General features: G+C 62.5%; 69 protein-coding genes and 1 riboswitch (2 of these 70 only partly in view). Of the genes, 27 read left to right on the top strand and 42 right to left on the bottom strand.

The window, feature by feature from the left end; translation table 11 throughout:
• From recG to mutY, 4 genes are all read right to left on the bottom strand, one after another.
• Positions 1-455: the beginning of an ATP-dependent DNA helicase RecG gene (gene recG / locus O9Z63_RS19670; protein WP_270127120.1), read on the bottom strand. 1,645 nt of this gene lie to the left of the window's left edge; the window shows 455 of its 2,100 coding nt (coding positions 1-455); its start codon is at positions 453-455; the stop codon falls past the left edge of the window.
• A gap of 101 nt (positions 456-556) precedes the next feature.
• A complete protein-coding gene (gene gldD / locus O9Z63_RS19675; RefSeq protein ID WP_270127122.1) occupies positions 557-1,153 on the bottom strand; it encodes a gliding motility lipoprotein GldD in 597 nt (198 codons plus the stop codon).
• Between the two features lie 184 nt (positions 1,154-1,337).
• Positions 1,338-1,763, bottom strand: a complete 426-nt coding sequence (locus O9Z63_RS19680) for a single-stranded DNA-binding protein (RefSeq protein ID WP_044014463.1) — start codon at positions 1,761-1,763, stop codon at positions 1,338-1,340.
• An 89-nt stretch (positions 1,764-1,852) separates the two neighbouring features.
• Entirely contained in the window at positions 1,853-2,944 is a 1,092-nt protein-coding gene (gene mutY / locus O9Z63_RS19685) for an A/G-specific adenine glycosylase (RefSeq protein ID WP_270127123.1), read from the bottom strand.
• Positions 2,945-3,137: 193 nt separating this feature from the next.
• Here mutY and O9Z63_RS19690 point away from each other — a divergent pair, with 193 nt between their 5' ends.
• The 3 genes from O9Z63_RS19690 to O9Z63_RS19700 all read left to right on the top strand — a co-directional run bounded on the left by O9Z63_RS19690 (position 3,138) and on the right by O9Z63_RS19700 (position 6,467).
• Positions 3,138-3,443, top strand: coding sequence for an HU family DNA-binding protein (locus O9Z63_RS19690; protein ID WP_044014459.1), 306 nt, complete (start codon positions 3,138-3,140; stop codon positions 3,441-3,443).
• An 83-nt stretch (positions 3,444-3,526) separates the two neighbouring features.
• A complete protein-coding gene (locus O9Z63_RS19695) occupies positions 3,527-4,444 on the top strand; it encodes a tetratricopeptide repeat protein (protein ID WP_052381249.1) in 918 nt (305 codons plus the stop codon).
• Between the two features lie 415 nt (positions 4,445-4,859).
• Positions 4,860-6,467, top strand: a complete 1,608-nt coding sequence (locus O9Z63_RS19700; protein ID WP_044014457.1) for an Rne/Rng family ribonuclease — start codon at positions 4,860-4,862, stop codon at positions 6,465-6,467.
• Between the two features lie 206 nt (positions 6,468-6,673).
• Here the strand turns inward: O9Z63_RS19700 and O9Z63_RS19705 are convergent, their stop codons facing one another.
• A complete protein-coding gene (locus tag O9Z63_RS19705; protein WP_270127125.1) occupies positions 6,674-7,348 on the bottom strand; it encodes a porin family protein in 675 nt (224 codons plus the stop codon).
• Positions 7,349-7,455: 107 nt separating this feature from the next.
• On the opposite strand from O9Z63_RS19705, the gene gldB reads away from it, so the two are divergent.
• Both gldB and O9Z63_RS19715 read left to right on the top strand, forming a co-directional pair.
• Positions 7,456-8,475, top strand: coding sequence for a gliding motility lipoprotein GldB (gldB, locus tag O9Z63_RS19710; protein ID WP_270127126.1), 1,020 nt, complete (start codon positions 7,456-7,458; stop codon positions 8,473-8,475).
• 114 nt (positions 8,476-8,589) lie between these two features.
• Entirely contained in the window at positions 8,590-9,801 is a 1,212-nt protein-coding gene (locus O9Z63_RS19715) for a glycosyltransferase family 4 protein (protein ID WP_270127127.1), read from the top strand.
• Positions 9,802-9,859: 58 nt separating this feature from the next.
• On the opposite strand, the gene nth is transcribed toward O9Z63_RS19715, so the two are convergent.
• From nth to O9Z63_RS19735, 4 genes are all read right to left on the bottom strand, one after another.
• Positions 9,860-10,558: an endonuclease III gene (gene nth / locus O9Z63_RS19720; protein WP_270127128.1), complete on the bottom strand. Its 699-nt coding sequence runs from the start codon at positions 10,556-10,558 to the stop codon at positions 9,860-9,862.
• Between the two features lie 153 nt (positions 10,559-10,711).
• The gene (locus O9Z63_RS19725) at positions 10,712-10,903 is read right to left on the bottom strand and encodes a hypothetical protein (RefSeq protein WP_052381248.1); all 192 of its coding nucleotides are present in this window, start codon (positions 10,901-10,903) and stop codon (positions 10,712-10,714) included.
• Positions 10,881-11,516 carry an RNA polymerase sigma factor gene (locus tag O9Z63_RS19730; protein ID WP_044014450.1) on the bottom strand — a complete coding sequence of 212 codons (636 nt, stop codon included), beginning with the start codon at positions 11,514-11,516 and terminating at the stop codon, positions 10,881-10,883. The genes O9Z63_RS19725 and O9Z63_RS19730 overlap by 23 nt, the downstream gene beginning before the upstream one ends.
• A 305-nt stretch (positions 11,517-11,821) precedes the next feature.
• Complete coding sequence (locus tag O9Z63_RS19735) at positions 11,822-12,244, bottom strand: hypothetical protein (RefSeq protein ID WP_270127129.1); 423 nt, start codon at positions 12,242-12,244, stop codon at positions 11,822-11,824.
• Between the two features lie 147 nt (positions 12,245-12,391).
• On the opposite strand from O9Z63_RS19735, the gene O9Z63_RS19740 reads away from it, so the two are divergent.
• Positions 12,392-13,699 carry an MFS transporter gene (locus O9Z63_RS19740; RefSeq protein ID WP_270127130.1) on the top strand — a complete coding sequence of 436 codons (1,308 nt, stop codon included), beginning with the start codon at positions 12,392-12,394 and terminating at the stop codon, positions 13,697-13,699.
• A gap of 144 nt (positions 13,700-13,843) precedes the next feature.
• On the opposite strand, the gene O9Z63_RS19745 is transcribed toward O9Z63_RS19740, so the two are convergent.
• The 7 genes from O9Z63_RS19745 to O9Z63_RS19775 all read right to left on the bottom strand — a co-directional run bounded on the left by O9Z63_RS19745 (position 13,844) and on the right by O9Z63_RS19775 (position 22,302).
• Positions 13,844-15,208, bottom strand: coding sequence for an alpha/beta hydrolase family protein (locus O9Z63_RS19745; protein WP_270127131.1), 1,365 nt, complete (start codon positions 15,206-15,208; stop codon positions 13,844-13,846).
• A 227-nt stretch (positions 15,209-15,435) separates the two neighbouring features.
• Complete coding sequence (locus O9Z63_RS19750) at positions 15,436-16,917, bottom strand: alpha/beta hydrolase family protein (RefSeq protein WP_270127132.1); 1,482 nt, start codon at positions 16,915-16,917, stop codon at positions 15,436-15,438.
• Positions 16,918-17,161: 244 nt separating this feature from the next.
• Entirely contained in the window at positions 17,162-17,872 is a 711-nt protein-coding gene (locus tag O9Z63_RS19755) for a DsbA family oxidoreductase (RefSeq protein ID WP_270127133.1), read from the bottom strand.
• Positions 17,873-18,007: 135 nt separating this feature from the next.
• Complete coding sequence (locus O9Z63_RS19760; protein WP_270127134.1) at positions 18,008-19,900, bottom strand: LysM peptidoglycan-binding domain-containing protein; 1,893 nt, start codon at positions 19,898-19,900, stop codon at positions 18,008-18,010.
• Positions 19,901-20,146: 246 nt separating this feature from the next.
• Positions 20,147-21,583 (bottom strand): Asp-tRNA(Asn)/Glu-tRNA(Gln) amidotransferase subunit GatA, encoded by a 1,437-nt coding sequence (gene gatA / locus O9Z63_RS19765; protein WP_270127135.1) that lies wholly within the window; start codon positions 21,581-21,583, stop codon positions 20,147-20,149.
• Positions 21,584-21,597: 14 nt separating this feature from the next.
• Positions 21,598-22,035, bottom strand: a complete 438-nt coding sequence (locus O9Z63_RS21130) for a Sec-independent protein translocase subunit TatA/TatB (protein WP_333490327.1) — start codon at positions 22,033-22,035, stop codon at positions 21,598-21,600.
• 12 nt (positions 22,036-22,047) lie between these two features.
• A complete protein-coding gene (locus tag O9Z63_RS19775) occupies positions 22,048-22,302 on the bottom strand; it encodes a Sec-independent protein translocase subunit TatA/TatB (RefSeq protein ID WP_270127138.1) in 255 nt (84 codons plus the stop codon).
• 321 nt (positions 22,303-22,623) lie between these two features.
• On the opposite strand from O9Z63_RS19775, the gene O9Z63_RS19780 reads away from it, so the two are divergent.
• Positions 22,624-23,598, top strand: a complete 975-nt coding sequence (locus O9Z63_RS19780; protein ID WP_270127139.1) for a GAF domain-containing DNA-binding protein — start codon at positions 22,624-22,626, stop codon at positions 23,596-23,598.
• 271 nt (positions 23,599-23,869) lie between these two features.
• Here O9Z63_RS19780 and O9Z63_RS19785 read toward each other — a convergent pair whose 3' ends face one another.
• The 7 genes from O9Z63_RS19785 to O9Z63_RS19815 all read right to left on the bottom strand — a co-directional run bounded on the left by O9Z63_RS19785 (position 23,870) and on the right by O9Z63_RS19815 (position 32,005).
• Positions 23,870-25,267 carry a murein hydrolase activator EnvC family protein gene (locus O9Z63_RS19785; protein WP_270127141.1) on the bottom strand — a complete coding sequence of 466 codons (1,398 nt, stop codon included), beginning with the start codon at positions 25,265-25,267 and terminating at the stop codon, positions 23,870-23,872.
• A complete protein-coding gene (locus tag O9Z63_RS19790) occupies positions 25,251-26,021 on the bottom strand; it encodes a DUF4292 domain-containing protein (protein WP_270127142.1) in 771 nt (256 codons plus the stop codon). Before O9Z63_RS19790 ends, O9Z63_RS19785 begins: the two co-directional genes overlap by 17 nt.
• Complete coding sequence (locus O9Z63_RS19795) at positions 26,014-27,831, bottom strand: tetratricopeptide repeat protein (RefSeq protein ID WP_270127144.1); 1,818 nt, start codon at positions 27,829-27,831, stop codon at positions 26,014-26,016. Before O9Z63_RS19795 ends, O9Z63_RS19790 begins: the two co-directional genes overlap by 8 nt.
• Before the next feature lie 114 nt (positions 27,832-27,945).
• Complete coding sequence (locus O9Z63_RS19800; protein ID WP_270127145.1) at positions 27,946-28,956, bottom strand: sugar nucleotidyltransferase; 1,011 nt, start codon at positions 28,954-28,956, stop codon at positions 27,946-27,948.
• 99 nt (positions 28,957-29,055) lie between these two features.
• Positions 29,056-29,490, bottom strand: coding sequence for a dUTP diphosphatase (gene dut / locus O9Z63_RS19805; RefSeq protein WP_270127147.1), 435 nt, complete (start codon positions 29,488-29,490; stop codon positions 29,056-29,058).
• Between the two features lie 85 nt (positions 29,491-29,575).
• Complete coding sequence (locus O9Z63_RS19810; RefSeq protein ID WP_270127148.1) at positions 29,576-31,078, bottom strand: oligosaccharide flippase family protein; 1,503 nt, start codon at positions 31,076-31,078, stop codon at positions 29,576-29,578.
• Between the two features lie 135 nt (positions 31,079-31,213).
• The gene (locus O9Z63_RS19815; protein ID WP_270127149.1) at positions 31,214-32,005 is read right to left on the bottom strand and encodes an enoyl-CoA hydratase/isomerase family protein; all 792 of its coding nucleotides are present in this window, start codon (positions 32,003-32,005) and stop codon (positions 31,214-31,216) included.
• Between the two features lie 243 nt (positions 32,006-32,248).
• Between O9Z63_RS19815 and mscL the strand changes: the two genes are divergently transcribed.
• Both mscL and O9Z63_RS19825 read left to right on the top strand, forming a co-directional pair.
• Complete coding sequence (mscL, locus tag O9Z63_RS19820; RefSeq protein ID WP_270127150.1) at positions 32,249-32,671, top strand: large conductance mechanosensitive channel protein MscL; 423 nt, start codon at positions 32,249-32,251, stop codon at positions 32,669-32,671.
• Between the two features lie 246 nt (positions 32,672-32,917).
• Positions 32,918-33,379 (top strand): hypothetical protein, encoded by a 462-nt coding sequence (locus O9Z63_RS19825; protein ID WP_270127151.1) that lies wholly within the window; start codon positions 32,918-32,920, stop codon positions 33,377-33,379.
• 343 nt (positions 33,380-33,722) lie between these two features.
• Here O9Z63_RS19825 and O9Z63_RS19830 read toward each other — a convergent pair whose 3' ends face one another.
• From O9Z63_RS19830 to O9Z63_RS19850, 5 genes are all read right to left on the bottom strand, one after another.
• Positions 33,723-34,187: a hypothetical protein gene (locus tag O9Z63_RS19830; protein WP_270127152.1), complete on the bottom strand. Its 465-nt coding sequence runs from the start codon at positions 34,185-34,187 to the stop codon at positions 33,723-33,725.
• 366 nt (positions 34,188-34,553) lie between these two features.
• Entirely contained in the window at positions 34,554-37,667 is a 3,114-nt protein-coding gene (infB, locus tag O9Z63_RS19835; RefSeq protein ID WP_270127153.1) for a translation initiation factor IF-2, read from the bottom strand.
• Between the two features lie 130 nt (positions 37,668-37,797).
• A complete protein-coding gene (nusA, locus tag O9Z63_RS19840; protein WP_270127155.1) occupies positions 37,798-39,093 on the bottom strand; it encodes a transcription termination factor NusA in 1,296 nt (431 codons plus the stop codon).
• 101 nt (positions 39,094-39,194) lie between these two features.
• Positions 39,195-39,665 (bottom strand): ribosome maturation factor RimP, encoded by a 471-nt coding sequence (locus tag O9Z63_RS19845; protein WP_270127156.1) that lies wholly within the window; start codon positions 39,663-39,665, stop codon positions 39,195-39,197.
• A gap of 311 nt (positions 39,666-39,976) precedes the next feature.
• Positions 39,977-43,471 carry a DUF7948 domain-containing protein gene (locus O9Z63_RS19850; protein ID WP_270127157.1) on the bottom strand — a complete coding sequence of 1,165 codons (3,495 nt, stop codon included), beginning with the start codon at positions 43,469-43,471 and terminating at the stop codon, positions 39,977-39,979.
• Positions 43,472-43,611: 140 nt separating this feature from the next.
• Here O9Z63_RS19850 and O9Z63_RS19855 point away from each other — a divergent pair, with 140 nt between their 5' ends.
• From O9Z63_RS19855 to O9Z63_RS19865, 3 genes are all read left to right on the top strand, one after another.
• Entirely contained in the window at positions 43,612-44,733 is a 1,122-nt protein-coding gene (locus O9Z63_RS19855) for an endonuclease/exonuclease/phosphatase family protein (protein WP_270127158.1), read from the top strand.
• Positions 44,734-44,939: 206 nt separating this feature from the next.
• A complete protein-coding gene (gene cysS, locus O9Z63_RS19860) occupies positions 44,940-46,487 on the top strand; it encodes a cysteine--tRNA ligase (RefSeq protein WP_270127159.1) in 1,548 nt (515 codons plus the stop codon).
• 130 nt (positions 46,488-46,617) lie between these two features.
• The gene (locus tag O9Z63_RS19865) at positions 46,618-47,637 is read left to right on the top strand and encodes a M28 family peptidase (protein WP_270127160.1); all 1,020 of its coding nucleotides are present in this window, start codon (positions 46,618-46,620) and stop codon (positions 47,635-47,637) included.
• 72 nt (positions 47,638-47,709) lie between these two features.
• On the opposite strand, the gene O9Z63_RS19870 is transcribed toward O9Z63_RS19865, so the two are convergent.
• Both O9Z63_RS19870 and O9Z63_RS19875 read right to left on the bottom strand, forming a co-directional pair.
• Positions 47,710-48,231, bottom strand: a complete 522-nt coding sequence (locus O9Z63_RS19870) for a GNAT family N-acetyltransferase (protein ID WP_270127161.1) — start codon at positions 48,229-48,231, stop codon at positions 47,710-47,712.
• Between the two features lie 18 nt (positions 48,232-48,249).
• A complete protein-coding gene (locus O9Z63_RS19875; RefSeq protein WP_270127162.1) occupies positions 48,250-49,155 on the bottom strand; it encodes a S66 peptidase family protein in 906 nt (301 codons plus the stop codon).
• 237 nt (positions 49,156-49,392) lie between these two features.
• On the opposite strand from O9Z63_RS19875, the gene O9Z63_RS19880 reads away from it, so the two are divergent.
• Entirely contained in the window at positions 49,393-50,553 is a 1,161-nt protein-coding gene (locus O9Z63_RS19880; protein WP_270127163.1) for an alpha/beta hydrolase, read from the top strand.
• 200 nt (positions 50,554-50,753) lie between these two features.
• On the opposite strand, the gene O9Z63_RS19885 is transcribed toward O9Z63_RS19880, so the two are convergent.
• From O9Z63_RS19885 to O9Z63_RS19900, 4 genes are all read right to left on the bottom strand, one after another.
• Positions 50,754-51,995 (bottom strand): homoserine dehydrogenase, encoded by a 1,242-nt coding sequence (locus O9Z63_RS19885; RefSeq protein ID WP_270127165.1) that lies wholly within the window; start codon positions 51,993-51,995, stop codon positions 50,754-50,756.
• Positions 51,985-53,034, bottom strand: coding sequence for a homoserine O-acetyltransferase family protein (locus O9Z63_RS19890; protein ID WP_270127166.1), 1,050 nt, complete (start codon positions 53,032-53,034; stop codon positions 51,985-51,987). Before O9Z63_RS19890 ends, O9Z63_RS19885 begins: the two co-directional genes overlap by 11 nt.
• A 323-nt stretch (positions 53,035-53,357) precedes the next feature.
• Positions 53,358-54,740 (bottom strand): O-acetylhomoserine aminocarboxypropyltransferase/cysteine synthase family protein, encoded by a 1,383-nt coding sequence (locus O9Z63_RS19895; RefSeq protein ID WP_270127168.1) that lies wholly within the window; start codon positions 54,738-54,740, stop codon positions 53,358-53,360.
• 385 nt (positions 54,741-55,125) lie between these two features.
• Positions 55,126-55,239, bottom strand: a riboswitch (SAM riboswitch).
• A 418-nt stretch (positions 55,240-55,657) separates the two neighbouring features.
• The gene (locus tag O9Z63_RS19900; RefSeq protein WP_044014403.1) at positions 55,658-55,936 is read right to left on the bottom strand and encodes a LysM peptidoglycan-binding domain-containing protein; all 279 of its coding nucleotides are present in this window, start codon (positions 55,934-55,936) and stop codon (positions 55,658-55,660) included.
• Between the two features lie 234 nt (positions 55,937-56,170).
• Between O9Z63_RS19900 and O9Z63_RS19905 the strand changes: the two genes are divergently transcribed.
• The 4 genes from O9Z63_RS19905 to O9Z63_RS19920 all read left to right on the top strand — a co-directional run bounded on the left by O9Z63_RS19905 (position 56,171) and on the right by O9Z63_RS19920 (position 61,194).
• Complete coding sequence (locus O9Z63_RS19905; RefSeq protein ID WP_270127170.1) at positions 56,171-56,587, top strand: lipocalin-like domain-containing protein; 417 nt, start codon at positions 56,171-56,173, stop codon at positions 56,585-56,587.
• A gap of 235 nt (positions 56,588-56,822) precedes the next feature.
• Entirely contained in the window at positions 56,823-59,426 is a 2,604-nt protein-coding gene (locus tag O9Z63_RS19910) for an erythromycin esterase family protein (protein WP_270127171.1), read from the top strand.
• Positions 59,427-59,509: 83 nt separating this feature from the next.
• The gene (locus tag O9Z63_RS19915) at positions 59,510-60,628 is read left to right on the top strand and encodes a radical SAM protein (protein WP_270127173.1); all 1,119 of its coding nucleotides are present in this window, start codon (positions 59,510-59,512) and stop codon (positions 60,626-60,628) included.
• Positions 60,629-60,708: 80 nt separating this feature from the next.
• Positions 60,709-61,194, top strand: a complete 486-nt coding sequence (locus O9Z63_RS19920; protein WP_270127174.1) for a hypothetical protein — start codon at positions 60,709-60,711, stop codon at positions 61,192-61,194.
• A 20-nt stretch (positions 61,195-61,214) separates the two neighbouring features.
• Here O9Z63_RS19920 and O9Z63_RS19925 read toward each other — a convergent pair whose 3' ends face one another.
• Complete coding sequence (locus O9Z63_RS19925; protein WP_270127175.1) at positions 61,215-62,294, bottom strand: lysylphosphatidylglycerol synthase transmembrane domain-containing protein; 1,080 nt, start codon at positions 62,292-62,294, stop codon at positions 61,215-61,217.
• A gap of 311 nt (positions 62,295-62,605) precedes the next feature.
• Here O9Z63_RS19925 and dxs point away from each other — a divergent pair, with 311 nt between their 5' ends.
• Positions 62,606-64,540: a 1-deoxy-D-xylulose-5-phosphate synthase gene (gene dxs, locus O9Z63_RS19930; protein WP_270127176.1), complete on the top strand. Its 1,935-nt coding sequence runs from the start codon at positions 62,606-62,608 to the stop codon at positions 64,538-64,540.
• Positions 64,541-64,616: 76 nt separating this feature from the next.
• Here the strand turns inward: dxs and O9Z63_RS19935 are convergent, their stop codons facing one another.
• Entirely contained in the window at positions 64,617-68,096 is a 3,480-nt protein-coding gene (locus O9Z63_RS19935; protein ID WP_270127177.1) for a PAS domain S-box protein, read from the bottom strand.
• Positions 68,097-68,432: 336 nt separating this feature from the next.
• Between O9Z63_RS19935 and O9Z63_RS19940 the strand changes: the two genes are divergently transcribed.
• The 3 genes from O9Z63_RS19940 (at position 68,433) to O9Z63_RS19950 (ending at position 71,398) form a co-directional block, all read left to right on the top strand.
• Positions 68,433-68,966: a YceI family protein gene (locus O9Z63_RS19940; RefSeq protein ID WP_270127178.1), complete on the top strand. Its 534-nt coding sequence runs from the start codon at positions 68,433-68,435 to the stop codon at positions 68,964-68,966.
• Between the two features lie 234 nt (positions 68,967-69,200).
• On the top strand, positions 69,201-69,953 hold the full coding sequence (locus O9Z63_RS19945; protein ID WP_270127179.1) for an alpha/beta fold hydrolase: 753 nt from the start codon (positions 69,201-69,203) through the stop codon (positions 69,951-69,953).
• A 212-nt stretch (positions 69,954-70,165) separates the two neighbouring features.
• Positions 70,166-71,398: an isocitrate dehydrogenase (NADP(+)) gene (locus tag O9Z63_RS19950; protein WP_270127180.1), complete on the top strand. Its 1,233-nt coding sequence runs from the start codon at positions 70,166-70,168 to the stop codon at positions 71,396-71,398.
• A 95-nt stretch (positions 71,399-71,493) separates the two neighbouring features.
• Here O9Z63_RS19950 and O9Z63_RS19955 read toward each other — a convergent pair whose 3' ends face one another.
• The gene (locus O9Z63_RS19955; RefSeq protein WP_270127181.1) at positions 71,494-72,648 is read right to left on the bottom strand and encodes a TonB family protein; all 1,155 of its coding nucleotides are present in this window, start codon (positions 72,646-72,648) and stop codon (positions 71,494-71,496) included.
• Between the two features lie 130 nt (positions 72,649-72,778).
• Positions 72,779-73,777 (bottom strand): aspartate-semialdehyde dehydrogenase, encoded by a 999-nt coding sequence (locus tag O9Z63_RS19960; protein WP_270127182.1) that lies wholly within the window; start codon positions 73,775-73,777, stop codon positions 72,779-72,781.
• A 95-nt stretch (positions 73,778-73,872) separates the two neighbouring features.
• Here O9Z63_RS19960 and O9Z63_RS19965 point away from each other — a divergent pair, with 95 nt between their 5' ends.
• From O9Z63_RS19965 to O9Z63_RS19975, 3 genes are all read left to right on the top strand, one after another.
• On the top strand, positions 73,873-76,482 hold the full coding sequence (locus O9Z63_RS19965) for a lamin tail domain-containing protein (RefSeq protein WP_270127183.1): 2,610 nt from the start codon (positions 73,873-73,875) through the stop codon (positions 76,480-76,482).
• 201 nt (positions 76,483-76,683) lie between these two features.
• Positions 76,684-78,255 (top strand): DUF1800 domain-containing protein, encoded by a 1,572-nt coding sequence (locus tag O9Z63_RS19970; RefSeq protein ID WP_270127184.1) that lies wholly within the window; start codon positions 76,684-76,686, stop codon positions 78,253-78,255.
• A gap of 137 nt (positions 78,256-78,392) precedes the next feature.
• Positions 78,393-79,604, top strand: a complete 1,212-nt coding sequence (locus tag O9Z63_RS19975; protein ID WP_270127185.1) for a DUF1501 domain-containing protein — start codon at positions 78,393-78,395, stop codon at positions 79,602-79,604.
• Between the two features lie 101 nt (positions 79,605-79,705).
• Here the strand turns inward: O9Z63_RS19975 and O9Z63_RS19980 are convergent, their stop codons facing one another.
• The 4 genes from O9Z63_RS19980 to O9Z63_RS19995 all read right to left on the bottom strand — a co-directional run bounded on the left by O9Z63_RS19980 (position 79,706) and on the right by O9Z63_RS19995 (position 85,980).
• Positions 79,706-80,554, bottom strand: coding sequence for a transporter (locus tag O9Z63_RS19980; protein ID WP_270127186.1), 849 nt, complete (start codon positions 80,552-80,554; stop codon positions 79,706-79,708).
• 92 nt (positions 80,555-80,646) lie between these two features.
• Complete coding sequence (locus O9Z63_RS19985; RefSeq protein ID WP_270127187.1) at positions 80,647-82,899, bottom strand: TonB-dependent receptor; 2,253 nt, start codon at positions 82,897-82,899, stop codon at positions 80,647-80,649.
• A gap of 89 nt (positions 82,900-82,988) precedes the next feature.
• A complete protein-coding gene (locus O9Z63_RS19990) occupies positions 82,989-84,359 on the bottom strand; it encodes an Nramp family divalent metal transporter (RefSeq protein WP_270127188.1) in 1,371 nt (456 codons plus the stop codon).
• A gap of 205 nt (positions 84,360-84,564) precedes the next feature.
• Positions 84,565-85,980, bottom strand: a complete 1,416-nt coding sequence (locus O9Z63_RS19995) for a PQQ-dependent sugar dehydrogenase (RefSeq protein ID WP_270127189.1) — start codon at positions 85,978-85,980, stop codon at positions 84,565-84,567.
• 157 nt (positions 85,981-86,137) lie between these two features.
• Here O9Z63_RS19995 and O9Z63_RS20000 point away from each other — a divergent pair, with 157 nt between their 5' ends.
• The 3 genes from O9Z63_RS20000 to O9Z63_RS20010 all read left to right on the top strand — a co-directional run.
• Positions 86,138-86,599, top strand: a complete 462-nt coding sequence (locus tag O9Z63_RS20000) for a GNAT family N-acetyltransferase (protein WP_270127190.1) — start codon at positions 86,138-86,140, stop codon at positions 86,597-86,599.
• Between the two features lie 95 nt (positions 86,600-86,694).
• Positions 86,695-87,906, top strand: coding sequence for a hypothetical protein (locus O9Z63_RS20005; protein WP_270127191.1), 1,212 nt, complete (start codon positions 86,695-86,697; stop codon positions 87,904-87,906).
• Positions 87,907-88,167: 261 nt separating this feature from the next.
• Positions 88,168-89,040, top strand: the 5' portion of a protein-coding gene (locus tag O9Z63_RS20010) for a serine hydrolase (protein WP_270127192.1). 417 nt of this gene lie beyond the right edge of the window; only the first 873 of its 1,290 coding nucleotides appear in the window; it begins with the start codon at positions 88,168-88,170; its stop codon lies beyond the right edge, outside the window.

Below are 89,040 nucleotides of genomic sequence, written 5' to 3' on the forward strand. Positions count from 1 at the left end.
TTGTATACTGGCTGCAGGTAGCTCTGGCCGGCTTTCTGCTCGGTTATTTCCTCCATCTCCGGGTGCGCCATCTGGGGGCGACCGTTGAACATGGTGGGCTTGCCGAATACGATGTACTCCTGGTGGTTTTTAATCACCTTTTCCAGGTAGTTCACGCCTTTAAACCACACGAGCTCCAGCTCGCCACTGGCGTCGGCTACTTTGGCTACCATGCGCTTCTTGGGGCCTTCGCCCACCACCTCGCGGTTGCGCAGAATGCCTTTCACCTGCACAAACGGCAGGTCATCGTGCAGGTCGCAGATGTTATAGAACTGGGTACGGTCGAGGTAGCGGAACGGGTAGCGCTGGATCAGGTCGCCGTACGTGAACAGGTTCAGTTCCTTTTGCAGCAGCTGGGCCCGTTGCAGGCCCACGCCCCGCAGGTACTCTAGTTTGGTCTGAAAGAAGTTGGTCATAAAAGAGCTGCAAGCCACAAGCTGCAAGTCGTAAGCTGCAGGCCACAAGCTTTCAAGATGGGTGCTTGTAGCTTGCCGCTTACGGTTTGCTGCTAATCAACTCATCGATATTTCAGGGTGTTCAGCAGCTGCACAATGTCTTTCTTCACGTAGTCGATGACGGGGGCCAGTGAGTCGTTGGCGGTGGCGGTGCGGAAATAGAGCGCGCCCCGGAAGAAGTGGCGGGTGCTGTCGGTGGTGTAGAACTGAAACTGGCTGGGCACCTCGCCCTGCAGCTCGAACACGGCTACGCGCTGGCCACTCGGCGTTTTGATGATTCTTTCATCAATGGCCGTAGCCTTGATTTCGTGCTTGCTGGTGAGCTTGCGGGCATCCTCCAGTAGCCGGTTGGTGAGCTGGCGGTTGCCTTTCATGTCGGCGTACGTGATTTGCACGTTGGCCTTTAGCTGCGGGTAGTACACGTTGATCCAGTGCGGCTGCGCCAGATACGAGGAGTCGCGCAGCACCTTGGCGTAGCGCGAGTACTGGAACGTGTAGGGGTGGCCCGGCGCCAGCTGCTGGTAGGCGTGCGGCGGCAGGTCGATGCGGTTGTAGCCTTTGGGCTTGGGCGTGTAGTCGCCGTCGGAGCCGGCGGAGGTGCAGGCCGTGGCCAGCAGACCAAAGGCGCAGGCAGCAAACAGATATCGTAGGGCAGGCATTGGCAGCAATGCAGAGGTATAATTTCAAAGGTAACGCGGAAGCAGCGTTTCCCGGCAGCAACGCCTGCTTTAGTCAGCAGTACCCGCCGCCAGCGGCGCCCTGGGAGTTGGACGCAGCAACATCGGTAACGCAAAAAGCCCCGGCAATGTGCCAGGGCTTTGCAGGAAGTCAGTGCCAGCTTCGTTAGAACGGCAGCTGGTCGAGCTCCGGCTCCTGCCGGAACGTCTGAGGGGCTTCGGCAGCCGCTGGGGCGCCGGCGGCAGCCTCCTGGCCATGGGGGCGGCTGCCGAGCATCGTTATTTCGTCGGCAATGATTTCCGTGATGTACCGGGTCTGGTTGTCCTTGTCCTGGTACTGGCGGGTGCGGATTTTGCCTTCCACGTACACCTGCTGGCCTTTCTTGAGGAATTTCTCGGCCATTTCCGCCAGGCCGCGCCAGGCTGCAATGTTGTGCCATTCGGTGCGCTCGATGCGGGTGCCCTGCTTGTCGCGGTAGTATTCGTTGGTCGCCAGCGTGAAGTTGGCCACGGTGCTGCCGCCTTCTAGGTGCCGCACCTCCGGGTCTTTGCCCAAGTTTCCGATCAGAATTACTTTGTTTACTCCAGCCATCTTATGGGTAGTTTGAGAGACGTAATAAACTGCTGTATGCAGAGTTAAAGATATAAAATCAGAACGCAAAAACCTAATAAAATTAGCCTTTATCGAATTGATTTGTTAATGTAATTAGCAATCAGAATAGGCTTCGGCAACTCCTCAGCCTGGCTACGGGAAAACGCACTCAGGCCCGCTGCCGCCAGCGCCTGCGCGGGTAGCGGCTCCCGCAGCCACACCGGATGGAACTTGGCCTCCACCTTCTGGTGGCTGAGCACATGCCGCAACGCCTGGGTGGGCTCCTCGGCCCGGCTGGTATCCAGCTGGCCGCCCAGAGCATCCACCGCCGTCAGCAACTCGGTTGCGGACAGCTCGGCCGTGTCGGTTTCCTGCAGATGGAAGTCGTAGAGGCCCTCCCAGATATCCTTGGGGCCGCGCTTGCGCATATACACCGTATCAGCGTGGCGCAGCACCAGGTAGTGGAAGTGCCGGGTACGGGCCGCTTTAGCCTTGCTCTTTACCGGCAGCTCGCTCACCATGCCGTGCTGAAACGCGAAACACTGGCTCTGCAGCGGGCAGAACAGGCAATCGGGCTTGGCCGGCGTGCACTGGATGGCCCCGAACTCCATAATGGCCTGGTTGAACTCGGCCGGCTGGTCGGCCGGAATGTGCGTGTCGGCCAGCTGCTGGAACACTTTGCGGCTGGCCGGCACCGCAATATCCTGCGTGAGGCCAAACACGCGCGCCAGCACCCGGAACACGTTGCCGTCGAGCACGGCCACTTGCTCATCGAAGGCAAACGAGGCAATGGCGGCGGCCGTGTACTGCCCCACGCCGCGCAGCTGCAGCAGGCCGGCGTAGGTGGTCGGGAACTGGCCGCCGTACTCGCGCACCACCTGCTGGGCGGTATGGTGCATGTTGCGGGCCCGGCTGTAGTAGCCCAGGCCCTGCCAGTGGCGCAGCACCTCATCTTCGGGCGCGGCGGCCAGATCCTGCACGGTAGGGTAGGAGCTGATGAAGTCCAAGTAGTACGGCAGGCCCTGTTTTACGCGGGTCTGCTGCAGAATTACCTCCGACAGCCAGATGGCGTATGGGTCGCGGGTGTGGCGCCAGGGCAGGTCGCGGCGGTGGCGCGGGTACCATTCCAAGAGGGCAGCGGCAAAAAAGGTGGGGGCAGTGGCAACAGAATTGTTAGTCAAGTGTTTGAAAGAGAAATACTTGGAAGGATTTAAGAAGGGTCTTTCTATTGCGGGTAAATCTATTGCAAAACCAAAAAAGGGGGCTACCTTTGTGGCCCCAATTCGCAAGCGAACAGCTTACCGGGCAAGGGCTTACGTCCTGAATTGGTTGTTTTGCCCAGCATTCATTTTTCACCCATAGTACCTTACCAGCGTGACTAAAGCAGAAGTAATCGCCGAAATCGCCGACAAGACCGGCATCGAGAAAGCAGACGTTTCGGCTACCGTGGAAGCCTTCTTCAAAGTCGTGAAGGATTCGATGGCCGAAGGCAATAACATCTACGTGCGTGGCTTTGGCAGCTTCGTAAACAAAAAGCGCGCGAAGAAAGTCGCTCGTAACATCTCGAAAAATACGTCGATCATCATCGACGAGCATTTCATCCCGAGCTTCAAGCCGTCGAAAACCTTCATCGGCAAAATCAAGAACAGCAAGAAAATCAAAGAACTGGCCAACGCCTAAGGTGTTGATTCAGTTATAACCTACTGCTGGCGGCGCCGCGGGGCGTCCGGTAACACGGATGCCCGGCGGCCTGCTTTTTTCGGATGGCTACACGCACCTCTTCACATCAACTGATTCTGCTGGCAGTGGCCCTGGCCCTGGTGGCCGGGCTGTTTTTGTTGCCCAAGGTGATTGTAAAGCCCAAGGAAGGCAAAGGCGAACTGGCTCAGGATGCAGCCCGCACGGCCAACCGTGACAACGGCGCTGCCGCTCCATCTGTCGGCGGCCTCGATGAGCACGGCCACGCGGCCGGCAGCCACGATGCCGACGGCGGGGCTACTCCCGAGCAGCCCCACATGACCATTGCACCGGCCCAGCGCCAAGAGCTGAACACGCTGCTGGCCAAGTACCGGACGACTGCCGACCCCATGGCCAAGCTACGCGTGGCCTCGGATCTGGCCATCAAGTACAAGGCCGTGGAGAAATTCGACAGCGCCGGCTACTATCTGGAGCAGCTGGCCCAGGCCCGCCCCGGCGAGCAGGCCTGGCAGCGGGCGGCCGATGCGTACTTCGAAGCGTTTAGCTTTGCCGCTACGCAGGAGCGCCAGAAGCTGCTGGCGGCCAAGTGCCAGGAGCTCTACGGCAAAGTGTTGAAAAACAACCCGGAGAACCTGGACGCCAAAACCAACCTTGGCATGGCCTTCATGGCCAGCGCCAACCCGGTGCAGGGCGTCGTGCTGCTGCGCGAGGTGCTGGCCGCCGATCCGCGCAACGAAAAAGCCATCTACAACCTGGGTTTGCTCTCGATGCAGAGCAACCAGTACGAGAAGGCAGTAGAGCGTTTTCGCGAGTTGACCAAGGTAAATCCGTCAAACGTCAACGGACAGTTTTATCTTGGCGTCGCGTTAGCTGAAACTGGGGCGAAGGAAGAAGCCCGCGCGGCCTTCCAGAAAACCAAAAGCCTGAGCACCGACCCCAGCCTGACGGCCGCGGTTGATGAGCAGCTACAGAAGCTTAATTGAATGGCTGAATAGTTTGATTGTTAAATGGTTGTTGGTTCTGACAACTCGTTGCCCGGCCAACCATTTAACAATCCAACCATTCAGCCATTAAGAAGGAAACCATTCAACCACTTAACCCACAACAACATGCCCTGCGGTAAAAAAAGAAAGCGTCATAAGATTGCTACCCACAAACGGAAGAAGCGCCTGCGCAAAAACCGTCACAAGAAGAAGTAAGCCCTTTCGGGGTCTGCTGGCGGGGCGCTGCTGCTAAGGCGCGCCACCCGTCTATCTCTCATCTTGTATCCCCGAGAGTGGCTAATAAATTCGCTTTCCCCGAGGCTTGCAAGGGAAGCCGGTGCTTGGTGCACCGGCTTCCCTTTGCCGGTTTCGGGGGCGAAGGGCCATCATTGGGACTACCTAACAACCCAATCCATTGAGTAACGAATTAATCATTAATTCTACTCAGGAAGGAGAACGGATTGCCCTGCTACAGGACAAGCGGCTCATCGAATATCATTTCGACCGCAACGACACCAATTACTCGGTGGGCGACATCTTCCTGGGCACGGTCAAGAAAGTTATGCCCGGTCTGAACGCTGCGTTCATTGACATCGGGTACGAAAAAGATGCGTTTCTGCACTACGGCGACCTGGGCGAGCAATTTCCCTCGCTCAGCAAGTGGGTGCGGGGCGTACAGTCGCAGAAAACCCCCGTTGGCGCCCTCAAGTCGTTTGGCCTCGAAAAGCCGCTCGACAAAGTGGGCAAGATTGCCGACACCCTCAAGAAGAGCCAGCAGGTGCTGGTTCAGATTGTAAAGGAGCCCATTTCCACCAAAGGCCCGCGCCTGTCCACCGATATTTCGATGGCTGGCCGCTACTTGGTGCTGGTGCCTTTTTCGAATACCATCAGCGTGTCGAAGAAGATTGTGAGCAAGACGGAGCGCGAGCGGCTCAAGCGGCTCATTGCTTCCATCAAGCCCGACAACTTCGGCGTGATTATCCGCACGGTGGCCGAGGGCCGCGAAGTGGCCGAGCTGGACCGCGACATGCAGAGCATGACCAGCAAATGGGAGCAGCTCTTCACGGCGCTGCGCTCTGCCAAGCCCAACGACAAGGTGCTGGGCGAGCTGGGCCGCACCAGCTCCATGCTGCGCGATATGCTCAACGAGTCGTTTGATGCCATTACGGTGGATACTACGGCCCGCTACGAGGAAATGCGCGGCTATCTGGAGCAGATTGCCCCCGATAAGCTGGGCCTGCTGAAGCACTACACCGGCAAGGTGAAGGTGTTTGAGCATCTGGGCATTGAAAAGCAGCTGAAAACGCTGTTTGGCAAAACCGTGACGGTGCCCGGCGGCGGCTACTTGGTAATCGAGCACACCGAAGCGTTGCACGTCATCGACGTCAACTCCGGCAACAAGAGCAACCAGGAAAGCGACCAGGAAGCCACGGCCCTCATGGTGAACATGCTGGCGGCCAAGGAAGTAGCCCGGCAACTTCGGCTGCGCGACATGGGCGGCATCATCGTCGTCGATTTCATTGACATGAAGTCGGCGGAGAGCCGCAAGAAGGTGGAGGACGCCGTGTATCAGGTGATGAAACACGACAAGGCGCGCTACACCATTCTGCCCATCACCAAGTTCGGGCTTCTCCAGATTACGCGGCAGCGCGTGCGCCCGGCCGAGAACATCATCACCGGGGAAGTGTGCCCAACCTGCGGCGGAACCGGCAAAATCTCGGCTTCCATCCAGGTAACCGACGAAATCGACAACAGCATCGAAGACTTGTTGGTGACGCAGAATCAGTCGGGCATTACGCTGCACGTGCATCCGTTCCTGCATGCCTACTACACCAAAGGCCTCGTAAGCCGGCAGATGAAGTGGTATCTGAAATACTACAAGTGGATCAAAGTCACCAAGGACACCAGCCTGGGGCTGACCGATTACCGCATCGAAGACGAAAACGGTGAGGAAATCGAGCTGCACTCGGCGGCGGCAGCCATGGCCCGCCTTCAGGACCACGAAGTAGACATTACCGATTAACCAAGTAGCGTGGTTGTCTGCGACAACTCCTCCTGAAAGAAGAAAAGCCCGCCTTACGGTATGTAGAGCGGGCTTTTTTAATCACGGATTTTGCGGATTAGACGGATTGTTCGGATTCGGCTCCGAGCTATTTACGCTCATGTGTTTTGCACAGAAACGAGCCGGAAATGAATCCGAACAATCCGTCTAATCCGCAAAATCCGTGATTAAAACTTCAACCCCAGATCCAGGGCAAACTCGCTGTTTTTGAGGGTGACGTCCTGGAAGTCGCGCTCATTGTCGAAGTACTTGTCGATGTTGAGCAGGCCACGGTGGTAGCTCAGGCCGGCGAATACCTTGGTGCTCTGGCCCACCTGGTACTCCACGCCCAGGCCCGCCAGCACGGCCGCTTCCGGGATGATGATATGGTCGGAGGCTTTGGTCTCGGTGTTGTTATTGCCGGGGTCGGTGTAGCGCTTCTCGCCGTTGATTTTGGCGGCAATTGCGCCGCCCACGCTACCGCCCAGCTGGAAGTAGAGCTTGGTGTCGGTGGTGATGTCGTTGGTGAACAGCTTCACCGTGAGGGGCACCTCCAGGTACTGCATACCGATTTTCTGCTCCTGGCGGCGGTTGGTGTTGGGGTCGAAGTAGCTGATGGTGCCACCCTTGCCCACCAGCTGCAGGCCCGAGCTGAAAGCGTAGTTTTCGCCGAAGAAGTAGTCGACCACCAGGCCGCCGCCGATGGTGAGCTTGCTCTTCTCGTTTTTGAAGCCGAGCGTGCTCGGGGATTCGGTGCGCAGGTTGGTGATGGAAGGCGACAGTTTGAGGCCAATTTCGACCTGAGCCGAAGCCGTAGCGGCCGATGCACCTATTAAGAGGGCAGCAAGCAGAATTTTTTTCATGGCGAAGGCGAGTTGAGTAAGCCGCGGAATACGATGCCGCTGGGCGCGGCGTTTGGTTTTGGCTAATTTCGCCCAAAGATAGAAGCATGCCCCACTTTCCTTTTGCTATGCGCCCCATCCTGCCCGCCGTACTGGGTGGCTGCCTGCTGCTGCTGGCCGCCTGCAGCCGCGACACCGACACGTCCTGCACGCCCGACCCTGCCGTGGCCAACGTAGCGGCGCCCGTGCAGCTGACCCGGCTGGAAAAGCCGTTCTTCCAGATCCGGACCACCGCCGACGCCCAGCGCTTCCTGGCCGAGCAGCCGCTCTTCGCCAATCAGTTTCTGCAGCGCCGCCAGTTTCCGTCGGATGAGGTGCTGGCGGGTACGCTCACGCGCCTGGCCACCAATCAGGGCCTGCAGGTGCTCGGCCGCCAGACCGACAGCGTGTTTCAGGACTCGGGCAAGCTGAAAGCCGGGCTGGAAGGCATGTTCCAGCACATCCGCTACAACTTCCCCACGTTTCGGGTGCCGCCCGTGCAGACGTTTGTGTCGGGCCTGAGCCAGGATATGTTCGTGAACGACAGCCTGATGGTGCTGGGGCTGGACTTCTTCGTGGGGCCCACGGCGCGCTACCGCCCCAACGTGCCCGAATACATCCTGCGCCGTTACCGCCCCGAGTACGTGCTGCCCACCGCCGCGCTGGCCATCAGCAGCAAATATAACCGCAAGGAGCTCACCAACCAGACCATGCTGGGCGAGATGGTGCAGTACGGCAAGTCGCTGTACTTCGCGGAGCGGGTGCTGCCCTGCACCGCCGATTCGCTGCTCATCGGCTACACCGACAGGGAGCTGCAGGGCGTGTATTTCAACGAAGGCAAGATCTGGGCGCACTTTCTGGACAAGAAGCTACTCTACAACACCGCCCCGTTTACGGTGCAGAAGTACGTGGGCGAGCGGCCCAACATTCCCGAAATCGACAAGACCTGCCCCGGCCGCATTGGGGCGTGGGTGGGCTGGCAGATTGTGCGCAAGTACATGGCCGAAAACCCCAAGGTGACACTGGCCCAGCTGATGGCCGACAAAAACCCGCAGCACATCCTCAACGAGTCGCATTACCGCCCGCGCCCGCGCCGTGCCGAAAGATAGATTTGGTGGTAATTGCTGATCAGGAATCAACGATTGCAGACTCTCCGCCGGGGCGGCAATGTAGCTGCAAAGTCAATTCCTCATTACTAATTCTCATTTACTAATTGACGCCACGTGCATATTGCCGTTTTCAGCCAGTACCACACCAACCCGGACTGCCCGGCCACGAGCCGGCACTACGCGTTGCTGGCGTATCTGGCCCGGCAGCACCGCATCACGCTGATCAGCACGCGCACCTGGGAGCCGCAGCGGCTCACGCAGCAATATCCCTGGGTGCCGGCCGGGGTGGAGCTGCGTGTGGCCGATGTGCCTTATGAAAACCAGATGGGCGTGGCGCGGCGCGGGCTGGCGTTTGCGCAGTATGCGGCCTACGCCGTGCGCGAGGGCCTGCGTATCGACCGGCCCGACGTTATCTGGGGCATTAGCACGCCGCTGACGGCGGCCTGGGCGGCGGCGCAGGTGGCGCGGCGGCGCAAGGTGCCGTGGGTGTTTGAGGTGCAGGATCTGTGGCCTTCCTTCCCGATTGCCATGGGCGCCGTGCCCAACCGCTGGGCTCAGCGCCGCCTGTTTGCGCTGGAAAAAAGCCTGTACGGCAGTGCCCGCCACATCATGGCCCTTTCGCCGGACATGACGCGCTACGTGGAAGCCACGGCCAACCACAATCCGTTGGCCCCGGCCCGGGTAAGCACCGTGCTCAACGGCACCGATCTGGAGCTGGCCGCGCTGGCCACCGACGAAGCCGTAGTCACGCTGCGCCGCGAGCAAGGGCTGCAAGGCCGCCGCGTGGTGCTTTACGCCGGTACCCTAGGCCGTGCCAACGATATTCCGACCCTGCTAGCCGCGGCCGAGCTGCTGGCGGCCCAACGGCCGGAGATGGTGTGGCTGTTTATGGGCCTGGGTTTCGATGAGCCACGAGTGCGGGAAGCCGCATCCCGCTGCCCGGCCATCCGGCTGGTGCCGCCCCAGCCCCGGCACGCTGTGTTCAGCTGGTTCCGGCTGGCGGAAGTGTCGGTGGTTTCATTCCTGGGACTGCCGGTGCTCGATGCCAACTCGCCGGCTAAGTTCTACGACAGCCTAGCCGTGGGCACGCCGGTAATCGTCACCAACAATGGCTGGACCCGCGAGCTGGTGGAAACGCACGGCTGCGGCTGGTTTTCGCCGCCGAGCGATGCGCCGGCCCTAGCACAGCTGCTACACACGCTGCTGGAGCAGCCCGAGCAGCTACGCGCCGCCGGCGCCGCTGGCCGCCAGGTAGCCGCTACCGCCTTCGACCGCCAGCAGCTGGCGGCCACCGTGCAGCAGATTCTGGAGCAAGCCGCACAGTAAACTGTATTGCTTTGTGCTGCAGTGAGCCACTTTTATACTAAGTTGTGCTAGTTTGCTGTTATTTGGCGCCTTTAGGGGCTTTGGAGGAGGTTTTCTGGCTTGCCTGCAGTGTTTTAGCGGTGGTGTCGGCGTAGTACTTGCACCAGCTTTGGAGCGGGCAGATGGTGCATTTAGGCTGCCGGGCCACACAGATGTACCGGCCGTGCAGAATCAGCCAGTGATGCGCCTTGGGTATGAGCTCCTCCGGAATGTGGCGCACCAGCTCTTTCTCCACGGCCAGCGGCGTGGTAGCCGTGCGCGGCACCAGCCCCAGCCTGTGCGACACCCGGAACACGTGCGTGTCCACGGCCATGGCCGGTTGGTTGTATATCACCGACACCACCACATTGGCCGTTTTGCGGCCTACGCCCGGCAGCCGCTGCAACTCTTCAATGGTGCTGGGCACCTCGCCCCCAAACTCACTGACCAGCAACCGGCCCAAACCGGCCAGGTGCTTGGCCTTGTTATTGGGGTACGATACGCTCCGGATAAACGGAAAAATGTCTTCCGCCGAAGCGGCCGCCAGTTGTTCGGGTGTAGGAAACTGCTCCATCAGAGCCGGCATCACCAGGTTCACGCGCTTGTCGGTGCACTGGGCGCTGAGCACCACGGCCACAATCAGCTCGTAGGGCGACGAATAGTGCAGCTCCGTTTCCGGAGCCGGGAAATTGGTGGTGAAGTAGTCGAGGAAGTGGCGGAAACGCTCGGCTTTGCGCATGGTACAAAAGCAGCAAGAGCACCGCGGAAAGCTCCGTAGTGCAGGGGCAATAAAAAAGCGGGATGCCACGAAGGTACCGGTTGGTACGTTTCGGGGCATCCCGCCAGGGAATTTCCTTTTCCGTGGGCCGTAAAAATAAGCGGCGTTCAGCGCCTACGCAGAGCGCAGGAAAGTGCGGGAGTATTGCAGAATGGCCTCCGTGCTGCTTTGGCTGGGCTTGCGGCGCAAGGTATCGAGGGTACGCTGGGCCAGCAGCAGGTCGGCGCAGGTGGCCGCTAGGTCGGCGTCGTGCTGCAGGGCCTGCTCTACTTCCTGCTGTTCGTTAGCCGGCAATTCGTTGTACACGTACCGGAGCAGTTTCTCGTGGGTAAAGGTTTTGATCATAGAAAACGGGTTGTGCGGCCATTTTTTTCCGCAAATTGATCAGCGCGTAACGCATCCGCCCCAGCGCCGTGTTGATGCTGACGCCGGTAGCGTCGGCAATTTCCTGAAAGCTCATGTCGCCGTAGTGGCGCATCACCAGCACTTCCTTCTGCGCGGCGGGCAGCTCCTGTATTAACTCCCGAAGCCGTGCGTAGGTTTCTTCGCGCGTCAGCGCGGCTTCCACTCCTTCCTCGGCGTGCGAGAGAGAGTTGAAGGCATGGCTCGTCGTGTCGAGGTTGAGCAGCGGGCTGCGCTTCTCCCGACGGAAAAAATCGATGGCCAGGTTGTGGGCTATGCGGCAGATCCAGGAGGAAAATTTGCCTTCCTCGTTGTAGCGGCCACCTTTCATGGTGTGGATAGCCTTGATGAACGTATCCTGCAGCAGGTCTTCGGCCACGTCTTCGTCGCGTACGATCAGCATGATAGTCGTAAACACACGGGATTTGTACCGCTCGAGCAAGTGCGCGAAGGCCTCTTCATTGCCGGCAATGTAAAGGGATATGAGAGCGGAATCGCTCAGCTGCATGGTTTCCATAAAGGCTACGGGTTAAGGAACGTAGAGCTTTAGGCCATATTGTGCAGTTGCCGGTGAAATTCTGGAAAGTGAAGGGAGAATGAAGAACCCCTTGAACCAAATGTAGAGAACTGCCGGCCCAAACACAACGGCGAGCCGGGGCAGCCCGAATATTTTTTCAATATTTTTTCAAATACTCGATAGAATATGCAGAATGCCCGTTGGTTTATTGCCCTTATCGTGCGCTAAAGGCCGAAAAGACGGAATTTTCTTTCAGCAAAAAAGTTGCATGCCTGCCCGGGGCCTGGCCGCGCGTGGCGCTACAACTACACGCTTTCGTGCTGCCGCCGCCGGCCCAGCCAGGCGGTGGCCAGGCCTTCGTCGGTGAACAGGCGCACGTGGCATTGGGCATTGGTGACCATCGGCGCCCCCGATTCCTGGTCGATGGCGGACAAGTGGCCCGGCGACACCAGAAACGCCAGATACACCCGGCCGCCGAGGCGTGGTGCCAGCAGCGGCAGGAAGGTTTCCAGTGTCCAGAGCGTATCGTCCTCGCTGCTGATGCCGCGCCGCCGCAAATCGAGTAGCCAGAAGCGGCATTTGGGCGGCACGGCGGCTGTGAGCAGGGCCTCATAGCTCTGCTGCAGCTCAGCCGTGGAAATGGGCCGCAGCCACCGCCCCAGCAGGATCTGCAGGTCGGGGCGAAAAGAGAGTTCCGCGAAATCCGCCAGAAGGGTAGGAGTGGGCATAAGCAGGGGGAAAGCCGGCCGGTGTGCGACCAAAGGGTATCAAGATAGCGAAGAACGCAGCGCGCCACAAAGTTAGGGCTGCGGCCCGCAACCGGCTTCCGCCTGCCGCGGGCTACCTTTGCCCGCTCGTTTTTCGTCTTCTGCCCTATGTCTTCCGCTGTTCCGGCTCCCCGCCACGACCCCTACGCCGCGCTACGCCTGCCGGAGTTTCGGCGCTTCATCTCGGCCCGTGCCTGCCTGACGCTGGCTACCCAGATTCAGGGCGTAGTGGTCAGCTGGCAAATGTTTAAGCTCACCGGCGACCCGCTGGCGCTGGGTTTGATCGGGCTGGCCGAAGCCATTCCCAGCATTGTCGTGTCGTTGTATGCCGGGCACGTGGCCGACTCCGTGCGGCGCAAAAACATCATTGTGGCCATGGTGACGGTGTTGCTGCTGTGCTCGGTGGCGCTGGGCCTGCTGGCGCAGCCGCAGGCGGCCGGGCTGCTGACTGCCGGCACGTCATTGGGGGGGCTGCTGGTGCTGCGGGGGCTGCCGCTCTACGCCGTCATCTTCGTGAGCGGCGTGGCGCGGGGTTTTCTGGGGCCGGCCGTGTTTTCGTTTATGCCGCAGCTGATGCCCGCGCGCGAGCAGCTTTCCAACGCCATTACCTGGAACAGCACCACCTGGCAGGCGGCCGCCGTGCTGGGGCCGGCCATTGGGGGCCTGCTGTTTGCGCACCTAGGCATAGCCGTGGCCTACGGCACCGACATCGGGCTGATGCTGCTGTCGTTGCTGCTGTTTCTGAGCATTGCGGGCCGCCCGCTGCCGCCCACCGAGGGCCAGAAGCTGGGCCTGAAGGAAAGCGTGCTGAGCGGTATGCAGTTCATCTTCCAGAACCAGTTGGTACTGGCCGCTTTGTCGCTGGATCTGTTTGCGGTGCTGTTTGGCGGGGCCGTGGCGCTGCTCCCGATTTTCGCCGACCAGATTCTGCATACCGGGGCCGCGGGCCTGGGCTACCTGCGCGCCGCCCCGGCCGTGGGGTCGGTGCTGATGGCCGTGCTGCTGACTTATTTCCCGCTGCGTCGCCACGCCGGGCGCAAGTTGCTGTGGGCAGTGGCGGGCTTTGGCATAGCCACCATCTTCTTCGCCTTATCGACCAGCTTCTGGCTTTCCCTGTTTCTGCTGTTCCTGACCGGGGTGTTCGATTCGGTGTCGGTTATCGTGCGCTCCACGCTTATCCACACCTACACGCCCGAGTACATGAAGGGCCGCGTATCGGCCGTGAACAACATCTTCATCGGCTCCAGCAACGAAATCGGGGCCTTCGAGTCGGGGGCGGCGGCGCGGGTGCTGGGCGTGGTGCGCTCGGTGGTAGTGGGTGGCGCCATGACCCTGCTGGTAGTGGGCATTACGGCCTGGCGCGCCGACAAGCTGCGCAACCTGGACCTCACGCCCGAGCCGGGCAAAGACGCCTAACGTCGGCCGTTACTGCCAGCGTTGATTACAAGGAACCACGGCCATTTCAGGTATTCGGACCTACACCGGCGGTTATCAGGGGTTTATAAACAAACTTATCCACATTGATGTGGATAAGTGGCTGATTTTCGGCTGATTTGCTGGCTAGCGCCGGGCGTGGGCGGCCAGCCAGTTGCCGATGATCTGGAGCGCCGAGGGCGAAAAGGTTTCGCTGATCTGGCCGTACTCAGAGGGCAGCCCGGTGGTGGCCGTCTGGAACAGGTGGTTGAGGCCGTCGAGCTGTTGAATAGTTACGTCGCGGTTGCCGGCGGCCTGCAGGCCATTGCGAATGGCTTCGAGATTGGGGCCGGGCGCTACCTGCACGTCTTTGGTGCCGTTGAGAGCCAGCACCGGCACTTTCACTTTCGCCAGGGCCGGGGCCGGATTCAGCCCCAGAAAGTACCGGTACCAGGGCGAGGTCATCTGGGTGGCCATCGTGGTCAGCGTCGATTCGGGTACGCCGGGGCTGGCCTGCTTCAGCAGGGGCACCATCCGCGCAATGGCGGGCGGGTTGTCGGGGGTGGTCTGGATGACGGTGAGCAGAGCCTGCTGGGTGCGGCGCATGCGGCCGGCACTGGCCGTGTCGAGCCCCGAGGCACGCAATACATCGGCCTGCTGGCGCAGCAGCAGCTCCCGGCCACTCACGCCCATCCCCGCCAGCGACACGATGAAGGCCGGTGGGTTGGGCGCGGCGCCGGCCAGCAGCGCAATGGTGCCGCCCTCGCTATGCCCGAGCAGGCCCACGCGCTTGGGCTGCACGCTGGTTTGGGTGCGCAGAAACGCCAGCGCCGCCTGGGCATCGGCCAGAAAGTCGGCGGTGGTGGCAGTGGCAAACGTGCCGCCTGACTGGCCCACGCCCCGGTCGTCGTAGCGCAGCACGGCAAAGCCGCGCCGGGTCAGGTAATCGGCCAGCACCCGAAACGGATGGTGCCCGGCCAGACTTTCGTCGCGGTCCTGCGGGCCGGAGCCCGATACCAGCACCACGGCCGGAAAAGGGCCTTTACCGGCCGGCAGGGTGAGGGTGCCGGCCAGCTCAGGCCCGCCGCCAGGGTTTTTGAAGCGCACCTGCTGCTCGCGGTAGGGCAGCGGCGCCACGGGGTCCTGGGGGCGAACCGGCGGGGGTGGCGGGGCGGGCAGGCCCCGCTGCAGCACCAGGGGCCATTGCTCGCCGTTCTGCTTCCAGCGCCCGGTCAGCTGCTGCCCGTCGGCGGAAAGACGTGCCGCGTAGCGCACGCCCAGAAAATCGGACAGCAAAATCAGGCTGTCCTGGCGCAGCTCGGCCCCGGAGAAGGCGAGGCCGGTTACTTTCTGGGAGGGCACGTCCAGCGCGGCGGCCAGGGTCCCGGTGGGCTGCCCGGTGATGTGCACAATCAGCTGCGGCGGATTGACGGGCGTGGCCAGCGTGCCGTGCCAGTCGCCGGCCAGCTGCCGGGCCTGCTGGGCATGGGCGGGCGTCGCCAGACTGACCAAGCCCGCCAACAGCGCCCCGCATACCGCTCGCCACCCCAAATACATCCGTATCATCTGCTCAGAAGAAGAAAGCCCGTGTAGAAAGCGCAAGTATACGGCCCCGGCTGCATTCAACCGGTCCCTAAAAACCGCAGCGGGCGCCGAGCCGCCGGAACTGCCAAGCGTGTGGGCTACACACCGGCAATTCCAGCGGATCAGCGCCCGGAGCAGGCTGGCAGCAGATCAGGCTAGCGACTGGCCTGGGTAGGAGTGTTACGGGATTTGCGGGACGTTTTGGGCGCTTTGGCGGGGGCCTCACGCTTCACCGTCACGGGCACGGCTTCGGGCTGGGTGGTGCGCTTGGCAATCCAGCTCCGCATCATGTCCAGGGCCTTGGGCGAGAAGGTGGGCTGCTGCGCGCCGTTTACTATCGCCCACTCTTCCGGCTTGGGCTGCATCCAGTGGTTGACCTCGGGCAGCTTCTGCGTGGTTACGTCGCGGTTGGTGCGCAGACCTTTGCGCAGCATGGCCAGGTTGTTGGTGGCTTCCACCTGCAGGTCGTCGGCACCGTTTATGGCCAGCACCGGGCACTGCACTTCGGGCAGCTTGCGGGTGGGTTCGAAGTCGATGAAGTAGCGCGACCAGGGCGAGGTGAGCTGAATGGCGCGGGCGCGGGCCATGTGCGGGTCGAGGTCGGTGTTGCTCATGCGCAGCGTGGCGGCCACTTTGCCCCGGGCCTGGGCATCGTTAGGCGTCTGCCGGATGATGTCAATCATCTGGGCGTGCAGCTCCATGGAGGCCTTCACCTGGGCCGGGCTGGCCCCAATCAGGCGCATGATTTCCAGCTGCTGGCGCGTCAGTACGTGGCGGCCCGGCAGGCCGTAGCCCGCCATCGACACCACGAAAGCCGGTTTGGCCGGGCCGGGCTCGGCTGCCGCCAGAAAGGCCACGTTGGCGCCTTCGCCGTGCCCGATAAACCCGATTTCCTGCGGATTGATGAGGTTGCGGCTCCGAAGAAAGGCCATGGCCGCCTGCGCGTCACTGACCAAATCCTGGGTGGTAGCCGTCAGGTAGATGCCCTGCGACTTGCCGGTGCCCCGGTCGTCGAAGCGCAGCACGGCGATGCCGCGGCGGGTGAGGTAGTCGCCCAGAATGCTGAACATGCGGTATTCCTGCTCGCCGGCGTCGCGGTCCTGCGGGCCCGAATCGGAGAGCAGCACCACGGCCGGGAAGGGGCCCGGGCCGGCCGGCACGGTCAGGATGCCGCTCAGGCGGAGCTTGGCCGCATTGTTCATGAAGCTGATTTCGTCTTCGCGATAGGGCGGCGTGAGGCGCACTTTGCCGGAAGCCGTAGCCGCGGACTTAGCGCGTTCAAACACCAGCGGCCCCGAGAGGCCCGGCTGCTTCCACACCCCGGTGAGCTGGTCGCCGTTGTTCTGGATTTTGCCCACGAAGCTGCTGCCCGCCTGCTCGATGTGCAGGCTGAGCTCGTTGCCTTTCACCTCCACTTCCACCGGCATGCGGTAGATGCGCTGCTGGGGCACGTCGAGGGCGGCGTAGTAGCCGCCATTGGTGAGCGGAATGATGGTGACAATGAGGTCGAGCTGCCCGCCTGGTACCTTAAGCGGGCCGCGCCACTGGCCGTTGAGAACAGGCGCCACCCCGGCAAAAACCGGCATAGCAAGCAGCACTGCGAATACCAGAAAAAACGCGTGTAATGTTTTCTTCATATAGTTACAAAAGAAGGCTGTCCGTAGCATTCTTATACGGCAAGGTCACGGAAAGTAACAAAATCAAAGTTACTCTAATCAAAATATTTATCGGCCGGTTGAGCTTCGCTATACTGCCCGTTCATCTACTATAAGCTGCCAGTGGCCCGCGCAACAAAAAGCCCGCCGCCACCGGAGCTGTACCCATATGTGTGGATACGTCTCCGATGGCGGCGGGCCGCCAATGGGTCAGGAAGCGCGGGAGCTAGCAGTTGCCGTCCAAGTCGCAGGCAGCACCGGCCGCACCGGTTAGCTCTACGGGCCGGGGTTGGGCTTCCTCCCATACCTTGGCCAAAACTTCCTCAAACAGCTCCGTCGGCTGAGCGCCCGACACGGCATACTTATCGTCGAAAACGAAGTAGGGCACGCCGCGCACGCCAATCTGCCGGGCCTGGTACTCGTCGTGGCGAACTTCCTGGGCGAAGGCATCGGAGGTGAGAACATCCGTTACGGCATCGGCGGGCAGCTGCAGCTCGGCGGCCAGCGCCTGCAGCGTGGGCACGTCGTTGATGTCAAGGCCTTCTTCCAGATAGGCTTTGAACAGCCGCTCTTTAGCGGCATCCTGGCGGCCGTGCTGCTCGGCCAGATGCACCAGGCGGTGCGCCCGGAACGTGTTGGCCGGCACCGCCCGGTCGAAATCAAACGCCAACCCTTCGGCGGCGGCCATTTCCGTCATGTTGGCCGACATCTGGCGGGCCCACTCCTCTGTGTTGCCGTATTTGGCAGCCAGGCGCTTATAGAGGCTGCCTTCGCCGGGCTGCGGGTTGGAGTCGGCATCCAGTTCGAAGCTGCGCCAATGGATGTCAATGGCGTCGCGGTGCGGGAACTTGGCCAGTGCGTTTTCCAGGCGACGTTTGCCGATGTAGCAGAACGGGCATACAATGTCGGACCAGATTTCTACTGATATTTTTTTCATGCTGCAGAGTCAAAAGCAAGGAGGCGTTGCGTTGCGCCAGTGGTTATAACAGGTGGTGAGGGCCGGTGGTTTCAGCGGGCGCAAAAAGGCCGGCCCTGTTGCTTAACCGGGCCGGCCTCAGGCGTTGATGATGGGCTAGCGCGCCACGATGAGCTTCTGGCCGGGCTTTACTTCGTCGGAAGTGAGATGATTGAGGCGCCGCAACTCGTCCACGGTAATGCCCTGGTAGCGCCGCGAGATGTTGTAGAGCGTGTCGCCCTTCTGCACCAGATGCACCTTTTGCTCGGCCACTTCGCGTGTGGCTGGCTTCCGGGCGGCCAGGGCAGGCTTCTGTGCTGTACGGGTCGAAGCCGGGCGGCTCGGGGCCGGGGCGTTGTCGTCGTCGGGGGCGGCCAGCAGTAGCTTCTGCCCGGGCATCACCTTCTCCGATTCCAGCCGGTTCCAGGCCATCAGCTGACTGATCGTCAGGCCCCGGCTTTGCGCCACCTTCGCCAGATTGTCGCCGCGCCGCACCACGTAGGTGGCGGGCATGGAGTCATCGGCTACCGCAAGCGTGGCCGCAGCAGCCGCGGCCTCCTGGCCGATAAGCTGCGGATTGCGGTTGGCAATAGCGGCCTTCAGCGGTTCGGCGGCGGCTACCATCTCAGCCATGGTGGCAGCGGTAGGTGCTGGGCCGGTAGTTCTGGCCGCAGGCGTGGCTAGGCGCGACGGCACCGAGGGTTTGCGGTCGGCCGCGGCTACAGCCCGGGCGGCGGGCGCGGCGGGCTGGGCAATCGGCACAAATACTACCAGCTGCTTGCCCGGCACCAGGGCTTTGCCTTTGCGCAGGCCGTTCCAGCGCGCGAGCTGGGCAGTCGTTACGTCGTAGCGCTCGGCCACTGCCGCCGCCGACTCGCCGCGCCGGACCGTGTGGCGCACGCGCCGAAAGCGCGGGGCCGCCACTTCTGTTTCTTCGCGCGGCCCGCCGCTGGCCGCCAGCGTCCGCGACGGGAAAGGCACTACGCCTTCCAGACGGGCCATCAGCGGCTGCAACGGCTGCGGCAGATCAACCTGGGGCCGGCAGTAGTCGAACAGGGTGGCGCGGTCTACTACGGCCAGCTGCGGGCGCACGGCTGCCGGAATCTGCACGGTATAGGCCCGGTAGCCTTCGGGCAGCCAGCTGCGGCGCAGCTCGGGGTTGTAGCGCAGCAGCGCGGCCGAGTCGGGCAGGCCGCAGGCCTGGCTGAGGCGGTGCAGGTCGAGGGCGTGGCCGCCTACCTGCAGGGTGTCCATGGCTTCGGCGTAGCGGTATTTCAGGTCCGGTGAGTGCAGTTGGTGGGCCTGGGCATACTGCATCGAGTACATGATAGCCGTGAAGGTGGGCACGTAGTTGCGCGTTTCCTTGGGCAGGTGCGGATACAGGTCCCAGAAGGTTTTCTTGCCCGTGCGGCGCATCACGCGCTGCATGCTGCCGGCGCCCCAGTTGTAGGCCGCCAGCACCAGCTCCCAGTCGTGGAAGATGCCGTAGAGGTAGCGCAGGTGCTTGCAGGCCGCTTCTGTGGACTTCTCCGGGTTCATGCGCTCGTCCACCCAGTCGTCGCGGCGCAGGCGCAGGTCGCCGGCCGTGGGGCCCATGAACTGCCACAGCCCGGTAGCGCCCACCGGCGACTTGGCCGTCGGAATCAGGGCTGATTCCACCACGGCCAGGTACTTAAGGTCGGTGGGCAGATTGTACTTGGCGAGGTACTTCTCGAACAGCGGAAAATACACGTTTTCGCGCTCCAGCACCCGTTGCATGTACTTGCGGTTGCGCTCCGTAAACAGCTTCACAAACGACATCACGGCCGGATTGAAGGTGTGGGGCGCATCGGTTTCAAAGCAGTTGATCCGGTCCCCGACCAGGTCGCGCAGCTCGGGCGGGGTCTGTAGCCAGGCCAGCCGCACGGAGTCTATGACAATGGGCTCGGCCGCCAGCGAATCGGGGAGCAGCTGCAGGTCTACCACCTGCGTGGTGTCGTCGGCGGGGATAGTGGGGGGGGGCTGCGGCAAATTAAACGGACGCGTCTGCGCCATGCCGGCGTGAGAAGCCACCAATCCCAGCACCCCGCTGGCCACCACAACACGCAACAACTGTTTCTTCATTTCTTCGCCTGGGTCGTCGTGAAAAAAAACGAAAAGCCCTGATTCAAATCGGGTTAAATATACTGCCTGCAAGTGCAACTTCCCGGCAAAAGCAAAAAACGACGGGGTGCGCAGCGGCACCTCGTCGTTTTTGCTTGCAAGCGCCGCGCTGGGTTAAGCGGGCGTCAGGGTTTCAGTCAAGGACTTGGCAAAGGCCAGCAGATGCTCTTCGCGGAACGCGCCGCTTATCACCTGCAGGCCGATGGGCAGCCCGGCCGAGTCGTTGCCGGCCGGGATGGAAACGGCCGGTACGCCAGCCAGCGAGGCCTGCACCGTGAAAATATCGGCCAGGTACATGGCCAGCGTGTCCTTGTTCACTTCCCCGATGCGGAAGGCCGTAGTGGGGGCCGTAGGCAGCACCAGGAAATCGTATTGGCGCAGCAGCTCATCGGTTTTGTCTTTGATGAGGCGGCGCACCTGCTGGGCTTTGGTGTAGTAGGCGTCGTAGTAGTCAGCCGACAGCACAAAAGTGCCGAGCAGAATCCGGCGCTGCACCTCGGGCCCGAAGCCCTGAGAGCGGGTCTTTTTGTACAGCGAAGCCAGATCGGTGGCGTCAGGGGCCCGGTAACCATACTTCACGCCATCGAAGCGGCTCAGGTTGGAGCTGGCTTCGGCGGTGGTCAGGATGTAGTAGGTGGGCACCATGTAGTCGAGGTAGGGGAAATCCACCGCGTCTACTACGTGGCCCTGGCCGCGCAGCTCGTCGAGCGTGTGCTCCAGCGCTTCTTTGATTTCGGCATTGAGACCTGGGCGCTCCACGGCATCCCGGATGTAGCCGATGCGGTAGTGCGGCGCGGGCTCCAGCAGCTGGCTGTAGGCCGGCACGTCGCGCTGGCTCACGGTGCTGTCGAAGGTGTCGGCGCCGGCCATCACCTCCAGCAGCACGGCGGCATCTTCCACCGAGCGGGTGAGGGTGCCGATCTGGTCGAAGGAAGAGGCGTACGCCACCAGCCCGTAGCGTGAAATACGCGAATATGTAGGCTTGAAGCCCACAATCCCGCAAAACGCCGCTGGCTGCCGCACCGAGCCGCCGGTATCAGAGCCGATGGATGCCAGGCAGAAATCGGCCTGCACCGCCACGGCCGAGCCGCCGGAAGAGCCGCCTGATACCCGCTCTTCGTCCAGGGCATTGCGCACCGGGCCGAAGTATGAGGTTTCGTTGGAGGCGCCCATGGCAAACTCGTCGCAGTTCTGTCGACCGATGAAGATGGCGTCTTCATCGAGCAGCCGCTGCACCGCCGAGGCCGTGAACAGCGACTTGAACCCGTCGAGGATGTGGCTGCTGCTTTGCAGAGCATGGTCTTTGTAGGCCAGCACGTCCTTCAGGCCAATCACCATGCCGGCCAGCTTGCCGGCCGTACCGGCGGCCAGCTTGGCGTCTACGGCGTCGGCTTGGGCGCGGGCCTCGTCGGGCCATACTTCCAGAAAAGCATTCAAGCGGCTGTTGTGCCGCTCGATGTTATCCAGGTAATACTCCACGAGCTGACGGCAGGTGGTGGTACCTGCCGTCAGCTCGCTGCGAACTTCCGTGAGAGAATGAAAGCGTCTCAAATTCAAGGAATCAATTAGGACATTTGGTCAAGACGGGGGCGCTCGGCGGGAGCGGCTACCGGAGGCGTAATGCCGCCATCCATTGGCGGAGCAACCGGGGGCACGTAGGCAGCCGGAGCAGCTTCGGGGGCAGCGTAAGCCGCATCAGGCAGGGCCTGGTGGCCGGGCTGCTCTACAGGGTGCTGCACAACTGGCTGAGGTGCTACCGGAGCGGCATAGTTCGGGTTGAACTGCTGCTGGTAGGGCTGCTGCGGCTGCTGCTGGTTGCCGGCGTTTTCAAACTCGCTGCGGATTTCCTGCGAAGCATCCTTGAACTCACGGATGCCCTTGCCCAGGCCACGTGCCAACTCCGGAATCTTGTTGGCACCGAAGAAAATCAGGATAACGACGAGAACGAGCATCATCTCGCCGCCGCCTATGCCTTCCAGAAAAAGAAAAAGGGGAGTATGCATGAGCTGAAAGAATTAAGCCTGCGGCTGGTTAGGATTGGTGGTAGGGTTGATGGGCGCGTTGGGGTTGATAGGAGCCCCGGGCGCGGCCGGCCGGTCGCGGTACTCCGGCTGCGGCTCCTTGGAGGCCGCCTTGAACTCGCGGATGCCCTGGCCCATACCCCGGAACATCTCGGGAATGCGCTTGGCGCCAAAGAACAACACCAGAATCAGAACGATGAACAGTATGGTGCGCGGCGCAATGGCCAAAATCAAAAGGGAAAGGAGCATAAACAAGACCCTGAGGGTACGGTTTGGAGTGGAAAGCCTAGGTACGCATACGGAGCTGCGTCAGGATTGGTAAAGGTACCCCATAATTTTAAAAAAAGTGCCCGCTGGCTGTACATGGCACCTGAGCCCGACAGGCAATCCGGCCGGCCGTAAACTTCGTACGCAACTTACTGGTTTGTCGAGGCCAACGCCATGTTGGCCGAGTATTATCCTGTTTCTGGCGTGCAAAATTGACGGTTTGTCGTTACTTGCGGTTCTACTATCCTCAGGCTTTCTATACTAAGTACTTCACGTGTTGGCGTACGTTTTTCCTTTCAGTCTATGCAAAAGATTAACACGACCACTCCGGTTTCTACCAAGCTTAAAAGGGGAGAAGCGGCAACAGTGTCTCCGGCATTGTGGGAAGAGGACCGGGTTGAGGCCTTGCGCAGCTACTATATTCTGGACACTCCGCCCGAGGAAGCCTTCAATAACCTAGTGCGGCTGGCTGCATACATATGCGGGACACCCATTTCGCTGGTGTCGCTGATTGACTCCAAGCGGCAATGGATCAAGGCCCGAACCGGGCCCCTCGACATCATTGATGCGCCCCGCGACGTCTCGTTTTGCCAGCATGCTATGATGGCCGAGGACGTGCTGGAAATCCGGGACCCGCACCTGAATCCGCTATACAAAGACTACCCTGCCGTGGCCAATGACCCGGGCGTGCGCTTCTACGCAGGCGCCCCGCTCACCACGCCGGACGGCATGCCGCTGGGCACCATCTGCACCATCGACACGGAACCCCGCACGCTTACCGAGCAGCAGCGGGACGCCCTGCGCATTCTGGCCAAGGAGGTGATGTCGCACTTGGAGCTGCGGCGGGCGCGGCAGCAGCTGGAGCTGGAGCAGCAGAAGATGGACGGCCTGCTGCGCATGGCCAACGACAATGCGCAGTCGATGTTTGTGAGCAGCCGGCACGAAATCTTCGTCAAGCAGGACCACAAGCTGGTGCGGGTGCATACCGACGATATCCGGTACGTAGAGGCGTTGGGCGACTACGTCAATATCTACACTTCGCGGGAGCGGTACACCGTGTACAGCACCATGAAGGAGCTGGAAGCCAAGCTGCCGGTTCGCGAGTTTGCCCGCATCCACCGCAAGTACATTGTATGCCTCGACCGTATCACGGCCATCGAAGGCGACGCCGTGCAGATTGATACCGGCCGCAGCCAGGACCGCTCGCCGATTCCGGCTCTTATCCCCATTGGCAACTCCTACAAAGCCGTTTTGCTAAGCCGACTGAACCTGATATAATGTTCCGGCAGCGCAGGAAATTTGCCAGATAGTAGTTCGGCGGGAAAAATCCGGTCTTCACCGAATAAAATACACTGCTTGACTACCATCCGTCTATATTTCGGAATGTTATCGGGGTGTGAGTCGGTGGCCAGCGCACCTTTCCGGGGTGTCTGTATCCTTCGCCATACTGATAGCTAAGTTTGTTTTCATAGCTCAGAAAGACACCGCACATTGTACGGTGTCTTTTTTTGTCTGTACCGCTAAAGGCGCGAGGAAATGCAGGAGCCTGCTAATGGCGGCCGAGCCAGTTTTCCGGGTTGAGGTTGGAGCTGTTGCGCCACACCTGAAACTGCACCTCCGAGGTGCCCTCGGAGCTGGTGTACACCGTGCCGATCTGCTGGCGCATCTTCACGGTCTGGCCCTCACTTACGCTCACGCCGCGCAGCTTGGCGTACACCGTGAAGTACTCGCCGTGCTGGATCATGACGATGTTGTTCATGCCCGGCACGCTGGCTACGGTCAGGACCTTGCCGTCGAAAATGGCCCGCACCGGCTCGCCGGCGCTGGTCTGGATATCCACGCCGCGGTTTTCCACCACCACGTTCTTCAGCACCGGGTGGTTGTGGCGGCCAAACCGCTGCGAGATGAACCCCTTGGCCACTGGCCACAGCAGACTGCCCCGGTTATCGGCAAACGACGACGACAGAACCGCCGTTTCGGGCGTGAGCGTTACCCGGTCGGTGCGAACGGCGGCGGCGGGCTCGGCCGGCTCGGAGTAGGTGCGGCCAGCTCCTTCGGGGGCGGTGCGACCGGGCGCGGCGGCGGTGGCCCGCTCGGCCCGCTCGCGGGCGGCGGCGCGGGCCGCAGCTTTGGCGGCGGCCACCCGGGCGGCGCGGGCTATTTCCTCGCGCACGCGCTCGGCAATCAGGTTATCGAGGCGGCCGATGGCGCGCTGGCGGTCGGCCAGCTCCTGGCGCAGGCCCTGTTCCTGCTGGCTGAGCTTAGTCACGACCTGGTCTTGCTGGGTTTTCAGCGTGACGAGGTTGTTCTTTTCGGCTACCTGGGTGTTGAGCAGCTGGCCTTTTTCCTGCTTTTTCACCTGCAGGCCCGTGAGCTGCTGGGTGAGGCGCTGCTGGGTGCCCGTAATCTGGGCAGCCTGGGCCTGGCGCACTTCGGCATACTGCCGGATGTAGCGCAGCCGCAGCATGAACTGGTTGAACGACTCGGCCGCAAACAGAAACATCAGCCGGTTATAGCTATTGGCCGTTTTCGAGCCGGCATAAATAAGCTTGGCGTATTCGGCCTTGAGCTGCTGCAGGCTCTGCTGGGTTTGCTGCACCTGGGTCTGGGTCTGCACCACGTCGGTTTCGATGTAGCGCAGCTCCGACGAGATGTTGCGGATGACGCCCTGCTGCACCGTCAGCTTTTCCTTGAGGGCGTTGAGCTGGCCCAGCGAGGCCTGCTTCTGGCGCTGGGTCTGCTCCAGGATGCGGCTGGCTTCCTGAATCCGGCGCAGCGTGTTGCGCCGCTCGCGCTCCAGCTGGGCTTTTGATTTCTGGGCCGGGCGCTTTCTGGACGACGCGCTCCGCTGCGCCAGCACGCGGCTGGCGGGCACCAAACCCAGCGGAGCCAGCTGGCTCAGCAGCAACAGGGCCGCCGCCAGCCAGCGCTTACTTCTTACGGGCATAGCCTTTCGGAATCGAAAACGGAAACTGCAGCCGCTCCTTGTCGACATCGACGGTGCGGTAGCTGATGGTGGCGGCCGTGGGCTTGGTGGTACCCTGCTGCAGCTGCAGCTGCGTGGTGTAGGCAAACGACTGCGGCGTGCGCTCCACCACCCGGAAATCGGTGTAGTCGACTGTCACCTTGTTCTGCGTAGCCGGGTCGTTCACAGTGAGCTGCTGCACCCGGGCCTTGCCCAGCTCAATGAGCTGCTGCACCAGCAGGCCGGCCTGCTCGTAGCTGACGCGCTGCACCGAGCCATCGGTCTGCACGGTGGGCTCGGTGGCGGGGTTGAGGGGCGGCAGGTAGTTGCCGAGCAGCAGGGCCTGCACCATCTCGAAGTTGACGGGCACGTTCAAGCGCTGGCTCAGGTAAGCGAAGTCGCCGGCGTAATACTCGCGGTGCAGCTTGTCGAGCACCTGCACCGAGTCGCGGGTGATGTAGGCGCGCACGCCCTCAAATCCAATTAGCGACGCCGAAATCCAGATAACGCTGTCTTTGCGGATGCGCACGTTGATGTTGGCCGCCTGCTGATTGCCCTGCATATCAAACTGGGCCTTGCCTTTCGCCGACAGAAAGCGGAAGTCGACGTTCATGGCACGCACCGCCTCGGGCATGGGGCGGTTGCTGGCCTTCGACTTGGTGGGGATGGCTTTCTTCTGGCAGCCGCCCAGTACGGCAGCGGCCAGAAACAGGCCAAGGGCAATGCGTTTACTCATACAATTTCCTGTCTTTGATTTTGCGGTCAATCAGCGAAGATGCGCCGCCGATCTGCTTGGCCCGCTGCCATTCGGCGTAGGCTTTGTCTTTGTCGCCAAGCTGGTAGAGCACGTCGCCGTAGTGTTCGATGACGGTGGCGTCTTTGCTGGTGAGCAGCGCTTTTTCCAGGTACTGGCGGGCGCCGGCGTAGTCTTTCTGCTTGTAGAGCACCCAGGCGTAGGTGTCGAGGTATGTGTCGTTGTCGGGGAACTGCTTCACCAGCTTGCCCGACATCTCCTTGGCGCGGTCCAGCTTCTCGCCCCGCATCGACAGAAAGTAGCTGTAGTTGTTGAGCGCCTGCGCATTGTTGGCATCGAAGGTCAGCGCCGCCTCGTAGGCCGCGTCGGACTTGCTGTACTCCTTCAGTTCGTGGTAGGCGTCGCCGAGCTGGGTGTCGAACTGGGCCAGCAGCTCGGGGTTGTCGGTGGCCAGCTTGCGGCCGTATTCCAGCGCTTTCACGCCTTTGGCCGGCTGCTTGGCCAGGATGTAGCCCACGCCGTTGTAGAACCACAGCGGCGCCTGGTTCGGGAACAACTCCAGCGCCTTCTCGGAGTGCCGTAGCAGCGAGTCGGTCTGGTTGAGCTCGGCATCGATGAGCACTACCTGCTGCCAGATCTGGTAGCGGGAGTTGTCGAGCCGGATGGCCTGCAGATAGGTGTTGCGGGCCTGCTCCTTGCGGTTGGTCAGGGTCTGGATGTCGCCGGCCACGGAGTAGGCCTTGGCCTCCTTGGGGTGCACGCGCACCGTAATGGCGGCCAGGTCCAGCGCCGTTTGCTCGATTTTGGGGTTGGGCAGCTGCTTGATGTAGTCGACCAGCACCCGCACCTTGTCGTCGATGTCGAGGCCTGGGCTTTCAAACGCCCGCTTGATCTGCTTTTCCGACTCGGTGGTATTGCCCTGCTGCCGGTACACGTCGGCCAGAATCATGCGGGCCTGCGGGTTTTCGGGGTCGGTGCGTAGGGCCTGCTCGGCTACGCGCACGGCATCGGGCAGGCGGTTGTTGGCAGCGTACATTTCGGCCTGGGCCAGCACGTACCGGATTTCGTCGGGGTTGGCCGCAATCAGCACCTCGCCCTCTTTCAGGGCTTTGTCGAGGTTGTTCTGCTTGAGGTAAATCTGCTGCTTCTTGAACGACACCTCATCCAGCGGCCCGAACTGCTTTTCGGCCCGTTCCAGCGTGGCCAGGGCGTCGTCGAGCTTGCCCTGGGCCAGGTACAGGTCGGCTAAGTTGAACAGGTAGTAGCCGGAATCCGGCACGTCCTGAATCAGCTGGGCATAGACCTTGGTGGCCTGGTCGTACTGCTTCTGCGAGGCGTAGGCCTGAGCCAGCAGCAGGTAGTAGTAGGCATTTTTGGGGTCGAGCCGGACGGCAGCCTGCGCGAAGTTGGTGGCATCCTTGAGGTTGCCGCTGAGCAGATTGGTTTCGGCTATTTTGTAGCTGATGGCCGCGTTGGTCGGGTTGAGGGCGTAGGCCTTTAGCAACCGTTCCAGGGCCTTGTTGTAGTCTTCGAGCAGCACGTATTTCACGCCATCCACGAAGAACGCCTCGCTCATCTCCCGGTCGCGCTCCGTTAGCTGGCGCTGGCGGCCGGCGGCGTCCAGCTCGGCCCGGCGCGCCAGCTCCTTCCGCTCTTTGCGGGTAAGCTTGCGCGGCTTGAGCTGGTCGGCCGGAGCCGGGGCAGCAGACGCAGGACGCTGCTGTGCCTGCCCCTCGGAGGGCAGATACAGCAGCGCCAGCAACAGAAATAAAGAAGAGAAGACGCTACGCATGCAGGCAGAAGCGCGGAACAAGTCCGCCAATCAGGAGAAACGGATGAAGATCAAGGTACCCAAAACGGCGGAATAGCCCCGGGCTTCTGCGTAACGTAAGCGGCTACGAAATTATCATACCCGCAGCGTATTGTAGTCGCCCAGGCTCAGGTCGTCGGGCGTGCCCGTGACGGTGGCGTGGTTGCCGATCATGGAGTTGGCCACGTTGGCGTGCAGCACTGTAGCCGACGTCTGCACGATGGAGTTCGACACCACCGACGCGCGCACGTTGGAATGGTTGCCCAGCGACACGTGCGGCCCCACCACCGAGTCGGTGATGATAACGCCTTCGCCCACGTACACTGGTGGAATCAATACGGAGTTGGTGACCTTGGCAGATTCCGCAACCAGGTTTTCGCCGCGCTCCTGCAGGTACTCCAAGTAGCGCTGGTTGGTGAAGACGGTGGCGTCCTTGTTGCCGCAGTCCAGCCACTCGGTCACGCGGCCGGGCACAAATGTGGTGCCCTTGTTCTTCATGTTTTCGAGGGCATTGGTGAGCTGGTACTCGCCCTTGTCCTTGATGTCGTTGTCGAGCAGGTACTGCAGCTCGCTGCGCAGGTACTCGCCGTCCTGGAAGTAATAGATGCCGATAATGGCGAGGTCGGACACAAACTCCTGGGGCTTCTCTACGAAGTCGGTAATCTGGCCCTGCTCATTGAGCTTCACTACGCCAAACGGCTTGGGGTCTTCTACTTTCTGCACCCAGATGGTGCCAGGTACGCTGGAATCAAGCGTGAAATCAGCCTTGAACAGGGTATCGGCGAAGGCTACTACCACCGGGCCGGTCAGGGCGCTTTGGGCGCACAGGATGGCGTGGGCGGTGCCCAGCGGCTCGTCCTGGTAATGGATGGTGCCTTTCGCGCCTACCGACTCAGCAATCTGCACCAGGCTCTTCTCGGTTTCAGCCCCGAAACGCCCGATGATGAAGGCCACTTCCTGCACCGGCTCGCCGCACACTTTGGCAATGTCCTCCACCAGCCGCTGTACAATTGGCTTGCCCGCAATCGGGATAAGCGGCTTGGGAACGGTAAGGGTGTGCGGGCGCATACGCTTGCCCATGCCGGCCATCGGAACGATAATTCTCATGTCTGAAAGTGTTTCGGGTTGCTTATGAAGAGTAAGGGGTAATAAGCCGGTACGCAAATGGCGCAGGAAAGTAGCGCGCCAGCGGCAGGCCTGGGGGATTTATTGCACGCCGGTGCTGCCGTAGCCGCCGGCACCGCGCGCCGTTTCGCTCAGCGTTTCGGCGGGCTGCCACTCAATCACCTCATGGCGGGCCACCACCAGCTGCGCGATACGCTCGCCATCCTGCACCACAAAGTCGGTATCGGAGAGGTTTACCAGCAGCACCTTCAGCTCGCCGCGGTAGTCGGCATCAATGGTGCCGGGGCTGTTCACGATGCCGATACCATGCTTGTAGGCCAGGCCGCTGCGGGGGCGCACCTGCATTTCGTAGCCCACCGGAATTTCCATGAACAGGCCCGTGGGGATAAGGGCGCGCTGCAAGGGCTTCAGCACCACGGGCTCGTCCAGGTTGGCCCGCACGTCGAGGCCGGCGGCGTAGGCCGTCTGGTACTCGGGCAGTGGGTGTCTGGAACGGTTGATGACGGGTAGTTGCATGCCGCAAAGATAGATTTCTGTGGTAGTTGTTGGTTTTTAGTTGTCAGCTGGCAGTCCTTCCTGTTGATTTCTGACAACTGACAACTCATTTCCCCAACACCCGCTGGGGTTTCTCGATGAGTACAATCAGGCCCACGAAGCCGGCGCACAGGGCTAGGTGCCAGCCCTGGCGCAGCCAGTAGCCGCTCACGGGCACAAACCAGCCCAGCGCCACCACGCCCGAGGCCAGCGCCAGCCAACCCAGCAGCCGGGCCACCGGGTAAGGCACCGGGAAGTGCCGCTCGCCCAGCCACCAGCACACGGCCGCCATCATAAAGTAGCAGGCCAGCGTGGCAATGGCCGAGCCCATGTAGCCCAGCACCGGAATCAGCAGGAAGTTGAGGGCAATGGTGAGCACCGCCCCGGCCGCCCCGATGTAGGTGCCGATGTAGGTTTTGTCGGTGAGCTTAAACCACACCGACAGGTTCCAGTAGACGCCCAGAAACAGGTTGGCCAGCAGCAGCACCGGCACCACGGCAATACCCTCGCGGTATTCGGCGCGCTTCAGAAACTGCTCCCCCAGGATTTCCAGGTTCAGACTCACGCCCACAAAAATGACGGCGCAGCACAGCGTAAACCACTTCAGCACCATAGCAAACGTGGCCGGCGAGTTTTTTTCAGAACTCTGCGAAAAGAAGAACGGCTCGGCCGCGTAACGGAACGCCTGAATGACGAGCTGCATAAAAATACTCAGCTTGTAGCAGGCCCCGTAGATGCCCACCGCCGTGAGGCTACTCTTGCCGGGGTAGAAGCCTTCGGGCAGCCACGAGGGCAGCATGATGCGGTCCAGCGTTTCGTTCACCATTCCGGCCATACCCATCAGCATGATGGGGTAGGCGTAGGTGAGCAACGGCCGCAGCGGCGCCACACTCAGCCGGAACCGCAGCTGCAGCAGCTCCGGCGCCAGCAGCAGCAGCGTGAAGGCGCTGGCCGCTAGGTTAGCCAGAAACACATAGCCCACGCCAATGCTGGGGTCGTAGAGGCGGGCCACCAGCGGCTGCAGCGCCGTCAGGTATTTGCCAGCCAGGATATCGGGGCAGGCTACGATGAAGAACATGTTCAGCGCCACGTTCAGCACGATGCTGGCCATGCGGATGCTGGCAAAGCGCCGCGCCTGGTTGCGCAGACGCAACTGCGCAAACGGAATGGCCGCCACGGCATCGAGGCCCAGCACCAGCGCCAGCCACAGCACGTACCGCTCGTGGCCGGCCGGCAGCCCCAGCAGCTGCAGCAATGCCTCTGCCTGCCAGGCCAGCAACCCCGACAGTACCACGCTGCTCACCAGCAGCAAGCTTAGCACCCGGTTGTAGAGCTCCTGGCGGTCGGCGCCGGCGCGGTTGGCAAACCGGAAAAACGTGGTTTCCAGCCCGTAGGTAAACACCACGTTCAGAAACGACACGTAGGCGTACAGCCCCGTCACGATGCCGTAGTCGGCGGCCGCAAACCGCGCCGTGTACACCGGTACCAGCAAATAGGTGAGCACCCGGCCCACAATGCTGCTGATGCCGTACACGGCCGTCTGGGAGGCCAGTTTCTTCGCTACACTCATTTAAAGAAGTGGTAAACCGCTGCCAAAAGAACGTCATTCCGAGCGGAGCGAGGAATCTCGCTAGTGTGGTGATTATACTACACTAGCGAGATTCCTCGCTCCGCTCGGAATGACGTACCAATCAACCTTCGGATTCTAATTGCCTTTGAACGCGGCCGGCCGTTTTTCCAGGAATGCCTGGGTGCCCTCTTTGAAGTCGTTGGACGCAAAGCACTGCCCGAAGGCGTTGGCTTCTACCTGGTAGCCGTGGCGCGTATCCGAGTACAGCGCATTCACGCTGTCGATGCACAGGCCGAGGGCCAAGGGCGCTTTCGTCAGGATGCGGCTCAGCAGAGTCCGCGTAAAGGTCAGCAGTTCGGCGGCGGGCACCACGTGGTTCACGAGGCCCAGGCGCAGGGCCTCGTCAGCCTTCACCATGTCGGCGGTCAGCAGTAGCTCCAGAGCCTTGCCTTTGCCGATGAGCTGGGCCAGCCGCTGGGTGCCGCCGTAGCCTGGAATCAGGCCCAGGTTCACTTCCGGCTGCCCGAAGCGCGCCGTGTCGGAGGCAATGCGCATGTGGCAGGCCATGGCCAGCTCGCAGCCGCCACCCAGCGCAAACCCGTTCACGGCCGCAATAACCGGTTTGGAGCTTTCCTCAATCATGCAGAACACTTCCTGGCCCTGCTCGGAGGCCCGGCGGGCCAGCGCCTCGCTCGGAATGGCAGCCAGCTCGGCAATGTCGGCGCCGGCCACGAAGGCTTTGTCGCCGCTGCCGGTCAGGATGATGCCCCGCACGGCCTTGTCGTTGAGGGCCTGCTGCATGGCCTGCCCGATTTCCGTAATCGTGGCGGCGTTGAGGGCGTTGAGCTTGGTGGGGCGGTTGAGCGTGATGGTCTGGATGCCGGTTTCAGCGTCGAGCTCAACCAGCAGATTTTCGAAAGAAGCCATGAAGGAAAGGGTAGGTGGGGCCGCAGATGATGCCCAAAGATAGCGCAAAACCGCATCCGTATTTGAACGCTTCGGCGTGGCAGTGCCCCGGTTCACCGCTTGTTGACCACTGTCCGGCTAAACCTCGTCACCCTGGGCAAACCGGCCTTCTACCTTTGAGAAAAGTCCGCAGGAGGTTAGATCGTAAAAATCTTATATTGCCTGCGGTATTCTCTCGTTTTCTCCACCAAATCCTTCTTAATCATGGGCTTCGTCTCAGAATTCAAAGAATTTATTTCCAAGGGCAACGTGCTCGATCTGGCAGTGGGTGTGATTATCGGCGGGGCGTTCGGCAAGATCGTCACCTCGCTGACGGATGATATCCTGATGCCCGTGCTCAGCATCCTGACCGGCGGTATGGATTTCAAGGATTGGTTTCTGGCCCTCGACGGCACCACCTATAAAACGCTGGAAGACGCCAAAAAAGCAGGTGCTGCCACCATCAACTACGGCCTGTTTCTGAACGCCGTTATCACCTTCCTGCTGATGGCCTTTGCCATTTTCTGGATTGTGAAGCTGGCTAACCGCTTCAAAAAGCCGCAGGAGGTAATCGTGGCCGAGCCCGGCCCAACGAAAGACCAAGCGCTGCTGATGGAAATCCGCGACGCGCTGCGCACCCGCAGCTAGCATCTAGGCTTGCCGCACCTCGTCACTACGTCTTTGCAAAGCCGGCCTTTGCCCTCCACCACGGCAGGGCAGAGGCCGGTTTTTTTGGGCGGGCGCGGGGCAGAGCCGCATTACTGGCCATCGGGCCGGTAAGTTTCCCGGAATTTGAACTAACTTCCCTGCCGGCCCGTTGCCGCGCTGATGGCTCCGCAGCTGACAGCTAGCGTATTACGGCCCTTTCCTTTGGATTTTCTTCTGCTTCAGCGCATGAAAAAACTTATTGCCACCTCGCTGCTGGCATCTGCCGCTTTGCTCAGCAAGCCCGCCGCCGCGCAGGCACCCCGCTCCGTTATTGCCCCCGATGCGCCCGGCCGCCAGCCCAACGAGCAGGTGCAGCGCAAAGGCAAGCGCAAAGCTTCGGACACCGACATTGCCAACATGCAGCGCCGCATGAACATGAACCCGGACGACGCCAAGCGCGACCAGCAGGTAGAGCTGCTGGAGGCCCGCGCTGGCGGCGGCTCCGCCAACACCAGCTTCGGCCGCGCCTCCGGGCCCGCCCGCCAGTATGAGAAGGGCGCCGGCGGCTTCACGGTACGTAAGTTCAAAGCCGGCAAGCACACCCGCAATGCCATGATGAAGAAAGGGCAGGGACGCCCGGCGCCCGGCATCGACCCCAAAGGCAAGCCGCTGACACACAAGAAGAAAAAGAAATTTCTGTTTTTCTAAGCCGCCGCAAGGCCATAGCTGGCAGATAGATACCACACAAAAAAGCCCCGTCGCAAAGCGTCGGGGCTTTTTGCATCTTTAGCTGTTTCGAGACCACCGTTCGCTCCCGATGCAGCCAAAGAAGAACTAAGTATTGGGCCTGCCCGCTACGAAAGCTGGCGTTTGGCGGGGTCCCAGCCGGGGCCGGGCAGGGCCGGTGTGCTAGCCTCGCGGCTTCCGTTCAGCGACAGGTAGCACACGGGCACTGGCATGAATGTGTGGCGTCTGGCAACAGGTGCTAGTGAGTAGGAGGGGGCAGGCATAGCGCGACAAATAAAGAGGTGAAACAAAACAGCAGAAGCCACTACAGCTTAGCCAACGCATTCAGGTCAATAGTGCGGGCGACTTGCTTCACGAAATCTGTGTTGTTCTGCCCGTCCGATTCCACGGCCACAAAAAAACGGTCGCCTACGCCCAGGGCTACGCTGGCTTTGCGCTCTTTCTTCTGCAGCGTCTCCCACCCCCGGATGTTGCCCACCCCCAGGTCGAAGCTCCGCATGAGTTGCGCATCATCTTCCTGCGCAAAGCCCGCCGATAGCATGGCCGTAGTGCCGGCGTACAGGGCGTTAGCGCCGTTGTAGTCTACCAGCCGCACCTTCAGGCGCTGGCTACCGTGGCGGTAGTGCCGCTCGCAGGTGGAATAGTTGATGCCATGCAGGCTGACGGATTCGCCCTTCGGCTCGCCCACTGCCTCGAAGCTGGCTAACCTAGCCGGTAGGTAACGCGCCAGCTCTTGATACGGCAGCGAGGTGGTATCGCCGTGGGCCATGCGGGCGGCGTGTTGCCGCTGTTGCCTTCTTATCGCCGCTCCCACGTGGCGGGCGGCCCGAATGCTACTGCTGGCGGTAGTGTAGCGGCTGCGTGCCTCTTGTAGCTGCCCACAGGCGGCCAATAACCCTAATTCGGCGCAGACCAGAAGAAGTCCTAAACGGTTCATGGCGGGTAGGGTATAGGGGAGCAGGATCGGGGCTGTCTGCTGACTGATCTTAGGTGCAATTCAATCTATTTATGATGCTAAAATAGTTTCCTCTGCAGGTGAGATCAATAGCATGATGATGTGACGTGTTACCAGATACAAACGAAAAGGCCCCTACTGCACGCAGTAGGGGCCTTTTCATTGAAATCGGGAGGCTGCTTACAGCGTCCGTTTCACTTCCTGTTCTTCGAAGCCTTCGATGTTGTCACCTTCCTGGAGGTCATCGAAATTCTTAAGCGAGATACCGCACTCGTAGCCCTGGCGTACTTCCGACACATCGTCTTTGTAGCGCTTAAGGTCTTTGATTTCGCCCGAGTACACCACAATGCCGTTGCGAACAAGCCGCACTTTGGTTTTGCGGGTGAAAGTACCGTCCGTCACCATGCAGCCACCAATGGCGCCCACTTTGGTGATGTTGAATACCTGGCGAATCTCGGCGTTGGCTACCACTACATCTTTCACCGTCGGGGCCAGCATGCCTTCCATGGCATCCTTCACCTCGTTGATGGCGTTGTAGATGATCGAGTAGAGGCGGATGTCGATCTGCTCCTGCTCGGCCAGCTTGCGGGCGCTCTGCGACGGCCGCACCTGGAAACCGATGATGATTGCGTCGGAGGCCGAAGCCAGCAACACGTCGGATTCCGAGATGGCACCCACGCTCTTGCTGAGGATGTTCACGGCCACTTCTGGCGTGCTCAGCTTCAGTAGCGAGTCGGCCAGTGCTTCCACCGAGCCATCCACGTCGCCTTTCACAATCACATTCAGCTCCTTGAACGAACCGATAGCCAGACGGCGACCAATCTCGTCGAGGGTGATATGCTTCTTAGTGCGCATGCTCTGCTCGCGGGCCAGCTGCTGACGCTGGGTGGCCAGCTCGCGGGCTTCGCGCTCAGTTTCCATCACCTGGATCTTGTCGCCGGCCTGTGGGGCCCCGGTCAGACCAAGTACCTGCACCGGAGTAGCCGGGCCGGCGGTTTTCATTTTCTTACCGCGGTGGTCGGTCATGGCCTTCACGCGGCCGAAGTGCGGACCAGCCAGCACGATGTCGCCCACTTTCATGGTGCCCGTCTGTACCAGGATGGTAGTTACGTAGCCCCGGCCCTTGTCGAGCGAAGCTTCAATAACGGCACCCACGGCGTTGCGGTCCGGGTTGGCTTTCAGTTCCAGAATCTCGGCTTCCAGCAGGACTTTCTCCAGCAGGTCGTCGATGCCCAGACCGGTTTTGGCCGATACTTCCTGGCTCTGGTACTTACCGCCCCATTCTTCCACCAGTACGTTGATCACCGACAGCTCCTCACGGACTTTGTCGGGGTTAGCGCCAGGCTTATCGATTTTGTTGAGGGCAATTACAATCGGAACACCAGCGGCTTGCGCGTGGTTGATGGCCTCTTTGGTTTGTGGCATCACCGAGTCGTCGGCAGCTACCACAATGATGGCAATGTCCGTAATCTTGGCACCACGGGCACGCATGGCCGTAAAGGCTTCGTGACCCGGCGTATCCAGGAAGGTTACGCGCTTGCCCGACTTGGTCATTACATCGTAGGCGCCGATGTGCTGCGTGATACCGCCGGCTTCGCCTTTGGCCACGCTGGCGTTGCGGATGTAGTCAAGCAGCGAGGTCTTGCCGTGGTCGACGTGGCCCATGATGGTCACAATCGGAGCGCGCGGCTGCAGATCCTCTTCGTTGTCGGTGATTTCCACCACCGTGTCCTCTTCCTCAGCCGACAGGAATTCCACGTCGTAGCCGAACTCATCGGCAATAACGGTAATGGCTTCGGCGTCGAGGCGCTGGTTGATGGACACGAACATGCCCATGTTCAGGCAGACCTTGATAATCTCGTTCACCGACACGTCCATCAGCGACGCCAGGTCGTTGGCGGAAATGAACTCGGTTACTTTGAGGGTTTTGGCGTCCAGCTCGTTTTGCGCGCGCTGGGCCTCGCGGTCCTCGGCTACACCAGCCCGCTTGTCGCGGCGGTACTTAGCACGGTTGTTATTGTTGCCACCACGGCCGCCGCTGAGCTTGGCCAGCGTAGCCTTGATCTGCTCCTGAATCTGCTTGTCGTTCTGCTCGGGCGTGAGCGGAACGGTTGGCTGCGTGCGCTGGCCGGGGCCACCGGGGCGCTGACCTGGGCCGCCGGGGCGTTGGCCGGGGCCACCACCGGGGCGCTGGCCGGGGCCACCTGCCGGGCGGTTGCCCTGGTAGCCACCGCTACCTTGCTGGGTGCCCTGGTTAGCCGAGCCCGGCTGGGTAGCACCTCCCGGGCCAGGCAGACGCTGGCGCTTCTTCTTGTCAGCAGCCAGGCCGCTTTTGCGCACGTCGGAGGACGCCACGGGGCGGGCACCGCGCCCACCACGCCGCGACGAATCGAGCGGTAGTTCAATCTTGCCCAATACCGTCAGGCCTTTCAGCTGGTCGGCTTTGGCTACAATGGTGCCGGCCGGCTCCTCTGCAGGAGCAGTAGGCTCCGCAGGCGCTGCCGCGGCAGGTGCCGGAGTAGCCGCTACTGGAGCAGGAGCTGCCGGAGCAGGCTGTGGGGCTGGAGTAGGAGCGGGGGCTGCAGCCGGAGCTTCAGCAACCGGAGCCTTAGCGGGCTCGGGTGCTACTGGGGCTGGCGCAGGCGCCGCTGCTACCGGAGTAGGCGCCGGGGCAGGGGTTTCAACAGGTTTGGGGGCCGGAGCAGGAGCTGGGGCTGCCACCGGAGCGGCCGGGGCCGGCTTGGTTTCAGCAACCGGAGCTTCAACTGGCTTGGGGGCCGAAGCCGCAACAGGGGCCGGTGGCGTAGCGGCGGCCACCGGGGCTGCAGGAGCAGCGGGGCGGGGCGCCATGGGCCGGCCTTTGGCATCCAGCTCCAGCTTGCCCAGCACTTTGAGGCCGGGCACCTTGGGCGCTTCCTCAGTAGGCTGTGGGGCTGGGGCGGCGGCCACTACGGGCGCAGCAACCGGAGCCGCTGCCACCGGAGCGGGGGCAGGAGCTTCTACGGGCTTGGGAGCCGGGGCTTTCGGGGCAGCGGGCTCAGCCGGACGGGCATGGGCAGCCGCTTCCAGCTCGCTTTGGCGCTTGGCCTGGCTGAGCTTAGCGGCCTCCAGCTTGTCCTGGGCTGAAGACGCAAATTCCTTGTCCAGCAACGCTACCTGCTCGGGAGTGAGCTTGGTTGTGGGCTTGTTTTCTACCGGAAATCCCTTTTTCGTTAGTGTTTCCACTATCGTGGACATGCCAACGTTCAGGTCTTTGGCTGCCTGACTAAGCCGTTTGGTTGCTGCTTCCGCCATTCTATGCTCGCGAACGATACTCTTATCTTGGTGCAAAGGTACTATATTAAATGGTGCCAGCCGGTGTTACGGTGTTAAAGCAGGCCGGCTGGCCCGATTTAACGCCTTTGCCGGGCCGAAGCCCGCGCGCTCATTGCGCGTTGTCGCTGGCAGTGGAGGTTTCTGCTTCGTCGGTGCTCTCTTCTTCGCCTTCAAATTCGTTGCGGATGACGCGGAAAACGTCTTCTACAGTTTCCTCTTCCAGCTCCGTGCGGCGCACGATGTCTTCTTTGCTTACGGCCAATACGGCGCGCCCGGTGTCGAGGCCAATTTTCTTGAGCTCGTCGATGATCCAGGCTTCGAGCTCATCCGAGAATTCATCGAGGGCAATGTCTTCTTCGTAGTCGCCGGCATCCCGGAACACGTCGATTTCCATGCCCACCAGCCGCGAGGCCAGCTTGATGTTGGCGCCGCCCCGGCCGATGGCCAGTGAAACCTGGTCGGGCTTCAAGAACACCGAAACCCGGCCGGTTTGTTCGTTTATTTTCATCGACGTGAGCTTGGCCGGCGACAGGGCCCGCGCAATGTAGAGCTCCAGGTTGTCGGTGTAGTTGATGACGTCGATGTTCTCGTTTTCCAGCTCACGCACTACGGCGTGAATCCGGGAGCCTTTCATGCCTACGCAGGCACCTACCGGGTCGATACGGTCGTCGTAGCTTTCTACGGCTACTTTGGCCCGCTCGCCGGGCTCGCGCACGATGTTTTTGATGGTGATCAGGCCATCATAAATCTCGGGCACCTCCTGCTCGAACAACCGCTCGAGGAAAGCAGGCGCCGCGCGCGACAGGATGATTTTGGGCGTGCCGTTGATGATTTCCACCTTGTGCACCACTGCCCGTACGGAGTCGCCCTTGCGGTAGCGGTCCTTCGGGATCTGCTCGCCTTTGGGCAGCACCAGCTCGTTTTCGTCTTTGTCGAGGATGAGGGCCTCGCGGCTCCATACCTGATAGACTTCGCCAGCGATGATTTCACCCACCTGGTCTTTGTAGGTCTGATAGAGGTGGTCGCGCTCCAGGTCCTTCACGCGCTGAATCAGCGTCTGGCGGGCCATGAGCACGGCGCGGCGGCCGAAGTCTTCCAGCTTCACCTCTTCCGTCACCTGCTCGCCTACTTCGAAGTCGGGCTCGATTTTCTGCGCCTCAGCCAGCGGAATTTTGTCGTGGTCCCAGATATCCTCCGAGTCATCGTCCACGATTTCGCGGTTGCGGTAGATTTCCAGGTCGCCCTTGTCCACGTTGAGAATGACGTCGAAGTTGGCGTCATCGGTGTACTTTTTGCGAATCATGGTCCGGAACACGTCTTCGAGGATGCTCATCATCGTGGGACGGTCGATGTTTTTGCTCCGGGCGAATTCGGCAAACGATTCAATCAGGACGTTGCTGTTCATCTGATTTAAACTGTTGAATTGTTGAATTGCTGCAGAAAAGGTGGCTGGCTTTCTTTTACGAAAAAAGACAACGGCTGGTCTGACAAGCTATTAAGTCCGTGTTACTTAAACGAAATGACGATCCGCGCTTCCGCAATGCTGGCAAACGGCACGAGTGCGGCGGGCAGCGTTTTGGTTTTGCTTTTCTCCTTAATCACCTCGGCCAGCTGCAGCCCTTCGGCCTCAATGGCTTCCAGGGTACCGGTTTTTTCGGTGCCGTCGGCCAGCTTCAGGCTGAAGGTGCGGCCCACGTGCCGGGTGTACTGGCGCGGGTCGGTGAGGGGCTGGTCGGCACCGGGGGAGGTGACTTCCAGCGAGTAGGCAGCATCTTCGCCGTAGGCTTCGTCGATGCGCTTAGCCAGCCGGCGGCTCACTTTGGCGCACTCGTCTATGCCCAGGCCCTGCTCACTATCGAGCGTGACGGTGATTTTGGGCCGGATGGCGTCGGATACGCTCAGGTCTACCACGAACAGGTCGAAACCGGTAAGGCTATCCTGGAGCATCTCGTCGATGCGGTGTTGATCGAAATTCATCGGGTCTTGAACCGGGTGATAAAAGAAAGAGGGGACGCTACGTCCCCTCTTCACAATCAGAATACTGCGCAAATATACTAGGATTAACCGCCGAAAGCAAGTAGGGGCTAGGTGATGGGGGTGATGGGGTGATGAGGTGACAAAGGAAGAACGTCATTCCGAGCGGAGCGAGGAATCTCGCCTGCGGGCTAATCCGGGTCGTCCCAACTCAGCACGCGAGATTCCTCGCTCCGCTCGGAATGACGTTCTTCCTTTGTCACCTGTCACCTGTCACGATTCACCCCATAACCTCATCACCTTATCACCAGAATTCACCGCGTGATTTCCACCCAGCCTTTGGCGCGGCGATTTTCGGTGTCGCGTAGGAGGTAATAGTAGGTGCCTTCGGGCAGGTTTTCGCCGCCCCAGTTGTTGTGGTAGTCCTGGGTTTCGTAGACCAGCGTGCCCCAGCGGTTGAAGATCTGCAGGCGGGTGGGCTTGCAGCTGAACAGGGGCTTGAACGTGTCGTTGAGCGAGTCGCGGTTGGGGGTGATGATGTTGGGGACCTTCATTTCGCCCACTTCCAGCGGCGAGAAGGCTGTTTCGACGACGCAGTTGGAGTACCGCGCCGTGAGCCGGACGGTGTAGGTGCCGGGCTGCTCGTAGAGGTGCGTGGGATTGGCGGTGGTGCCGTGCGGTGAACCGTCGCCGAAGTCCCAGTCGTAGGTGCCACCAGCCAAGGCAGGCTCAAACTCGCAGTTGAAGGGTGCTAGGCCGGCGTAGCGCGGCGAGGCCGAGCACACGGGCAGGTTGAGGGGGGCATTGGCCGAGGAAGTGGGCGCTAGCAGCACCGTCCGGACCGCCACGTTTTCGCAGCCGTTCTGCGAGTAAGTGTAGCGCAGCGGGAAAATGCCGCCGCGGTTGTTGGTGTTGGGTGGCGTGAACAGGCCGCCCGGCGTGACGCCGGTGCCGCTCCAGGTACCACCGGCCGGGGTCATACCGCGAAGCTGGAAAGGAGCCATCTGGTCGGCACACAGAGTAGTGTCGCGGCCGGCGCGTACTTCCGGTACCAGGCTTACCACCACCGTCTGGGTGCCGACGCCGCAGCCCAGCGTATCAGAAATGGCGTAGCGGATGGTGTGCGTGCCGACGCCGGCCACGGTGGGGTTGAAGATGCTGCCCGACACGCCCGGTCCGCTGAACGTGCCGCCCAGCGGCGTGGCCGTGAGAGCCACACTGCCCGAGTTGACGCAGCGCGGCGGCAGTGGCGCCACCGTCACGGGCCGCTCCGGCGTGACCGTGACGCGCAACGGCCGGGTGCTGACGCAGGTGCCGGTGGAAGCCACTGAGTAGGTGAGGATGTTTACTCCCAGCCGCGCCGGAGTGGGCGTGAACTGGTAGCCGCCGCCGGCCAGGGCCGTGACGCCGGGACCGGTCCAAGTGCCGCCGGCGGGGCTGCCGCCCAGCGTGATGGGCGCGCTGCCCACGCACACGTAGCGGTTCGGGCCAGGGTCGGCGGTGACGATGCCGAAGTCGATTTTGAAGGCCGCGTTGTTGCAGTTGGTGCTGCGGTTGGTGGTGGAGTAGGTGTTGGCGCCCGGCGGCATCGGGAAGCCTGATGAGCCGCCGCAGCCGCCGCATACGGCCTGATACACCACACCTTTCTTGTCGAAGCGCGAGGTGCCGCCGTCCACATGCTCGCCGCTGCGGCCGCCCCGCTCACCGTAGAAGGTGGCGTATTCCAGAGCCGTCATGCCGGGGCGGAACTGGGCCAGGTAGAAGTCGGAGCCGTCGGTGGTGGGCTGGATGGCGTTGGGCGTGACGGGCAGGAATGTGGTGCCGCTGCCGCTGGCATCGTTGACGGAGCCGCCCCAGCCACTGATGTAAATTCGCTCGCAGTCATCCACCAGAAAGGCCGTGAGCGAAATGTCGGGGAAGAGGGTGCGGCCGCTGCCGAAACGAGTGTAGTACAGACTGCTGGATAGCGTAGGGTTGAGTTTCTGGATGAACTGGCGGCCGTTGGTTACGCCGTAAAGCCCCGCCGTCATGGGCAGGTTGCCCTGGGTCTGGCCCAGCAGATAGGCGTTGTTGGCCGCATCCAATTCCACAAAGAAGGCTTGGTCATAGGCAGAGCTGCCGGCGAAGCTGCTTTGTAGCAGCGCGGTGCCGGTGCTGTTCAGGTGCGTGATAAAGCCGTCCGTAACGCCCTGAAACGTGGTGAGGTAGGCGCCCGGCGTAACGGGGAAGTTGGTGCTGGTGGTGCCGCCCGCCACGTATACCCCGCGCGTGGCATCTACCTGCAGAGAATACGCTGCATCGGCGCTGTTGCCGCCCAAATAAGTGGCCCACACGAGCGTGCGCAGATCAGCCGAAAGCTTGGCCACGATGCCGTCGGAGGTACCGCCCTGGTAGCTGCTGCGGAAGCCGGTGCCGGCCGGGAAGTTCAGGCTGTTCGTAACGGACGCCAGATACACGTTGCCGTCGCTGTCTACGGTCACGTCGCCACGGTATGGGTCGCCGTAGTTGACCACCGGTGAGTTGCCAAGCCGCTCGCTCGCTAGGTAGCCGTCGCTGCCCGAACCCCCCAGGAAGGTGCTGCCGGTAAGCACGCTGCCATTGGCCGACAGCTTGGCAATAAACAAATCAACGCCATTTGAATAAGTGGCCGAACTCATGTTGGAAGGCCTGACGGACGGCCCTCCATTGTGGCTGGTATCGTAGCAGCCAGTTGAAACCGGGAAGTTGGCAGAGCCGGTAGTGCCCAATATCACCAGCTCACCGCGCGGATTCACGACCATGCTATGGGGGGCGTCCATGCTGGTGCCGCCCAGGTAGGTGGCGTAGAGGCGCGCCGTGGAGCCGCTGACGGCGGTATTGTATTTGATAATGCCAACGTCGGTGGCGCCGGCAAACGTAGTCTGAAACGAACCCAGCGTGGAGGGGTAGCCGGCCGCAAACACCACGCCGCCCGAGTACATATTACCCTGCGCGTCATAAGTGGCCGTGAAGCCCCAGTTGTCGGCCGTGGAGCCGGTAAACGACGAGAAGATAACGGTCGGGTCGATGACGAGCGGGCGGCGCCGGTCGTACTGGCCCAGTCGGAAGCTGACTGTGGTACCCTGCAGCACGAAGGCGCACGGTACGGCCACGCGCTGGCCGCGGGCGTCGGTCTGCCAGGCTTTGGGGGCCTGCTCGGTGAGGTGGCCAATAGACGTTTGCACCAGCAGGCTGCCGTCGGGACTAAGGCTGAGCTTGTCGAGGCCGGTGTAGCGCAGCCGGATGGCGGCGGGCTTGCTGTTGGGAGCCACCAGAAAGTCGTATTCCAGTTGCTGCTGCGTGTTTTCGTAGACTACGGCCCCGATGCCGGGGTACAGGTTCTGGTAGCGCACCCGCCGGAAGCCGCGGGCATTGCTGGCCCAGTGGTGCGGGTCGGAGCCCTGGAAGTAGTTGTAAGGCGCTGCCGTCCCGTCTTCGCCGGTCAGGTCGGGGGCGGGGCTGGCTCCCTCAAACGACACCGAATAGGCGTGGCCGCGCAGGTTGTCGTCGGTGGCCGTGGGCAGGGTCTCGGTTTCGGCGCCGTGGTGGGCGTGGCGGCGCAGGGCGGCGGGGTCGAGGAAGCTGTAGGTGAAGCCGGCTGGCCCCACGAACAGCTGGCCGCTGGGCAGTTGGGCGCCGTAGCGGGTGGCAGCGTCCCACTGGCCTTTGTTTTCGATGAATTCCAGCGAGGCCTTCTCGGTGGGTACGGCCTGCGGGGGGCGGGCAGCCAGGGCCGGCAGCGCGGCCAGTAAGGTGCTGAATGTAAGAACCCGGAATGTAGAAAGGAGCATAGCGTAGTGGTAAAGCCGAAACTAAAAGTACAACGAAAAGCAGGGCCCGAAACGTGCGCAAGAATCGGGCCCGGAGCCTAGCCGGGTTCCGCTTACCTTTGTAGTCTCACCCCCGGCCACTCAGCCGGCTTGCTTCTGCCGTGCGTCGTTCGTTTGCTTTCACCTGCACCCTGCTCCTGATTGGCTGGCTGCTCGCGGCCATTGCCTGCGTGCAGATACCGGCCTATACCTTCTGGCCGGCGGCTTTCGGGGCCCTCACGCTGCCCGTGGCGCTAGCCCTCAACCTGGTGGCTGCCTTCTACTGGGTGCTGCGCAACTGGCGGGTGGCGGCGTTGCCTATCGGAATAGCGGTGCTCACGTGGCCGCATTTTCAGCGCGGGCTGGCGGTGCATCCGCTGCGCCTAGCCCCGCTGGCTGCCGACAGCACGGCCGGCCCGCGGGTGCGGGTGCTGAGCGCCAACGTGCGCATCTTCAACGTGTATCCGCAGCTGCGCGATAAAGACTTGAGCTCCTCGAAAAAGATGATTCAGTGGCTGGCCGACAGCCCCGCCGAAATCGTGTGTCTGCAGGAGTTCTACAACGAGCCGCGCACGTCCACGAGCCGTGAGAAAAACGTGTTCAACGCCGTGGAGCGGATTGGGGAGCGGAGCGGGCGGCAGGCGTTTCTGTCCAAGACCCTCACCAACGGGGCCGGCTCCGAGTTCGGCATGGCCATCTTCTCGCGCTACCCCATGCTGCGGCGCGGCACCGTGCAGTTTGGCAAGCTCAGCCAGAACCACGCCATGTGGGCCGACCTGCGCCTGCCCTCCGGCGACACTATCCGGGTGTTCAACTTCCACCTGCAGAGCATGAGCATGGACGAGCAGGACATCGTGGACAGCTACTCCAGCAAGTCGGGCCTGAAGAAGAAGGGCCTGGGGCTGCTGCGCCGCTTCAAGCGCGGGCTGGTGGCCCGCAGCTGGCAGGTGGATACGCTGGTGCAGCGCTTCGAGCGCAGCCCCTACCCGCTGCTGCTCTGCGCCGACCTCAACGACCTGCCCTATAGCTACAGCTACGACCAGCTGGCCGACCGGTTCCAGAATGCCTGGGCTACCGTGGGCAACGGCGTGGGCGCCACCTACAACGGCCGCCTGCCCTTCGTCCGCATCGACAACCAGTTTGCCGGCCCCGAGTGGCAGGTGGATGAGTTCTGGGTGCACTACGAAATTCCGTACTCCGACCACTTTCCGACGCTGGCCACGTATCGGTTGGTTGAAAAGTGATGGGGTGATGGGGTGATGAGGTGAATGGTTGAACGTCATGCAGAGGCGCAGCCGAAGCATCTCGCTTGCTGACGCCTGATTACCGTTGCAACTTCAGCACGCGAGATTCCTCGCGATGCTCGGAATGACGTTCTAACCTGACACTCACCTGTCACCCCATCACTTCATTACTTCATCACCTCACCAACCTGATTACCTTTGCGGCTATGCAGCACCCTCTTTCGCTTTATAATACGCTTACCCGCCGCAAAGCCCCGTTCGAACCCCTGCACGCGCCCTTCGTGGGGGTGTACCTCTGCGGCCCGACCGTGTACAGCGAGGCCCACGTGGGCAACGCCCGCGGGCCGGTGGTGTTTGATGTGCTGACGCGCTACCTGCGCCACCTCGGCTACACGGTGCGCTACGTGCGCAACATCACCGACGTAGGCCACCTCGAAGGCGACGCCGACGAGGGCGAAGACAAGATCAGCAAGCGCGCCCGCGCCCAGCAGTTGGAGCCTATGCAGGTGGCCGAGCAGTTCGCCAACCTCTACCAGGCCCATATGACGGCCCTGGGCTGCCTGCCGCCCGATATCACGCCCCGCGCCAGCGGCCACATCATCGAGCAGATTGAGATGGTGCAGCAGATCATCGACAACGGCTTCGGCTACGAGTCCAACGGCTCGGTGTACTTTGATGTGCCCGCTTACAACGCCGCCGGCCGCAACTATGGCAAGCTCTCCAACCGCGTGGTGGAAGAGCTGCTGGCTGGCTCGCGCGACAACCTCGCCGGCCAGGAAGAAAAACGCAGCCCGCTGGATTTTGCCCTCTGGAAACGCGCCGATGAGCGCCACCTGATGCGCTGGGCTTCACCCTGGAGCGACGGGTTTCCGGGCTGGCACCTGGAGTGCTCGGCTATGAGCCGCAAGTACCTCGGCGCCGAGTTCGACATCCACGGCGGCGGGCTGGATTTGATGTTTCCGCACCACGAGTGCGAAATAGCCCAGAGCCAGGCCTGCAACCACCCCACCAACGAGGCGCAGGTGTGGATGCACAACAACATGATTACGGTGAACGGCGCCAAGATGAGCAAGGCTGTTGGCAACTTCATCACCATGAGCCAGCTGTTTGAAGGCACCAACGCCACGCTGGCGCAGGCCTACTCGCCCATGACGGTGCGCTTCTTCCTGCTGCAGGCCCACTACCGCAGCACTGTGGATATCACCGACGAAGGCCTGCAGGCGGCCCGCAAAGGCTACCGCAAGCTGATGAACGGCCTGCGCCTGCTGGATAAGCTGCGCGAAGCCAGCCTCTCGTCGGACGTTATCAAGGCGCGCACGGTGGCGCCCGTGGCCGAGGGCAAGGTGCCCGACACCACCACCGCCGACGCCGAGCTGCGCAAGCTGGTGCAGGATTGCTTTGTGGGTTTGAACGACGACCTGAACACGGCCCGCGCCATTGCCAGCCTGTTCAATCTGCTGCGTAAGCTCAACGGCTTCCACGCTAACCCGGCCACGCTGGCCACGGTCAGCGCCGCCGCGCTGCAGGAAGCCACCGACGCCTACCAGACGCTGGTAGCCGATGTGCTGGGCCTCGTGGACGAACCCCGCGCCAGCGCCGAAGACCTGCTCAGCCTCACGCTGGAGTTCTACCAGGAAGCCAAAGCCACCAAGGCCTACGACAAAGTAGACCAGATCCGCGCGGCCCTCAAAACCCAGGGCATCGTGGTGAAGGATACCAAAGCCGGCATCGACTGGGCTTACAGCGAAGAGTAAACAGCCCGTCATGTAGATTAGAACGTCATGCAGAGCGGAGCATCTCGCGTGCTGACTACCAATTAGTAATCCAATGTCAGCAGGCGAGATGCTTCGCTCCGCTTTGCATGACGTCCCTTATTCTTGCCTAATGAAAATCTTCCGCCTTGCGCCAGCTGCTCTGGCCGCGCTGCTGCTGCTCACCGGCTGCCCCGACAAAAAGCCCGCTACCACCGAGGTAGAAGCGCCGGCCAAGCTGCCCGCCGCGCCGGCCTTCAACCCCGACTCAGCCTACGCTTACGTGGCCAAGCAGGTGGCTTTCGGGCCACGGGTGCCCAACACGGCTGCCCACGTAAACACCGGCGACTGGGTGGTAGCCCGGTTTAAGGCGTTGGGCCTGACGGTGCGCGAGCAGCCGTTTGTGGCCATGGCCTTCGATGGCAAGATGCTGAAGTCGCGCAACATCATCGCGCAGTTTCAGCCACAGGCCGCGCGCCGCGTGGCCATCTTCACGCACTGGGACACCCGCCCCTTTGCCGATAAGGACACCAAGCGCAAAAACGCCCCTCTCGACGGCGCTTCCGACGGCGCCAGCGGCGTAGGCATTGCCCTGGAAATGGCCCGCGTGCTGGCCGCCCAGCCCGACAGCCTCACGCCCGCCGTCGGTATCGACTTCATCTTGTTTGACTCCGAAGACTACGGCTACGATTCCAGCACCCAGAGCGAGCTGACCAACCAGCTGGCCAGCCAGGAAACGTCGGGCGGCTCCAGCTGGTGCCTGGGCTCGCAGTACTGGAGCAAAAACCTAGTGCCCGGCAACTACAAGCCGGAGTTCGGGATTCTGCTGGACATGGTGGGCGCCAAAAACGCCAAGTTCACCCGCGAAGGAATTTCCCGCGAAAGTGCCCGCGACGTGGTGGATAAAGTGTGGAACCTGGCCGCCCAAATCGGCTACTCCGACTACTTCCTGTTTCAGGATTCGCCGGGCATCACCGACGACCACGCCTTCACCAACCAGGCCGGCATCCGCACCATCGACATCATCGACTACCTGCCCACCGGCCAGTTCCAGCCCTATCACCACACCACCGACGACAACATGAGTGTCATTGACCGGCGCACGCTCAAGGCCGTGGGCCAGACCGTGCTGCAGACGGTGTACGGCGAGTAGTTGGTGGTTGACGAATACTAAAAACGCCCCTGCGTAGATACGCAGGGGCGTTTTTAGTAATTGGCTCATTGTTTACTTCAGCAGCTTATAGTACACCACCGTAGCTTCCAGCGCGCCGCTGGCCACGCGTGCGAACTGCGGGATGGCGCCCACGGCCACGTAGCCGAGCTGCTGGTACAGCTGCTCGGAGCCGGCGCCCTGCAGGGTGTCGAGGACCAGCGTGCTGCGCTGGTGCTGGCGGGCCAGCTCTTCCACGGCCAGCATCAGCTGCCGCCCGATGCCGCGACGCTGGAATTGGGAGTGCACGAGTAGCTTGGCCACTTCGGCGCGGTGTAGGCCGTTGGGTTTAGTGGCCAGCACCAGTTGCACGGTGCCCACCAGCTGGCCGGCCTCTGCAGCTACCAGCAGCAGCGTAGTTTCTGCGGCCACATCCTTTTCCACGCCCGCCCAGAACTCCCGGGCCTCCGCCGCAGCCAGCGGCGGCAGAAAGCCCACCGAAGCGCCTGAATCAACAGCATCGCGCAGCAACTCGGTCAGGCCAGCGGTATGTGCCGCAAAATCTGCGGCCGTGACAAGGTGAAGGTTGACAGACATTGAGTGGAAATTTACGGGTTACATATACTCCAGCCGGCTGCCGGTGGCATCCACGGTGAGGCGGGCGGGGCGGCCGCAGATCAGGGCCATGTTCCGGGGCTCGTGGCCGACGGGAAAGCCGTGGGCTACCGGAAAATCGTACTTATCGGCGTAGTGCTGGATGATTTCGTTGGGCGTCTGGCCGTAGGGGATGGTGTTGTCCTGGGGGTTGGTGAAGTGGCCCACCAGCAGGCCGGCTAGGTGCTGTAGCTTACCGGTGCGGTCCAGGTGCACCATCATCCGGTCGATGGCATACAGGTACTCGTCGATGTCTTCCAGGAACAGGATGCGGCCGGCCGTGGCCACGTCGGAGCGGGTGCCGGTGAGGGTCTGCAGCAAACTCAGGTTGCCGCCCACTAGCTCGCCGGTGGCCGTGCCGAAGCGGTTGAGCGCGTGCGGCGCCACCTCGTAGCGCACCGGCTCCCCAAACAGCGCCCGCCGCAGACTTTCCAGCGACTCCTCGCCGCCGGTTTGCCCAAACAGCAGCGGCATCACGCCGTGGATGCTCTGGTGGCCCAGCGCCAGCAGGTGGCAGTTGAGGGTGGTGATGTCGGAGAAGCCGGCTACCCATTTGGGGTTTTCGGCGAAGCGGGAAAAGTCGATCTGGTCGATGATGCGGGTGGTGCCGTAGCCGCCGCGGGCGCTCAGGATGGCCCGGATTTCGGGGTTGTCGAGCTGCTGCTGGAAGTCGCGGCGCCGGATTTCATCGTCGCCCCCGAATTGGTGATGCGCCACATTGGTGCTTTCGCCCAGCACCACGCGCAGGCCCCAGCTTTCGAGGGTGGCCACGGCGGCGGCCAGTTCCTGGTGCGAGGCCGAGCGGGCGGGGCAAACAATGGCTACCTGATCATGAGGACGCAGGAAAGGAGGGGCGGTAGTAGGCATGGCGTAAGCAGCAGAAGGAACCGCCGCAAACTTAGAGGGGTTGGCCGGATTTCCGGCCGGCCCCGCAGCCGTAGCGCGAACTTTGTAGTTCGCGCCCCGCGCCGTTGCAACGATTGTCGTTCAGAGGCGCGAACTACAAAGTTCGCGCTACGCCCGCCCGCATCGTGCCGGCGTACTTCCCGAAAACTAGCCCGAACTTTGCGGGTGAGGTGGCTGCTGTTTCCGCCGATTCTGCCTGTGCGCTACCTGCTTCCTGTTTTGCTGCTGCTCCATATGCTGCTCTCGGCCCCGGCGGCCGCCCAGCGTATGCCCATCGATACCACCCACGGCCGCTACCACCGCCCGCTGTTCCGGCAGGTGCAGGTGCGCCGCAATGTGGAGTTTGCCCACGTCACGACCATGCTGGGCCTGCCCCAGACGCTGTACATGGATGTGTATGAGCCCGCCGGCGACACCGTGCGCCGCCGCCCGCTGGTAGTGCTGGCCCACGAGGGCGGCTTCCTGACCGGCACCCGCGACGATGCCGTGATGACGGCCCTCTGCACCCGGCTGGCCCGCCTCGGCTACGTCGCGGCCACCATTGACTACCGGCTGTATTTCTTTCCGTTTGATACCGTGGGCATCGGCCGGGCGGCCATCCGGGCCACTCAGGACATGCGGGCGGCCGTGCGGTTTTTCCGGCATGATGCGGCCACGGCCAAGCGGTTTCGGGTGCACCCGCAGTACGTGTTCGTGGGCGGTTCCTCAGCCGGCGGCTTCATGGCCCTGCAAACCGGCTACCTCAACAAGCCCGCCGAAGTGCCCGCCTACCTCGACCTAGCCGCCTTGGGCGGACTGGAAGGCAGCGGCGGCCACCCCGGCTACAGCAGCCGCCCGCGCGGCGTCATTAATCTGTGCGGGGCGCTGGCCCGGGCCAGCTGGCTGGAAGCCGGCGACCCGCCCCTGTGCAGCGTGCACGGCACCCGCGACGGACTGGTGCCTTACGCCCGGGGCACCATCGGGGCGCAGCTGCCGGCCCAGCTGGTGTACGGCAGCGGGGCGCTGCGCCTGCGGGCCAATGCCGTGGGCGTGCCCAACGTGCTGCGCCGCCTGCGTGGGGCCGGCCACGTGCCCTACTCCTTCGAACCCACCTACATCGACTCCGCCTACTTCGCCGTGCGCGACTTCCTGCGGCCCCTGCTGGGTAGCGGCGCACCCGGCCCGCTGTTGGCCGCTGCCCTCAACCCCCGCCGCGACGCGCAGGTAACGGCTCTATTGCTGCCGCGCCGTATCGGCCTGCAGGTGCCGCCCGCGCCGCCCCTGGCCTGGCAGCCCGATTTGCTGCAGGTCCCGCCCGATTCAGTGCAACAAGTGGCGCCGCCTGCTCCGGAAGCTACCGGAGCCGCCCCGCCGCAGTAGCGCGAAGCCTTTGCTTCGCGTGTAGCTGGCACTATCGTGCTGAAGCTGTTAGGCCATACGCGAAGCAAAGGCTTCGCGCTACAATCCTGCTTCACCCAAAAGCTCCCAACATTGCGCAAACGTCAGGGGCTTCAATGTACTAAGGGTTAAGAACTGCGAGCAGGACGGTGTACGTCGTTCCGCTCGCAATGACAGGTTTATCACGCCGAAACTTCGGCCACCAGCTCGTTGGTGCTGACGGGGCGCAGGCGGCCTGTGCGCACGATGAAGGCGCCGTACTTGCGCAGCGTGTCGCGGTGGCGGATGAGGTGGGCCAGGGCCACGTAGCCTACTACGTATTCGTCCTCGTCGGCTTCCTCGGAAATCTCGCTGAAGTCGAGCAGGTCGATGATGCGGTCCTCGTCGGTGCGTAGGTAGATTTCCACTTCCAGGTCGGAGGCGTACTCCGGGGCTTCGGCGGCTTTGGGGTACTGGTAGGCGAAGCCCTGGCGCAGCGCGGCCAGATCGGCCAGCACTGCCGATCCGGTGGGGTGCCCGCCGGCCCCGCGGCCCCGCAGAAACTGCTCGCCGGCGAAATCGGCCTCAATTACCACGCCGTTGAACTCGTCGTCTACGCTGTACAGCGGCGACTCAGGGCCCACCAGCTGCGGGGTCACCAGCACCGTCACGCGGCCGTCAGGCAAACGCTGCAGGCCGGCAATGACTTTGATTTTCTGGCCCTGGCTGGCGGCAAAGGCAATATCGACGGCGCTGATGCCCTCAATGCCCAGGTTCAGTACCTCGTCGGGGTTCAGGAACGCGCCGTAGGCGTGGGCAGCCAGCAGCACGGCTTTGGAGCGCGGGTCGAAGGCGCCCATGTCCAGGGTGGGGTCGGTTTCGGCGAAGCCTTTCTGCTGGGCCTCGGCCAGCGCCGGGGCGTAGTCGGCGCCGGCTTCGCCCATGCGGGTCAGCACGTAGTTGGACGAGCCGTTGAGGATGCCGGTCACGCTGCGCAGCGGCTCGGCCCCGAAGTAGGCATCGAGGGTGCGAATCACCGGAATGCTGCCGCACACGGCTGCTTCGTAGAGCAGCGTGCCGCCGGTTTGCTGCTGCAGCTGCACCAGCTCCGGCAAGTGGCGGGCCAGCATGGCCTTGTTGGCCGTCACCACGCGGCGGCCCTGGCACAGCGCCTCGCGCACCAGCCGGAAGGCCTCGTCGGCGTCGTCAATCACCTCCACCAGTACGTCCAGCGAGGCATCCTGCAGCAGGTCGTCGGCGCGGAAGTCGAACCGGTTTAGTGGCAGCGTACGGGCTTTGGTGGGGTTCTTGACGGCAATGCGGGCAATTTCAAAGCCTGCTTCGGGCTGCTGCTGCAGAATGTCGTAGAGGCCCTGGCCCACGCAGCCGAACCCAATCAGGCCAATACGAAGCGGGGCAGAAGCGGGAGCAGGATTAATGGACATAGGTCTGGACAGAAAATCGTTCGAGAAAGTGCGTGAGCTGGGTGGTTTCCAGTAGAAAGCCGTCGTGGCCGTACTGGGAGTCCATTTCGGCGTACATGGCGCCCTGAATGTGCTGGGCCAAAAGCTGCTGCTCAGCGGGCGGAAACAGCACGTCGGAGGTGATGCTGATGACGAGGGTGCGGGCCCGGATGCGGCCCAGGGCCTCCCGCACGCCGCCGCGGCCGCGCCCCACGTGGTGCGAGTCCATCGTGCGGCTCAGGGCCACGTAGGAGTAGGCGTTGAAGCGGGCCACCAGCTTGTCGCCCTGGTAGCGCTGGTAGGAGCTGGCCCGGAAGCCATCCAGCGCGTCGTCGGTGGTTTCGGTCTGGCTGCGCTGATAGGCGTCGTAGCTGCGGTAGCTGAGCAGGGCCATGGCCCGGGCCGCCCGCAGGCCGGCCGCGCCGCCCTCGGGCGTGGCCGCCGCGTACGTCGGGTCGGCGAAGATGGCCAGCCGCTGCGCCTCGTTGAAGGCAATGCCCCAGGCCGAATGGCGGGCGTTGGTGGCAATCAAAACCAGATTCTCAAACAGCGTAGGCTGCTGCACGGCCCACTCCACGGCCTGCTGCCCGCCCAGCGAGCCTCCAATCAGCGTATTGATCTGGCGCAAAGCCAGGTGCTCGCGCAGCGCCTCGTGCACCGCCACCAGGTCGCGCACCGTCAGCAGCGGAAACGCATGGTACAGCGACTCGGCCGCAGAATCGGGCGGCGACACGGGGCCGGTGCTGCCGTAGCAGGAGCCCACCACGTTGGCGCATACTACAAACCAGTCGGCCGGATCGAAGTGGCAGCCGGCCCCGAACAGGCCGGGCCACCAGTCGAGCACGTTGGCGTTGGCCGTGAGGGCGTGGCACACCCACACCACGTTGTCGCGGGCGGCGTTGAGGCGGCCGTAGGTCTGGTAGGCTATTTCCACCTGCGGCAGCAGCGCCCCGTTTTCCAGCCGCAGCGGCCGGGGCAACCGGAACACGTGCGGCGCGTCAGAAGAAATAGTAGAGCTCATCAGAAAGAAAAAAGGAGCGCGAAAATCAGTTTCGCGACGTGCGAAGCGCGTGGCCGCCAGTCGGTGCAAGTGGCGCACCGGCTGCCCGCCTGCGGCGCGTATGCCAGGCCGGAGCCCGGCGGTGCAAATCGGCCACCGGGGCCGTGAGAATATCCATAGCCCGCAGGCTGAGCCGGCAGTGCCGGCCCAGCCCCGGCCATGGGCGGGCAGGGAGTATTGGCTTCCTCTCTCACAAAAAAGCCGACGTCCTGCCCGCGTGCCGCGAGGCTGGAGGCGGGGCGGGCTGCCCTCTCAAAACAGCCCGCCCGTAACCCCACTCTCACTTACACCTCCAGCGGTGCGGCATGTTCGGGCTGCGGCTCGGGCAGCAGCGTAGTTTCTTTGGGGTCTGGCGTGGCGGCGTTGCGCACGGCGTCGAAGGCCTGCTGCAAGTCGGCCCGGATGTCGTCGAAATGCTCGATGCCCACTGACAGGCGCAGCAACGTGGGCGTCACGCCGGCGGCGCGCTGCTCGGCGTCGGACAGCTGCTGGTGCGTGGTGGCCGAGGGCTGAATGATGAGCGTTTTGGCGTCGCCGACGTTGGCCAGGTGGCTCACCAGCTTCAGGTTGTCGATGAACTGGGTGGCGGTTTCCTTGCTGCCTTTGATGGCGAAAGTGAGCACGCCGCCGAAGCCGCGCTTCAGGTATTTCTGGGCCAGCCGGTGGTAGGGGCTGCTGGGCAGGCCGGGGTAGTTCACGGCTTCCACCTGCGGGTGCTGCTCCAGCCAGGTAGCCACGCGCAGGGCGTTTTCCACAGTGCGCTCCACCCGCAAACTCAGCGTTTCGAGGCCCTGCAGCAGTAGGAAAGAGTTGAACGGACTCTGCGACGGACCAAAGTCGCGCAGGCCTTCCACCCGGGCCCGGATGATGAAGGCAATGTTGCCGAACGGCCCGTTCTTGCCGAATACGTCGTTGAACACCAGCCCGTGGTAGCCGTCGGACGGCTCGGTGAACTGCGGGAACTTGCCGTTGCCGAAGTCGTAGGTGCCGCCGTCCACAATCACGCCACCCACGCTGGTGCCATGTCCGCCAATCCACTTCGTAGCCGATTCCACCACGATGCTGGCGCCGTGCTCCAAAGGCCGGAACAGGTAGCCGCCCGCCCCGAAGGTGTTGTCCACGATGAGCGGCAGGTCGTGCTTGCGGGCAATGGCGGCAATGGCCTCAAAATCGGGAATGCTGAAGCTAGGGTTGCCGATGGTTTCCAGGTAGATGGCCTTGGTGTTCTCGTCAATCAGGGCCTCAAACTTGGCAGGCTGGTCGCCGTCGGCGAAGCGCACTTCAATGCCCAGCCGCTTGAACGCCACCTTGAACTGGTTGTAAGTGCCACCATACAGATGGGTGGTGCTTACGAAGTTGTCGCCTGCCTGCAGGATGTTGTTGAGGGCAATGAACTGGGCCGCCTGCCCCGACGATACCGCCAAGGCCGCTACGCCGCCTTCCAGAGCCGCCACGCGCTGCTCAAACACGTCGGTGGTGGGATTCATCAGGCGGGTGTAGATGTTGCCGAACTCCTTCAGCGCAAACAGGTTGGCGCCGTGCTCGGCATTTTTGAACACGTAGCTGGTGGTCTGGTGGATGGGCACGGCGCGCGAACCGGTAACGGGGTCGGGCTGCTGGCCGGCGTGGAGCTGAAGGGTCTCGAAGTGGAGGTTCTGCGTGGACATGGCAGGGCTGGTTTGGAAGGCGTTTGGGTATGGGAAAGGGGAGCGTAGACCGCTGAAATGCCGCGCCGAAGCGTAGCAGAGGCCTCTGCCGAGCCAGCCGAACCGCGCACGGAACCGGTCAGGCCAAAGCAAAGGAGGGAGCCGGGGGCCAGGGCAGGCCGGTACCGGTCAGGTGTGCAGGAGGGGGGAGGGGGGCTGCGTAGCCGGACTCAGGCTAGCAACAGCAACAACACGCGCCGCAACAGCCGCGCATTCGCATTCGGCCGGCAGCTGGGGCCGTAGCCGCAGAAACGCGCAAACCCCACGGCGAAGCAGCAGGCCCGAAGGCGGCCGAAGCGGTGGGGTACTGGGGGGCGAAAGCGAGTGTGTTTTCCATGGTACTCCGAGGTTATATGCCCCGCCGCCGGATGGCTGGTCGGGTAGGAATTGGCACCTTTCGCGCGGTCGAAGGTTGCCAGTGGGTCAGGGAGCCTATTCTCTCGCCACTTCTGTATAAATCCTATGAAAACTTCCCCGCCGCGAGCGGGGGAGTACCGGGTTGGTGTTGCAAAGGTATAGGCGCAGTTTTGATATCTGCAACAGCTACCGGTTATTTTTTTTGGCGCAAGCAAAAGAACGCCGTTTGCGCGCTCCTGATGGCTGTATCTGTAGTGGAGGTTGTGTGTATGTGTCTGATGATTTGATTTATATGCTTGATGACTTATTCGGCTAGTCGGAGTTGCCGGCTTCTGTAATCCCCCGGTATGGCCCCGGCTACTGCCGCTGCAGCGGTAGTGGTAGCTGAAAATGCCGCCGCTGGCCAGCCGGTTTACGGGTGCGAAACCAGCCTGCTCAGCGGCCAAAGCGGCAGGAAAAGACACAAAAAAAGCCGCCCTTTGCAAGGCGGCTTTTAGAATATTTCCTGGAAAAGGAAACGGCTATTCTTTGGGCAGGGTCAGTACCTGGCCGATTTCGATTTTGTCGGGGTCGGCGCCGATGATGGCTTTGTTGGCTTCGTATATCTGCTTCCATTTGGTGCCGTCGCCGTAGTGGTTGCGGGCAATTTTAGAGAGCGAGTCGCCGCTTACTACCGTGTAGGTTTCGCCAGCGGCGGCGTTGGCATTGCCGAAGAAGTCGGTGTCACCGGTAGCAGCGGGCTTAACGGGTTCAACGGGTTTTTTTTCGCCTTCGTTCGAGAGAAAATCAAAGAGTCCCATAGTCGTGCGTTGGGTTGGAAGAGTGGGAAAAGAGCCGACTACCAGCTTCAGGGCCTGTCGTGTGGCTTCTTACGCCAAGATCCGCAATAAGTTATCAGGCCATATATATCAGCTGTAAACATCTTGCCGCAACCTCCCGTAAGAAGCGCAACACTGGGGTTGCCAGTGGTCAGCCGGCACCCTCCGGCTCAGGCAAAACACGCTTTCCATCTCTCAACCATTTCACGGAATTCCATGAAAACTCTCTCCCATCCGTTCCGCTACCTGGCCAGCCTCCTGATGCTCGTGTCGTTGTTTGCCGCCTCGTGTGGCAGCAAGGAAGGCAAAGTAGAAGGCGTAAACATGCTCTACGGCACGCAAAGCAAAGTCTGGAAAACGGATAAAGAACTGAGCGCCGCCGGCGACAAAGTAAAGCAGACCGATGCCCAGGAAGATGAGCGCATCACCTTCTTCGCCAACGGCCAGTACAACATGACCTCGCCCGCTGGTGCCGTAAACGGCAAGTACACGTTCGATCAGGCCGGTAAAACCATCACCATGACCCCCGATGGCGCTGCCCAGAGCAACACGTTCAACGTAGTAACCCTCACCGACGACAAGCTGACGCTGAAAAGCGCCGCCGGTGCTGAGCTGCGTCTCGAGAAGGAGTAAGCTCCTGCAACCGGTTTGAAAAAGCCGTCTGAAAACACAGAAAAGCCCTTCTGCCCCGTGCGGAAGGGCTTTTTTGTTTTCAGGCCTCTCGGATGGCGCTGTTGCCGGTGCGCTAGGTGTAGGTGTAGCTACCTGCACCTTAGCAGTCAGGTAGCTGATAGTATAGTGGAGAGTATCCGGAATAGCTTATGTAGTTTGGCGGCAGAATTATTACTCCCTGAATTACTTGATTGTTATGCCTGTGAATTTCCGGTTGCTGGCCGCCTGCTGCCTGCTCACCGCCGCTACGGCTCCGGCCCTGGCCCAACCCACAACCCCCGCCACCACGGCTCCGGCAGCCGCCCCGCTGCTCACCCATGCCATCCGCAGTATCAATCCCGCCGACACCGACTTCTCGGACCTGGAGTTTCTGCGCCAGGAAATTGGCGGGGCGCGGGTGGTGATGCTGGGCGAGCCCACCCATGGCGTGGGCACGGCCACTGAGGCCAAAATCCGGCTGATTCGGTTCCTGAAGGAACGAATGGGCTTTACCACGGTGGCCTTCGAAAGTGGCTTCTATGCCCTGGACCGTGCCGAGCGGGAAATCCAGCGGGGCGCGCCGGTACCGGCGGCCATTTCGGCCTCGGTGTATCCGGTCTGGACCCAGACGCAGGAGTTTCAGGCCATGCTGCCGCTGCTGGGCAAAGGCGGCTTGCGCGTCACCGGTTTCGACTCGCAGGTGAGTTGGAACGACGACGAGATGCTTGAGGAACTGGAAGTGTTCCTCAAGCCCGAAAAAGGTGCCGACGGCATTGCCTACGACTACCTCGACGAGTGCGTGAGCATGATGGGCGAGCATAACATCTTCCCACCCTCGCACCAGATTCTGCTCTTTGATATGCAGCTGGGGAAGGCCCGCAAGCTGCTGACCAAAGTAGCGGCCGGCCCCGATGCCCGGCGGCGGGAGCGGGCCACCTTCTGGCTGCAACAGGTACGCAGCCTGCAAGCTTTAGCGCACGATTACGCCACCAACGACCCGGCCGTGAAAGACTCCGCTGAGTTCAAGGCCAAAGACAGCAACGCCCGCGACGCCCAGATGGCCGATAACCTACTATGGTATCTGCGCCAGCACCCACAGGAAAAGGTGGTCTGCTGGGGCGCTATCGGGCACCTGGCCGGCAAAGTGATCGGACTGGAACAACCGGAGCTGCAGGAGTTCAAGCCCATGGGCCAGACCGTGAAAGCGGCGCTGGGCCCCGAGGCGGTGTATGTGCTCAGCACGCTGGCCGGCGGCGGCACCCACGGCTTCGGCTACTGGGGCAAGCACCAGCTGGTGCCACCGCCCGCCTCCGGTTCTCTGGAAGCCGACCTGCTTGCCCAGGGGCAGGACTACAGCTTCATTAGCCTCAAGCACGACGCGCCTAGCCGCCGCCTGACCACGCATGCATTCGAGTTTCTGCCGGTTGCCGGCCCTTGGAGCGAGGCCGTGGATGGGTTTCTGTTCCTGAAAACCATTGAGCCGCCGCACGCCGCTACGGGTATTGTCGCGGATGCTACACCAGCGGCGGCCGAAACACCCGCCAACCAGCCGCCGGGCCGGTTGGGCCAGCAGAATGCCGCTACCCAGCGCCCCGTTGCCAAAACCGGCGCGGCTTTCCCTCTCAGCGGTGTGGTGCTCGACCGCAAAACCGGGCAGCCAGTGCCCTTTGCCACGGTGGCCGTGCCCGCCCGCAGCGCCGGTACCGTGACGGATGCGCAGGGCCGGTTCCGGCTGGAAGTGCGCCGGGGTGAGTTGGTGCAGATCAGCAGCATCGGCTACGAGCCGGCTACGCTGGTGGCGGCAGCTGGTTCCGCGCTGCAGGTGCGCCTCGCGCCGGCTGCTTTTGCTTTGGCCGATGTGCGCGTGAGTGCCCAGTCGCAGGACCCGAAGCGGATTATGAAAAAGGTGATTAAGGCTGCGGAAACCAACTACGAGCGGCAGGATTACACCCAGCAGGCCTACACCCGGCGGCGGGCCATCAACTTTGATACGCTACGAAGCGACGTGGAGTATACCAGTCAGCTATGGACTCCAGCTGGTTATCATAACTGGGGTGGCGGCTTTCTGATGATGGAGCCAACACCAATCGAACAGGTGCAGCAGAAGAACGATCTGGCTCAGGTAGTTTCCGCTACGCGACCTGCTACTCTTGAGGAAGGCGGCCATGGGTTTGCGGGCGGCTTCGATCCAGTGCGTATTTCGCCATTGTTCAAGAACAGTATGCTGGGCAAGTACCAGCTGCGCCTGGATACTATTGAGCAACGTGACGGGCAATCGGTATACGTGATTCGCTTCGCGGCCAAGCGCGCTAGCCACCGGGCTACTGGTATGTATCTGACGGCAGGCTACTCCGGTCGGGTTTATGTGCGCCAGGACAATTACGCGGTAGTACGCTACGAAGCCTTGTGGCAGGATGATACCATCCAAAACAACTCGATTGCGCGCAAATACTATGGTCGGGGCAATACGATTGCCCGCCTCTACGACCGGGTGTATACGACAAGTCGCACGACCCATGTGGTCATGTATCAGCAGGCGGTAAATGGCCGGTACTATGCGGCTGGCAGTATTGCCCAAGCTGCTTCTATCGGACGCGTGCTGGGCAATTCTCCCTTCCACGGTCAGCTGACCTGCGAGGTATACTTCACGCCCCCCAAGTTGGTAAATGCGGCTGAAATACCGGATCCGAAGCTAAAGGGTGACTTGGGTGGTGGTGGCCGTTGGCAGCTCGCCAAAGTGCCTTACCGCCCTGAGTTCTGGCAAACCTACCAGCGCCCCGTGCCCGCCGAGCCGGCCCCGACGCTGGAGGCGGGCAAGTAAGCATCCGCCGGCAGACTGGTTGCCGGACGGCCGTATATTGCCTGATGGCAGCAGTGCAGTTGCCCAACCTCAGGGCTCTTTTTATGGCTTTTTCCCTCCGCAACGCGTTTCAGGTGGCCGCTACGTCGGCCGAGCTGGCCCACTTCCGGCAGGCGGCCTGGCGGCTGTACCAGCCCGCCGTACCGGTGCCGGTGCAGGCGTTTGGGCAGGCGTGGCAGCTGCGGCCGGGCCTCACATTTACGCCGTTTGCCAACGCAGTGCGCTGCAATGCGCACTGCGCTTTCTGCTCGGAAGAGTTGCAGCGCGACGCCGACCACCGCCTCACGGCCAAGCGTCTGATTGATGACTACCCGGCGTATTTCAAGCGGTTGGCCGATGTGCTGCGGCCTTTTCGGGGCTTTCCGCTGGGGTTGAGTTTGTCGGGTCTGGAGGCGACGGCCGAGCCGCGCTGGCTGCGCGACCTGCTGGTTTGCCTGCGCGGGCTGGAGCAGGAGGGCGTAGTGTTTGACGAGAAGGTGCTCTACACCAACGGTAGCGGCCTGGCCACCAGCCCTGATCTGGGGTTGGCTTTGCAGGATTTCGGGCTGACCCGATTGGAACTCTCCCGCTGCCACCCCGACGAAGCAGTGAACCAAGGCATCATGCGCTTCAACCGCAACCAGCCCATCCGGCACAACGCCGTGTACGAGGCCACCGTGCGGTGGCTGCACGCGCATTTGGCTATCAAAAACTCGTGCATCCTCACCCGCGCTGGCGTGGCCACGTTGCCTGATGTAGAGCAATATTTGGCGTGGGCGGCTGGGTTGGGGGTGCGACAGGTGGTGTTCCGGGAGCTGAGCCGGCTGGAAGGTAGCTATCTGCCTAACGTGTTTACGGAGTGGATTGAAGCCCAGCGGGTGCCCATCGAGCCCCTGCTGGCGGCCGTGGTACCCTCGCTGGAAAACCCGCGGGCCGGCTGGCAGTATGCGGGCAGCACCTTCGGATACTATTATTATAACGAGCACTACCGCTATCAGGGCCTTGATGTCATCTTCGAAACCTCCAGTTATCCCGCCCTGCAGGCCGCTACCGCCACGGATGTCGTGCAGAAGCTTATCCTGCACTCCGACGGCACGCTTTCCGGCGACTGGGACCCGCAAAGCCGGGTATTGAGCTGTATGGCGGCCCCGCAGATTGTGGAGACCTTGTCAGACAAAGCGTAAGCGGGCCAGGGAAGCGCGGCAAATCCAGCCGCCCGCCTCTGCCGACTCTCTGCAACCCAAGCTGATTTTATTTCTTCTCGATGACGGCCACCCACGAACAACGTTATCTGCGCACGCTCCACGAGCTGGTGGCGGCGGGGATAGTATTTGGGGTGCTAGGCACGTTTGCGCTGCGCTGCCAGGTGCCCGCGCTTCCGCGCCGTCTGGTGGCCGACTGCGACATTCAACTGCCGTTCGAAGTCGGTAACCTGACCCGGCTGGTGTGCTGCCTGCAGGCGGCTGGCTGGGAGGTGAGAATGTGGGACGAGCCGGTGGCGCTGCCGCTGTCGGCCGGGCAACTGGCTGGAAAATATTATCTGCGCGCCCGAAAAGCCGGGGCCATCCTCGACTGCACCTACGAAAACGCGCTCCTGGGCTGGCCCGAATTCTGGGCGCGCTGCCACTGGCAGCAAGGGCTGCCGTTGCTGGATAAAGAAGCCGTGTTGCGGCAAAAAGCCTTGGTCAACCGTCCGGCCGACCGGCGGGTACTTCGCTGGATGCAGCAGGCCCGCAGCTCGGCCAAGTAATGGAATGGCTGGCTACAAGGCTATAGCACCTGCTCCGCCTTCCTCTTGCCGTAGATGCGCGTCACCCAGCGGGGCAGGAACACCGCGCCCAGCACCAAGTAGAGGTAGTACGTGACGATGCGGTAGAGCAGCACCATGAAGTTGGTCATGGTGGCCGTGCCGATGAACTTGCCGAAGAACGTGGGAAACGCGCCCTCGGCAATGCCCGCGCCGCCGGGCGTAATGGCAATCAGCAGGATGACTTTGTAAGTGAGGTTGCGGCCGAAAATCAGCCAGAACTCCGGCCAGCTCACGTCGATAAACGCCGCAATCAGGCAGCCGATAACCAGGTAGCGGGCCGTCCAGACGAAGGCCGTGCTGAGGGCCGCGCGCAGCCAGTAGGCGCGGCCGTTGTTGCGCAGCTCCCCCGAGGCCAGCACCATTTCGTTGCCCATCTTATAGGCCTTGTTGCGCCAGCGGCGCAGGCCGCGCATCGAAAACAGCCGCACCAGCAGCCGCTTCACCGACTGCGGATTGATGAAGATGGCATACAGCATCAGCAGCGCGTACACCGTCACGAACACGTAGCTCAATATAAACCCGATGCGCAGCGTGGCCACTAGCCCGCCCTGCAGGGCCTCGTGCGGATACAGCGCGTCGCCCCCGATGAGCACCACCAGCGGCACGGCCAGCACATAATACAGGTTGTCGAGCATGGCCGTGGCCATGATGTAGGCCACCGATTTGCCCAGCGGAATGCCCTCCTTGTGCAGCAGCACCGGCGCCACGGCCGTGCCGCCCACCGCCGAGGGCAGCACGCATGACGAGAATTCCCAGAGCATAATCACATCGAGGGCGGCGCGCCAGCTCAGCACCCGCTGGGTGAGGTAGCGGATGCGGTACACGTAGCCGGCGTCGCGGGCCACCAGCACCACCAGCATCAGCAGCAGCCAGAGCGGCTTGGCGTTTGCCAGGGGGGCCAAGTCGCCGGGCTTGTAGCTGCGCCAGAACATGAAGCCCACCACGCTCAGGCCGATGAGCACCGGCAGCACAATCCGCGAGGGGCGGAGCTTGTCGAGCAGCTGCTGGTCTTCGGACTGGGTTTCGGTTAGCTGGGGCATCGGAAACGGAAAACGGGTGGGTCGGGTAAAGGTACGGATTTGGGTAGGGGAGCGGTGGTAGAATAAATGACCGGCGGCAGTAGCGCGAACTTTGTAGTTCGCGTCCCCGCGCCGTTCGGACAGTTGCAACGGCGCGGAGGCGCGAACTACAAAGTTCGCGCTACTACCGCCCGCTGCTCCCCACATCAACCGCCGGAACGGAAAACCCGTAACTTTGTCTGCGGCACTCCCTGCGGAAGGCAGAAACCATAACCTTCTGCTTCCGTTACCTGTTGCCACGCTACTAATATCCCTTTTCCTACCCCCGAAGCATGATTGTCGAACCTGGTGCCCTGCTGGCGGAAATCAACTCGCCCGACGACCTGAAAAAGCTCAGCCCCGACCAGTTGGTGCAGGTGAGCCAGGAGCTGCGGCAATTTATTGTGGACACCGTCTCGATTTACGGCGGCCATTTCGGGGCCTCACTCGGGGTGGTGGAGCTGTCGGTGGCGTTGCACTACGTGTTCAACACGCCCTACGACCAGTTGGTGTGGGACGTGGGACACCAGGCTTACGGCCACAAAATCCTCACCGGCCGCCGCGACCGGTTCCCGACGAATCGCCGCTACCACGGCATGTCGGGCTTTCCCAAGCGCAGCGAAAGTGAGTACGACGCCTTCGGGGTGGGCCACAGCAGCACCAGCATCGGGGCGGCGCTGGGCATGGCCGTGGCTTCCGACTATAAGAAGGAGTTCGACCGCCAGCATATTGCCGTGATTGGTGATGGCGCCATGACGGCCGGTATGGCCTTCGAGGCCCTGAACCACGCCGGCGTGGCCAACTCCAACCTGCTGGTCATCCTCAACGACAACTGCATGAGCATCGACCCCAACGTGGGCGCGCTCAAGGAATACCTCACCGACATCACCACCTCCCGCACTTACAACAAGGTGCGCGACGAGCTGTGGAACGTGCTGGGCAAGCTCAGCAAGTTCGGCCCCAACCCCCAGCAGATTGCCCGCAAGGTGGAGTCGGCCATGAAGGCCACGCTGCTCAAGCAGAGCAACCTGTTCGAGGCCCTAAACTTCCGCTACTTCGGCCCCGTGGACGGGCACGATGTGCAGCACCTGGCCACCATCCTGCAGGACCTCAAGAGCATTCCGGGCCCCAAAATCCTGCACTGCGTGACGGTGAAGGGCAAGGGCTATGCGCTGGCCGAGAAAGACCAGACCCTGTGGCACGCCCCCGGCCTGTTCGACAAGGTGACGGGCGAAATCCACACCAAGACCTACGAGAAGCCCCAGCCGCCCAAGTACCAGGATGTGTTCGGGCACACCATCGTGGAGCTGGCCGAGCAGAACGACAAAATCATGGGCGTGACGCCGGCCATGCCTTCGGGCTGCTCGCTGAACATCATGATGAAGGCCATGCCCGACCGCGCCTTCGACGTGGGCATTGCCGAGCAGCACGCCGTGACCTTCTCGGCCGGCCTTGCCACGCAAGGGCTAGTGCCGTTCTGCAACATCTACTCCTCGTTCATGCAGCGCGCCTACGACCAGGTGCTGCACGACGTGGCCCTGCAGAAGCTGCACGTGGTATTCTGCCTTGACCGCGCCGGTTTTGCCGGTGCCGACGGCCCTACCCACCACGGCTGCTACGACTTGGCCTACATGCGCTGCATCCCGAACATGGTGGTATCGGCCCCCATGAACGAGGAGGAGCTGCGCAACCTGATGTACACGGCCACCCTGCCCGAAAACGCCGGCCCGTTCAGCATCCGCTACCCCCGCGGCGAAGGCGTGATGCCGGAGTGGCGCAAGCCGCTGAAGAAAATTACCGTGGGCACTGGCCGCGTGGTGCGCGAGGGCGAAGGCGTGGCGGTGCTCAGCATCGGCCACATCGGCAACTACGCCGTGAAAGCCACCCAGCAGCTCGCCGCCGAAGGCCTCAACCCCGGCCACTACGACATGCGCTTCTGTAAGCCGCTGGACGAAGAAATGATGCACCACATCTGCCGCCAGTATAAGGCCCTCGTGACGGTGGAGGATGGCTGCCTGCCCGGCGGCTTCGGCACGGCCGTGCTGGAGTTCATGGCCGACCACGGCTATTCCCTGCCCGTGAAACGCCTCGGCATTCCGGACCGCATTGTAGAGCACGGCACCCAGGACGAGCTCTACAAAGAGTGCGGCTTCGACGCCGCCGGTATTGCCGCCGCCCTGCGCGAGATGAGCGGGAAGGTGGTAGCCGCTGCGCCGGTGTTGGTGTAATCCTCAACCGAATGAGCATAGAAAAGCCCCGCCGGATTCGTCCGGCGGGGCTTTTTCACTTAATGGGTTAGAGTGCCTACTCCAGTTCCGGCTGCAGCGTTTGCAGCTCCAGCTGCATCTGCCAGATCAGCTCCTGCAGCTGGGCTACCACCTGCTCGACCAGCTGCGGCAGGTGTTCCGCATCGAACGGGGTGCGCCAGGTATCGAGCTCGACAACCAGCGGCAGCAGGCGGTACACCTGCAGGTGGTCGAGGCTGGGCTTGAGCTTGTGTGCCGCCATGCGGATCTGTAGGATGTCCTGCTCGGCAATGGCCGTCCGTAGCTCCTCAACGGCTTCGCGGCAGCTTTCGATGAACGATTCCAGCATCAGGATGGTGAACGACACGTCGTTCTGCCCGATCTGGCGCACGATGTCGAGGTTGTAGAGCGTGCCCGGGCCCGCCATAGTGGCCGCCGCCGCAGAGGGCAGCTCAACCGCCTCGGGCAGCTGCTCGCCCAGCGTCCAGAGGCAAAGTACTTTCAGCAGGTCGTCTTCCTGGAAAGGTTTGGCCAGGTAGTCGTTCATGCCGGCGTGCAGGCACTTTTCCCGCTCGCCTTTCACGGCATTTGCCGTGAGGGCAATGATTGGGGTGCGCAGGCGCAGGTGCTGGCGCAGGTAGGCCGTGGCTTCCAGGCCATTCATCACGGGCATCTGCACGTCCATCAGCACGGCGTCGAAGGAGTAGTGGCGCGCCAGCTCCACAGCTTCGGCGCCGTTTTCGGCCTCCTGCACCTGCAGGCCGGCATTGTGCAGAAAGCCTTTCGCAATCTGGCGGTTGAAGTGGTTGTCTTCGACCAACAGCACCCGCTGGCCGCGCAGCTTCTCCCGGACACCGGCCGTGATGAGCGTTTTGCGCGGCAGGTCCTGGGTTGTGCCAATGGGCAGCCGCAGCCGGAACTGGCTGTTGGTGCCGCGGTGCTTCTGGCTATCGATGCTGATTTCGCCGCCCATCAATTGCACAAGCTGCCGGCTGATGCTCAAACCCAGGCCGGTGCCGCCGAAGCGGCGCGTCACTGACGGATCTTCCTGGCTGAAGTCCTTGAAGATATCAACCAGATACTCGGCATCGATGCCAATGCCGGTGTCGGCCACGGACCATTGCAGCTCTACGTGAGTATCGTCGGCGCAGGCCTGCGTGCACGTAATCGTGACGGAGCCTTTTTCGGTGAACTTGATGGAGTTGCCGGCTAGGTTGAGCAGCACCTGCGTGATGCGGTAGGGGTCGCCGAGCAATACGGCGGGCAGCCGCTCATCCAGCACCACCCGAAACACAAGGCCTTTTTCCTCGGCCTTGAAGTGCAGACTTTTCTCCACCTGCAGCAGCAGCTCGGCCAGGCTGAAGCCGATCCGCTCAATATGCAGCTGACTGGCCCCGATTTTCGACAAGTCCAGAATGTCGTTGAGAATGACCAGTAGATTCTCGCCGGAGGTTTCGATGGCCTGCAGATAGGTGTGCTGCACCGTGTCGAGCGGCGTCTTGGCCAGCAGCTGGCCCATGCCCAGAATGGCGTTCATGGGCGTGCGGATTTCGTGGCTCATGTTGGCCAGAAAAAGCTCCTTGGCCCGGGCCGAATCCTCGGCCTGCTCCTTGGCGGCCCGCAGATTGAGTTCCAGCGCTTTCTGGTGTGTGATGTCGAGCACGATGGCAATGCTGCCGTACACTTGGCGGTCTTCGTCGTAGAGCGGGGCCGCGCTTACCAGCAGCCACTTCAGCTCGCCGGCGCTGTCGGTGATGGAAATTTCATACGTCTCCGACTCGCCCCGCCGGCGCCGCTGGTCGCGCTGCCGCGCCTGGGCCACATCTTCGGGCGTCATCAGCCGGTCGATGGTGTGGTGCTCGTTGAAGGAGGCGCGGTCGTAGCCGGTGATGTCGCTGAACGCTTGGTTGACGAACAGCACGCGCCGGTCGAGGTCCATCTCCACCAGGCCCATGTTCATGTTCTCGATGATGCCCCGGTACTTTTCCTCGCGCTGGCGCAGGGCGTCGTCGTTGCGCTTGCGCTCCGTAATGTCCTGAAACTTCCACAGGTGCCCGATATAGCGCTCCGCCACATAAATCGGCACAAAGTCGCCCTGAATAACGTGCCCGTTGGCCAACTCAAACAGCTCGGCCGTGAGCAGCTGCCGCTCCCGCACGATGGTGGCGTAGCGCTGTGCAAAGGCCTCGGGGTGCCGGAACTGGTGTTGCATGCGCTGCCCCAGCAGGCGCGTGTTGTAGCCTACCAGCTGGTCGGGCGTAGTGTTGAGGGCGAATATCTGGCACAGGGCGTCATTGGCCAGCACCACCTGCTGGTGCTCGTCTTCCAGCAGAATGCCTTCCTGGAAGTTGGCAATGGTGGTGGAGAAGCGCAGCATACTGGCTTCCAGCGCCAGCGTGGTTTCCTTCACCGCCGAAATATCGGTGTGCACCCCAGTCATGGTGCGGGGCTGGCCCTGGGCGTCGCGCTGCGTGATGAGGCCGCGGGTGAGCACCCACTTGTAGCTACCGTCGCGGCAGCGTAGGCGCCGCTCCACGGAGTAGAGGGGTTTTTCGCCCCGCAGGTAGGCATCTGCCGCCTCCAGGCTCAGGGCGCGGTCGGCGGGGTGTACGTGCTGCTCCCAGCTGGCCGGCAGCGGCTCGGGGCTGTCGGGCGTGTATCCCAGCATGGCGTGGTAGGCCTGCGAGAAGTATTCCTCGCCGGTAGCGTAGTCGAATTCCCAAGCTCCATCGCCAAACCGTTCCATGGCCTGGCGCCAGCGCTGCTCCTGGTTGTACACGGCTTCTTCGGCCTGCTTGAGCGGAGTGATATCCGTGAGCAGGCCGCTGTAGAGCGCGCCGGTGGCGTCGGTGCCGGACAGCTGGGCACTGGCCCGCAGCCAGCGCACCGGCTGCCCCGGTACCAGCAGTCGGCCCTCGAAGGCGAAGGGCTCACCCAGGCTGCGGGTGCGGCTGGCGGCCCGGCGCCAGCGGTACGCATCAGTGGGGTGCAGCAGGTGGGGCAGCGTGTGGGCATGCTGCGGGCCAAGCCCAAACAGCGGCTCCAGCTGCGAGCTGACGTAGCGCAGGCCCGCCGTCGGGCCCTGGCCCTCGCGCCACTGAAACAGCACGCCCGGTGCCTGCCCAGCCAGATAGCTCAGGCGGGCTTCCTGCTCCTGCTGCTCGCCGGTAGGGGCCGAAGCCGGGGGCAAAACTTCCAGCAGCCCCAGCAGCCCCGCCTCATGCGGTGCTAGTTTCAGCCGCACCGGTACGTAGCCGCCGGTGGCCTGCCGCAGCTCCAGCGTGTAGTGGAGCGGCTGCGCGCCGGCCAGCTGCTGTTGAAACGCCGCCGGGGAGACACCAGCGCCGGCCAGGCCTTCCCGCAGCAGAGCCGCCACGGCGGGCACCTCGGCCACGCCCGTGAGGCGCCCGAAACCTGCGCTGGCCCAGCGTACCTGCCCGTCAGGCGACAGCAGAATAAGGGCGTCGAAGAGGCTTTCCAGCAGCGCAAAGGAAGAACGGCCGGTTTCGGAAAGGAAGCTGGGCGGGATGGAATTCACAGAAGCAGCAGAGCATATTGGTGACGTGCCAGAGCTCGTCAGGAACGGGAGTAAGTTACTATAACTTACGATTTCCGGCCCTCGTCAGCCTAGCTTCACTGCCCGGGGCGCCGCCAGGTATAGGAGTGGAGGTAGCTGAACCATTGCGCCCGCCCCGGCTCTGTAGTCAGCCCGGAAGCTAGGAGAAAACGACAGTGAGCCTGAGAAAAAAAATAGTCGTGTAGATACACGTATGTATGTACATTGTTTATACCTTTGATTTGTTGCTGGCGGCCACGGTGTCGTGGCCGCGGCGCAGGCGTCTTTCATAATTTTCCCTCTTTTTCACTTATTCGCATGGCAGCTACCCAGTGGGCTCTTGACCCAACGCACTCCGAAGTTCAGTTCAAAGTGAAGCACCTGGTGATTTCCACCGTAACGGGCTCGTTCAAGCAGTTTTCGGGGGAGGCAATCACTGAAGGCGACTCGTTCGACAACGCGCAGGTGAAGTTCACGGCCCAGATTGACAGCATCGACACCAACCAAGCCCAGCGCGACGAGCACCTGAAGAGCGCCGAGTTCTTCGACGCCGCCACGTATCCGGAGCTGTCGTTTGTGTCGACCTCGTTTGTGAAGGAGAGCGAAGGCGAATACAAGCTCACCGGCAACCTGACGCTGCACGGCGTTACGCAGCCTATCACGCTGGACGTGGAGTATGGCGGCCAGGCCGGCGACTTCTATGGCAACCAGAAAGCCGGCTTTGAAGTGAGCGGCAAGCTCAACCGCAAAGATTTCGGCCTGACCTGGAGCGGCATCACCGAGGCTGGCTCCATTGTGGTGAGCGACGAGGTGAAGCTGCTGGCCAGCCTGCAGTTTGCCAAGCAGGCCTAGCATCGCCTTTCTTATCCTCGGCCGCTGAGTCGGCACACCTACGGCCCGTTCAGTCGGGCTGCTCGGCGCGCAGAGGCTATCCTTTTGTTATTGTTATTGAAAGCGCCCGTTTCCGATTCCGGAAACGGGCGTTTTTATAGTTCGGCAGCCAGCACGCAACAGCCAACCTGCGTAAATGTGCGTACTTGTGCGCACCACAACCACTTGGCCGCTGGCAAGCGGCGGCATTCTTCTATGACTTCTCACCCTACTATTCTGTTCCTGCACGGCTTTGGCGAGTCGCGCGAGGTATGGACCGAATTCACTCGCGAATTCCCCGACGACCACCGCCTGCTGACCCTCAATCTGCCCGGCCACGGCACCAACGTGCACGATATCCGCGACTACAGCATGGAGGCGCAGGCCCGCTACGTGGCCGAGCAGTTACGCCAGAAAAGCGTCGACCGTGCCCTGCTGGTCTGCCACAGCATGGGCGGCTACGTGGCCCTGGCCTTTGCCGAGCGCTACCCCGAAATGGTGGCTGGCCTCGTGCTCTTCCACAGCACCGCCCTGCCCGATACCGACGAGAAAAAAGCGAACCGCGACAAGAACATGGACTTTGTGCGCCGCCACGGCGTCGAGAAGTTCATGGAGTCGTTTATCCGGCCGTTGTTTGCGCCTGCCAACCGCGAGCGGCTGTTGGAGCAGCGCGAGTTTCTGGAAGACATCGGCCGGGCCACGCCCGAAGCCACGGTGCTGGGCGCGCTGGAAGCCATGAAAAACCGCCCCGACCGCACGCAGGTGCTGCGCGATGCCCGGTTTCCGGTGCTCTTTATTGTGGGCAAAGAAGACGTGGCGGTGCCCACCGACAGCATGCTACCCCAGCTGGCGCTGCCGGCCCAGAGCCACGCCCTGCTGCTGAGCGACGTGGGACACCTCGGCTTCTTTGAGGAGCCCGACCTCACGCGCCGCGCCGTGCTGGACTTTGCGGGCGGCGTGTTCAGCTAGCCGAAAACCGGGCTAATTTGCCGGTCCGGCCAGGGCCGGGTGCGCACATCGTGGTAGCCCATATCTTTGCGGCGGCGCATAACCTGTAGTCGTGTCGGCGGTTACTGACCGATGCGGCCGTTGCTGAGGTCATTTCGGCCCTTGGCGCGCCGAAACCGTACGTACTGTCACTCCCGCACCGAACCGATTTACCACATATTCCCCTCTGACCCATGACCAAAATCAAAGTAGCAAACCCGGTAGTAGAGCTGGATGGCGATGAAATGACGCGCATCATCTGGAAGTTCATCAAGGACAAGCTGATTACGCCTTATCTGGAGCTCGATATCAAGTACTACGACCTCGGGATTGAGTACCGCGACGAAACCAACGACCAGGTAACCATCGACGCCGCTAATGCCATCAAGCAGTACGGCGTGGGCATCAAGTGCGCCACCATCACCCCCGACGAGGAGCGCGTGAAGGAGTTCAACCTGAAGCAGATGTGGAAGTCGCCGAACGGCACCATCCGCAACATCCTCGACGGCACCGTGTTCCGCGAGCCGATTGTGATGAACAACGTGCCGCGCCTCGTGCCCAACTGGACGGCCCCGATCTGCATCGGCCGCCACGCCTTCGGCGACCAGTACCGCGCCACCGACTTCGTGACCAAAGGCAAAGGCAAGCTGACCGTGACCTTCCAGCCCGAGGACGGCGGCGAGGCACAGTCGTTTGAGGTCTACAACTTCAAAGGCGACGGCGTAGCCCTGGCCATGTACAACACCGACGAGAGCATCCGCGGCTTCGCCCACGCCTGCTTCAACCAAGCCCTGAGCAAGGGCTGGCCGCTGTACCTGAGCACAAAGAATACCATCCTGAAAAAGTACGATGGCCGCTTCAAGGACATCTTCCAGGAGATTTATGAGCAGGACTACCTGGCCAAGTTCCAGGCCGCCGGCATCACCTACGAGCACCGTCTGATCGACGACATGGTGGCCTCTGCCCTGAAATGGAATGGCAACTTCGTGTGGGCCTGCAAAAACTACGACGGCGACGTGCAGTCTGACACCGTGGCCCAGGGCTTCGGCTCGCTCGGCCTGATGACCTCCGTACTGGTTACGCCCGACGGAGGCACGATGGAAGCCGAAGCCGCCCACGGCACTGTAACGCGCCACTACCGCGACCATCAGAAAGGCAAACCGACTTCGACCAACCCGATTGCGTCGATTTTCGCCTGGACGCGCGGCTTGGAGTTCCGCGGCAAGCTGGATAACAACCAGGAGCTGATTGACTTCTGCCACGCGCTGGAGCAGGTGTGCATCGAAACCGTGGAAAGCGGCAAGATGACCAAAGACCTCGCCGTCTGCATTCACGGCAACAAAGTGGAGCACGGCAAAGACTACCTCTACACAGAGGAGTTCCTGGCTGCGCTGGACGAGAATCTGAAAGCCAAGCTGGCCAAGTAAGTCAGTTTAGGCTTAAGGCTGAATAGCAAAAAAGCTCTTCCGGGTATCCGGAAGAGCTTTTTTGTGTGATGATAAGAATGGCTGAGGTGTTTTTTTCACTCCCGAATCTCGAACACCACCGGTAGCAAATAGTAGCTGCGTACCGGCTTGCCTTGCTCCAGCGCTGGAAACACGGGTGGCAGCAGAGTTGCTACGCGTAAGGCTTCTGCATCAAGCTCCGGCGATACTGGCCCGACCACCAAGGGCTGCTCCAGGCGGCCTGCTTCACTGACTTGCAGAAACAGCACCACTTTGCCCTGCCGCTGGTTGCGCAGTGCTTCCATGGGGTACTGCAGCCTCTGCGACATGGTTCTAAGTAGGGCTTCGGGCCCGCCCGGTACCGCAGGGCCTTCGTCGGGAAACAGCCGCAGCCCGGGAACGATGGACACGGTGCCACTGGCGGCGTCAAACTGCAGCGGAATCTGGATGTTGCTGGATACGTTTTTGCCCTTCAGCTGCCCCGGCACCCAGGCGGGAGCGTCGTTGAGCAGGCTGATGGCGGCGAAGCGCAGCGTGGGCATCAGGCGTGTAGCCTGCCCGTTCTGCAGGCCGATGCCGTTATCGGTGCCCACCTTGCTTACCTTGCCGTCGGCACCTACGGTTACATCTACCACGATGAGTCCGGAGGCCTGGGCCTGCTGAGCGTCTGCGGGGTATGCTACGGTTTTCAGGTACTCGGCCAAGGCTTCCTGTCCGCCCTGCAGGTGCGGGCTACGGCCTTCCTTAGCGGCCGGACGCGGGCCCGTGAGCAGCGGCGCCACCGGGGCCGTTGCTGCCGGCGCAGCTTCCGCGGGCACTCTGAACGCAATGGGCAGCGTGTAGGCTACTGCCACTGGGCGGCCGTTCTGCTTACCGGGCACGAAAGCCGGCAGCGCCTGCACGGCTCGCAACGCCTCGGCATCGAGCAGCGGGTGCACACTCTTGCTCACCTTCACGTCCTGTACCTGCCCCGACACGGCCACCACAAACGACACAAACACCTTGCCCTCCAACCCTTGCTGCAGCGCCTCCGCCGGGTACACTATCGTCTGGCCCAGCGTCCGGAACAGTGCGGGCTGGCCGCCCGGAAATTCGGGCATCTGCTCCACGTAGGTGTAGATTTTATTGACAACCTGCTCGGTGCCGGGGCGGGTAGGGGAGGCGGTTTGCGCCACGGCCGAAGCCGGGCCGCACAGGGCTATAAATGCAAGGGTACGGACTGCGGAATGCATGAAAGTTGGATAAGCTCGGATAGATGATATAGCGGGTAAGCGCTGAGTGATAGGTAGCGAGTATTCAGGCTGTCATTAACTGGTTTTATGGCAATGACAGCCTGAATACTCACTACTTGAAAAGGCCGTTCTAGGTCGTCAGCAAGCCCATTTCTAGCATGGCTTCGGCAATCTGCACGGCGTTGGTGGCGGCGCCTTTGCGCAGGTTGTCGGCCACCACCCACAGGTTGAGGGTGCGGGGCTGGGTTTCGTCGCGGCGGAGGCGGCCGACGAGCACGGCGTCGCGGCCGTGGGCGTCTTTGGGCATCGGGTACACGTTGTTTTTTACGTCGTCCACCAGCTCCACGCCGGCGGTGCGGCGCAGGATGTCGCGCACTTCGGCCAAGTCGAATTCCTCGGCGAATTCTACGTTCACGGCTTCCGAGTGGCCGCCCATCACGGGGATGCGCACGGTGGTGGCCGTCACGCGGATGGAGTCGTCGCCGAAGATTTTCTTGGTCTCGTTCACCATCTTCATTTCCTCCTTGGTGTAGCCGTTGTCCTCGAACACGTCGATGTGGGGCAGCACGTTCAGGTCGATGCGGTGGGGGTAGGCGGGGTTAGTGGGCGTCTGGCCGGCACGCTCTTCCAGCAGCTGGTCTACGGCCTGCTTGCCGGTGCCCGTCACGCTCTGGTAGGTGCTCACCACAATGCGCTGCACCTTGTAGCGCTGGTGCAGCTCGTTGAGGGCCACCACCATCTGAATGGTGGAGCAGTTGGGGTTGGCAATGATTTTATCGGCGGCGGTCAGCTCCCGGGCGTTGATTTCGGGCACCACCAGCTTTTTAGTGGGGTCCATGCGCCAGGCTGAGGAGTTGTCGATGACCACGGTGCCGACTTCGGCGAAGCGGGGCGCCTCCTGCTTGCTGATGGAGCCGCCGGCCGAGAAGATGGCTACGGCGGGGCGGGCCGCAATGGCGTCGTCCATGCTCACTACCTTGTATTTCTTGCCTTGGAACTCTATTTCCTGGCCCACCGAGCGGGCGGAGGCCACGGGCAGCAGTTCGGTGACCGGGAAGTTGCGCTCGGCCAGTACTTTCAGCATCTCGGTGCCCACCAGGCCGGTGGCACCTACTACGGCTACTTTCATGTGCATCAAGGATTAGGGCATAAAGGTAAAGCGGTTATCTTTCATGCCATCGTTCTCCCTATCAGGCCCCGCCTGCTTTCCCGACGTTATTGCCCGTGAAAAAACTGCTACTCCTGCTGCTGCTGAGTCCGTTCACGGCCGCGGCCCAGCTCACCGATTCCTTTGCCGACGGCGACTTCACCCAGAACCCCGCCTGGACCGGCGACGCGGCCGCCTTCCAGGCCACCACCCAGCAGCTGCAAAGCAACGGCCCTGCCGTTACGGGCACCCAGCTGCAGCTGGCCACGCCCTGCCAGGCTGCCGCGGGCGGCACCACCTGGGAGTTCTGGGCCAACCTGCGGCTAGCCACCAGCAGTGGCAACTTCGCCGACGTGTGGCTGATAGCCGAGCAAGCCGACCTGAAAGCCAGCGGCAACCGCGGCTACTTCGTGCGCCTCGGCGGCACCCCCGACGAGGTGGCGCTGTTCCGCAAAGACGCCACCGGAAGCCCCGCCTACGTCATCAACGGTGCCGATGCCACGCTCAGCTCTGCCACCAACAACCTCGTGCGGGTGCGCGTCACGCGCTCCGCCACCGACGTCTGGACGCTGGAGCGCGACCTGACGGGCGGCACGACGTTCGTGAGCGAAGGCACGGCTACCGATGCCGCCTACCAGCGCGGGGCCTGGTTTGGGCTGACGCTCACGTATTCGTCGGCCAACAACCGGGCGTTTCTCTTTGACGATTTCCGGGTGACGGATACGGCGGCGCCCCGCGCCATCAGCGCGGGCGCCACCGGTCCGCAGCAGCTCGATGTGACGTTCAACGAGCCGGTGGCGGCCACCCAGAGCGCCGCCAGCTACCGCCTCACGGCCACAGGCGCACCCGCCGTCACGGCCGCCCAGCGCGACGCTACCGACCCCGCCATCGTGCACCTGACGCTGGCCGGGCCGCTGCCGCTGGGCAGCAGTGCCGTGGAAGCCCGTAACGTGCCTGACCTCTACGGCAACACCGCCGCCGGCCCGCTCACGGCCACCTTCAGCTACAGCGGCACGGCCGTGGCCCCGGGTTTCAGCCAGATAATCATCACCGAAATATTTGCCGACGAAACGCCGGTGGTAGGGCTGCCGGCCTCGGAGTACCTGGAAATCCATAACCCCTCGGCCACGGCCGTGCTGGACCTGGCGGGCGCGCAGCTGCTCAAGCCGGGGCAGACTGGTAACCCGGCAGTGTTTCCTGCCGGGGCCACGCTGCTGCCTGGCGAGTACGCCGTGGTGTGCGGCAGCACCCGGGCCCCGCAGTTTGCGGCCTTCGGCAAGGTGTTCGGGCTAAGCAATTTCCCCAGCCTCAGCAACGCCGGCGACCAGCTGCTGCTACGCACCCGCACCGGCCGCACGCTGTTTGAAATCAGCTATTCCGACACATGGTACAAAGACAGCCGCAAGAAAGACGGCGGCTGGAGCCTGGAAATGGTGGATACCGCCAACCCCTGCGGCGGCATTGAAAACTGGACGGCCAGCACCGACGCCAGCGGCGGCACGCCCGGCCGCGCCAACTCGGTACGCGCCGCCAACCCCGACCGTACCGCGCCCGCGCTGCTGCGCGCCCTGGCCCTCAATGCTACCACCGTGCGGCTGTTTTTCGGGGAGAAGCTCGACAGTCTGACGGCGGCCAATGTGGCTCTGTACACGCTCACGCCCGCGGTGGCCGTCACGCGGGCCGCGCCCGTCTCGCCCGATTTCCGGGTGGTGGACCTCACGCTGGGCGCGGCCCTACAAGCCAGCCAGCCCCTGACCGTGACCGTGCAGCGCGCCCTCGACTGCGTGGGCAACGCCGCCGGCCCGGCCACTTCGGCTACGTTCGGGCTGCCCTCGGCCGTGGCCCCCGGCGACGTGGTGGTCAACGAAATCCTGTTCAACCCGCGCACCAGCGCCGTGGATTTTGTGGAGCTGCTCAACCGCTCCGGCAAGTACCTGGATGTGCAGGGCTGGCAGCTGGCCAACATCCGCCCCGACAGCACCGCCGACTCTGAGCCCATCAGCGCCGGGCCCTACGTGCTGGCGCCCGGCCAGCTGCTGCTGCTCACCACCCGCCCCGACATCGTGCAGCGCGAGTACCCCACCAGCTCCGACCCCGCCGTCTTCCTGGCCATACCCGGCTTCCCCACCTTCCCAGACGATGCCGGCATCGTGGCCGTATTCGACGGCCAAGGCCGCCGCCTGGACCGCTACGCCTACAACGAAACCCAGCACCTGCCGCTGCTCACCGACCTGAACGGCGTGTCGCTGGAGCGGATTCGGGCTGCGGGGCCCAGCACGGCGGCCAACTTCCACTCGGCGGCGGCCAGCGTTGGCTACGCCACGCCCGGCCGTCCCAACTCCCAGCAGCAGGACGCGGCCGGCGGCAGCCAGCAGTGGAGCGTGGTGCCCGAAGTATTCACCCCCGATGAGGACGGCCAGCAGGATTTCACCACCCTCAACTACCAGCTCGATGGCCCCGGCTACGCGGGCAGCGTGAGCATTTACGACGCGCAGGGCCGCCTCACGCGCCGCCTCGCCCGCAACGAAACGCTGGCTACCACCGGCTTTTTCCAGTGGGACGGCCTCACCGATAAAGGCCAGAAAGCACCCGTCGGCTACTATGTGCTGCAGATTGAGCTGTTCAAGCCTAACAACGGCAGCAAGCAGGAATACCGCAAAACGGTGGTGCTGGGCGCGCGCTTCTAGATCACAGATGGTGCAGATGCAGCCGCAGATGCCGCAGATGATGTTCTGGTGGATGGATGGATGGATGGATGGATGGATGGATGGATGGATGGCAAACTCGTCTGTCATCACATCCCCACCAGAACATCATCTGCGCTATCCGCGGCTTAATCTGCACCATCTGTGATTTAAACCCGGAGCCACAATCTGCGTCCAACCACCATGACGACGACGCAACAACAGCTCCAGCATCTGTACTGGCGGGCCGGCTTCGGGCCGCGGCCCGAGGATGTGGCGGCCGGCCTCACGCCCCGCAAAGCCCTGCGCCAGATGCTGCGCGATTCCGAGAAAGTGGAGCTGCTCGACAGCCCGCAGATGCGCTATACCGAGCCGCTGGCCCAGTTCCAGCCCGTGGTACCGGCCGCTGGCAAGCCGCAGTCGGACATGGTGACCACGCCCGACCAGACGGCCATGAGCGCCGGCATGGAGGCACCCGTGGCGGCGTTGCCGGCCCGTTCGGCGCTGGCGGGGCCGCAGAAGGGCCGCCCGCAGCCGCCGTTGCTGCGCCGCCAGGACATGAGCGCCCAGCAGCGCAAAATGCAGAACCAAAGCATCCAGCAGGCCTTCTATGCCATGAACACCGGCTGGCTGGCTCGCATGGCTAACTCGCCGGCCCAGCTGCGCGAGAAGCTGACCTTCTTCTGGCACGGGCACTTTGCCTGCCGGGTGCGCCGGCCCGATGCGGCCCTGCACCTCAACAACACCATCCGGCAGCTGGCGCTGGGCAAATTCTCCGACTTGCTGCTGGCCGTGAGCAAGGAGCCGGCCATGCTGCAGTTTCTCAACAACCAGCAAAACCGCAAGCAGCGCCCCAACGAAAACTTCGCCCGCGAGGTGATGGAGCTATTCACGATGGGCCGCGGCAACTACTCCGAAACCGACGTGAAGGAGGCCGCTCGTGCTTTTACGGGCTGGGGTTACAATGCCCAGGGTGAGTTCGTGTTCCGGGAGAACCAGCACGACGACGGCTCCAAAACCTTCCTGGGGCGCACCGGCAACTTCACCGGCGAGCAGGTGCTGGCCATCATCCTGGAGCAGCCACGCACGGCCGAGTTCATTGCTACCAAGCTCTACCGCTTCTTCGTGAATGACACGCCTAATCCGGCCCACATTCAGCCGCTGGCGCAGGCGTTCTTCAAGAGCGGCTACGATATCAGCGCGCTGCTGGAGCAGATGTTTACGGCAGAGTGGTTTTATGAGCCCGCCAACGTGGGCACGCGCATTAAGTCGCCGGTGGAGCTGCTGGCGGGCATCAAGCGCACGATGGGCCTGCAACTGGTGGACGACAAGCCGCTGATTGTGTTTCAGAAGGCGCTGGGCCAGACGCTGTTTCAGCCGCCGAACGTGGCCGGCTGGCCCGGTGGCCGCAACTGGATTGACTCGTCGTCGCTGCTGTACCGGCTGCAGTTGCCGTCGGTGCTGCTGAAGAATGCTGAGTTCAATGTGGCGCTCAAGCAGGACGAAAACGACATTGCGCCCAACCTAACCAAAGCCGAGCGGACGTTTCAGCAGCAGGTGAAAACCACCGTGAAGCTGGCGCCGGTGCAGGCCCTACTCGCCAAAACGCCGGCCCCGCAGCAGTCCGCCGAACTCAGCCGCTTCGTGCTGCAGGCCCCCATCCGCCCCGAAAACCGGGCCCTCATCCAGCAGGCCGCCGACAAAGCCCCCGCCGAAGGCCGCCTCCGCACCATGGTGACCAGCCTGCTGAGCTTGCCGGAATATCAATTGATGTAGCCTTGTGTGCTGAAAAGCATGAGTAATGAACGTCATGCTGAGCTTGTCGAAGCATCTCTACCGCTTCGTTGCAGTAGTAATTCGACGAAGCGGTAGAGATGCTTCGGCAAGCTCAGCATGACCAAACGCAATAGAATATGCCTACCACCCGCCGCGACTTCCTTAAAACCTCCGTGCTGGCCAGCAGCCTGCTGTTTGTGCCTTCGTTCCTGCACGCGCTCGACCGCCAGGGCCTCAAAGACCTGCGCGACGCCCGCGGCCGCCGGCTGGTGGTGGTGCAGCTCGGCGGCGGCAACGACGGCCTCAACACCGTCATTCCGTACCGCAACGACCTGTACTACAAAGCCCGCCCCACGCTCGGCATCCGGGAGACGAGCGGCATTCTGGCTCTTGACAAGGACCTGGGCTTCAACCCGGCCATGACGCGCCTCAAGGGCCTCTACGACCAGGGCCAACTGGCCGTGCTTAACTCCGTGGGCTACCCCAACCCCGACCGGTCGCACTTCCGCTCCATGGACATCTGGCAGAGCGGCTCGGCCTCCGACCAGTACCTGAGCACCGGCTGGCTCGGCCGCTACCTCGACTCGAACTGCCCCAGCTGCCCCACCGCCTACAACGGCCTGGAAGTGGACGACACGCTGAGTTTGGCCATGAAGGGCGACCTGCGCAAGGGCCTGGCGCTGAAGAATCCGGACAGGTTTCATCAGCTGACCCAGAACCAGTTTATCAAGCAGGTGAGCCGCCAACAGCCCGCCGGGACATTATCGGAGTTGGACTACCTCTACAAGACGCTGGCCGAAACCTCATCGTCGGCCGACTATCTGCACCAGACCAGCAAGGTGTATAAGTCGGCGGTGGCTTACCCGAACAGCGAGTTTGGCCGCAACCTCAAAACCACCGCCGAGCTGATCAACTCTGGCGTGGGCTCGCGCGTGTTCTACGTGTCACTCACGGGCTTCGACACCCACGTGCGGCAGCAGGAGCAGCAGGGCAAGCTGCTCGGGGATTTGTCGGACGTGCTGGGCTCGTTTGCCGAGGACTTGCAGAAAGCCGGCAACTTCGACGACACGCTGGTGCTGGTGTTTTCGGAGTTTGGGCGGCGTGTGAGCCAGAACGCCAGCAACGGCACCGACCACGGCACCGCCAACAACGTGCTGCTGCTGGGCGGCGGCCTCAAACAACGCGGCATCCTCAACAATGCCCCCGACCTGCAGAACCTACTCGACGGCGACCTGCGCCACCAGCTGGACTTCCGCAGCCTCTACGCCACCGTCCTGCACGACTGGCTGGAAGCCGACGACAAAGCCATCCTCGGCAACCAGTTCGAGCGGTTGAAAGGACTGGTTTAGTTGTCAGTTGTCAGTAGCGCGAACTTTGTAGTTCGCGTCCCCGCGCCGTTAGAATCGTCTGAATGGCGTGTGGACGCGAACTACAAAGTTCGCGCTACTGCTTACCGCCGGATAACTAGACCGGCGAAATACTCCCGGTCGGCGCCAGAGGTGAGGGCCATGTGGCGGCCGAAATCCAGCTGTATGTTGCGGCTGACGTGGAAAACCGGGCCCAGATTCAGGGCCGACTCCCAGCGGTTGGTGCGCACGTCGTGGCGGCTGGTGCCCTCCACGAAGGCCGCCAGCCAGGGCGTGAAGCCGTAGTCGAAGGTGAGGGACGGGGCGAGGTCCAGGAAATGCTCCTCGGCGTCACGGTCGTAGCTGAGCGAGGTTTCCCACTGGGCGCTCAGGTGTGCATCCTGCGTGAACGTAAACGTCACGGGCAGCAACACGCCGTACTCGAAGCCACCGCTGCCCTGGCGGCCGCCGGCCGGAATGCGCGTGTAGCCAATAACGGCTGCCGCCCAGCGCCCGGCACTACACGAGTCGTTGCCCAGAAAGTTGTGCTTGATGCGCAGCGCCACGTCGCCGAAGCCGCGGCTGGTAGCGGCGGGCTCGCCGGCATCGGCCCACTGCTTTTCCACCACAAACGGATCCACGAACACCTGCACCTCGGTGCGGTCGGTGAGGCCAGTGCGCAGGGCAAAGGCGTTCAGGCGCAGCGCCCGGGTGCGGGGCAACGAGCCGGTCTTGCTGTTGATGAGCCGCAGCGCATCCGTTTCAAACTGCCAATGGCCGGGGTCAACGGTGATGGGACTTTCCGTGACGCCGGGGCGGTCGGCGCTGAGCGGGCGCAGCAGGCGCGCCGGGGCCGGCTTCCGCCACGAATACGGCTGCTCCGGCCGCTTCAGCGTGTCGGGGGTGGCGGTGGGGGAGTGCAGCGCCAGGGCCAGCAGGGAAGTCAGAAACATAGGGAAAGTGGTATGGTGCGCTGCGTACGGAATTATGGCCTTTGGCGTTCAACATTCCCGCTGCAAACGGCCGATTGGCCTGTTTGCAGATGCTACAAGCTGTAGCGCAGCCCCAGAAATGTGCGCCGGCCCTGCAGCGGCGCAAAGTTATAGCTGGTATCGAAAGTGTAGCCCTGCGGATTGTTCTGGTCCACGGTTTTGTCGAAGGGGTCGAAGGCGCGCAGCAGCGCGTGGCGGGGCAAAAAGTCGAGTAGGTTTTTCACGCCGCCGTACATTTCCAGGTGCGGCCCCAGCCGCTTGGTGGCCTGCAGGTTCTGCAAGGAAAACCACGGCGAGCGGCCGGGCCGGAAGTCGTTGGGCTGCACCGGCAGGCGCATGGGCCCGCTCACCTGCCCGGTGTAGTCCACCGAAAGCCCCAGCTGCGTGAAGCTGTAGCTGACCGAATACGTGCCCGAAAACACCGGCGCGTGCAGCTGCGCCACCCGCCGCCGCGCGCCGCCACCCACGGGCCGCTCCATCCGGAAAACGTCCATCAGCGTGATGCCCGCCAGCAGCTTCAGCGGCTTCGTGAACGTAACGTCGGTGTTCAGCGAAACGCCCCGCGAAATGGCGTAGCCGTCGAGGTTGCGGTACACAATCTGGTTGGGGTCGGTGTCGTAGTCGGGGCTGATTTTGTTGGTGAAATAGGTGTAGAACGCGCTGCCATCCAGCGAGAATGTACCGGTTTTGGTGCTGAAGAAGCGGGTGTAGTTGAGGTTGGCGTTCCAGCTCCGCTCCGGCCGCAGCGCCTCCGGCACCACCACCTCCCGCGCCCCGGTCAGGGCCGCGTGGTCTTCCGTAAACAGGTTCACGACGCGGTAACCGTTGCCCACGCCCACCCGCAGCACGCGGCTGCCATCCACAGTGCCCCACTTGTAGTTGAGGCGCGGCGTGACGATGCTGCCGTGGCGCGGGTTGTAGTCGTAGCGCAGGCCGGCCAGCAGCGTGGCGTCGGGCGTCAGCCGGAACTCGTCCTGCGCAAACACGCCGGGCAGATGGATCAGGTCGGGCTGGTTGCGGGTTTCGGAGCCGGTGGCCGGCGTGTTGTCGTCGTACCAGGTGCTGCGGAAGGCCGCGCCCAGCAGCAGGTTGTGCCGGATGCTGGGGCTCTTGGCCCAGGTCAGCTGCCCGAATCCCACGCGCTGGGTGGCGTTGTAGCGCGTGGTGCCGTAGGCCGAGTTCTGGCGGTGCTGGTTGAAGGAGCCGCTCAGCAGCAGCTTCTGGCCCGCCACCGGCAACTGGTACTGGCCCAGCAGCTCGTAACGGCTGGTGTACACACTCTCGCCGTAGATACTGTCGCCGCCCCGGAACTCGGGGCGCCAGCTCAGCTGGCCACCAAACCGGTCTTCGTAGTAGTAGCGGGCCGCCAGGCTGGCCGCGCGCTGCTCGGGCCGCTGCCAGCTCCACTTATTGAACACCGACACCCGCTGCTGGGTGGGCACGTCCGTGAAGCCGTCCTGGTTCACGTCGCGGCGCTGGTTGTAGCCGTAGAGGTTGGTGCTGAGCAGGGTAGAGGCCGCGCCTACCTTGGCTGCGGTGGCCAGGTCCACGTTCAGATCCTGGTGCGAGGTGCCGAAGATGTCGGCCGAAAAGCGGGGCGCCTTTGCCGGGTTTTTGGTGATGACGTTGATGAGCCCGCCCACCGCCTCGGAGCCGTAGAGCGTCGAGGCGGGGCCTTTCACCACTTCCACCCGCTCCACCAGACTACTCGGGATGCCGCTCAGCCCATACACTGTGCTCAGCGAGCTGACGATGGGCATGCCGTCAATCAGCACCATTGTGTAGGGCCCTTCCAGCCCGTTGATGTGGATGTCGCCGGTGCCGCACACGTTGCAGTTCAGCTGGGGCCGCACGCCGTTCACCATCGTCAGGTTCTCGAACAGGCAAGGGCTGGGGTTTTTCTGGAAGTAGCGCGGCGTGTACAGCTCCACCGCCACTGCCGACTCGCTCCGCACCACCTCGCCCAGCGTACCACTCACCACTACCTCGCCCAGCGCGCTGCTGCTGGCTGCCAGCGCTATGCTGACCGTGGCCGGCTGGCCGGCCACCACCGTTACACTGCGTTCGGCAGGCTGGTAGCCCACAGCGCTGGCCACCAGCCGGTAGCTGCCGGGCGCCACTTTCGGCAGCACAAACGCGCCGTTTTCATCGGCCGAAGCCCCCAGGCTGCTGCCCTTCAGCCCCACGCTGGCAAACGGCACCACCTTGCCCTCGGCCCGCACCGTCCCGCGGATGCTGCCGGTCTGGGCCTGGGAAGCCAGCAGCACACCAAAGCAGAGGTATAGAAAGAGGAAGAAGTGTTTCATTTTTAGTGAAGGCTGTTATTTATTTTTAGACTTATCTAAAATGATAAACACAAAAAAGCGCGGAGCCGTAATGGCTGACGCGCTTTTTGCTAGCCGAAGAACGTCTTGTACAGCAGGTAGATGTTCAGCACGATGATGATGCCCGACACCATCCAAGCCACCACCTGCACCCAGGGCCGGTTTACGAATACGCCCATCTTGGCCTTGCTGCTCGTGAACAGCACCAGCGGCACCACCGCAAAGCTCAGCTGCAGACTCAGAATCACCTGGCTGAGCACCAGCAGCTCGCCGGTGCCTTTCTCGCCGTACAGGATAGTCACAATCAGTGCCGGCACCACGGCAATGCCGCGCGTGATGAGGCGCCGCAGCCAAGGCCGCAGCTTCAGGTCGAGGAAGCCTTCCATCACAATCTGGCCGGCCAGCGTGCCCGTGAGGGTGGAGTTCTGGCCCGAGGCCAGCAGCGCTACCGCAAACACCACGCTGGCCGCGCCCGCGCCCAGCACCGGCGCCAGCAGCTTATGCGCGTCGCCGATGTCGGCCACGTCCTGCAGGCCGTTGCGGTGGAAAGCCGCGGCCGAGGTAATGAGGATGGCCGCATTCACGAAAAACGCCAGAAACAGCGCCACCGTCGAGTCGATGGTGGCAAACTTGATGGCCATGCGCTTGCCGGGCTCGGTCTGCTCGATGGCGCGGGTCTGCACGATGCTGGAGTGCAGGTACAGGTTGTGGGGCATGACGGTAGCGCCCAGAATCCCGATGGCAATGTAGAGCATCTTGGGGTTGGTGACGACTTCCGGCTGCGGCACCAGCCCACCCAGAATCCCGAAATAGTCGGGATTCGAAACGATGATTTCGTACAGGAAACACCCAAAAATCACCACGGTAAGGCCCGCCACAATGCTTTCAATCACGCGGAAGCCGCGGCTCTGGAATAGCAGCACTACCAGCACATCCAGAATGGTGAGCACCACGCCCCAAGGCAGCGGCAGCCCAAACAGCAAATTCAGGGCAATGGCCGAGCCGATGACTTCGGCCAGGTCGCAGGCAGCAATGGCCACTTCGCACAGAAACCACAGCACCATCGCCACTGGCTTGGAGTAATGGTCGCGGCAGGCCTGCGCCAGGTCGCGCCCGGTCACGATGCCGAGCTTGGCGGCCAGGTGCTGCAGTAGCATGGCGAAGAGGTTGGAAATCAGGATTACCGACAGCAGCGTGTAGCCAAACTGCGAGCCGCCGGCAATATCGGTGGCCCAGTTGCCGGGGTCCATGTAGCCCACGGCCACCATCAGGCCCGGCCCCCAAAAGGCCATCAGCTTGCGCCAGAACGAGGCGCTGGCGGGTGGCACCTTGATGCTGCCGTGCACTTCGCTCAACGACAACGACGTGCGGGCCCGCCGCCAGCCGGCTTCCGCCACCGGAGGATTTTGCTGTACGGGAGGAGATTGTACTGTTGGAGGCATAAAAGGAAAAAGAGGCAATGAAACGTAAAGATACGTTTTAGGCTTGCCTAAAAATATTTTTAAGACACCATGAATACTGTTTCACGCGAAAAATGTTTCAGCTGCCTTCCCGAACCCCGGCGCATGAGTATCAGCGCCCTATAAAAGCCAAAGCCGGCAGCAGCCCTGGAAACCAAGGCCGCCGCCGGCTTACAGGCCTGGCACGTTACTCCACCATCAGCTTGCGCTGCACCGGCGTGCCGTCCAGCGTAGTCCGGATGGTGTAGAGGCCGGGCGCCACGCGGCGCAAATCCAGCCGGGCTTCGGCGCGGCCCGTCATCGGCACGGTTTGGGTGAGGCGGCCCAAGGCATCGTGCAGGGTGAGTGGGGCGCTGGCCGGGGCCGGCAGGCGCACGGTGGCGGTTTGCGCGGCCGGGTTGGGCCACACGCTCAGGGCCGCCGACTGCGCGTTGCGGGTAGACGCGTTGCGGGTAGAGTTGGGCGCGAAGGCCCGGTTTTCCAGTACCAGCAGTCGGTCGTCGGTGGCGCCGGGCGTGGCGCGGCCGTCGCGGTTGCTGGTTGTCAGGTACACCTTGCCCTGCGGCGACACGCAGATGGCCCGCAACCGTCCGTAGGTGCCGGTCCAGAGGTCGGATTGGCTGGCTACCTGGTCGCCGGCGGCGTTGAGCTGCAGGTTGGTGAGCTTGCCGGCTTTCAAACTCACCATCAGCAGGGAGTTGGCCCACTGCGGAATGGCCGGGCTGTTGTAGGCCGTGATGCCCGCCACCGCAATGGTGGGCGTATAGGCGACCAGCGGCGGCCGCACGTTGTTTGCGGTGCAGAACGCCTGCTCGGCGGGCAGGTTGCAGAAGCCTTCCACGTTGGGCCAGCCGTAGTTGCGGCCCGGCTCAATCAGGTTCACTTCGTCGTCGTTGTTGGGGCCGTGCTCCGAGCTATACAGGCGGCCCGAGGTGGCGCGCACCAGCCCCTGCGGGTTGCGGTGGCCCAGCGTGTACACTAGGCTGCCGGGCGTGGGGTTGTCGGTGGGCACGGTACCGTCGAGGTTCAGGCGCAAAATCTTGCCGTTGAGCGACGCCGGATTCTGGGCTTCGGGCTGCTGCTGGGCGTCGCCGGTGGTCATCAGCAGAGTGCGGTCGGGCAGTATAAGCAGGCGCGAGCCGCTGTGCGTGGTCACGGCCGGAATGTTGCCCAGCAGCACCAGCGGGCTGCCCAGGGTGCCCGCCGTGGCCGAATACGTGTAGCGCACCAGCTTTTCCTTGAGCAGCCCGCCGTCGGTGTAGTTGTACACGATGTACACGAAGGGCGAAGCGGTGAAATCGGGGTGCAGGGCCATGCCCAGCAAGCCGCTTTCGCCGGTTTCGGTCACGTCGGCCACGGTCAGCAGCGGCAGCACCTGGCCGGTGTTGGGGTTTACGCGGCTGATGCGGCCGCCGCGCTCCGTCATCCAGAGGAAGTTGTCGGGCCCCCACAGCAGCTCCCAGGGCGTATCCAGGTTGTTGGCGACGGCCGACAGCGTAAGCGTGGTGGTGCCCACCGTGTAGGTGGCCAGCGCCGGGTTTTGCTGGGCCACGGCCGGAGCCGACAGGCCGGCAATCAGCAGGAAAGTAGCAGTGCGTTTCATGATAAAGAGTCTGAAGGTGAACGTGGTATACTTCCATACGCGCCCCGGCCGATTACGGATTAAACGGCCGCTGCCTGTTGGTTTGTAGCTTTGAAAACACCGCTCGCCGGCTGAGGTTGCCTCCGCCGGCTTTCCGTTTCCATTCCCCTGCTTCGCCATGTTGCTTACCGAGTCCCGCCCCGACGGCTTCACCATCAGCACCGACCCCGCCCGCCTCGACGTGGCCGCCATCCACCGCTACCTGGCCCACGACTCCTATTGGGCCAAAGGCATTCCGCTGGATACCGTGGAGCGGGCCATTGCCAACTCGCTGCCGTTTGGGCTCTACACGCCCGAGGGCCAGCTGGCCGGCTTTGCCCGCGTCGTTACGGATTACGCCACGTTTGCCTGGCTCTGCGACGTATTTGTGCTGCCGGCGCACCGCGGCCAGGGCTTATCGAAGTGGCTGATGCAGGTGGTGTGGGCCCACCCGCAACTGCAAGGCCTGCGCCGCCGCCTGCTGGCCACCCTCGATGCCCACGGGCTGTACGAGCAGTTCGGTTTCGCCCCATTGGCCGCCCCCGACCGGTTTCTGGAGATTCGCCAGCACAATCCCTACGGCGTCGAAACGGCCAATTAGCCGGTGCGCCAGCATTTCGGCGTTGCGCCCGGGCACTCGCGCTGAGACAAGCTGGCTCTGTATCTTGCCGCTCTCCTCACTCCCCACTCTGTTTCATGCCAATTCCCGCCCCCCGGTTCCTGCTGCCTGCCGCGCTGCTGTTCCTCGCCGCCTGCTCCGAGCAGAAGAAAGCCCCCGCCGAAACCGCCGCCCCCGCGCCCCCGCCGCGTCCCGATACCACCTTAGCCGCCGCCCCGCCCGCCACCCCCGCGCGCCCCGATACCGCCTACGTGCACGACGTGGCGGCCTACCTCGCCGGCCAGTCGGTCAGCAAATCCAGCGACCTGCAGCCACTCGCCGCCCAGCCCGCCTGGCAGGCCTTCGCCACCGATGCGGATAAGAGCTGGACCAGCTACCACGCCACCCGCACCACCAAAATCGAGCAGTGGGCCGCCACCGAGCTGGATTCAGTGCGAACGGCCAGCCCCACCGTGTTCTACCCCTTCAGCGGCCCCGATTTGCTCAACGTCGTGACGATGTTTCCGAACAGCAGCACCTACGTGCTGGTGGGGCTAGAGCCGGTGGGCTCCGTGCCGCGCCGCGCCACGCTCAGCAACCCCCGGCTGTTTCCGGCCCTCAAGGCGTCGTTGTGGTCGGTGCTGAACTTCAGCTTCTTTCGCACCAACGACATGGCCGTCGACCTCAAATCGGTGGAGCTGGATGGGGCTCTGCCGCTCATCATGCTGTTTGCGGCCCGCACCGGCCACCAGATTCAGGAGGTGCGCTACGTGCAGCTCTCCACCGAAGGCCAGCTGACCGCCGCCGACAGCACCGTTATCCGTCGGCCCGGTCCCAAGGTCATTCCCGGCGTCGAGCTGACCATGCTCAGCCCAGCCGGCAAAGAGCAGAAGGTGCAATACTTCTCTGCCGACATCAGCGACTGGAAAATGGGTACCAATAAGGAAGCCGTGGTGCAGTACGTGGCCGGCCTCGGGCCGCTGGCTACCTACGTGAAATCGGCCACCTACCTCATGCACAAGCCCTATTTCAGCAAAATCCGCAACCTCATCCTCACCCGCAGCAACTACCTGCTCCAGGATGATTCCGGCATTGCCATGAAGTACATTCCAGCCGTCGACTGGCGCTTCACCTACTACGGCACTTACAAGCGCCCCATCAACCTGTTTGCCAAGCACTACCAGCCCGAGCTGACCCGCGTCTACACCGATACCACCAACCGGCCGCGCCCCCTCCCTTTCGGCACCGGCTACAACTGGCGCCAGAACGATTCCAACCTGCTGCTGGCCCGCCGCAAAACGATGCTGTAGCGCGCAGGCCCCAGCAAACCATCAAATAGCCACCCCACGCAAGCCACGGCCATTGCCGTGGCTTGTTTCGTTATTGAGTTGCGCCTGCAGCCAACCAATCAACACTTCATTGCCAGCTCCGCTGTGGGGCAGGGGAGAAGAAGCCTGCTTATGAGGCCTACTTATATAGAGTATGTTTTCGCGCAACTAATGTCTGTCTCGCTGATTGCGTAATTTTCGAAGATGAGCCACTCTTATATAATAGGTGTACTCCGGTGCTGTATGCTGCTGCATTGCCTCGCGTGGCCATGCTTTGCGCTGGCGCAATCCGCTACCGGCTCGCCAACCGCAGTTGCGCCCAACTCAGCCACCCAGCAATCCGCCAACAGTCCGCTACTCGACAGCCTGCTGCACACCGACCCCCAACTAGTCCGCATCGCCGACAACCCCCGCGAATACGAACTGCAGATCATCTACACCCAGATCAACCGCGACGAGCACAACCAGCCGCATTTCATCCAGCACAACTTCCAGCTTGACGCCCGCCAGTATTTCAACCCTGCCAGCCTGATAAAGCTGCCCACCGCCGCACTGGCCCTCGAAAAGCTCAACCAGCTGGCCCGGCCCGGCCTCACCCGGCGCAGCCCTATGGCCACTGGCACCGCCTTCCGCTGCCAGACCGCCGCGCCCTACATCCCCGCCGCCGACTCCGACCAACTCAACACCGTCGGCAACTACATCAAGCGGATGCTGCTCGTCAGCGACAACAACGCCTACAATCGGCTCTACGAGTTCCTCGGCCAGCGCCCCCTCAACGAACGTCTGGCGCAATTAGGCTACACCGACACCCGCATCGTGCGCCGTTTCGCCCCCTGCGACCCGGAAGCCAACCGCCACACCAACCCCATCAGCTTTTTCACAGCCGCCGGGCAGCCACTCTACCAGCAGCCCGCGGCTATCAACCCTGAGCCGTTCAGTTATCCGCTAGGCCACATCACCAAAGGCCGCGCCCACCAGGCCGGCGGCCGCATCATCGCCCAGCCCTACGATTTCACCACCGCCAACTACCTCCCTCTGCAGCACGTCACCGACATGCTCAAGGCCATCCTGTTTCCGCAAGCCACCCCCACCACCCAGCAGTTCCAGCTAACTCCC

Source organism: Hymenobacter yonginensis (assembly GCF_027625995.1).
Taxonomy (GTDB): domain Bacteria; phylum Bacteroidota; class Bacteroidia; order Cytophagales; family Hymenobacteraceae; genus Hymenobacter; species Hymenobacter yonginensis.

Coding starts and splice junctions, on each gene's coding strand:
- gldD (WP_270127122.1), bottom strand. CDS start 1,153: ATGCCTGCCCTACGATATCTGTTTGCTGCCTGCGCCTTTGGTCTGCTG.
- O9Z63_RS19680 (WP_044014463.1), bottom strand. CDS start 1,763: ATGGCTGGAGTAAACAAAGTAATTCTGATCGGAAACTTGGGCAAAGAC.
- O9Z63_RS19695 (WP_052381249.1), top strand. CDS start 3,527: ATGGCTACACGCACCTCTTCACATCAACTGATTCTGCTGGCAGTGGCC.
- O9Z63_RS19705 (WP_270127125.1), bottom strand. CDS start 7,348: ATGAAAAAAATTCTGCTTGCTGCCCTCTTAATAGGTGCATCGGCCGCT.
- gldB (WP_270127126.1), top strand. CDS start 7,456: ATGCGCCCCATCCTGCCCGCCGTACTGGGTGGCTGCCTGCTGCTGCTG.
- nth (WP_270127128.1), bottom strand. CDS start 10,558: ATGCGCAAAGCCGAGCGTTTCCGCCACTTCCTCGACTACTTCACCACC.
- O9Z63_RS19730 (WP_044014450.1), bottom strand. CDS start 11,516: ATGGAAACCATGCAGCTGAGCGATTCCGCTCTCATATCCCTTTACATT.
- O9Z63_RS19735 (WP_270127129.1), bottom strand. CDS start 12,244: ATGCCCACTCCTACCCTTCTGGCGGATTTCGCGGAACTCTCTTTTCGC.
- O9Z63_RS19740 (WP_270127130.1), top strand. CDS start 12,392: ATGTCTTCCGCTGTTCCGGCTCCCCGCCACGACCCCTACGCCGCGCTA.
- O9Z63_RS19750 (WP_270127132.1), bottom strand. CDS start 16,917: ATGAAGAAAACATTACACGCGTTTTTTCTGGTATTCGCAGTGCTGCTT.
- O9Z63_RS19755 (WP_270127133.1), bottom strand. CDS start 17,872: ATGAAAAAAATATCAGTAGAAATCTGGTCCGACATTGTATGCCCGTTC.
- O9Z63_RS21130 (WP_333490327.1), bottom strand. CDS start 22,035: ATGCATACTCCCCTTTTTCTTTTTCTGGAAGGCATAGGCGGCGGCGAG.
- O9Z63_RS19775 (WP_270127138.1), bottom strand. CDS start 22,302: ATGCTCCTTTCCCTTTTGATTTTGGCCATTGCGCCGCGCACCATACTG.
- O9Z63_RS19780 (WP_270127139.1), top strand. CDS start 22,624: ATGCAAAAGATTAACACGACCACTCCGGTTTCTACCAAGCTTAAAAGG.
- O9Z63_RS19785 (WP_270127141.1), bottom strand. CDS start 25,267: ATGCCCGTAAGAAGTAAGCGCTGGCTGGCGGCGGCCCTGTTGCTGCTG.
- O9Z63_RS19790 (WP_270127142.1), bottom strand. CDS start 26,021: ATGAGTAAACGCATTGCCCTTGGCCTGTTTCTGGCCGCTGCCGTACTG.
- O9Z63_RS19795 (WP_270127144.1), bottom strand. CDS start 27,831: ATGCGTAGCGTCTTCTCTTCTTTATTTCTGTTGCTGGCGCTGCTGTAT.
- O9Z63_RS19800 (WP_270127145.1), bottom strand. CDS start 28,956: ATGAGAATTATCGTTCCGATGGCCGGCATGGGCAAGCGTATGCGCCCG.
- dut (WP_270127147.1), bottom strand. CDS start 29,490: ATGCAACTACCCGTCATCAACCGTTCCAGACACCCACTGCCCGAGTAC.
- O9Z63_RS19810 (WP_270127148.1), bottom strand. CDS start 31,078: ATGAGTGTAGCGAAGAAACTGGCCTCCCAGACGGCCGTGTACGGCATC.
- O9Z63_RS19815 (WP_270127149.1), bottom strand. CDS start 32,005: ATGGCTTCTTTCGAAAATCTGCTGGTTGAGCTCGACGCTGAAACCGGC.
- mscL (WP_270127150.1), top strand. CDS start 32,249: ATGGGCTTCGTCTCAGAATTCAAAGAATTTATTTCCAAGGGCAACGTG.
- O9Z63_RS19825 (WP_270127151.1), top strand. CDS start 32,918: ATGAAAAAACTTATTGCCACCTCGCTGCTGGCATCTGCCGCTTTGCTC.
- O9Z63_RS19830 (WP_270127152.1), bottom strand. CDS start 34,187: ATGGCCCACGGCGATACCACCTCGCTGCCGTATCAAGAGCTGGCGCGT.
- infB (WP_270127153.1), bottom strand. CDS start 37,667: ATGGCGGAAGCAGCAACCAAACGGCTTAGTCAGGCAGCCAAAGACCTG.
- nusA (WP_270127155.1), bottom strand. CDS start 39,093: ATGAACAGCAACGTCCTGATTGAATCGTTTGCCGAATTCGCCCGGAGC.
- O9Z63_RS19845 (WP_270127156.1), bottom strand. CDS start 39,665: ATGAATTTCGATCAACACCGCATCGACGAGATGCTCCAGGATAGCCTT.
- O9Z63_RS19850 (WP_270127157.1), bottom strand. CDS start 43,471: ATGCTCCTTTCTACATTCCGGGTTCTTACATTCAGCACCTTACTGGCC.
- cysS (WP_270127159.1), top strand. CDS start 44,940: ATGCAGCACCCTCTTTCGCTTTATAATACGCTTACCCGCCGCAAAGCC.
- O9Z63_RS19865 (WP_270127160.1), top strand. CDS start 46,618: ATGAAAATCTTCCGCCTTGCGCCAGCTGCTCTGGCCGCGCTGCTGCTG.
- O9Z63_RS19870 (WP_270127161.1), bottom strand. CDS start 48,231: ATGTCTGTCAACCTTCACCTTGTCACGGCCGCAGATTTTGCGGCACAT.
- O9Z63_RS19875 (WP_270127162.1), bottom strand. CDS start 49,155: ATGCCTACTACCGCCCCTCCTTTCCTGCGTCCTCATGATCAGGTAGCC.
- O9Z63_RS19885 (WP_270127165.1), bottom strand. CDS start 51,995: ATGTCCATTAATCCTGCTCCCGCTTCTGCCCCGCTTCGTATTGGCCTG.
- O9Z63_RS19890 (WP_270127166.1), bottom strand. CDS start 53,034: ATGAGCTCTACTATTTCTTCTGACGCGCCGCACGTGTTCCGGTTGCCC.
- O9Z63_RS19895 (WP_270127168.1), bottom strand. CDS start 54,740: ATGTCCACGCAGAACCTCCACTTCGAGACCCTTCAGCTCCACGCCGGC.
- O9Z63_RS19900 (WP_044014403.1), bottom strand. CDS start 55,936: ATGGGACTCTTTGATTTTCTCTCGAACGAAGGCGAAAAAAAACCCGTT.
- O9Z63_RS19905 (WP_270127170.1), top strand. CDS start 56,171: ATGAAAACTCTCTCCCATCCGTTCCGCTACCTGGCCAGCCTCCTGATG.
- O9Z63_RS19910 (WP_270127171.1), top strand. CDS start 56,823: ATGCCTGTGAATTTCCGGTTGCTGGCCGCCTGCTGCCTGCTCACCGCC.
- O9Z63_RS19915 (WP_270127173.1), top strand. CDS start 59,510: ATGGCTTTTTCCCTCCGCAACGCGTTTCAGGTGGCCGCTACGTCGGCC.
- O9Z63_RS19920 (WP_270127174.1), top strand. CDS start 60,709: ATGACGGCCACCCACGAACAACGTTATCTGCGCACGCTCCACGAGCTG.
- O9Z63_RS19925 (WP_270127175.1), bottom strand. CDS start 62,294: ATGCCCCAGCTAACCGAAACCCAGTCCGAAGACCAGCAGCTGCTCGAC.
- dxs (WP_270127176.1), top strand. CDS start 62,606: ATGATTGTCGAACCTGGTGCCCTGCTGGCGGAAATCAACTCGCCCGAC.
- O9Z63_RS19940 (WP_270127178.1), top strand. CDS start 68,433: ATGGCAGCTACCCAGTGGGCTCTTGACCCAACGCACTCCGAAGTTCAG.
- O9Z63_RS19945 (WP_270127179.1), top strand. CDS start 69,201: ATGACTTCTCACCCTACTATTCTGTTCCTGCACGGCTTTGGCGAGTCG.
- O9Z63_RS19950 (WP_270127180.1), top strand. CDS start 70,166: ATGACCAAAATCAAAGTAGCAAACCCGGTAGTAGAGCTGGATGGCGAT.
- O9Z63_RS19955 (WP_270127181.1), bottom strand. CDS start 72,648: ATGCATTCCGCAGTCCGTACCCTTGCATTTATAGCCCTGTGCGGCCCG.
- O9Z63_RS19960 (WP_270127182.1), bottom strand. CDS start 73,777: ATGAAAGTAGCCGTAGTAGGTGCCACCGGCCTGGTGGGCACCGAGATG.
- O9Z63_RS19970 (WP_270127184.1), top strand. CDS start 76,684: ATGACGACGACGCAACAACAGCTCCAGCATCTGTACTGGCGGGCCGGC.
- O9Z63_RS19975 (WP_270127185.1), top strand. CDS start 78,393: ATGCCTACCACCCGCCGCGACTTCCTTAAAACCTCCGTGCTGGCCAGC.
- O9Z63_RS19980 (WP_270127186.1), bottom strand. CDS start 80,554: ATGTTTCTGACTTCCCTGCTGGCCCTGGCGCTGCACTCCCCCACCGCC.
- O9Z63_RS19985 (WP_270127187.1), bottom strand. CDS start 82,899: ATGAAACACTTCTTCCTCTTTCTATACCTCTGCTTTGGTGTGCTGCTG.
- O9Z63_RS19990 (WP_270127188.1), bottom strand. CDS start 84,359: ATGCCTCCAACAGTACAATCTCCTCCCGTACAGCAAAATCCTCCGGTG.
- O9Z63_RS19995 (WP_270127189.1), bottom strand. CDS start 85,980: ATGAAACGCACTGCTACTTTCCTGCTGATTGCCGGCCTGTCGGCTCCG.
- O9Z63_RS20000 (WP_270127190.1), top strand. CDS start 86,138: ATGTTGCTTACCGAGTCCCGCCCCGACGGCTTCACCATCAGCACCGAC.
- O9Z63_RS20005 (WP_270127191.1), top strand. CDS start 86,695: ATGCCAATTCCCGCCCCCCGGTTCCTGCTGCCTGCCGCGCTGCTGTTC.